Source organism: Rummeliibacillus sp. POC4, from assembly GCF_003576525.1.
Lineage (GTDB): Bacteria > Bacillota > Bacilli > Bacillales_A > Planococcaceae > Rummeliibacillus.
In genome coordinates this window covers 1-115343 of sequence record NZ_QWUA01000007.1, presented here as the reverse complement: position 1 = coordinate 115343, position 115343 = coordinate 1, and the positions used below count along the sequence as shown (strand labels likewise).

Below are 115343 nucleotides of genomic sequence, written 5' to 3'. Positions count from 1 at the left end.
AATTGGTTTCTTGCCATCCCCAACAAGATAAGCTTCATCTGCTTTATAACGGTGAAAAGAACCGCTATCTTCTCTTGAATAAATCGCCACTGTGTGAATGTTCATTTCTGTACAAGCACGGAAAACGCGAATAGCTATTTCTCCACGATTAGCTACTAGAATTTTTTTAATTGGCATAAAGTTTCCCCCTTAGGATTGCTGATTATCTTTTTTTACAATCATGGAGACATTTGCTAATATCCCCATAGCTAAAGATAACAAAATTATTGAAGTTCCGCCATAGCTAATAAACGGAAGTGGTACACCTGTTAAAGGAATAAGTCCACTTAGTCCCCCAACATTTATGAATGTTTGAATTCCAATCCAACTACCAATACCTGCCGCAATCATTCGAGCTAATGGATCTTTTGCTTTAATAGCTAATCGCATCGCTTTATAGACTATAAAGCCTAGACCAAATAAAACAATCGCAATGCCAAACGTTCCTAATTCTTCAGAAATGATTGCAAGGATAAAGTCTGTTTGCGGTTCAGGTAAATATCCCATTTTTTGTATAGATTGTCCAAGTCCTAAACCTTTTACCCCACCAGATCCAATAGCATAATAGCCGTTTACCATTTGATAGCCATATTCATTTGCATCTTTAAATGGGTCTAAGTACGCTTTCAATCGGCCTACCCGGCGTTCTGTAAAGAATGAGTCTCTGAAAATAAATAGTGCAATTAGGCCTGCTGTTGCTAATCCTATTAAACAACCAACAATTTTACCAAATGTAGAGAATTTCATACCACTAGCAGCCATAACTGATAGTACAATAATTGTAATCAAACCGATTGCACCTAAATCAGGCTCTAAAGATATGAAGAAAACAGCTATACCAAAAACAAATAAAGGGGGTACAATCGATTCATTAATAATATCTATTTTCCCTAATTCTTTCTTTTTTGTGAAAAATGCTGCAAAGTATAAGATCATTCCCAATTTAGTAAGTTCTGATGGCTGTATATTGACGACACCAAGGTCAATCCAACTTTTTGCACCGGAATTACCAGGGCTAAAACCAACTACAAATACTGCAAATAATAAGAAAAGCATACCTGCAAGGATTAACTTCATCATTCCATTCTCTCGATATCTCTTATAAGGGATGATTAATCCAATTAAAAATGCAAATATAGCAATAAATAAATTCATCATTTGTTTTTTATAAAAATGATCTGGTGAATAATGTAATGTATTTACTGCCCAAAACATACTTGCACTATAAATCATGACCAGCCCAAACAGACATAATAATATATATGTAAAAAATAGTGGGTAGTCAAAATACTTCGCATATTTTTTTAAATAGGTTTTCATGATTTTACCTCGTTTATTATTTAGCAAAAAAACCCAAACAACTTTGTGTTTGAGTTTTTCGCTTATTTCTCTGTGAAAGCATCATGTAATGCAGACACTTCTTTTTCCAGTGAATCGAGAATATCTCTTCCCTTTTCACGTTCAAGCAAACCTAGTTTAACCGCAAAATCAATTTCACGAGATAAACCAAACATTTGCGTATCTAAAACTTCTTCATACAAGGGGCACTGTGGCATTGTAAGATGTTCCATTTGCACCCTTATTAATTTAGCTATTTTATCCGCATCGGCAATTAGGAGTTCCAATGCTTTCTCCTGATACGAACTTTGTGATTTTGTATCCATGAGGACGCCCCCATTACCTGATATTTCTGCAACTCTATCTTAATAAAGTTTAGCTTTTGCAAAGAAAAAATGCAAGTATCACATATGAATTAAATAGTAATAATATTATTTATTTCTATCTAATTGTAAAAAGCGTTATACTAAGAAAGGAATGCATATCGGAGGAGGAAGAAAGTATGGAATCCATCATTCAAATTAAAGGTGCAGTAAACTTTCCAATAACATTAGATTGTACAGTTTGGATTTTTGATGACCGCAAACTGGATTTAGAAACATATTTTATCGAAAAAACAACAGATGTTGACCCAGACGAAGAATATATCGAAAAAGCTGGTAAATTCTGGTCTCGTGAAATTATGGAAGGCGCTACTTTCCCACCAACATTAAAAACTGAACGAAAATTTGATCGACAAAAAATGATGAAAGGTACATTTGGTATAAAAGTTGAACCTTTCATCAACAATGCTGAACCAAAAGAAAACGCCACTACTGTAGTTTTTGAAAAAGCCGATGGATTGCAAGAACGTTTTAGTATAGATGAAGCTAAAAAACTTATTTTCCAATTTAGTAAAAATGGTCAAATGTTGACTGAAGACGGCCCTGTCTACTTATTATTAGAAGATGGCTCTAACTACGAAAATCCTATAACAGGAATCGTAGGCATGTATATAGAGTAAGGAGGTAATGCTATGCGAGTGAAATGTGTAATCTGTGATGCATTAAACGATATTCCAGATTTCTCACCATTAGCTAAGAAATTACGTAATCGCCCTATCCACACTTATATGTGCCCTAGTTGTCAAGATCGAATTACTGAAAAAACCAATGCACGATTAGCTACAGGTAATTTCCGTTTTATTCGAAGAGCAGTTCAAGAGGAAGAAGAATTTTAGAAACCATGCAGAGCATTTAACACATGCTCTGTTTTTTTAATAAAAACCATCTAAATAGAAATTTAATTACTTTCTATCAAAGGACTATAAAGAAATCCATTATCCTATTCATAAAAAAAGAGTTGCCCGAAAAGGGCAACTCTTTTTTTATGAAGTAGCTTCTTTTTTCTTATCTCTACGTAGACGTACCTTGTAGACGATTAACACTAAAGCCGCAACTATTAATCCCTCTACCATTGGTAAGAAGAATGCTAAAAACGTTAATATAATACATCCCAAGAACAAGAACACATAAATCACAGCTGTTTGCCATGCTTTAAGTGCAGTCCTTGCAAATCCAAGATGATACACAATTGCTGTCAAAACGAAGATAACAGCTAAAAGAATATAACCTGCAATCGTATAATTTGGTGAATATTCGTAAATATAGCGAGCAACACCTGACATACGATCAAATACTTGGTCATGACCATCCGTAGAAGTAGATGCAGCGGCTTGTATAAAATTCAGTTTTAATAGGAAACCGGAATTAAACAAGATTAACATCTCCCCGTCTAGTGAAATTATTATTCAGCGCTACGTTGTTTTTTAGCAGCTTTTTCACGTTCATTTTTGTTAAGAATTTGTTTACGAAGACGAATAGTTTCTGGTGTAACTTCTAAGTATTCATCATCGTCCAAGAATTCTAACGCTTCTTCAAGAGTTAAGATTTTTGGTGTTTTAATAACATTTGTTTGGTCTTTGTTAGAAGAACGGACATTTGTTTTTTGTTTCATTTTAGTGATGTTAACAGTTATGTCGTTATCACGTGAGTTTTGACCTACGATCATACCTTCATAAATTTCAGTACCAGGTTCTACGAATAACACACCACGATCTTCTACTTGCATCATACCGTAAGTTGTAGATTTACCAGTTTCCATAGAAACAAGGGCACCATTACGACGACCACCAACACGACCAGATGCTACTGGTTGATAAGAATCGAAAGTATGGTTAATAATACCGAAACCTTTAGTTAATGACATAAACTCAGTTGTGTAACCGATTAATCCACGTGCAGGGACCATAAAGATTAAACGTACTTGTCCGTTACCTTCATTGATCATATCTTGCATTTCACCTTTACGATCACCTAATGATTCAATAATTGAACCAACGCAATCTTCTGGTACGTCAATTTGTACACGTTCTACTGGTTCACATTTAACGCCATCAATTTCTCTGATGATAACTTTTGGTTTAGATACTTGTAATTCATAACCTTCACGACGCATGTTTTCTACAAGGATAGATAAGTGAAGTTCACCACGACCAGAAACTGTCCATGCATCAGGTGAATCAGTTGGATCTACACGTAAAGATACATCTGTTTGTAATTGTGCATTTAAACGTTCTTCAATTTTACGAGCTGTAACCCATTTACCTTCACGACCTGCGAATGGTGAGTTATTTACTAAGAAAGTCATTTGTAAAGTTGGTTCATCAATACGCATTGGTGGTAACGGTTCAATATTGTCTTGTGGACAAACTGTTTCACCTACGTTGATTTCTTCCATACCTGAAACAGCGATTAAGTCACCTGCATAAGCTTCTTGAATTTCTTCACGTTTTAATCCGAAGAAACCAAAGATTTTAGTTACACGGAAGTTTTTCACTGTACCATCTAATTTAGAAAGTGCTACAGATTGACCGACATGGATAGTACCACGGAATACACGACCAATACCGATACGACCAACGAAGTCATTGTAGTCAAGTAATGCCACTTGGAATTGTAATGGTTCTTCACGAGTGTCAGCAGGTGCTGGGATATGACGAATGACTTCTTCAAATAGACATTTCATATCAGGTTCTTGTTTAGAAGGATCTGGATCTAAAGAAGCAGTTCCGTTTACACCTGAAGCGTAAACTACTGGGAATTCTAATTGGTCTTCGTCTGCACCTAATTCGATCAATAAGTCTAAAACTTCGTCTACAACTTCTTCTGGACGAGCTGAATCTTTGTCGACTTTGTTGACAACTACGATTGGTGTAAGTTTTTGTTCTAAAGCTTTTTTAAGAACGAAACGAGTTTGAGGCATACAACCTTCATATGCATCTACAACTAGTAAAACGCCATCTACCATTTTTAAGATACGTTCTACTTCTCCACCAAAATCGGCATGTCCTGGTGTATCTAAAATGTTAATTTTAGTATTTCCATAATGAACGGCTGTGTTTTTGGCTAGAATTGTAATACCACGTTCACGTTCAATATCATTAGAGTCCATTGCACGTTCTTCAACATGTTCGTTTGAACGGAATGTACCTGATTGTTTTAATAATTGGTCGACTAAAGTTGTTTTACCATGGTCGACGTGGGCAATAATTGCTATATTTCTGAGATCTTCTCTTAAATTTGTCATTGTTCCACTCCACATTCTTTTTTCGAGTCCATAACTTTGCTATTATAACATAAAAAACAGGGAATTGTCTTTTTTTCACTTACTTTTTCAACTTTTTTATTTATTAGTCATGAAATCCTTGATAATCTTATTATTTCGTTTGACAATAGAATTATAACAAATATTTTTTTGGAGGATTATAATGAATAAAGCAAAAATCGTCATGGCTATCTTTGCATTAGCAGGAATTTTAGCCATGTGTTCAATCGGATATGCAATCGCTGCTAGTAGTATTTTAGGTATTATTGGTGGTATTATAGCAGTTTGTGTCGTCTTTGGATTAGCATTTAAAACAAAACGCCAATTCCGCGACAAAGGATTATTGTAATAAAAGCGGAATGCGCTCGTTTAGCCCTGAAGTGCGTTGGAGGGCTCGAATCGAAAGCATCTTTCCAGCTTTCGACCGAGAGACCGAAACGACTCGAAGGGCTAGCGCATGGAGCTGGATATAATAAAAGCGGAAGCGGCTCGTTTAGACACGACTTGCGCTGGAGACTTCGAATCGAAAGCATCTTTTCAGCTTTCGACCGAGAAGTCGAAGCGACCTCGAGTGTCTAGTAGCATCAATATATAAAAGAGATTGCCCCAATTAATTGCTTTGGGACAATCTCTTTTTTTAGAATACTATTTTAATTTAATATAATGTTCAATAATTTCCTCATGAATAGAAGGATTTGCAATAATAAATCCATCTTGTTTTAACAGATTAATCGGTTTGTTTACTAGATTACTCGCAATTGCTCCTACTTCATTGGCAATTACTGCACCACCGGCAATATCCCAAGGAGATAACCGTAATGATAGATAGGCATCCATTCTTCCACTTGCAACTGATGCAATTTCTAACGATGCAGAACCATAAGATCTTGTCCCTCTAACCTTCCGAATAAGCTCTATCATAGGTTCATGCTCGATTCTCTTATTTGGAGTTACCCAAACTGCATTTACGCCAATGATTGATTTATCTAACGAAATTGGTTTGAGTGGTTTTAATGGTACATCATTCATAAAAGCACCCTTACCTTCAATTGCGTAGTACATCTGATTTCTCATCACATCATATATATATCCAAGTTTCCCTATTCCATTCATATAAATACCAACTGAAATAGCAAAGTTTCGATGTTGTCGAATAAAATTCATAGTCCCATCAATTGGGTCGACTATCCAAACAACCCCTTCAAGTGAATCAATCTTCTCCCCCATTCCTTCTTCACCTAAAATTTTGTAGGAGGGATCGAACTCTTTAATCTTTTGTATAAAAAATACTTCAGTTTCTCGATCTATATTGGTTACTAAATCATTGGCATCAGCTTTTGTTTCAATTTTCCACTTTTCTGAAAATGAATGCCGGATACGTTCTCCTGCTTCTATTATAATTGACTTTGCAAATTGATGAACTTCAGCAATCCCCATCGTTACCACACCTTCCCCAAAATACAGAGTTATTGTTATTCTTTTCATTATAACAAAAAAGACACCTGCTTCTCATAATGAAAAGCAAGTGTCATGTTAAAATATTTGAGGTTTCTCTAGGCGAACGCATGAAATGCCTCCAGTTCCATATGAATTTCAGCTAACCTCGCCTTACTTTGAGCAATTTGTTTTGCATCATTCAATTGCATTGCATCAAATAAAGTAGCTAATTCATAATCCACTTCAAGATGGAGTCCTTTAATATATTGCTTTTCAAAATCAACTTTACGAATGATATGAACGACTTGTTTCATGCAAATCAACTCCTTAAAATTTGAGGTTCAACATCAGAAAATAGAATTTTCTGACCATTTTCTACATTATATTCACTTTATTACGTTTGGTAAGTCCTTCTACAAGATTTTTTCCCATTTTTGAAATAAAATAAACATAAAGTTGAAAAAGGAGAGAAAAAAAGTGACTGTAAAATGGACTAACCAAGACTTTGATGTTTTTACAACGCCTGGTCTTGAAGAACGAATGTCAGAGCTTATCAAGCATGTACGCCCTAAATTTGAAGAATTAGGAACAACATATAGTACATACTTTTCAGTTAAAACGGGTGAAGAATTTTTCCCGCATGTTGCAAAACATGCAAGACGTAAAGTAAATCCTCCCATCGATAGTTGGGTTGCTTTCGCACCAAATAAAAGAGGCTATAAAGCACTTCCTCATTTTGAAATTGGACTTTTTAAAACGCATATTTTTATCATATTATGCTCTATTTACGAAGCTCCAACAAAGAAAGAAATAGCAAATAGTTTATTGAAAAATCTGAATATTTTCAGCGAAGTTCCAGGTGATTTTTATATTTCTGGCGACCATTTTGATCCAAATGGCATTTCATTAAGTGACGCAATAACAGATGGTTCACTTGAAAAACTTTTGGAACGACTACGAGATGTTAAAAAAGGCGAGTTTATGATCGGCATTCAAATCCCTAGAGAACAAGCTGTTAATCTATCCGCGGAAGAATTCGCGACAACAGTAGAAGAAACATTTGATGCATTATTGCCTATTTACAAAACAATGGTAAATGTGTAGCGAAAAAGCAATCGGTAATTCTCTTTTTTGAGCAGACCGATTGCTTTTTGTTATCTTCTACGTTTCACTGTTGTTCCTTTAATAATTGTACCATTTTGACTTGTTTTTGTCTGTTTAACAATCTCGTAGCTTCCATAACCACTTTCATCTTCAAAATCGCGAAAAATTGTTTTTTCTTCTGCCATAGATGGAACAATTTCTTTAAATCTACGATATTTCGATAATACTTCTTCTCGTTTTACACCTTTTTCATATGCCTTTTCAATTGTTTGAAAAAATGCGATTACATCAACAATTTCATCAGTAGACCACTCTGTTGAAAATGGGTATGAGTATTCCATATGGCAAGCCACCTCTTCATAATATTAAATATTGAGACTTCATTAATATTGTAAACTGTATAGCGAAAGGTCTGCAACTTTTCGTTATTAATAAATAGTATATTCCCTGGGAAATGACTTTATTCTAAAAAAATATTATGACAAATAAAGGTAATATTATTGAACCCAATACGGCCGTTAATGTCATCGATACAGATCCCATAGATAATGTCTTTTCACCATATTCTGTTAATTTTCCAACACCTATTCCATGAGCACTACTTCCCATAGAGACACCCTTTGCAATTGGCGTTTCAATTTTACAAATTTTATAGATGAATGGACCAATGATTGCACCAATTATTCCAGTTATAATTACAAATACTGCAGCTAGTGTAGGATTCCCATCTATCACTTTACTAATCTGCATTGCAACTGGTGATGTTATAGATTTTGGAATAAGCGTCATTAAATACTCATTTTTTAGATGTAATACACCTGCAAGTGCTATTACAATAGCAATACCACAAAATAACGCTGATCCGATTCCTGTTAAGATTGCTTTATAATTCTTAATAATAAGCTCTCGTTGTCTATACAATGGCAAAGCTAAACTTACCACTGTAGGCCCAAGAAGCCGATCAATCCATTGTCCTCCTATCATATATGTTTCATACGGAATCTGGAATACTAATAATACACTGACGATAATAATCGCACTTGTAAATACAGGGAAAAGGATAGGATGATAAAAATGCGTATAAACCTTTTTCATCAGAAAAAACACAAGTAATGTTGCCACACAAACGGTTATCGCTATCATTTTATAACTCCCCTTTTTGTTGTATTTTTTCAATAGTCGTTTCCACAATAGGTTCTACTAAATTTTCTGATTGCTTTTCTATATGATTTTCAACTAATTGCGTAGCTCTTCCTGATGCAACAATAGACAGTATTGTACTAACTAAGATAATTCCAATAATAATGAGCCCCTGCCAAGAAATAAGCTCTGGATAATCTACAATTCCTACTGTTACTGGAATAAAAAACAATGTCATATACGCTAGTAATGTTTCAGCTCCGCTGGAAATCCAACTCTCAGGAATTATTTTTGTAGCAAGTAACACAAACAATAAGATTAGTCCTACAATACTCCCCGGAAATTTAATATGTAAAGCTCCCATCAGCAATTTTCCACACTCAGATAATACATATAAGAATGCTACTTGGCTTAAAATTTTCAAATATTTCAACCCTCTCTGTTGCATAACAGAACACCCCATCCCATACTAATATAGTACAATTTATCAAAATATTCTAAATTTGTCTAGTTTATTTCTTCTAAAAGACTGATATAAAAAAGCCAGTCTTTGTAGAATATTCTACAAAAACTGACTTGTGATTTATTGGTATATATTTTAGTCTTCTTTATTCTCGTGTGCACGGTCTTTCTTCAAGATTTTAGAAATCAATTCGTATACTAAAGGTACAATTACTAATGTTAAAATTGTAGAACTGATTAATCCACCAATAACAGTAACCCCTACGCCTTTAGAAATAAGGCCGCCACCTTCAGCACCGATTGCTAATGGGATTAACGCACCAATTGTTGCGATAGCTGTCATTAGAATTGGTCGTAAACGTGTTGCACCTGCTTCTAATATTGCTTCACGCATGGTCATACCTGCATGTTCCATATGGATGATACGATCGACTAATACAATGGCGTTGGTTACAACAATACCTATTAACATTAATAATCCAATCAGAGAGGATACACTAATTGTTTCACCTGAAATATACAAGGCAACAAGTGCACCAATCACTGTAAATGGTAGTGAGAATAGGATTGCAAATGGTGCTAAACCTTCACCAAATGTAACAACTAGCGTGAAGTAAACAATGGCAATTGCTGCAGCGATTGCTAAACCTAATTTAGAGAAGGCTTCATTCATATCTTCTGCAACGCCACCGGTATCGACATTGACATTATTCGGTATGTCTAATTTATCAATATCTTTTTGAACTGCTGAAGATGCTTTTGTAATATCTTTTGACGTTACAGTAGCGGTAACATTTGCATAAATTTTACCTTTACTACGGTTAACTTGAGTTGATGTAGTTCCCTCTTTTACTTTCACAACATCAGATACTTTTACTTTTTTACCTACTGGTGTTTCAAGTTCTTCATTTAAAACTTCTTGGAACTTTTCAGGGGATGCGGCTTCCTTATGCACATTCACATCTAGTTCTTTACCATCCTTAGTTACAGTGGTTAAAACTTCTGTTTGTGTATTTGGATTAATCGCCATTGCAATTTGGCCAGTTGTCAACCCTAGAGCTTTAACTTTATCTTGGTCAATTACTAATGTTTTTTCTGCATAGTTCTCAGCAAGTGAAGTTTTAACATCTTTTAAGTTATCTTGTTTCTTCATTAATTTTTCAATGTCTTTTATAACCGGTCTAATATCTTCAACCGTATTACCATAAACAGAGTAAGAGAGTTCGTTACTTGATCCTGTAGATGTGAAATCTTGGCTCTTCCAAGTACCTTTTTGATTGACAGCAAGAACTTCTTTAATAAGTTTTTCTTTTACATCGCCAAAGTTTTCTGTATCTGTATCATAGATAACATAAACTAATGCACCATTCGATGCACCAGGCATCATTGGATTAGATCCACCAATTGAAGATTGAACTGTTTTAACATCTTTTTTGTCCATAATCATTTTTTCAATAACTTCTACATCATCAATGACTTTGTCTCGTGTTTCACCAGGTTCAGGTGTGTATGTTAAGTACACCATTTTTTGTTGGTCATCTGGTAAGAAACTAAAACCAACGAGAGGAGTTAAGAATAAGCTTGCGACTAAAATTACTATCGAAATAATAGATGTGGTCCATTTATGATCTAATACCCATGATAAAATACGTTTATAACCTCTCGATAATTTACCATGTTCTTCTTTTTTCGTTTTTTTGTTACCATATAACTCTTTTTTAAACAATGTATGCGCTAAAACTGGAACAATTGTAATCGCGACAATTAGGGATGCGATTAATGCAAACGCCATTGTTAAACCAAACGGTAAGAATAATTCACCTACCATGCCACCTACTAGACCAAGTGGTAAGAATACCGCAATTGTGACTATTGTTGAAGATAAGATAGGTTTGAACATTTCAATAGTTGCTTCTCTGATCAAAGCACGCCCATGTAACTTTTCATCTTCTAGATAAATTCTTCGATAGATATTTTCGACAACCACAATTGAATCATCGATTACCCGACCAATCGCAACTGTCATCGCACCTAATGTCATCATATTCAACGAAATATCCATTTGTTTTAGTACAGTAACAGCAATTAATAATGACATTGGAATTGAAATAATTGAAATAATAGTTGAACGAACATTACGTAAGAACAACATAATAATGATAACGGCGAAAATTGCCCCGAATAATGCCTTATCGAGCATCGTTTGAACAGAATCTTCTATCGGTTGTCCTTGATCGAGCGTTACCTCAATATCCATACCTTTGTTTTCTTTTTCAAACTTCTTCGCTTCATCCTTAATATCATTTACAACATCAACTGTATTTGCTTCTTGAGATTTAACAACTTGAACTGCAATAGCTGATTGTCCATTTGTACGCGAAACTGACTCTACATCACCAATGACTTTAATAGATGCTAATTCCCCTAATTTCACAAATGGTTTAGTTTGTTGGAAAGCTTTTGCACTTGCCGCTCCTTGTACATTTGCTTGAGCTGCTTTTGCCTGTGCTTGAGCTGCTTGTGCATTGGCAGAAGCACTTTGCATCGTTACAGGTATTTCTAAATTTTTCAAATCTTTTATTGTTGTCATTTTCCCATCAACAACAACTGATTGTTCCTCATCTTTGAATTGGAACATACCTAATGGTACTTGGGTGTCCATTGCTTGAACATATTGTTTAATAGTGTCTTCTGTAAGACCGTATTTAGCTAATTTCTTTTGATCGTAAGTTAACTCTACTTTTTCTACTTGTTGACCAGATACTGTTACAGATGCAACACCATCTACTCCCTCAAGTTTTGGTACAAAATAATTTTCTGTTGTTTTTGTTAAATCTGCTATAGATTGATCTTTATTGGCAACACTTAACGCAACAACAGGAAAAGCATTAATATTCACTCGATCTACAGTAGGTTTTTGAGCTGTTTCTGGTAGTTCTACCTTTTCAAGTGCTTCCTTTATATCACTAACTGCTTCTTTCATATCCGTCTCATATTTAAATTCTATTTGTAGACTAGAAGCATTTTGATATGAATTGGAGTAAACAGCTGAAACACCTTTCAAATGGTTTACTGCCTTTTCAAAAGGAATCGAAATATCATCAGCAACTTGTTGTGGCGTTGCTCCAGGATAGACAGTTGTTACAGTAGCAATCGGAACTGTAATATCTGGTATAGTTTCTAACTTCATTTTTGTTCCTGAATATACGCCTGCAGCAGCCACAATAATCGTTAGAAGCCATACAGCTAGTTTATTTTTTAAAACAAATTTAATCAGCGAATTCATTTTACACCGTCCTTTTTTGACTTATCGGTCACTATTCAATATAATAATGACCAATAAGTCAAAAGTCAAACTATACTATAGTAAGAATCATAGAAAGAGTGAAAATATGTCTAAACGTGATCTAATTATTGAGAAATCCATAGAGATCTTATCTGAACGATCAATAGCATCTACATCCATACAAGATATAACAAATGCATGTGGGATATCAAAAGGCGCATTTTATCTTTCATTTAAATCTAAAGAAGAACTGCTAATTGCAATTGTTGAGTATATTATTCAAGAAATGACTTCAAAATATCAGGACCTACTAAATCTACAAGTTGACCCAAAAGAAAAATTAACACAATACTTTATGTTATCATTTCATTTTTTTGAAAAAAATTCACCTTTTATCTCATCTCATATACGTGAACTTATCAAAATTGTAGATGAAAATGTTTCAGAAAAAATTCATAATCATTTTAGAATTGCTGATCACATGACCCTAACGATTCTTAAAGAAGTGTATCAATCTAAAATAGAAGAAACTCAATATGATTTACTAATATGTATTCGAAGTATGATGAAAGGATACGCTGAATTCATAGTTATGCAAAAACAAAAAGTTGATTATTATCAATTGAGTAAATACTTTGTGAATCGTATTGATCTACTTGTTGAGGCAAATGTACCTCCACTGATAACAAAGGAAATGTATGAACATAATCCACGAAACGTACAACGTATTGAAAAGAAAAACATTATTGACGAAATTAAAAATTGTAAAGAAAATTATCTAGATAATAGTTTTCTCATTGACACCTTTGATATGATCATTGAAGAATTACAAAAAGATTCCCCAAGAAAAGCCATCTTATTAGGGATGGCATCAAATCTTACGACTACCAATCATTTAAAATGGTTGGCTGTATTGCTCAACCAATTTACTGATGAAATGTAAAAAAGCAGTCTAACATCTAAATGTTAGACTGCTTCTTCATTTTGTCAGTATTACATATATCCCCAAACCATGGCTAACAATGTACCAAACACAGTGATTAAACCAACTACAACTGAGTAAATAATTGTAGTATATAAAGCTTTTTTATCTTCTGTTTCACCAATATGCATAAATAATACTAATTGAACAAGCGCTTGTGCAGCTGCTGTTACAAGAAGAACTGTCATGGCAACACCGTTAGACATTCCTTTAAACATCACTACGGTTAGTGCTGCGAGTGTTAAAACAAGAGAACCGACAAAGCCCATTACATGTTCTTTAGGAAATAGTTCTTTCATTTTTACAACACTCCTTTCAAGTAAACAAAGCTGAAGATGAAGATCCATACAACATCAAGGAAGTGCCAGTATAGTGAGAAGATAAATGCTTTGTTTGCTGTTTTAGCATTTAAACCACGTTTTTTAATTTGCATTAAGATGCCTGAACCCCATAGAAGACCGAATGTTACGTGAGCACCATGGGTACCTAGTAATGTCATTAATGAAGACATGAAGGCATTAGTTTGAATTGTTGCGCCATCATGAATATATGTTAAGAACTCATTAATTTCTACACCTAGGAATACAGCCCCTAGAAGTAAAGTTAAGATGTAGAATACCATCATTGCTTTAGTTCGTCCAATACGCATCGCATGAACACCTAAACCAATTAAGAAACTACTTGTTAACAATACGAATGTTTCAACTAATACAGGTGGTAATTCAAAAATTTCTTTACCTGTTGGACCTGAACCTGTGCGATCAACTAATGCGAAGTATACACTAAATAATGTCGCAAAGAGAAGGATTTCGGCCCCAAGGAAAACCCAGAAACCAAAGATTTTCAATTCATTTTCTTCTGTACTGTATTCTAAAGGAACTGATTTATTTTCTTTTGACATTATTGTTCACCTCTCAATCGACGTTCAGTTGCTTCGATTTCAGCCACTTCAATATGATGACCTTCATCTTTTTCAAATGAACGATAAGCCATAAAGCCTAATGTTGCAACAGCAAATACAATTACTAAAGACCATACACTAAATACAAAGAAGAATGAGAATAAGAATAATACACCAGCCATCCACATTGGAGCGCCACTATTATTTGGCATATGAATACGTTCATATTTGCCTGCTGTAATATCTCTACCTTCTTTTTTCGCATACCAGAATTCATCTAAACGATTGATTTTTGGTACAATTGCAAAGTTATATTCTGGTACTGGACTATGAGTTGCCCATTCAAGAGAACGTGCATCCCATGGATCGCCATTTAAATCGCGTGGACTATGACGGAAGCTGTAGTAAATGTTATAGCAAATTAACATAAATCCTACTGCCATCACAAGAGCACCAGCGAATGATAACATATTCAAAGGACCGAATCCTGTATCTGCTGAGTATGTGTACATACGACGAGCATATCCATCTAAACCTAAAATAAATAGAGGGAAGAATGCAACATTAAATCCTACTGCTATACACCAGAATGCTGCTTTACCTAATTTTTCATTCAAGCGGAAACCAAAGATTTTTGGCCACCAGAAATGATAACCAGCTAATACACCAAACACTGTACCTGGGATTAATACATAGTGGAAGTGAGCAACTAAGAACATTGTGTTGTGATATTGATAGTCGGCACTTGCCATTGCAAGCATAACCCCTGTTACCCCACCGATTGTGAAAATCGGAATAAACGCTAATGCGTAAAGCATAGGTGTAGTAAATGAAATTTTCCCATGTCGCATTGTTAATAACCAGTTAAAGATTTTAACACCCGTTGGAACTGCGATCAACATAGTTGTTGTTGAGAAAATACCATTAACCATAACACCATGACCCATTGTGTAGAAATGGTGAACCCATACCATGAATGATAATAGTGAGATTAATACCATACTAAATACCATTGATGTGTAACCAAATAAGTTTTTACGTGAGAATGTTGAAATAACCTCACTAAAGATACCGAATGCTGGAAGAATAACGATATATACTTCAGGATGTCCCCAAACCCAGAATAAGTTTGCCCAAAGCATATCCATACCGCCATCTTGCATAGCGAAGAATTTAGTACCAAATTGACGATCTAAAGTCATCAAAGCAAGTGCAACAGTTAATACTGGGAATGCAAATGTAATGATGATATTTGTGATTAATGCTGACCAAGTAAACATAGGCATTTTCATTAATTTCATACCAGGTGCACGCATTTTCATAATTGTTGTGATAAAGTTAATCCCTGTCATTAGAGTACCCAAACCAGAGATTTGTAAAGCCCATGCATAATAGTTATTCCCTACACCAGGGTTAAATTCAATACCTGCTAATGGGAAATAAGAAGACCATCCTGCGTTTGGTGAACCACCAATTACGAAGGAAATATTTAGTAAACCTGCACCAGCTGCAAATAACCAGAAGCTAAGTGCATTTAATCTTGGAAATGCTACATCTCGTGCACCAATTTGTAATGGTACAACGACATTCATCAAACCAATGATAAATGGCATCGCCATAAAGATAATCATGATTAAACCATGAGTTGTGAATATTTCATTGTAGTGCTCCGCATTCAATAAGCCATTCTCTGGGACAGCGGTTTGTGCACGCATTAATAATGCATCAATACCACCTCTAAATAGCATAACCAATGCTACAAAGATATACATGACACCGATTTTTTTATGATCGACAGTAGTTAGCCAGTTTTTGTAAAGCCAGCCCCACTTCTTGAAGTAAGTCAATCCTGCAAATACCGCAATAGCACCAACTACAATACTTATCCCAGCACCTAAAATCATCGGCTCTTTCATCGGCGCGAATAATTCTTCCATGCTCATGTGTGTAACTCCTTTCTTGTCTCAATAGTCTAGTAATCTTTTAAATCGATCACTAAAACTAGTGAGACATATCCATTCCTTCCATTTCGTGAGACTCTTTTGAATCATCTTTTTCTTTTTTACTATCATTGTGTTTGCTCATATCCATTGGAGCTGGACTAAATGATAAGTGTGTTGAAGAAAAACTTTCTCTTCCTACGAAAGATGTTTTCAATAATTTATTGAATTTTGCTTCTGTTAATTTTGGTTCATTTGTTTTTACGTCATTAACCCATTCATCAAAGTCATCTTGTGACATTGCTTGTGTTTCGAATTCCATTTTCGCAAATCCTTCACCGTTGAAGTTTGAGTTACGACCCATATATGAACCTTCTTCATCAGCAGCTAAATGTATTTTAGTTACCATATCGCTCATAGCATATTTTTGACCTGCTAATTGAGGAATCCAGAAACTTGTGATTGGTCCAAATGAATACAATCTAAATTCAATTGGTCGATCTGTAGGGATGTTCACATAGTTTACTGTTTCAATACCTTGTTCTGGATAGCTGAAGTGCCATTTCCAGTTAGATGATGAAGCATAAACAACAAGCGGTTTTTTATCCCCATAACCTTTTGGTTGGTTTTCAACTTTAGAAGTCGTAAATACCGTTACAATTGCTAAAACGGTTACTATTAAAATTGGAATTACTGTCCAAGTGATTTCCAATACTTTACTTCCCTCTTCGTGTGGAGGTTCATAATCTGCTGTTTGTTTTGATGCACGATATTTCGTTAACATATTAACAAGTAATACATAAACGACTAATAAAATAACAGCCATTACTATTATGGATAAGATGATTGTATCCGATAAAGTCTTAGCATTCGGACCTTTTGGATCAAAAATCATCAAAGGTTGGCAGCCAGACAACATTAATGCCAAGAAAGCCATAACTGTCGGCATAATAAGAACTTTTTTCTTCATAATGTACTCCCTTCTCAAAAAACAATTAAAATATAAAGCTTTTAAAATGTTTTATTGAAGTATTCGTCCTTCTAAGATTTGAAACTACCTTCTGAATTAATATAGATTGAATTTGCTACAGTTATAGATTGTAGGTATATAACACTCACTCAATGTTTTAATAGCTCATGTTATATAAACGGACAATATAATAATATTCCCACAACCTATATAGTGGAAAAATGGCACCCAGGTTTTCGCGCCTTTTTCTCCTGAGGTTTTTCAATCATTTTTTAATTCAAATGAATTATACCTCCATATATTTAATAAAAAAATAAAAAAAAACCTAATTCCATAATTTAATTGACTCATTTTGAACATTTTGTGGATATAATTTGTATAAAATGTGTACTTATTTTTAAAAAGGGTCTTTTTATTCATGAATATGTTATTATTATGTAATTATTTTATTTAATTTTCCAAATGTATTCGTTTCCATTGTAATAAAAAGGAAAATCTATTATATAAAAATAGATAGATCATTTCAAAAGTATAATATTTTCTGTTAAAAAAGCATTTACTCGAAGGATTAAGCTGATTAAATACAAGAGATAGATAAAACCTGTTTTACTTTTTTATAAAACGCCAGTTAATCTAACATTCAATAGATATTAACGTATTTATCCTCATCATATATAAAAATTGGTATCACATATGTAGCTGCTTTTTCAGTCCTCCTCGTAGTTTTTTAAGAAGTATAAAACTGAAAAAGTATAATTGGCATCAAAAATAAAAAAGCCCCTTAAGATACATGGAAATGTATCTTAAGAGGTAATTTCAAAGAAATTATTATTTTTTAGCAATAATATGAATTGGGTTACCTAATGCAACTTCTGCAGTTTCCATTGTAATTTCACCTAAAGTAGGGTGAGCATGGATTGTCATTGCTACATCTTCAAGTGTCATACCAGCTTCAATTGCTAAGCCTAATTCAGCAATCATATCTGATGCACCGACACCAATAATTTGAGCGCCTAGTAATAAACCATCTTCTTTACGAGCAACAAGTTTTACAAAGCCTTCTGTTTCGTTTAATGCTAGAGCACGGCCATTAGCTGCGAATGGGAATTTGCCAGCAGATACTTCAAAGCCTTCTTCTTTTGCTTGTGCTTCTGTAAGACCTACAGTAGCCATTTCTGGATCTGTGAAGCATACAGCTGGAATAGCTAGATAATCGACAACTGATTTTTGTCCAGCAATAGCTTCTGCAGCAACTTTACCTTCATAAGATGCTTTATGGGCAAGTTGTGGTCCAGGAACGATATCACCGATTGCATAAATGTTTGGTATATTCGTACGACCTTGTTTGTCAACTTTTAATAGGCCACGTTCGCCAAATTCAATACCAATTTCTTCTAAGCCCATATCATTTGTATTTGGACGACGACCTACTGTTACTAATACATAATCAGCATCCAAAGTTTTTGCTTCGCCTTTTACTTCGTATTTAACTGTAACACCTGTTTCAGTTTCTTCAACACCTTGTGCTAAAGCTTCTGTTTCAATTGTTACGCCTTTTTTCTTAAGACCTTTTTTAACGATAGTTGTCATTTGTTTTTCAAAGCCAGCTAAAATATCTTTGCCGCCTTCAAGAATTGTTACTTGTGAACCTAGATTAGCATATGCAGAACCAAGTTCAGTACCAATGTAACCGCCACCAATTACAACAAGTTTTTCAGGTACTTCTTGTAATGATAGTGCGCCAGTTGAGTTTAATACACGATTTGAGAATTTAAATGTAGGAATTTCAACGGGGCGAGAACCAGTTGCAATAATAGCATTTTTAAATGTATAAGTTTGTGCAGATTTTTCAGTGATTACTCGTAAAGAGTTTGCATCATGGAAATAAGCTTCGCCTTTTACAACTTCAATATTATTTCCTTTTAACAACCCTGAAACTCCACCAGTTAATTTTTTAACTACAGAATCTTTGAATGCTTGAGCTTTTTTAAAGTCAATTTTAACTTCTGGAACAATTACACCCATATCATCTGAGTGTTTTGCTTGTTCGAAGCGATGTCCGACAGAGATTAATGCTTTTGATGGGATACAACCAACATTCAAGCATACGCCTCCTACGTATTCACGTTCAATAACTGTTACTTTTTGTCCAGTTTGTGCAGCGCGGATTGCAGCTACATATCCACCAGGGCCTGCGCCTATAACAATTGTATCTGTTTCGATTGGAAAATCTCCTACTACCATTTTAATTACGCCTCCATTAATAATAATTCAGGTTCACTTAACAAGCGTTTAATATGGTTTAACGCATGTTGAGCAGTTGCGCCGTCGATCATTCGATGATCAAAGCTCAATGATAATGCTAACACAGGTGCTGCTACAATTTCACCATTTTTTATCACAGGTTTTTCAGAAATCCTACCGATTCCCAAAATTGCTACTTCGGGGTGGTTAATTACTGGAGTAAACCATTGGCCACCTGCTGAACCTATATTAGTAATTGAGCAAGAAGCACCTTTCATCTCATTTGAAGCCAATTTTCCTTCACGAGCTTTTGTCGCTAATTGATTGATCTCATCTGAAACGGCAAATACTGATTTACGATCAGCATGTTTGATAACAGGAACAAGTAATCCTTTATCTGTATCTGCTGCAATACCTATGTTATAGTAATGCTTTTGAATAATTTCTTGTGTTGCATCATCCAAGGAACGGTTAAACTCTGGGAATTCACGAAGAGTACTTACTAGAGCTTTTACCACATAAGGAAGATAAGTTAGCTTAATACCTTTTTCTGCGGCAATAGCTTTGAATTTTTTGCGATGTGCCACTAATTCAGTTACATCTACTTCATCCATTAGCGTTACATGAGGTGCTGTTTGTTTAGAGTGAACCATTGCTTTTGCGATGGCACGGCGAATGCCAGACATTTTTTCTCGTGTTTCTGGGAATTCACCTTGAAGTTCAACAGGTGTTGATGTAACTGTTTCAGTCGAATTTTCATCAATTGCAGATGACACATCCACTTTTTCTGCGTCTTCTTTTGCTCCGCCATTTTTAAATGCCTCAATATCCTCTTTTAGGACACGACCATTTTTCCCTGTTCCTGCAACTGATTTAATATCCACACCGTTGTCACGAGCAAATTTACGAACAGATGGCATCGCAATTACACGCGCTGGTGAATCTGCTTCTACTGCTTTAGTTTCAGGTTCCTTTTGTTCTACAACAGGCGCTTTTTCTACCTTTTTGCCATCTTCAGCAGTCGCTTGTACTTGTGCTTCTGTATTTGCTGCTTCCTCATCTTCCTTATGCCCATGAAGCTCAAGATCTTCGTATCCAGGCGCATCAATTTCTAAAAGAACCGTACCAACTGTTGTTAATGTACCCTCTTCAACAAGAACCTTTTCAACTGTACCTTCAACTGGAGAAGGTATTTCTACAACTGCTTTGTCATTTTGCACTTCTGCCAATACAGTATCTTCTTCAATTTTATCACCTGGTTTAACAAACCACTTTACAATTTCTCCCTCATGGATACCTTCTCCTATATCTGGTAAACGGAATTTATATGCCATGTAATTCACCCTTTCTTTGTATTAGTTAAATTAGAATTCTAAAACTTTTTTAGCTGTTGCAACAATATCTTTTGAATTTGGTAACCATACAGCTTCCGCTTGTGGGAATGGGTAAACTGTGTCAGGTGCTGTTACTCGTAAAACTGGTGCTTCAAGACTTAAAATAGCACGTTCTGTAATTTCACTTACAACATTTGCAGCAATACCAGCTTGTTTTTGAGCCTCTTGAACAACAATTGCACGGCCTGTTTTTTCAACAGATGCAATAATTGTTTCAATATCTAATGGCTGTATAGTTCGTAGGTCAATCACTTCAGCTGAATAATTTTCTTTTTGCAATGCTTCAGCGGCTTTTAACGATTCATGAACCATAGCACCATAGGCAAAAATAGAAATATCTGACCCTTCACGTTTAATATCAGCTTTACCAAGAGGAATTGTATAAGATTCTTCCGGTACTTCTTCACGGAATGAGCGATAAAGTTTTAAGTGTTCTAAAAATACAACGGGATCATTATCACGAATAGATGAGATTAAAAGACCTTTTGCATCGTAAGGAGTTGATGGAACGACTACTTTAAGTCCCGGTTGAGATGCAACTAAACCTTCTAAACTATCTGAGTGCATTTCAGGCGTATGTACACCGCCACCAAATGGAGAGCGAATTGTAACAGGTGCTCCTAGGCTTCCCCCTGAGCGATATCTCATACGCGCTAATTGACCACAAATCGAATCCATTACTTCATATACGAAACCGAAAAATTGAATTTCAGGTACTGGTCGGAATCCTTGAAGAGCGAGTCCAATAGACAGACCACCAATTCCAGATTCAGCAAGTGGTGTATCAAATACACGATCCTCACCAAATTCTTTTTGAAGACCTTCAGTTGCACGGAAAACGCCTCCGTTTACACCTACATCTTCACCGAATACTAACACATTTTCGTCTTCTTTTAATTCACAACGAAGTGCATCTGTAATTGCTTGAATCATTGTCATTTGTGCCATCGGTTACTTCGACTCCTTCTCAGTGTAGATTTGAAATTGTTCTTTCAAGTTGAATGGAAGATCTCCATCATTCATATTACGGATAAGATCTGTTACTTTTTGTTTTGGTGTTTCATCTGCTTTTTTGATAGCAGCTTTAATTTCTTCTTTTGCATTTGCAATCACTTCTGCTTCTTTTTCTTCACTCCATAATCCTTTAGACATTAAGAATTTACGGAAGCGAACAATAGGATCTTTCTTTTCCCATTTAGAATCTGTTTCAGAAGTACGATAACGAGTTGGATCGTCTCCTGCCATTGTATGTGGACCATAACGGTAACAAACTGTTTCGATTAATGATGGACCTTCACCTGCAATTGCACGTTTGCGAGCATCACGAGTTGCCACATAAACTGCCAATGGATCCATACCATCTACTTGAATACTTGGAATACCTGCTGCTATCCCTTTTTGAGCAATTGTAGAAGCAGCTGTTTGCAATTCACGTGGAGTAGAAATTGCATATTGGTTGTTTTGGACGATGAATATTGCCGGTGCTTTAAATGCTCCTGCAAAGTTGATTCCTTCATAGAAATCACCTTGTGATGAACCACCATCACCTGTATATGTTACGGCAACTTCTTTTTTGCCGCGTTTTTGAATACCTAGTGCAACTCCCGCTGTTTGAACATATTGGGCACCAATAATAATTTGAGGTGATAACACATTCACATCTTCAGGAATTTGACCGCCTACGAAATGTCCACGTGACCATAGGAAAGCTTTCCAAAGTGGAAGTCCGTGCCATACAATTTGTGGTACATCACGATAGCCAGGTAAAATATAATCTTCTTTTTCAAGTGCATAATGTGAAGCAATTTGAGAAGCTTCTTGACCAGCAGTTGGTGCATAGAACCCTAAACGTCCTTGACGATTCAATGAGATTGAACGTTGATCCAAAATACGTGTAAAGACCATACGACTCATCAATTCAACTAATTGTTCATCGGATAACTGAAGGTCTACCTCCGTGTTAACAATTTCCCCTTCTTCATTTAAAATCTGGAACATTTCAAATTTCTCTTCGATTTCCTGTAAATTTACTACCGGATCGAATTGTTGAACTTTTTTAGAAACCATGCTATCACATCTCCTTCATTTCTGTATTATAACTTTATACTAATTTCAGTAATACAGCAACCATTTATAATAGTATACCGAATAGTCACTCAACGGTCAACGTAAGTATATATAATATCCAATAATAAGCGTAAACTTTTAGATAACATACTGTATCATACAGAATCGGCACACTGTTATATATAACAGTATTGTTTCATCATTCTTTACTAACACAGTTTTAACAGTTCAATTATTACCTTTTCTTTCATTCCTAAAACAATCTTTTATGTATATTAGTTACTTTCCATTGAATGCAAAGGTTCTTAGGTTATAATAAATAGGAACTATTATTGAAAGGGAGAGCACTATGATTTTAATGCACGATATCATTCGAGAAGGTCATCCAACTTTAAGAGAAGTTGCAAAAGAAATGACTTTCCCTCTATCTATAGAAGAAAAGCAACTAGGTGAAGATTTACTTCAATTTTTGATTAACAGTCAAGATCCAGAAATAGCAAATAAGCATAGCTTACGTTCAGGCATTGGTATTGCAGCTCCACAAGTAAATGTCTCTAAAAGAATGTTTGCTTTGCATTTACCTGATAGTAAAGGCAAACAAATTAGCATGGTTGTCATCAACCCTAAAATTGTCAGCCATTCTGTAGAAGGATCTTATGTATCCTCTGGAGAAGGTTGTCTTTCAGTTGACAGGGATGTACCGGGATATGTTCCCCGTCATGCACGTATTACAGTAAAATTCTTTACACCAGATGGTGAAGAAAAGAAAATGCGTTTAAAAGGTCTACCTGCGATAGCATTTCAACATGAACTAGACCATCTAAACGGCATCATGTTCTACGATCACATTAATAAGGACAATCCTTTCGCTGAAATACCAAATGCTAGTCCATTAGAAGAATAAAAAAGAGGCTATACAAGAGTGAAAATCCTTCACTTTTGTATAGCCTTTTTTTATAACTAAATTTAATACATTAACATAAACCTAATTTTTTCATAGCTAGCGCTAATCCATCGTGATCAACATGATCGGTTACAAATGTTGCTGCCTCTTTTGCTTTTTTATGGCCATTCCCCATTGCAACACTAGTTCCTACAGATTGAAGCATTTCTACATCATTCAATCCATCACCAAACGCTATTGCATCCTCAATATCAAAATCCGTATTCTTTAAGAACTGTTCTATTCCGTATGCTTTTGACACGTCTTTATTAATAACATCTACAGAAAATTTATGCCATCTAATAAATTTCAACTCAGGAAACAGAGATGCATAATTCCCTTCTTCTTTTTCATTAACATATAGCAATATCTGATAAATATCTGAATGCTTATAATATTCTTCGTCGACTTCTGGCATCGGATAATACAAAGAATCCATACTAACTTGTACTCTCTCATCATCTTTTGTTGCTGAAGTCATTTTCACATCATCTAAATAGACAATAGGGACATTTTCATTTGTAGCTTGTGCCACAAGTTTATCAATTGTCTCCATCGGAATTGGTCTTTTTGAAATTACCTTTCCTTTGTATACAACATATTGTCCATTAAAGCTAACAAAGGAATCTAAACCGAGCTCCTCTAATACTGGTTTCAAAAAAAATGGTGATCTGCCGGTCGCTATCGCTATCTCATGTCCATTCTCCTTCGCCTTCTGAATAGCATTGTAGGTTGCTCTTGGTAACTTTTTTTCTGAATTATATAAAGTTCCGTCAATATCAAAAAATAAAATTTTATTTTTCATAAAATTTTGCCAACCCTCTTTCATATTTTCACTGTTAAGGAAATTATCTTTACATTTATTACCTAATTTAATATAATAAACATAAGGAGTGATATGCCATGTTCAAACGTCTAAAAAAACAACTGTTGAAAAGGCTTCGTGGCTTACTCGAGAAAAAAACAATCGCATAAAATCACTTTGCCCTTCATAATTTGGAGGGCTTTTCTTTATTTTAGTTTATCTACATGATAATATAAAGGAAATGCAATTATTTTGAACGTGTTAAAGGAGAGCAAAAAAATGATTTACAAAGTTTATTACCAAGAAAATGTGCTTGAAGTACCAGTTCGCGAAAATACTAAAAGCTTATACCTTGAAGCAGAGGATGTACGTGAAGCCCGTGAAAAGCTTCAAGGTCGCGGTTACAACATCGAATATATTCAATTGCTTGAAGGAAATTATTTAGAATACGAACAAGCAAGTGAAAATTACAAATTGGAGAACTTCTAATTTAATGAAGTTTGTCAAAAATGACCAAACTGCAGTTTTCGCACTCGGCGGACTGGGCGAAATCGGTAAAAATACTTATGCAGTTCAATTCCAAGATGAGATTATCTTAATAGATGCGGGTATTAAATTCCCCGAAGATGATCTTCTTGGTATCGACTATGTCATACCTGATTATACTTATCTAGTACGTAATGTCGATAAAATTAAAGGTCTTTTTATTACTCATGGTCATGAGGATCATATTGGTGGTGTACCTTATTTACTTCGCCAAATTAACATTCCTGTTTACGGAGGCAAATTAGCACTCGGCTTGTTACGCAACAAATTGGACGAGCATGGCTTACTCCGTCAAACAAAACTGATTGAAATTAAAGAAGACGACGTTATTAAATTCCGTAAAACATCTGTAAGCTTTTTTAGAACAACACACAGTATTCCAGATGCATTCGGTATCGTTGTAAAAACACCACCTGGTAATATCGTTCACACAGGTGATTTTAAATTTGATTTCACTCCTGTAGGAGAACCAGCAAACCTCACTAAGATGGCTGAAATTGGTCGCGATGGAGTTCTTTGCTTATTATCCGATAGTACAAATGCTGAGCGTCCAGAGTTTACAATGTCTGAACGTAAAGTAGGAGAAAGTATTGATGAAATACTTCGTAACGTAGAATCTAGAATTATTTTTGCAACATTTGCATCTAATATTCATAGATTAAAACAGGTTACAGATGCAGCGGCCAAACACGGTCGTAAAGTAGCTGTATTCGGTAGAAGTATGGATAATGCGATTACAATAGGTCGAGAATTAGGCTATATTACGGCACCTAAAGAAACATTTGTAGATGCACAAGCATTAAATCGTTTACCAGCTAACGAAGTTATGATTCTTTGTACTGGTAGTCAAGGTGAACCAATGGCTGCTTTATCTCGAATCGCAAATGGTACACATCGTCAGATTCAAATTCAACCTGGTGATACAGTCGTATTTTCTTCTTCTCCAATTCCAGGAAATACGATTAGTGTAAACAAAACCATTAACTTGTTATATCGTGCTGGAGCCGAAGTTATTCATGGTTCACTCAATAATATCCATACTTCTGGTCATGGTTCTCAACAAGAGCAAAAGTTAATGTTACGTCTTATTAAACCAAAATTCTTTATGCCAATTCATGGTGAATACCGTATGTTGCGTATGCATGCAGGTTTGGCTGAAGATTGTGACGTTAATCCAGATAACATCTTTATCATGGAAAATGGTGAAGTTCTAGCATTAAGTTCAGATGAAGGCCATGTTGCAGGTCGTATCCCTTCAGGTTCAGTCTATATTGATGGGAATGGCATCGGTGATATAGGTAATATCGTATTGAGAGATCGTCGTATCCTTTCAGAAGAAGGCCTTGTTATTGTAGTAGTAAGTGTTGATATGGAACAACAAAAAATCGTCGCTGGTCCAGATATTATTTCACGTGGATTTGTTTACATGAGAGAGTCTGGTATGATGATTAATGAAGCACAACAAATGCTAAACAAACATTTGCAACAAACATTACAAGAGAAAACACCTCAATGGTCAGAATTGAAAAGTGAAATCACAGATGTTTTAGGACCATACTTATTTGAAAAGACTAAACGACGTCCAATGATTTTGCCAATAATAATGGAAGTATAATAGAAAGTTCTTTACATGATAGGCTATGAAAAAGAGTGTCTGAAAATTTAGAGACACTCCTTTGCACCAAAGATGGTGGAATTTTGATTCGCCCACCGCTGGGGCATACTTCATAAATTTATTATAAAAAAAGGGGTTATCCAAAAGTTTTTCACTTATTGGATAATCCCTTTTAGCTTCCAAAATTAATTCGTTTAGTTAAGCATTTTCTTCTCAAAGCGACTAATATCTGCATCTGCACCAATAACAATTAGTATATCGCCTTCATGAATAACTTCATCAGCTTGAGGTGATACAATAATATCGGTTTCTCGTTTAATAGCAACAATATTAATACCATATCGTGCACGAATATCTAGTCCTATAATCGTATGTCCTTCAAGTTGATTGTTTACTTTGATCTCCATGATAGAATGCTCATCTGATAATTCTAAATAATCGAGTACATTATTAGACATCATATTGTTAGCAATCCGAATCCCCATATCCCGTTCTGGGTGCACTACGTGATCAGCGCCTATTTTCCGAAGTACTTTTTCATGGTAATCATTCTGAGCCTTAACAGTTATTTTTTGTACACCTATTTCTTTTAACATTAACGTCGTTAAAATACTTGATTGAATATCATCACCAATTGCTACAATAACATGTTCAAAATTGCGGATTCCTAAAGATTTTAAAACAGATTCATCTGTTGTATCTGCTACAACGGCTTGTGTAGCTATTGCTGCAAATTCATCGACTCGTTCAGGGTGTTTATCGATAGCCATGACTTCTGCACCTTGATGGACAAGTTCATTGACTATACTACCTCCAAATCTCCCTAAACCGATGACAACAAATTCCTTTTTCATGCTTATACCTCCGATTTCTGTAGCACATCTCCAAGCTGTATCTCAATCTATTTTACCAAACAATTTCAAGTTTCGCTTTCAAGATTAAAAAAAGGCTACCCTATACAAAGGCAACCTTTTATTTAAATTGATTTAAATTATGCATTTCTTACTTCATCAAGCACCCGATTAACACGTTTTTCAAGCATTTTCATGCCGCTACCACCTGCTTGGAAATGACGAAGTTTGCCGTCTTTATCAAAAACATAATATGCAGGTACATATTGATTTTCAAATACATCTGTAAGTTTCAACTCACTATCACAAAGATTGGTTGAGTAATACCATGGTTTTCAGCAATAACTTTAATTTCATCCAGATCCAAGTCTTTTTCAGAACGTGGTATATGAACTGCCACTACATTTAACTCATCTTTATATTTATCGCGGAAGTTATTTACTTCTGGCATAGCTTCTTTACATAAATGACAACTTATTGACCAGAAGTGGATTAATGTTGGTTTTTCACCAACTAAATCAGCTTTTGAAACTTGACCATTTAACCAAGCTACTTCACCTACTAATTCAGGCATTTCAGAACGTAATTTCATACTATTTCACCTCATAATTTTCATTAAGTATGTTTTTTCAATATACTTTTTTAAAAAAGGACCTAACTCATGTTAGGCCCTAGAATTAAGAACTATCAGGATTAACCTTCTAGTAATGCATCACCTGGGTGCCAGTTTGCTGGGCAAAGGCCACCAGTTTGTAATGCTTGAAGTACACGTAAAACTTCGTCTACGTCACGACCAATATTGTTGTGATGTACTACTTGGTATTGTAATTCGCCTTCTGGATTGATGATGAATAGACCACGTAGCGCTACGCCTTCTTCTTCAATTAGAACGCCATATTCTTTTGCTACTTGTTGGTTATGGTCAGCTGCTAAAGGATAATTCAATTGACCAATCCCATTATCAGTACGGTCTTTGTTAATCCACGCTAAGTGAGTGTGGATTGTGTCCGTTGATACACCGATAATTTCTGCATCAAGATCTTCAAATTCGTCGAAACGGTCAGACATTGCAGTAATTTCAGTTGGGCAAACAAATGTAAAATCCATTGGATAGAAGAAAAGTACTGTCCATTTGTCGTTTTTCATATTTTCTTCCAGACTTACTTTGCCAAATTCTTTGTTTGGCATTACTGCATGCATTTCAAAGCGTGGTGCTTGTTTTGCTACCATACGTTCTGCCATCTTAAATCCCTCCATTAATCTTTAATTTCTGTAACTTTTTGGTCTACCATCTATTTGATAATGTAACAAATACTTCTATTAAACGCAAAGATTACAACCTATAATTTCTCGTAATTCCGATAAAATGTGGCGAAATTTCTAATTTTTTCTTTCTTATCGTCCGCATTTATTTCTATCAACAATTAATAGTTTAATTATAAAAACACAATAGATCGCCTCCAAGAAAATAGGCCATCCATTGTGTTTTATCAACATGATATTTTGTGAAAATCTATTCTTCTTTGCTTCCTAGGCAGCGTTCACATTCATATAATGTAGATTCGACTTGCTCCACAATTTCACATCCGCATTCAGTACAAAGTTTTGGAAATCTTTCGTTTTGTTCGTTTTGCATACTATCTCCTCCTAATTATAGTTAATGTTTGGCTACCAAGCTGTTTAGAATTTTAAGAAATATGTTGGTAGCTTGGGATTGTTAAAAATTCTTCAAATTCATCTTGTATTGTTAACTCAGAAAAAATTTCAGCTGCTTCTTCAAAACGCCCAGTTACATAATTTTCATATCCAACTTGGTCTTCAATTTTTTGAAGCTCTTCTTTTAGTATTTTTTTAAATAACACGACATCAATTTTTTGGCCATTTTCTAATTTACCCTCAGGATGTCTAATCCATTGCCATACTTGTGTACGAGAAATTTCAGCTGTAGCTGCATCTTCCATCATATTATTGATAGGTGCAGCACCGTTACCTCTCAACCAAGAAGCAATATATTGCACACCAACACTGCAATTGATTCGTAATCCATCTTCAGTAATCGTACCTTGTGGAACTTCCAATAAATCTTCAGCAGTTACATGTACATCCTCACGCTTACGATGAATCTGATTTGGCGTTTTCATATGCTCATCAAATTGTTCCATTGCAACAGGTACTAAGCCAGGATGCGCAACCCATGTTCCATCATGTCCATCTGTCACTTCACGTCTTTTATCTTCACGAACCTTTTCAAACGCAATCTCATTTGCTACAGCATCATCCTTGATAGGAATTTGTGCAGCCATACCACCCATAGCAGGTGCATTACGTTTATGGCAAGTTTGGATACATAATTGTGTATACGCTCTCATAAATGGCGATGTCATCGTTACTTGGCCTCTATCAGGTAAAATAACATCCGAATGATTACGTAGTCGCTTAATATAACTAAATATATAATCCCATCGCCCACAATTTAAGCCAGCAGAGTGATCTTTTAGCTCATATAGTATTTCATCCATTTCAAATGCCGCCGTTATCGTTTCAATTAGGACTGTTGCTTTAATCGTACCTTGCGGAATATCAAGATAGTCTTGCGCAAAGACAAACACATCATTCCATAATCTCGCTTCTAAATGACTTTCTAATTTTGGTAAATAAAAATATGGACCAGATCCACGTTCGATTAATTCTTTTGCATTGTGATAGAAATATAAACCAAAATCAAAAAGGCTTCCTGACATTTGCTCACCATTGATTTCTACATTTCTTTCCAATAAGTGCAACCCTCTTGGACGAACTAACAACGTTGCAGTTTTATCATTCAAACGATATTCTTTACCATTTGATGATTGACTAAAGGAAATTGTTTTACGTACTGCATCGTACATATTAATTTGACCTTCAATCATATTTTCCCATGTTGGAGAAGTAGCGTCTTCGAAACATGCCATAAACATTTTAGCTCCTGAATTTAAAGCATTAATAACCATCTTTCGTGTAACTGGACCAGTAATTTCAACTCGGCGGTCTTGCAAATCTTCAGGTAAGGTGGCAATTGTCCAATCACTTTCCCGGATTTCCTTCGTTTCATCTAAAAAGTTTAAAGCAGTGCCTTCATCTAATTGCTTTTGGCGTTCTTCCCTTTGTTCTAATAATACTTTTCTTCTTTCATTAAATCGCAACTGTAATGTTGCAATAAATTGCAAAGCATCCGGTGTCAAGATTTTTTCTGTTGATGCATTTTGTGAACCTTTTATCTCAATAGTAGGCTTGGTAGTTTGTTGAATCCCCAAATGAATCATCCTTTCAAATTAGCTACTTAGAAAAACAATGATAGACTGTTTGAAGCACTCTATGAATATCTATATCTCAAATTATTGTAAGCAATTTAAATATAGGTTTTATAAATAGAAGGTACAACAAACAGTCGTGTTGTCATATTTGACTAATTGGTTCAATTAAGCAAACTGTGCAGTTTCAGTTGAACCTTTCATAGCTGTAGTTGAAGACGTACCACCTGAAATCACTTGTGATACTTCATCAAAGTATCCAGTACCTACTTCACGTTGGTGTTTAGTTGCTGTATAACCCTTTTCTTCACTTGCAAATTCTTCTTGTTGTAATTTAGAGTATGCAGCCATTCCATTATCTTTATAGTCATGAGCTAATTTGAACATACTATGATTTAATGCATGGAAACCTGCTAGTGTTACAAATTGGAATTTGTATCCCATTTTTCCTAGTTCAATTTGGTATTGTGCAATCGTTTCATCATCAAGATTTGCTTTCCAGTTGAACGATGGAGAACAGTTATAAGCTAATAGCTTGCCTGGGAATTTCTCATGAATCGCATCAGCAAATTGTTTTGCTTCTTTTAAATCGGGTTTAGATGTTTCACACCAAACAAGATCTGCATATGGTGCATAAGCTAAACCACGAGCAATTGCTTGATCGATACCAGGTTTTGTACGGAAGAATCCTTCTGGTGTTCTTTCGCCTGTGATAAATTCTGCATCACGAGGGTCAATATCACTTGTAACCATGTCTGCTGCATCCGCATCAGTACGAGCGATTAAAATAGTAGGAACACCTGATACATCTGCTGCTAAACGAGCAGCAATTAGGTTACGGATTGCATTTTGTGTTGGTAATAACACTTTTCCACCTAAGTGACCACATTTTTTCTCAGATGCTAATTGGTCCTCAAGGTGAACTCCTGCTGCACCAGCTTCGATCATTCCTTTGATTAATTCAAAGACATTTAACGGGCCACCAAATCCTGCTTCTGCATCTGCTACGATTGGAGCAAACCAGTCAAACTCGTCTTTACGACCTTCTGCATAATCAATTTGATCTGCACGTTGTAGTGCTTGATTGATACGTTTTACTACTTGTGGAACAGAGTTTGCAGGATATAAAGATTGGTCTGGATACATTTGACCAGAAAGGTTTGCATCAGCTGCAACTTGCCAACCACTTAAGTAAATTGCTTTTAAACCTGCTTTAACTTGTTGAACTGCTTGATTTCCCGTAAGGGCTCCAAGTGCATTGATAAAATCTTCTTCTTGCAAAGATTTCCATAAACGGTTTGCACCTTTTTCTGCTAAGGTATGTTGAATTTGTACTGATCCTCTTAGTTTTACTACTTCCTCAGCCGTATATGGACGCTCAATACCATTCCAGCGCTCCTCATTTTTCCAGCTTTTTTCAAGTTGCTCAATTTGTTGTTGTCTTGTTAACATATAATCCACACCTTCCACTTTGTCTTTTTAACGCTAGCTCTTTATATAAAATACACCCCTATATTTTGTTGCATAACAGCTATCGTTGTTATAAACTAATATACAACAGAAGGTGTATTTTGTTATTATTTTTGGATGAAATCCCCTTTTTTTGAGATAAATGATTGTATTTCAAAGATGAATGAGGAGGAAGATAAAATGGTACAGGAAACAGAAATTTCTATTAAGATAGCAGCAAATCAGTACTGTTCTTTATTAAAAGATTGGCTTCCAGAAGATGCTTCAATTGCAATTGCAGTTGAGGAGACCTATGTTTATTACGCTGCTGGTACACATGACATTCTATTAGATAACGGGAAAAAGATTAAAAGAGGAAGTATTGCAGATCAAGTGATTAATAAGCGAAGGAAAGTAGAAGCTATTATAGATGAGGAACTTCTTGGTACTGCATACTACGGTATTGGTTATCCTATAAATTTCTTAGGGAAACCTGCTGCTTTAATCATTATTCTTTCCCCTGAACACCCAGAGGCTAAAGGTAAACCTTTACGATTCGTGACAGGAAAACAGCAAGATCAATGGGTACCAATCTCCATTGAACAAATATCTCACTTTGAAAGTCTAAATAAAAAAACTTGGTTTTATGTTGATGATGAACAATACAAAATCAATTTTACCTTAAAAGAACTATCGAGAAGATTACCAGACTTCTTTTTAAGAATCCATCGTTCCTATATTATTAACATCCACTCTATTGATCGAATAACACGTGATTTTTCATCGAACTTAATCATTAGCATGAAAAATGGTACAGAGCTTCCTGTAAGTAATTCATATTTAATTGATGTGAAACGAGTATTAGAATTTTAATCTTTTTATTTAAACAAAAAGCTATTTCTGAAAAGCCCTTTAAGACACATCCATAGTAACGAAACGTGAAAGTAATGATTGGATAATCGCTAGAGCAGTACTTTATAGCTTATATTTTTTACAAAAAGAAGGACTTTCCTATAAGATTTTTATAGGAAAGCCCCTCTTTTTTAAGATGCTATTTTACTAATATTATAGTTTAAATCGTACCACTTTATTTTGAAGTTCTTCGGATAGGTTAGCTAACTCTTGTGCATTTTTGCTAATTTCTTCATTTGAAGCAAGTTGTTCTTCAGTAGCAGCACTTGTGTCATTTGCACCATCAGCAACTGAAGATGCCAATTCTTGAACTTGTTTTGCTCCATTAGTTACTCGTTCTGTTTCATCTTGGATTTTTTTGATTGCAACAGAAACAAATTCAACTTTTTCAACAACGCCTTGAACGCCTGTCTCAATTTCATTGAAAACACTTAGTGATTCGTGAGTTTTATTAAGTCCCTCTTTTACTTTTTCTCCACCAGTAGTAATCGCTTTTACTGCATTGGCAGAAGCATTTTGGATTAATTGAACCATTGATTCAATTTCAGATGCTGAATTTTTAGATTGTTCAGCGAGATTTCTTACTTCTTCAGCTACTACAGCAAAACCTTTACCATATTCTCCAGCTCTAGCTGCTTCTATTGCTGCATTTAGCGCAAGTAAATTAGTTTGTTCTGAGATATCTGTTATTAAATTTGTAATAGATTGAATGTCATCAGAATGCTTAGCCATCATTTGCATAATTTCTGTTGTTTCTTGGAATGTACTATGGATGGTATCCATTTGAGTAGCTACATCTGAAACAACTGAAGAACCTTGATCGACTAAACGATTTACACCATTTGTTGCTTGAAGCATTTCTGTATTATGACTAGCAATTTGATCGACGCTTTGTTGCATTTCTAACATAGAATTTACAGAACTAGTTATATGTTTAACCTGTTGTTCACTAGCTGCCATTTGTTCCTCTGCTGATTTTGCAACCATTTGTGTAGATGCTAAACTTTCTTGTGAGCTTGCAGATAATTCTTCTGCATTCGCAGCAACTTGCAAAGAAGTATCACGTACATTCGAAACAATACCTCTTAAATCCTTCGACATGCGATTAAAAGTAGAGGCCATTACACCTATTTCATCTTTATTGTTTACTTTAATCGGTTCAACAGCTAAATTACCGTTTGCGATTTCTTCCAATCCATTTGTGATTTTATGTACAGGTTTTGAAATACTTTTACTTATTAAATATGAAATAACAATACCAACTAATAAACTGATGATGGTTAATACAATGACAATTATATTAGCTGTATTTTGATATTTTTGTAACTCAGTTCTCGTATCTGCCATATGATTTTCTTGGACTTTTTTTAAATCTGCTAAGATTTTTAAAACTTCCCCATTTAATTTATACGATTGAGCTGAATATTGACTGTAATCTTTTCCCGCTTTCTTTAGTTCGATAACTTTGTTGTTAGATTCAAATAATAATTGACTTTGCGTTCTAAGATCTGCTAATAGTTTTTTGGATTCCTTATCCTTGGAACTCTTAATCAATGCTTTTGCGGAAGCTGACCCTTTCTCAATTTGAGCCTGAAAATTGGCTACAGCCTCGTCTTTACCAAACATTACATATTCCAAGATTGCAGTTGCCATATCTTTTTGAATGACAACAATATCTTCTACATAGTTAATGCGCTCAACATCATTATCTAAAACAGCTTCATATCTGCCTGTGAGATCAAAGGTTGAATAGATAGAGTAGAAATTACTATTAATAAGATTAAAATGGATGAAAAACCAACCCACATCTTTTTAGCTATTGTTTTTTTCATATTACGACTCCTTTTGACTATATTCGACACTGTAACATTATACTATATTCACTTATTTAGTAAAACGAAAAGGTAATTATACTCAAAAATTTAATAATAAATATAATCCTATGTAACTATATAAATTACTACAAAACATCTTATTTATTATTATCACTTTTGAAATATAAAATTTCTTCTTCTCTTAATAAATAAAATATATTTATTTTTACAAAAAAGGTTGAAAAATATGCTTAATTTTGTATAATAAATAACGTTTTAGTAAACTTGAAGTTTTGTAAAACTAAACTTTTGTTATTCAAAGTTAGGCGAAAGTAAACTTACCTAGCTCCTAGTTTACAGATAGTAAATAATTGAGGAGTTCGTTTAGATGCAAATTGGCAAAAAAATTAAACGACTTCGCCTAAAAAAAGGGCTAACCCAAGAAGAATTAGGCGAAAGAACAGATTTGAGCAAAGGATACATCTCTCAACTAGAAAGAGATTTAAACTCTCCTTCTATTGAAACACTCTTCGCATTATTAGAAGTTCTTGGTTCTACCCCCAAGGAATTTTTTGATGATGAAGTAGAGGAACAAAAAGTTGTATATACAGAAGAAGATCACACTATTTACACGGACGAGGAAAAAAAATATTGTATTGAATGGCTTATTCCAACTTCCAATGAAAAAGAAATTGAACCCGTCATAATCACTTTTGAAGAACACGGGGAATTCAAGCAATTCGAGCCTTCTTTATCCGAAACTTTTATATACGTCTTAGAAGGACGAGTAAGACTTATTTTAGGTAAACAAACATTTGTCGCATCAAAAGGACAGACAATCTACTTTGATGCTTCTGACAATCATCAATTATTCAATGATTTTGCAGGTAAGACAGAAATTTTATTAGTTGCAACTGAATCATATTTGTAGCATTGGAGGACAGTAAATGACAGAAAACACTATTATTCGCTTTGATAATGTTTCAAAATCATATAGCGATGGCACGATTGTATTAAAAGATATTAGCTTTGAAATGGAACGTGGTAAGTTTTATACCCTACTAGGTCCATCAGGCTGTGGTAAAACAACTATTTTACGTCTTATCGCTGGCTTTATGGAACCAACAAACGGGACTATTTATTTTAATGGTAAAAAAATTAATAATGTTCCTGCAAATGAACGACAAGTTAACACTGTATTCCAAGACTATGCACTGTTTCCTCATTTAAATGTCTTCGAAAATGTTGCATTTGGTTTACGTATTAAAAAAGTAAGCGAAGCAGAAATTATTAAAAGAGTGGAAGAAGCTTTAAAGTTTGTTAACTTAGCTGGTTATAGTCAAAGAGAAATATCGGAAATGTCAGGTGGTCAACGTCAACGTGTTGCGATTGCAAGAGCGATAGTAAATGATCCAGAAATCATTCTACTAGATGAACCTCTTTCCGCACTTGATTTAAAACTACGTACAGAAATGCAATACGAACTTCGTGAATTACAACAACGTTTAGGAAAAACTTTTGTTTTTGTAACACATGACCAAGAAGAAGCACTTGCAATGTCAGATGAGATTTTCGTATTAAATGAAGGACTTATCCAACAAAGTGGCTCCCCTGTTGATATTTATGATGAACCAATTAACCGCTTTGTAGCTGATTTCATTGGTGAATCCAATATTGTTCCAGGGATTATGGTAAAAGACTTCGAAGTTACGTTTACGGGTAAAACTTTTGAGTGTGTTGACCAAGGGCTGAATCCAAATGAAAAGGTAGATATCGTCATCCGCCCAGAAGATTTAGAAATAACTGATGTTGAGCATGGAAAACTAGTTGTTAAAGTAGATACTCAGCTTTTCCGTGGCGTACATTATGAACTTTCAACTTATGACCAAGATGGCAACGAATGGCTTGTACACTCATTGAAAAAAGCAGATGTTGGTGCAAAAATCGGCTTAGACTTTGACCCAGAAGCTATTCATGTAATGCGTTTAAATGAATCTGAAGAAGATTTCGATAAACGATTAGAATCCTATGGAGAAGATGAAAATGCGTAAGAAAGGGAATTTACTTTCACTAATCCCCTATTATATTTGGATTCTATTATTTGTAATTGCACCAATTCTTTTAGTCGCATATTATTCCCTATTAGATTTACATGGTCATTTTACGATAGAAAACTATAAAAATTTCTTTACTAGTGTTTATTTGAAAATGACATTGAGTTCTTTCTGGTATGCGTTTTTAATTACTTTATTTTCATTGTTGGTATCTTATCCAGCAGCATATTTCATCACAAAATTGAAGCATAAACAGCTTTGGCTTATTTTAATCATTATTCCTTCATGGATTAATCTACTTTTAAAAACATATGCATTCATAGGCATTTTTGGTAATAAAGGACCTATTAACGCTTTTGTACAAGCTATTGGCTTACCAAAGCAACAAATTCTATTTACAGATATTGCATTTGTATTTGTAGCTGTTTATATCTTTATACCATTTATGATACTACCTATTTTCAATGCACTCGATAAGTTAAATCCTGCATTAATCGATGCTTCACGTGATTTGGGTGCTTCTAAATTTACTACTTTACGTAGAGTTGTGATACCGTTGACGATGAATGGTATTAAATCAGGGATTCAAGCCGTATTTATCCCTTCCCTATCTCTATTTATGATTACACGCTTAATAGCAGGGAACAGAGTGATTACGCTTGGTACTGCTATTGAGGAACAATTTTTAGTGACTCAAAACTGGGGAATGGGTTCCACAATTGCTGTATTTTTAATTATCTTCATGTTGATCATCATGCTCTTTACTGGTGAAAAACGGAAAGGAGCGGTACGTAATGGAAAAACTAAGTAAAAAATCTAAACTCTACTTAGCATTCGTCTTTGTTGTTCTTTACGCACCTATTCTTTTCCTAGTGTTTTATTCTTTCAATAGTGGAGATTCAATGACGAACTTTAAATCATTCACATTAAGTCACTATAAAGATGTGTTCAATGATTCAAGATTGATAGTAATATTGATCAATACGGTTGTCGTAGCCTTACTTTCGGCCTTGATATCAACAATTATAGGTACACTTGGTTCAATCGGTATCATCGCTATTCGCAATCGCAAACTACGAAATATGGTTTTATCATTAAATAATATTCTTATTGTTAGCCCAGATGTTATTATCGGTGCATCATTTTTAATATTATTTACGATGGTTGGCGTTAAATTAGGGTTTACTTCCGTTTTACTTTCCCATGCAGCGTTTAGTATTCCGATTGTGGTCTTAATGGTATTACCAAAATTGCAAGAAATGAATTCATCATTGATTGATGCCGCATTGGATTTAGGGGCAAGCCGTCGTGATGTTTTAACTCGTGTCATCTTGCCATATATCAAACCTGGTATTTTTGCAGGATTCTTTATGGCCTTAACTTATTCTTTAGATGACTTTGCTGTTACATTCTTTGTTACGGGAAATGGTTTTAGCACTCTTTCTGTTGAAATCTATTCAATGGCTCGTGCTGGAGTATCTTTAACCGTTAACGCTATATCAGGAATCGTATTCTTTGTAACATTGATCCTTGTATTAGGTTATTACTTTATCTCAAATCACCAATCTAGAACGGGGGCTCAAAAATGAAAGCATTAGTACGAGCTACCATCGGTATTCTACTTGTTAGTGGTGTTCTTATGTATATTGCGCATGCAATGGATACTACTTCAGGTAAATCCGGAAAAAATATTTTAACGGTCTATAACTGGGGAGAATATATCGATCCAGCATTACTTAAGAAATTTGAAAAAGAAACAGGTATTCATGTTGTATATGAAACCTTTGATTCAAATGAAGCAATGATGACAAAAATCGAACAAGGTGGAACGAACTATGATATCGCTGTTCCATCTGAGTATACGATTGAACAAATGAAAGAACGTCATTTATTAAAAAAAATCGATCATAGTAAAGTTCCAAATTTAAAGAATATAGAACCCGATTTCTTAAACCTAGATTTTGATAAAGATAATCAGTATTCTATTCCTTATTTCTGGGGAACAGTAGGAATTGTTTATAATACAAAAATGATTAAGAACCATAACTTTGAAAGTTGGGACGAACTTTGGGATCCTTCTTTAAAAGGTAAAGTTATTTTGGTCGATAGTGCTCGGGAAGTTATGGGTGTTGGTTTAAATAGTATGGGTAAATCTCTTAACTCAACCGATAGCCATGAATTACAGGCTGCTACTAATAAACTGATTAAAATGGCACCTAATGTAAAAGCAGTTATTGGAGATGAAGTTACTCAGTTAATGATTAACGGTGATGCTGAAGTAGCCTTAACATGGTCTGGGCAAGCTGCAGATATGATGTACGAAAATGAAGACTTGACCTACAGTGTTCCTAAAGAAGGATCTAATTTATGGTTTGATAATATGGTTATTCCAAAAACGTCAAAAAACATTGACGGAGCACATAAATTTATCAACTTCATGTTAGATCCTAAAGTTGCTGCACAAAATGCAGACTACGTCGGTTACTCTACTCCGAACAGAGCGGCATTAAAGTTACTCGATCCCGAAGTTGTCAATGATGAACGCTACTACCCTCCTAAAGAAGTTCGTAACAAGCTTCATGTATATAAAAACTTAGGAAAACAAAAAATCGGTGAGTACAATGAACAATTTTTGAAATTCAAAATGTCCATTCGGTAAGATTTAAAAAATATAAGTTATATAAGTCTATGAGAAAGGGAAATTGCATGACGCAATTTCCCTTTTCTGCATATATGTATAACTTTTTTAATCTAATTTTATTGAATGACATATACACAACCGTTATAATGAAAAATAGTTTTAACATATATTTAGCATCACGAAATAAATAAGGAGATATTATACTATTATGAACAAAAGCAACAAATTTGCACTCCTATTATTAATGTTCAATATGTTTATAACGATGAGCGCTATTGGCTTAATCATTCCAATCATGCCTAACTTTCTTAAGGAATTTGGCGCAACGGCAAAAGTATTAGGATATTTAATCTCCATTATTGCTTTTGCTCAATTTATTTTTTCGCCAATTGCAGGAAGTCTTTCTGATCGCATTGGAAGAAAAAAATTAATCATCTTTGGTTTACTTCTTAATGGCTCTTGCCAAATTCTATTTGGATTAGCTACAGATTTATGGGAATTGTTCATATTACGGTTTCTAATAGGGGTAGGTTCTGCTTTCATAACTCCCCCTATAATGGGGCATTCGCTGCTGATATTACTACCTTAGAACAACGTGGTAAAGCCATGGGGATGATTGGTGCAGCTATTTCTTTTGGTTTTATGATTGGACCAGGAATTGGTGGCGCATTATCTAATGTAAGTTTGCACTTTCCTTTCTTTGTAGCAGGTGCAGCCGCTATTATCTCTGGTATTTTATCATTACTCTTTTTACCCAAAACGGCACCAGTTATTGTTGAAGCACCAGCTGGCAATAATATCGTAAAAGAAATGATTCGCTCGGTTAAAACACCTTATTTTATATTGTTAGTGGTTGTTTTTGTTTTCTCATTTGGTATTGCTAATTTCCAAGCAACATTATCTATGTTTTTAACCTATAAATTTCACTACACTCCAAATGATATTGCTATCTTAATGACGGTTGGTGGGTTCGTTGGGGTAATTGTCCAAGGCCTTTTACTTGGACGTCTATTCAAACGATTTGGTGAGATGAATATTATTTTGATCAGTTTAGTTGTAGCGGCTATTTCTATGCTCGGTATGATTTTCGTTAGTGGTTTCTTTATTATTTTATTTGTTGCAACCACATTCCAAACAGCGACTACTCTAATCCGACCAGCGGTAAATACGCTTATTTCAAAAGTAGCTGGGCAGGAACAAGGTTATGCTGCAGGGATGAACAATGCTTATATGAGTCTTGGTAATATGATTGGACCAGCATTAGCAGGAACCCTGTTAGATTGGCATATGAATATTCCTTTTATCTTAGGGACTGTTATATTAATAGTGTGCTTCGGAATCACTTATATTTGGAACAAAAAATCATTTTCAATTCAATAATCTTAAAATTAAGCGGCACCCTCTGATCGCGAGATGTGCCGCTTTTATTATTTTCTTTTTTTCTTTAATAAAGATTCAACATCTAATCGCTTGTCTTCAATTTGTTTTTCTGTTTTTGTAGAGTTTTCCCTTATCAATACTCCTCTAATAGTCTTCCAACCAAAACGTCTTAAAGTAATATCAACAAAGAACAAGACCATAGCTATTAACACAAACCAAATTGTTATGTTTTGTTGTTCAAAACTACTTTTAGGCAAATTGCGAAATGCCTCTTTTGGTTTTTCTAACATTTTCCCACCAGTAGATTTAGCTATTTGTTGTAGTAGTTCAGAGTTTGGCTGTTGCAGCTGATATTCTTTATTATATGGTATAGTAATACCCGCTTTAAATGTACCATTGTCTTCGTTTGAAACACTAAAGTAAACAAGCCCTGGCTTATGGTCAATATAAACCTTTGTTTTTCCTGGTGCAATTGTTTCTTCTGTTATTTCTACATCTTTTCCATCATCATCTACTACTGATATATCCATAAAAGCACTCTTTTGGGCTACGTCAGTGATTAAATAAGAACCATCCGTTTGTTGAGAAATGGAGTATGGTACTTCGTCAAATGAAGGAAGAATTTCAGAAACCGCTAAATTCCAGAATTGTGACCATTTGTTCCAACGTGCCCAATCACCTGCCCATTTTCCAGATGTATCTGATGTGTAGGCAATAGATTTTCCAAGACCATAATTCCATTGTGTAATAACTGGATCGTCTTTTTCGCTTTTCGCAATGACTTTCGCAGTTTGCTTTGCTGTAGTTGCAATATATGCATTCATCTGTGGAACGCCATCATTAAATAATGTATCCCATGGAGTTACAGAAGATATAATTGGATAAAATGGATGATCTTCAATATATGTTCTTGTCATCATTGATGTTTCACGCGCTAAAATGGAGGGAATCGTTTCCTCATCCCTTACATCATAAAAGCGTCCATTTCCAAAACGCGAGATTTCTTCTAATAATTTACGATCAGCATCATCACCAATTGCAACAGTCGACATAGTAATATTAGATTTTTTACCTTCTGCAGTCAGCACTTCATACGAAGCATTTGTTGAGGATTGCCCATCTGTTAGTAAGATAATATGCTTTCTCTGTAGCTTTAATGGCTTTAATTGTTCATATGCCATTTGCAGCGATTGGTATATTTCTGTTCCACCCTCTGGATTAACAGCTAAAATGTCTTTAATCGCTTGCTTTTTGTTTTTCAAAGGAGCTGTATCAATAATGCTCCACGGCTGACTATCAAATGTGATAAATCCGAATGTATCACTTTTTCTTAGTAATTCTACAGATCTTGCTGAGGCTTCCTTCGCCAGTTCAATTTTGTTTCCTGACATACTTCCTGAACGGTCCATGACGATGACTAGCCCTAAAGAAGGTAATTGTTCCTTCCCCTTCACTTCCATTTCTACAGGTAATAGTTTCTCAATTGGCGTTTTAAAATATCCACCTAGCCCAAAACTATTATCTCCCCCTACCATCATAAAACCGACACCAAAGTTTTTAACGGATTGTTCAATCAGCCTCATTTTCGCTTCTCCTACTTCATGACCAGGGACATTATCAAAAATAATCGCTTCGTATTGCAAGTATGAAGTTTGGCTAGAAGGTAATTCAGAAGCTGCAATATTCTTAATCGTTAGCTCTTTTCTTCCTATTATTTTTGCCAAAGTAGTAGATTGATTGTTTCCGTGCACTAGTAAAACACGTGGGGTACCTTTTACATTTGTGATGCTCATCCATTTATTATTTTCGATAAATGTATCATTTTTCACTTTAAGTATAGCTTCATATTTTAATAAGCCTTGTTTATTAGCAATATGTTTAACTGTGATCGTATTTTTCCCTACGTCTAATGAAACATTTTTCTTTGCAATCGTTTCATCATTTAATGTGATTACTAACTCTCCATTTGTTGGTTCAGTTGTTTCTATTTGAACTTGCAGTGGTTGTTCTTCACCTTCATAAGCTATGTTTGGTGTTTGGAAATCCGTGATGGCTGTATCTGTCACTTGATTGTTTGCAAGTTGGACTGTATCGATTTGTATATTATTATTCTTGAAATAATTTAATTGATTTTCTACATTTCCATTTGTCTCTAAACCATCAGAAAGCAATACAAGTCGTGATGCTTTATTTTTCGGTAACAGATTCGTGACCAATTGTAGTGCACTTGCTATATTTGTTTCGCTTGTATCAGATAAATCTTGCCATTTTGGTAATTGAATCGCTACGTTTGTAATACCAACATCTGTTTGAATCCCCTTTGCAAAGCTATAAACACCTACATTTTGCTTATCTTTTCTAGTCTTTAAACTCTCTTCAATCCAAGAAGCTACATTCTTATCTGTTCCCTTCATCGATGCAGAGCGATCGACTAAAAAAACTACTTGTTGTTGTCGAATAGGGAGCGAGAGATATGGGCTAGTAGCTGCAAATAGTAAACAAAAAATCGCAATAAATCGTAAGAAAAAGATGAACCAGTGTTCACGTGTTTGTAACGTTTTTGTCTTCAAAATCCAAATCATATATAAGACGAGGGGAATGACTAATAATAGCCAAATTGGTTGGTCAATTCGTAAATCCATATCTACGCTGCACCTCCCATTCCACTATTAGTAAAGCAAGTATCATAATGATAAGAATTGTACTAAAGATTGAATTGTCTTTATTGATAGTATTTTGTTTTGACAGCTCACCATACTGGAAACTCGTACCTTCAGACAAAGTCTTTTCTTGTTGCTCCAGTGCAACTACAAAATAAAGGGGGTCGCTATCGGTTTTAACATAATATAATCCAGGTTTTGATGGCGCTACAAAGCTACCACCATCCGCTATACTCTTGATATATTCGTTATTTGGAGTATAAATATCTATGCCTTTTTTACTTTCTGGTAAGGAAACAACTCTTTTTTCTCCGGGTTTAAAGGTCCCGAGTTGACTGTTATGGGCAGTCAGTTTTTCCTTTGCACTCCATAAGAAAAGAGGAAATGAAGGATGTAATGCCCAATCTGTCATCTGCAAATCCATTAATACAACAATATGACCATTTTCTGTTTGCTGTATTAATGGAGTATCTCCAACCGTTACTAAAGTTTTTGCATTCCGTACTTTTGGATAAACTTTTTCTACATAGATATCCTCAATTGATGCATATGAAAATAGTTTTGGATCAATTATTTTTACTTCACCGTCAACTTTTAGAGCTTTCTTATCATCTCTTCCAATTAATAATATTGGATTCTTTGATTGATGCAGTAGATCTGTATGATTTGTTACTAATATACTTTTACTCTGTATACTTTCCAATTGATTTGAAGAAATGGTACTTGCTGATGAATCAATCGATTGAAATGCTTTTGAAATTAACTGATGCAAAGATTGGTCGACAAATATTTGAGAACTATCAGTTGCTAATAACGTACTCATTGATTGGTCTGCAGCATATTCATCATTTGCCGTTAATCTAGCTGTTAAAGCATCTGTGCTCTTTAAATTATCCAATCTTACTTTTGTAATATGATTTGCTTTTAAATTGATGGTCTTTCTAGCAATCTCTTCTTGATCTGCATTATATATTTTCAAAGTAGTTTGTTGACTTTTTGGATTTTGGTTTTCTATTTGAGCAATAGCCTCAATACCCTCTGCTGATTGAATTGCACCGAACCTTTGCAGTGAAATGTTTTGATGCTTTTTTTCAGATCCTTGAACAATCCATTTTATATTTTTCGTCCGCTTTGGTAATTGTTTTGGTTCAATAGCATCTGTAAAAATGTAAACTGCCGTTGATTTTTTTCCTATTATGCTTTGTAAAAAGTCCATCGTATTTGGCCAATCTTCATGACTATATGTAACTTGTAATTGTTGGATTGCTCTTTCAATCCTTGCTCTATTCTTTTCATCTTGTAATACTATTTTAGGTTCTGCCCCTACAGTTACAATTGTTACTGCTTTACCACCTAGTTTTTTTGATAGTGCTAGCATTTCGTTCTTATGCTTTTCAAAAATAGTTTCGTTTTCTTCCTTCGCTAGCATGGTCGAAGATGTATCCACTACCCAAATAATTTGTTCACCTGAGATGTTTTTTGTTTTTATATAGGGTTGTAGTAATACGAACATCATAAGAAGTAATGCGAACAATTGCAGATAAAATAGTGCATTTTGTTGTAGATGCTGTAAATAAGGGGATACTTTCGTTTCTTTCATAATTTCTCGCCAAAAAAGTGTGGATGAAACAGATTGCTGAATGTATTTTTTACGAAAGAAATAATAGATTATGACAATTAGTGGCATAATCATTGTCCATAAAAATGATAAATTTAAAAATCCCAATTACATCACCTCACCCAATCCAATGTAACTTTAACAATTGTTGGAATAATATATACTGGATTCCATCATTCATGTTAACTGGCAAAAAAGAAATTCCATATTGCTGGCATAACGCTATCAATTGACTTTGATGACGCTCACGCAGTTGTTGATATGAATTGAACACTGTTTGAGACATCGAAACATTTAAGGATTCTTTTGTTTCCATATCTAGAAGTTCTACATCCCCAGTATAAGCTGGGGCAATTTCTTGAGTAGTTTGTATTTGTAAAAAACGTATATCTCCAGCAACCTTTGGCGTTTGTTTCAAAAAAGTTCGCCACTTTTCAATAGGTTCTAATCCATCTGAAATAATTATTAATACTGTTAAATCTTTTGGAATGACTTTCATCGCATGATCAGTAAAATCACCAGCTATAGTAGGCTCCTCAAGCTGAGCTACTATTTGTTCAAATGCTTTTTGAAAGCTTGCGCCTTTTCTTCTAAAAGGAGGGACATTTTTTTCACTAACAAAACTAAATGATAAATGGTCGTCTTGGTTTAGTACCATGGCACCAAGTGCTACTGTTAATTGTTTTGCGACCATCCATTTAACTTCTTGGGACATCGACTTTGTAGTGTCTAAAAGAATATGAACACGCATTTCTTGTTCATCCAAAAATCTTTTAATATAATATTTTTCAGTTCGTGCATAGACATTCCAATCAATCTGGCGTACATCGTCACCGGAGTGGTACTCTCTAAAATCTGAAAACTCTAATGATGAACCAAAGCGTTGTGAGCGGTGAGAACCTTTATATTGACCACGTATTTTAGAATGACTTTGTAAACAATACCTGCGTATCTTACTACTCCATTCTGGAGGTAATATTGTATTTTTTATGTTCATACTTTTTGTCCTTGTTGTAATGCTTCGAGAAGTTGGTCAACTATATCATCAACTTTTAGTCCTGAAGCCTCACCCTCATAATTTAATAGTAAGCGATGACGAAGAGCAGGTTTAACGACCGTTTTTATATCTGCAATTGAAACATGGAATCTTCCATTCATCAGAGCTCTTGATTTTGCTAATTTAATAATACTTTGTAAACCACGAGGACCACTTCCATACTCCACGTATTGCCGTACTATTTCTGGTGCATCTTCTTGATCCGGATGCGTAGCAACAACTAAGTCAGCAGCGTATTCCAACATATCATCAGCAATAATGACTTCTTTGACCATTTTTTGAATCTCTATTAGTTGGTTTGTTGATAATTTCTTTTCAAGCACAGTTTTGTTAACACCTGTCGTTCTTTTCATAATTTCTATCAATTCTTTTTTGGTTGGAGTAGCAACTTGAATCTTACATAGAAAACGGTCCATTTGTGCTTCCGGAAGTGGGTATGTTCCCTCCATTTCTATTGGATTTTGAGTGGCTAGAACGAAAAAAGGCTTTGACATTTGTTTCGTGTCACCTAGAACTGTCACTGTTTTTTCACCCATCGCTTCTAGCAAAGCACTTTGCGTTTTTGGGGTTGCACGGTTTATTTCATCTGCAAGTACCATTTGGCTAAAAATTGGACCTTCTTTAAATTTAAATTGAGATGTTCCATCAGGCATTCTTTCTATAATGCTTGTACCTGTAATATCTGCTGGCATCAAATCAGGTGTAAATTGAATCCTCGTAAAAGATAAATCTAAAACCTCAGAAATTGTACGAATAAGCATTGTCTTTCCTAATCCTGGAAGGCCTTCTAACAGTGCATGACCATCTGTTAATATTGCGTATAGCGTGAAGTCGATTGTTTCATCTTGCCCAACTATATATCGTCCAATTTCTCTTCTCACTTGCTCTAACTGTTTACTTGTTTGTTCGTATTGCTCTGCAGTGTATGTCATTATATTCCCCCTACTATTTCTCAACGGTTGAAAAGTATTGTTGAACAATTTGATGCAACTCTCCTGGAAGTTGCAAACGTTCAGTTGTTTGCATATAAGAATCTTTATAATTGCCTACCACTTCTTTGTATGAGCGGACAGATCCTCTTGAAATTTTCGCATTATTACTTTCTTGTATAGATTGAGGGCTTCCTCCATTTAACTTTCCACTATCAATCGTTGTTTTTCCTTTTTCCCCCATGCGTTTTGGAATAGCTATTAAATCCCTATTCCCTTTACCTATACCTGCACCAACACCGCTAGAACCAATGCCAGTGCCTTTACCTTGATTTCCGTTGCCACTTCCATTACTATTTCCACTGCTGCTACCACTGTTACTGTTAGTGCCATTATTAGTACTTCCATTGTTACTACTACTTTGTTGACCGTTTGATTGTGTTTGGCTATTTTGGTTACCAGATCGTAAAGGTGACTGATTTTGATCACCGCTTTGATTACTACTTGTTGTGTTATTGGTGGCATTTGATGGTGAAGATGAATTTTGACTTTGTGCCAGAGATGAATTTGATTGTGCTGACTGATTCAATGCAAGTTGTAAGCTTGGACTGATTGATGTTCCAGATTGACTTAATGCTTTTTGGGTTTGTAAAACTTTTTTTGAAAGTGTTGTAGTTGTTTTCCTTAAATCTTTTAACTGTTCTAATTCCTCTTTTGATAATCCTTTTCCATTAGAAACTTTCTTTTCCTCAAGTTTTTGTTTTTTTAGTTCTAGCTCTTTTTGCTTTTTCACTAGTGCTTGTAATGTTTCTTCAGTCGTTTTTGACTTTTTTAAATCCTTTTGAAGTTTCTCAATTGCATTCTTTGTTTCTTTTGAGTGTGCTTTTTTCTTTATTTCACTAATATCCTTTTTCACCTTTGCTATCATGATTTTTTCTTCTTTAAAAGTCTTTGCAAGTTGCTGTGATGCAGAAGGAAAGAGGGACAATATTGCAATCCCAAAAATAATGGCCGTACTAGAAATGATTAACTTAAAATCCCATAAATTTTTTTGCCTTTTCTTATATTCAGATATTGCACTTGTTGTTTTTTTCTCTGTCCGTTTTATTAACTCTTGTGCTAAAGGTGTATTTACATCCTCTATCGAATACACTGTACGCAGTAAGTTGTCTGGAAAATATTCATCCAGAACATCTAATGATTGCTTTTTTGATGGTCGTTTGCACCATAAATAGAAAGCTGCTATAAAAAATGTTATAACAGCTACCCCCATTGCAATCTCTTGATAAAAAGGAAGGACAAAAAAGCGAGATAGAAGCAAAATTAGAAATGCCAATAATAAGGTATAGACAATCACTTGCTGACTATTTTTCAAAAAATACTCAAACAGCATACTATATCGAGCCTTTTGAACAGCATTAGCTATTTGACTACTACGTTTGCTCATTTACACACTCCCTATTTTTTCTTTTTCATATTTACACGAAGCTTTTTCAATGCAATCCATAAACAAAGACTAGTAATCAAAGTATAAAAAATCAGATATCCAGCCCAAACTGGAAAATGAATTTTTGTTAACTCATAAAGGGAATCTGACATTTCTGGAGTGATTAATGTCATCATTAAAGCGATTGGGTTAATCATTGCCCAAAAATGTGTCAAAGGTGCTGGACTTATCTGCGAAGGTGGAGTGTTTTGCACCATGCTCATACCAATCATAAAGAAAAATGCCGTAATTCCCGTCAAAAATAACATTGCTCCATATGTCGTAATCATTGAAATAATCGTTTTACGAATTAGCGTCGAAAACATAATGCCAATACTCGCAATCGTTATCATAGTTACGATTAAATAAGCGAAAATGATTAATAATTGTCCTGGCGAAATACCACCAAAAAGAAAAACTAAACTATAAAGTGGTAACCCAGCTATTAAAAGCAAAAACAGAAATACTATAGATGAGCTCATTTTCCCAAAAATAATTTGGAACGAGCTTTGAGATGTTGTTAGTAAAATATTCAAAGTTTGTTTCTCACGTTCTGAACTAATAGCTCCTGCTGTTAAACCGGGTGTGATAAATAAGATTAACGCAAGTTGTACATATGTTAACATGCCAAACAAAATAACACTTTGTTCAGGGTTGATGAATCCACTGCCAGTAAAATTCGTAGAAATAAAGATAAACCCAAAAACAAAGATACTTAAAACTAAAAGGTAAAATAAGATTCCTGCAAAACTTTTAAACGAACGAAAACGAAGCTTTAACTCTTTTATTAGGACTGGATTATTAAATGTGGATTTCATACCTTTTCCACCTCCTCTGTAATTGCCATAAAGACATCTTCTAAATCTTTTTCCTCCTCACCAAAAGAAAGAATCGGTAATTCATGTTCAACCATCTTCCTTAACAATTTCATTTGATCTTCATCTGTACCATTAAAGCGGAAATTCACCTTGTAATCTATAATTTCAATAGAAGAGACAAACGGGATCTCCTCGAAGTATTGTTTCGCCATTTTCATGTCATATCCAGCTTTGTATTTCACTGAAATATATTTTTCACCCATAAGTTGTGCTTGAATTTCAGCTACAGAACCATGTGCAATTAGCTTACCTTGTTCAATTACTCCAATTTCATCACACATTTCAGCAAGTTCTGGAAGTATATGAGAAGATATCAAAATAGTCTTCCCCATGTCTTTCAACTGTTTTAAAATATCACGCATTTCCACTCGAGCTCTTGGATCTAGTCCCGATGCAGGTTCATCTAATATTAAAACTTTCGGGTCATGGATTAACGTTCGAGCGAGACATAAACGTTGTTTCATCCCTCTAGATAACACATCTACATATTCATAACGCTTATGTGACAGATTTACTAACTCTAATAATTGAGGGATCAATTTTTCCCTTTGTTTAGCAGGAATACCATAGCTAGAACCAAAGAAATCTAAATACTCTTCTGCCTTTAATTGATCATAAACACCAAAAAAGTCTGGCATATAACCAATTAGCTTGCGAATCTCTTCTGGATTTTGCATTATATTAATACCATCAATAGTCACTTCTCCATCTGTAGGTTGTAATAATGTAGACAATATTGAAAATGTTGTGGATTTACCTGCTCCATTTGCACCGACAAATCCAAAAACTATCCCTTCTTTTATAGTGAGATTGAGCTCATTTAAGGCGTAAAATGAGCCATACTTTTTGGTTAATCCTTTTATTTCTATCATTGTTTAACCTCCCCTTTTAATTGAAGAGTAGGAATGTTTGTATGTTGATCATCAGACATTTTCCTATCAAGTTTAAATTTGATAAGACCCTCATCCGAAATATAATCTTTAACATTTTTTGTAATTGTGAACCTACCATCATTAATAGCTTCAAAACTTGAAGTTTTTACGTTTAAAATCTGGAGTTGTACATTTTTGGGATCTGTATTAGCTAGCTGTAATTCTGTCCATTTGAATTTTTTATCTTGCAGCATTTCTGGAATCACCCAATCGAAATCATAGGTACCTTCCTCAATGTACCAAGATGAACTGTTTTCAGGTCTATCGGCCATACCTGAATTAGAAGTAGGAATGATATCGTAAGTCATAGAATTAGCTGGTAATACAAACTCACCTGTTAAATTTGTTTTTGGGTTAAAACTTTGAACGAGCAAATTGACATTTGACATGTCTGCTTTACTGTCTTTTAAAGAAATCGGCGTAATAGCATCATCTACCCATCCTACGAGTGCAGGTTGCTCTTTTCCTACGATTAAGTCATAAGCAGCATTTTTTAACATTTCCTTACGTCCATTCATGATATCTTCTTGATTTTTCACTTGATTAGGATAATTTGAGTAAATTGGCATTGCAGGCAATAAAAGAGCTCCATTAAACGTTTGGGTAATCTTCAGCGTTTGCTCTGGTTTGATGGAACCTAACTTCAACCACTGGCTTCCATACCATATTGATAAATCTTTTACAGTATAGGGTAAATTGTTTTTTACAGTTCCTTTGATCGCACTGTCTTCTACTTCAATATCAATATCAAAACTACCTACATTTCTCATTTGCATCTCCCCAGCAATTGTTGAAACAGACCAATAGCGATTATTAAGTACTGTAATTTTATTTTCCTTTTGATAATGTTCTAAAATTCCTTGTTTGTGAATTGTTCCTCCATTATTAAAATTACGTATCAATGTTGACGTACTATTTGTTGGCGTTGTAAATGTGAAATCACCACTGCTATTCGTTAATAACGAATTCATATAATAGCCATTCAAGCTATCGTCTCCATCAATCTTATATACAGCTGATTGTTGGATTTGTGGCTTTGATAATCGATCCTTTGCTCCATATCCAAATACTAAAATAGAAATGAACAATGAAAGTGCAGGAATAATCCACCAAGCATATTCTCGTTTGTCTTTCCTTTTCAAGAGAAAATACAATAATGGTCCAACAACGATAATATAAATCGCAATAATGATAATTAACAGTAAGGTTGATACTTGAAATGTCGGGAACATTTCATTCACAGAAGTATTCCCCTCTGTAAAGTTTGCAAATTGGTAATTTGCATTAATATTACTAATTGCATTGAAAGGAATAATTCTTTGCAATAATTCTCCATAATTTTTTTCTGTAGAAAGTGGCTCATCACCCAATGAAAAAGCTGTTTGAATAATTTGCCCATCTCCTAGACCACTTTTTGCAGCTAAAATATGATTATTTAGTTCCAGAATAGTTTTTACTTCTGCGTCTGCTTTTTTTGCTTTATAGGAAACTATCTCATTAGAAAGCTTAACATCTTTAAACTTTTTCTGAATATCTTTAGACTGTGTTTTAACTGTTTCATCGCTTAAGAATAACGGTAAAAAATCTTTGAATATTCCGATTTCCCCATCTAAATTGTCAGATGCACCAATTAGCAATGTTCCACCTAATTTTACCCACTCTAACAAGGATTGTTGTTCTTCTTCCTTCAAAGAAGAAATTGAATATTCGTCGACAACAACTATATTTGCCATTGACCAGCCCTTTGCAGTTGTAGGTATTATATCTTGTTTCAATCCACCGAGATGAATAATTTCCGTAGAATCAGTTGAGGAAGTCGATGAAAGTGCAGATAAACGGTCAGTGCTATTCGTAAAAGTTAAGATGAAATTATTACTTCTATCATAAACTCGAGGGTTAATCTCCTCGTCGCCGGTAAAACGTATTTCTTTTCCTGTTTTCCAATCACCCTCATATATATGAATCATTTGATTTTTACCTAAATTATTTGAATATTGGTTTGAAAAATAATCTAGCATAATTTTAATAGACTTCGTTTCATTTGATCCGATTTCTAAGGGTGTAACGATTCCCATTCCACCACTATATACATGTTCATTGTCAATGACAATCTCACCTGAAAATGCATCCCCCTTATTTGTTATAGTCAACAATACAGGAAGACCTTTTGTTTCTTTCGCCTTATTGTCTAATCCTGAATGCACTTTAACAGTCAGATTGGATTTTGCCGATACATCTAATGAGAAGGTTGATAAAATATTTATAAATAAGACCACACATGTAAAAAGTATCAACAATCTCTGCTTCATATTAAACGCCTCCTTTTCTTCTCTCTGATACTAATACGAAATTTCATTATATTAGGTTCCATTTTTGGCACATTCGATAATAAATTACATTTTTCTACAAAATAAAAGAGCTGAAGGTCATCCTTCAGCTCTTACTATTTTAAATTTTATATACCATAATATCGTAAAAAACGTTCAACAAATCGTACATTTACTTCGATCAAATCTTCATCAGGTTGAATGGAAGCATGATGTAATCCATATTCTGTATTGGCACCGCCCCAGAACATGGCACCTGGAATATCTTTTAAGAAGAAACCAAAATCTTCACCAGTCATTGCAGGTGGACATTCATAAGGTACGACTCCTTCAGTTTCTTCAGCGCATGCTAATAGAGCTTTAGCACATTGTTCTTGGTTATATACTTGATAATACGAAGAGCCATAGTCAATTTCTACTTTACATTCGAAAGCAATTTCAGTTGCTTTACATAACGCTTCTATTCTCTTCTTAATAAGCGACATTGAGTCTGCGGACATTGTACGAATTGTGCCCTCTAATCTTGCATTTTCTGCGATTACATTTTGGACATATCCTGAAGTCATTTTGCCAATTGTAATAACTCCACTATCTAGCGGGTTTAAGTTACGACTAACAATCGTTTGGAGTTGCAACATTAAATTTGCGGCTGCAACCGACATATCCTTTGTATGGTGAGGATATGCAGCATGACCACCAACTCCTTGAAGATTGATGAATAATTCAGATGTATTTGCAAAAAGCATTCCTGGACGTGTAGCAACCGTACCAACTGGATATTCTGGTGCAATATGCATTGCAAAAATATAGTTAGGAACTAAATCTGGACGTTCTTTCTGCATCCACTCTAGCATTGGTTTTGCCCCACCTGGTCCCTCTTCTGCTGGTTGAAAATAGATGATAATCGTATTTTCTGGTTGTTCTTTCGAAAAGGCTTCTACTAATCCAAGTGCAATTGTCATATGAAAATCATGACCACATGCATGCATAAAACCAGGATGCTCAGATTCATACGGTAATCCGGTATTTTCTTTAATAGGCAATGCATCGATATCCGTACGCCAACCTATTTTAAGTTGTGGATTTTTCCCCGTAATTGTAACAATGATACCTGTTTTCCATGTATCAATCTTAAAATATGGCTTCCACAATTGTTCAATTATATTGAGCAAATATCTATGTGTCTTTTTTTCTTGAAAGCCTATTTCCGGAATTCTATGTAAATCCCTTCTGATTTCCAATAAAGACTTCATCGTAACAACCCCTCTTATAATTGACGAAGATCTTGCATAATTTCTGTTTTAGATTTTGTTTTTTCATCGATTTCTTTAATAACTTTTGCAGGTGCACCTACTACTACAGTATATGGAGGGACGTCTTTTGTCACAATCGCACCAGCTGCAACAACAGCACCTTCTCCAATTCTGCAGCCTTCTAATACAACTGCATTGGCACCAATCATTACATTGTCTTCTACTATTACTGGATCTGCACTAGGTGGCTCAATCACACCTGCAAGTACAGCACCTGCCCCAATGTGACAATCTTTACCTACTGTAGCACGACCGCCTAATACTGCATTCATATCAATCATTGAACGATCACCAATTTCAGCACCGATATTAATGACGCTTCCCATCATAATAACAACATTATTACCAATCGTTACTTGGTCACGAATAATTGCACCTGGTTCAATACGTGCATTAATTCCCTTTAAATCTAAAGTTGGTACAGCAGAATTGCGGCGATCATTTTCAACTACATAATCTTCAATAATATTCTTATTTGCTTCTAAAGTTTGTTGTACTTCAGCCCATTCACCAAATACTACAATAGAATTGCCTTCACCAAAAACCTTACTATTTTCTCCAAATGCTAAAGATGAAACATTCTCACCCTTTATATAGACTTTTACAGGTGTTGCTTTTTTAGCATTTGCTAAATACGAAATAATTTCTTGCGCGTTTAATTTTTGCATTCGACAATTCCCCCTATAAATTTGAAAATATGCCCTTATTGTACACGAAAAGCAAGAATATTTCATTTATTTTTTGAATAATCATACAAACATTCTGCATGTTTTTTCACAAGCTCTACAAATGCTGCTACTTGTCTAAGTTCAAATGAAGACTCATAACCAATTAGCCATGTGTCACGGGTTAACTCAAATTCTTCTTCATTATTTGTTAATGGTATCTTATTGACCTCTTCTTTTCCGCTTAATGTAATGGATGGTAAAATAGCGTACCCTATTCCATTCAGCGCCATTTGTTTACAAGTTTCAATTTGATCTACAGTGATTTGGTGACGAGGATTGGACGGAAAATGTCTTTGCCACCATTGTTGAATTTCTTGATAATAATTCGAATCACTCTTAAATTGGATAAAGGGTCTTTCTGTCTTATATACATCCTCTATCGAATTTATTTCCGTATCTACTAAATATAATGTATCTCGAAAAAGATGCTGTTTGGCACCTTTCCAATCTGTGTGGCCACGTACAATCCCAACATGTGCTTCTCCATCGTAAAGTGATTTTACAATTTCTGAACTCCATCCAGTTATAAGAGATATTTTGGCATCTGGATATTGTGTCACAAAATCCTTTAATACTTTTGGTAACCACGTATGGCCAACAATAGATGCACAAGCGATTTTCAATGTACCATGCACCTTTGAATTTAATGATTGAATGTTTTCATAAATTTCTTCTTTTTTTGTAATTATTTCAATAGCGTATTGAATAACTAGTTCACCGGCTGGTGTTGGTGTCAATCCTTTTTGTGAACGTATAAAAAGTTGAGCACTCCAATCTTTTTCAATGGATTGTAAACGTTGGGATAAGGCTGGCTGGGACAAGAATAATCGTTCAGCAGCTTTTCGCATATTCCCTTCTTCAGAAAGCACTTTGATGATCTGAGCTTCTGTTGTTGTCATTCAAAGAACCTCCTTTTCATAAAACCAGTTATACTTATCTTCATACAGATTTGATGAATTTTCAATCCAAATATCTTAAAAGCAAAAAGAAAAGGCCCTGATAAGGACCTTTTCTTAATTTTCATATTTAATTATTTACTTGATAAATATGTTTTTTTAATTGCTTTAAAATTACACGTCTCGTCATAATACCTACGAATTTTCCTTCATCATCAATTACACATAAGAACGCATGGTTAATAACAAGATCTAAAGCCTTTTGGAATTTATCATGAATATTTAATGTCGCCACTTTCGTGTCCATAATGTCATTTACTTTTATTTCGTTTAGTTTTTCAAATTCGATATGATCGAGCCCTAATATAGATTCTGTAATCATGCGTATACTAAGTAAACCATGTAGACGGTATTGTGCATCAAGTACTGGGATGGATGAGTACCCTGTTTTGGTCAGTACAAGCAATGCGTGTTCTGCACTATTTCCTAATTGGACATGCGCAACTTTTTCAGAAGAAATGATTAAATCTGCTATAGGTGTTTCAAGGAAATCTTTACTAGTCATAGAAATCATAGTATTCTACTCCTTCACTTGTTCAAAATCGAACAAAACTACAATTTCATCTTACCATATAGTATTCAAAGATTTCCAATACTGTACGTGAAAGCATTTACATTTTTCGTATTTCTAAAAAAGTTGCCATGCTATGAGCGCAATTCTTATCTATAGAGCAGAATATAATATATAATGACAATCCCCATAAAAATACCAGAAATAATATAACACCAAATAATGGGGTTTAACATTGTTGGGTTATTTTCTACAGTTTCCGAATACGATTCATCATAAGGTCCACTTTGTGCTCCTTGATTTTTTGCAATTTTTAACGTCCATATAAAAGAAATCGCACTAATCAGTATCACAACAAATATTAATGGCCAAGTCCATACACCCATAGAAAACCTTCTCTCTTTTTTAGTGCTTATTATTCCACTTTATATTCCACTTTATTCATGAAAAATATTGTATTATTGCACATTTAAAAACTATCAAAGTTTTTCCTCCAAATAATCAAGGTGAGTTAATACAATAAAAAAAATAAAGACGGCTAAAGCCATTTCATTAGCTTTAAATCGTCTTTAAATTCATATATAAGTTAGGATAACGGTATGTTTTTCATCAATTGATCGATTGGAACTGGTTTACTAAATAAAAAGCCTTGTGCCTTTTTGCATTGTTGATCCTTTAAGAATCCAACATGTTCTTCTTTTTCCACACCTTCTGCAATGACATCTAACCCAAGACTATGTGCCAAGTGAATAATTGTCTTGGCTATTGCTCTATCTTTTTCATCATTATCCATATCTCTTATAAACGATTGATCAATTTTAATAATGTCTATTGGATATCTTTTTATGTAACTTAACGAAGAGTAGCCTGTACCAAAGTCATCAATTGAAATAATAAGCCCCATGCTTTTTAGCTGCTTTAATATGATCATAGTATCTTCGGCATCTGTCATCGAGCTTTCGGTAATTTCAAGCTCCAACATTTTAGGATTAACATCATATTCACTTAAATATTGGAAAATTTTAGAAGATAACTTAGCTTCTCTGAATTGTTTAGGTGAAATATTGACAGCTATTCTTATATTGGAAATGCCACAAAGTTTCCATTCTTTTAACTGTTTACAAGCTTGTTCTATTACCCAATCACCAATTTCAATTATGAGACCCGAGTCTTCGGCTATCGGTATAAACTGTCCAGGAGAAACAAATCCAAATTTTGGATTTTTCCACCGAAGTAATGCCTCACAACTTGTAATTTTACCAGTTTCCAATTCAATTTGCGGCTGGTAATATACTTCTAGCTCTTGTTTCTCAATTGCTCTACGTAAATGTGCTTCCATGAGGGCCGTATTTCGAAATTGCTCTTCCATATCACTATGGTAAAAATCAAATCCTGAGCGCAATTTTTCTTTTACGTAGAGTTGTGCTTGGTTTGATTTTCTTATTAGTTCATCAATATTTCCTCCATCATTTGGAAAAGTCGCAATACCTATAGATGCTGATATAGATAATTCTAAGTCCTCTACTATAAACTGCTCCTTTAAAATATTAATGATTTGGATTGCATAAGATTTTATCTCTTCTTTCGTAGCGTTTTGAATAACAAAAATAAAATTATCACCGTTTAATCTATATAAATATCTAGACTCACTAGTTAATCTAGAGATACGATTGACCACTTCACATAAAATAGCATCTCCAATAGCAGATCCATACGTCTCATTAATCTTCTTAAAACGTTCCAGATCAATGGACATGATTGCTACTTTATTTTTTCTTTGCTTAGCTGTTTCTACAAAATCTTGAAAATGCTTGGTTAGTGCTTTCTTATTCCATACCCCAGTTAATTGGTCATGATAAGTTAGATACGTAACACATGAATTTTCCAAGCTATAAGGTGTGATATCTCGTAATATTAACAATATTTTGCTTACTTGTTGTTGTTCGATTATCGGAATACTCTTAGCGAATATATTTAATGTTTTCCCATCGATTGTTTTAAAACCACATTCCGCTAGTTCAATTGGCTTTTGCAACTTTACCGTATTTTTAATGAACTTTTGCACAGTTTCTTTTGAAAATACCGAGATGAATTCATAAAAGGACTTACCATTTATGTTAGAACTTTTGTAACCAAATTTTCCGTTCGCTATATGATTAGCATTGATAATAGTACCATTAGCCTCAATCGTAATAATTGGATCTAAATTATGTTCAAACAATACAGAAGGTGAGGCTTGTTTTGTATTATTTAAGGCACAAAAATAGTAAGAATTTTTTTCTTCATGAACTACTAATAATGTGATTTTATAATTTTCTCCAAGTTGTTTTGTTACGATATTGCTTTGTGTATTTTCTAGCAATGTCTTTAATGGTAACCAAATATCTTTTGGTAAATAATCCTTTGCAATTTGATGTTCTTTTTGAAGATTTCCAAACTGCTTTTTACATCTATCATTCACAAAAACAACAGAATATGTATCTGCCATGCGATGAATTACGAAACTAAATGCATTTGTATCTAACTCACTATAATAATTAGCCATATTATGCAAAGTCGTAAGGTCTAAAGTTGTCCCTTTCATGTCATGCCTCCAATGAAAACATAAACTATATTCCTATGATAATCGATTTCAATGAGAATTCATATAAAAATTAGACTTATTTTTTAATCTTTTAATATAAATAACCTAAAAAGCACTCGCTAATTTTAGGTATTAAGACCTTATTTATAATAATTATAACTTAGAACCCACTAAAACAGATCTTCTTATTAATAAAGGCTAACTAGAAATCATGCCAATAGGTAGACGCCACTAGCTCTATTCCTCATCAACTAACCCATGGAAAGCCTCTTTCAAGAAAATCTCTTGGCTATTAATCCTAGCATCAGATTTTTTCTTTTCCTTATATCGATATACGCCATCTGCCCCTTGTACACGAGCTTTTACATTATCCTCTAATTCAGTTTCTAATATCTTCATAATACGTTTTTTTATCTCTGTATCAAAAATCGGAAATAGAATCTCAACACGTTTAATCATGTTCCTTGTCATCATATCAGCAGAGGATAGATATAAACGATTTTCTCCATTATGATGGAACCAGTAAATTCGCGAATGTTCCAAAAATCTACCAACTATACTGATGACCGTAATATTTTCACTAATGCCCGGTATTCCTGGTCTTAAACAACAAATGCCACGAATAACCAACTCAATACGGACGCCGGCAATTGAAGCTTCATACAATTTCATGATTAACTCTTTATCGGTTAAAGAATTCATCTTCGCGCGAATATGTCCTTTGCCAAACTTTTTATGGCATAAAATCTCTTCATCTATTAACTTGATAAACTCACTTCTAATATCGAATGGAGATACAACAAGATGATGGAAATTTGGTTTTTCTGTATACCCACTTAAATAGTTAAAGAAGTTCGTTGCGTCAATACCAATTTTTTTATTTGTGGTGATAATCCCCATATCCGTATAGACTTTTGCCGTTGCATCATTATAATTTCCCGTTCCTAAATGGACAAATCGTTCAATCCTACCTTGGCGTTTTCGAACGACTAGCGTAATTTTAGAATGAGTTTTTAAATTATGCATCCCGTAAATCACTAAACAACCTGCTTGTTCTAATTCTTTCGCCCAATGTACATTATTTTCTTCATCAAATCTTGCTTTCAGCTCAACTAAAACAGTCACTTGTTTACCATTTTCAGCTGCTTGCTTCAAGGCTTGGATAACAGGTGAGTTTCCACTCACTCTATATAAAGTTTGTTTAATCGCAAGAACTGTTGGGTCAACAGAAGCTTCTGTTACAAAGTCGACAATTGGCGCAAATGACTCATATGGATGATGGAAAAACAAATCTTGTGTCAATGCCTTTTCAAATAGATTCTCGTCGGATTGCAAATCTAATGGCGCTTGTGGGATAAAGCTCTCATACTCTAAATACTCTCTTCCTTCACTGATTGCCTTACAAAAAGAGAATAAGAATGTTAAATCTAAAGGGCAATCTACACTATAAACATCTGCTTCCCAATCTTCTAAAACTTTCAACAAATATTGTAAAACATCTTGATTCATCTCGCCTGAACGGACTTCGATTCGGCTAACAGCCCCCCATTTTCTCTTTTTTAACTCTTTTTCAATTTCAACAAGAAGGTCCCGTGCCCCTTCTTCATGAATTGTTAAATCTGCATTTCTTGTCAACCGAAAAGACTGAACAGATTTCACTTTATATCCCAAAAATAGTTTATCGATATTTGAAATAATTACATCTTCTAATAGAACTCCACGAATTTCATCTTTGGCAGTAGGAAGCTGGATAAAGCGTTCTAATACAGATGGTACTTGTACGACTGCTATTTTTTCTCGAAATTCAGGTTCAGCTACTTCATGCTCTAACTGCACGATTAGATTCATCGTTTTACTTAGTAATGTTGGAAAAGGTCGATATGCATCTACTGCTACAGGTGTTAATACAGGAAAGATAATCTCTTCAAAGTATTCATTCAAAAACGATTCTTGTTCTTTATTTAGTTTCTCTTTTTTCTGTAAGTATACTTTTTCTTTAGGAAGTTGCTTTAATACCAAATCTTTATATACTTCTGTTTGACGAGCAACTAATGCTTGTGTACGTTCTAAAATTCGAGCCAATTGTTCTTTAGGCGTAAGCCCTGACTTATTTTCTGGTTTATGAAAACCAGCTCTAACTTGATCTTGCAATCCAGCTACTCTAACCATAAAGAATTCATCTAAATTAGAACTAAAAATAGCTAAAAATTTTAATCGCTCTAATAATGGATTATTTGTATCCTCTGCTTCTTGAAGAACTCGCTCATTGAACGCCAGCCAGCTAAGCTCACGGTTATTATAATATTGTGGTTTTGCAATTTCTGTATAATCTATTTTTGTAGCTTCCATACCTTAACCTTCCCCTTCAATAAAATGTAAGTTAACATCCTCTATAAAAAGTTTATCAATATGTTTTTTCTGCCGGTTTACTTTATAGATTTCTGCTAATGCACTTCCTTTTGTATAGATGAATACATCAATTATTTGTGCATTTCGCCTAATAACTACGTCCTTTACAATTTTCCGTTTAGATGCATTTAGTGCATAGACGAACTTCAGTAGGGACCCTAGTCCTTGAATTTGCTTTAACTCATCTTTTGTAAACCACGACAAGAATGGAGCAGCATATCTTCTAAAGTCCTCTTTGTTTTTATATGAAGCTAATAACGCTAAACGTATCCGATCTTTATGATTTAAACCATCAATTGAACGATTAGACAGTAAATAAAATGTATGTTGGCTCGCTGAATCTGCTTCAATATATTCCCCTAGATAAAATAATTTTGCAGCTTGTTTCAACATCGCCAAGCTTTCATTTGAAAACTGTAAAATACTAAATCGGCAAAATTCTTGATATACTTTTTCGCAAAGTGACGTAAAATATTCATTGTTTTCTTTAGACTTTCCAAATTCTTCCGCCAAAAATTTCACATTGTATTCTGAAACATGATGTTTGTCAAAAGCTTTCGGGTTCTCCTTTATTATTTTTTCGATTACTAGACCTTCTCTAAGACCTTTACGGCTAAACTGAAAAATTGGACTTTCTACAACATCCATCAATGCTTGAAAAACTTCTAGTACCGGCGCAATGATATCCGCTCGATCACTTGATAAACCATCAAGTTGTTTTAACTCTTCGTAACTTAGTCCAGCAATTTTCACTCGAATCTCATCAAAATCCTCTTTTTTCATTTTATATTGATGAATACCAGAAATAGGATAGCCCTTTTTATGTTGGTCTATTTTAGCCATATTACGTGCGCTTCCACCAATTCCAATAACAGGTAGACTAAGCACTTGTAACCACTTTAAAGAAGAAAACTGTTCTTTTGCAAACTGGTAAATGCTATTTCGTTCCTCACTTGATAATGTATCGTCTTTCATAAACTGCTGTTTTAACGATACAGAACCAAAGGGAAAACTATACGAATACATAAGCTCTTTATCTTTATAAAGCGTAACCTCCGTACTCCCTCCCCCCATATCGATCGTAACTGCAGATGGTGTTGATAACGAATACACAACAGCTAAGTAACCATAGAAAGCTTCCCGTTCTTCAGACAATAACCTAATATCAATGCCAATCTCCTTTTTTATCTTCATAAGTATATGAGGTCCATTTGTAGCTTGGCGAACCGCAGCTGTTGCAGTTGCTAGAACATTGGTTATACCATAGTCATGTAACATCATTTTAAATGTATCTAGAACATTTAGTAACTTTTCGATACCATCATTAGATAATTGACCATTGGCCAATAAATAGTTTCTTAATCGAGCAACAACTTTAATATTTTCGATTTCTTTTAATCCACGCTTTACATCATACTTGTACAAAACTAGTCTAATTGTATTTGAACCAATATCAATAACAGCTATTTGATCATTTTTCACTAAATCACATCCTTTGTTTTCAACACTCTCTATATACATCGTGGTGTAATATTGGTATCATAGTATATTATAGATTGAATGGTCAGAATCTTCCCACATTCAATATTACTTATTATTTTCTTATAAAAGAAAGGTAGGTTTTCTATGAGTAATCAGCATAAAGATATCGAAATTGCTACTGCTATTTATACGGTAAATAAACATGCAAAAACCGCTCTCGACAATCAACCACTTTACACATTAAAACGCCTAGCTCTAGAGAAAATGATTCATACTGGTCATGCCAAAAAGTTAGGGCTGCATTTTGTAAAAAATCCACGTTATAGTCAACAACAATCCGCTGTAGTGATAAAATGTGCTGATTATTATTTCCACACATTACCGAAAAAAGAAGACTTTAAAAAACTACCACACTTAGGACATCTTGATGACACATATAGAAACCCTCGTAGGAAGATGAGTCTCAATTTAGCTAAGAGCATATTAAAGGATTATTTAGATTTAGAATGTTCTGAACAATCAACAAATAAATCTAGACTAACACCTAGAAAAATTTACGAAGAAAAAAGGAAACACGAAAGATTTAAAAAAAACAGTTATTTTTACGGGCATTAATGTAATGTTATTACAGAAAAACCGGAATCCGCTAAATGCTGATATCCGGTTTTTCACTTATAACTTATTATAGAATATATTCATCCACTTTTAGTATTAACTCCGCAATCTCTGGTTTACTTATTTGATCTTCAGCACCGACTTCTTCACCTTTATGGCGTAAATCATCTGTAATTAGGCTTGAGAAAATAATGATTGGTAATTTTTTTAAGATTGGATTTGATTTTACTTGTCTTGTTAAGTGATGTCCATCCATTTGTGGCATTTCAATATCTGTCACCATCAACTGTACGTAATCGCTGATATTATCTGTTTTATCGGCAATACTCAATAGATAATCCAATGCATCTTTCCCATTTTCAAAAAACTCAACATTTACATATCCAGCTTCATGCATTGTATCATGCAGTAATTTACGTAAGAGCGGTGAATCTTCTGCAATAATAATTTTCTTTTCTGAGCGCTCTCTTTTCCCCAGTTTCTTTACAGATGCTATATTTATACCTGAATCAGGATTAATATCAACCATAATTTTCTCAAAATCTAACAACAATAACATGAAGTCATCTCGTTTAATGACACCAATCACTTGTGAATTACCGCCTTGATAGATTTCTGTTGGTTTTTCAATTTGGTCCCATGAGAATCTATGAATTTGAGTAACATTATCTACATGAAAAACAACACGTTGTCTATTAAATTCTGCAACAATATATTTTTGTTGCTCGCTGTAGGCTGTATTCACTAATCCCAAAACTTTCTTCATATCCACAACTGGCAATACTTCACCACGTAATTGTATAATACCTTCTACATGTGGGTGTGCATGAGGAATGAACGTTACAGGTATTGGTTGGATAATTTCTTTTACTTTAATAACATTAATTCCAAATTTATTTGAACCAACTTCAAATTCAACAATTTCAAGTTCGTTTGTTCCACTCTCTAGTAAAATCCCCTTATTCTCACTCATTCATTTACCCTCCTGAAAAACTACTACTTTATTACTTTAATTGTATCATAATTGAATGATTGGTCATATATCAATTCGTGACATTCGTCCGAACTCTTGTATGGAATATCAATCCGATTATTGTCATAACGATTAAAGTAGCCAGTGCAATCCTACTTGCAATCGTCCCGTAATCCTTTAGTAATAAAGTCACAGTCCCATAAATAGCTGGTCCGATAATAGAGGACACTTTTCCTGAAAAAGCAAACAGCCCAAAGAATTGTCCTTGTTTATCTTTTGGCGATAATTCTATGATTAATGTTCTGGAAGTAACCCACATTGAGCCTAAAGAAATACCAAACAAACTTCCAGCAATCCAGAACATCCATGGCTCTAGTGCTAGTACAGCAATGCTTAATGCCACGATCATCAAGAGCGATACCCAAGTAACAGCAGGTTTAGCTCCAATTCTTTTCGTTATATAACCAAATAGAAAAGATCCTATTATTGATGAAACTGTAGACACTAAGTATAGTAGTATAAACTCACTAGATGTAAATCCGACTATTGCTGTTGCATAAATAGCCATCATAGCAATGGTTGTAGCAATAGCATCATTTATAAAAAAATAAGCAATCATGAAAGTAAATATCGCTTTATATTGCTTCATATCTTTGAACGTTGCAATAATTTCTCTGTAGCCCTCGAAAAATGAACCACTTTTTCTTTCACTTTTAGCAATTGGATGGTCTTTATTGAAGAAAAAAATAGGCAAAGAAAAAAGCAAATATAAAACGGCTGTTGGTATAAACGCATTGTGAAACTGAGAGTCACCAACATAAAGGTAAATAAGTAGTCCGAATAACGTCCCTAAATAGCCAATTCCTACTCCAAATCCAGAGATTAAAGGCATTTCCTCTTTTGTTCCTAAATCGGGCATCATAGCATCATAAAATACTAGACTAGAGTTGAAAAAGAATTTAGCGATTACAAAACTAACAACTACTAAAAATAAAGTAATAGGAATGCCATCCTTCGATAATCCTAAATTTATGAAACTAAAAACCCCCATCAAAAAGGTGAAAAGGATTGAAATGGAGGCAAATAAAACGATAAATTTCTTTTTCTTACCTGTACGGTCAATCCAAACTCCAAATAGCGGTGAGAAGATTACTAAGAAAAAGCTTGCGATGGCATTCGCATAGGATATAAAAGTACTAGCAACTTGTTGCTTTACTTCATCAGTACCAAGTGTTTCATCCATGTAAAAAGGGAAAAAAATTGTATTAATATTCGAAGAGAAAATGGTGTTTGCAAAATCATAAAACGCCCATGACAAAATAGGTAACGATAAAAACATCGCAATCGTACTACGCGAATTTTGTGATCGAAATTGATTCATCTTCTTTCCTCCTTCTCTCACATTTATAATATTCCATCTATAGATGAAAAATCCTATTTCATCCATATTCTTAACAATGTTTTACACAACTGAATTTCACAATTCTATTTCTTTATTTTTTCTATAATCTATAGAACAAAATCTATTTAAAAAATAAAAAGCCACAAAAGTTTTTACGATAAGTAAAATTTTCGTGGCTTTGTTTTAAGTATTCTTCTAGTAATTGTTCTCTACTAAGGTGACGCTTTCACACTGCTCCAAATTACTTGTAAAAGTCAATTAAAGCTTGCGTGCCATTATTGTCATAACCTCTAGCAGATAATTCATCATACATTTTTTTTGCTAATGCAAGCCCAGGTAGCTCAAGTTTCATTATTTCAGCTTCCTCTAAGGCAATACGCATGTCTTTTATAAAATGCTTTATATAAAATCCAGGTTCTAAATCTCCCTTTACCATCCGTGGTGCTAAATTACTTAATGACCATGATCCTGCAGCACCTGCAGATATGGATTCTAACATGGTATCTATATCTAATCCAGCTTTCTTTCCATATGCTATGGCTTCACAAACCCCTATCATATTCGTTGCAATAGCAATTTGGTTGCACATTTTAGTATGTTGTCCTGCTCCTGCTTGTCCTTGATATACGATATTATTTCCAAATACCTCAAGTAAAGGAATTACTTTTTCAAATACGCTTTTTTCTCCCCCTACCATGATTGATAGCGTACCGTTTTGAGCTCCGATATCCCCTCCAGAGACTGGCGCATCAAGGGCATCTATTTGCAAAGATTTTGCATGATCTGCAATTTTTATCGCTAATGTTGGTTGTGAAGTCGTCATATCAATAACAATTGCTCCAGGCTTAGCCATAGCGAAAATACCTTGATCTCCAAAATATACATCTTCTACATCTTGTGGATATCCGACCATAGTAAAAATCACTTCTGATTCTTTCGCTGCTTCTCCTGCTGTGCTAAACCATTTTGCACCTAACTGGATTAAAGACTCTGCTTTTGCCTTTGTACGAGAATATATATGTACCTCATGACCTGCGGCTAATAAATGCTTAACAATGCTAGCACCCATCACACCTGTACCGATAAAACCAATTGATGACATAAAGAACCCTCCAATGATATAGATACTATAAAAAGAATTTTCTGATTTTTAAAAGTGTTTCCTTTAAAAATTCCCTAACAACATTCATATTATATCATGACTTTTTAGCAAAATTTTTGTTATATGGCAAAAAAAGAGCAGATACAGTCTGTATCTGCTTTAGAAAGGGGGAAATGAGATTGTTACTGTGTTCTTTAGTACTATTCCACCCTTTAAAATATTTATACCTTAATTTAAAGAAATAAATATCTAGTTTTATGGTTAGAACGGTTCAATGTTTTATCACATCAATTTTTTATAGTATAATCATTAAATTTTTTATTATTTTGCATTTGATAATCATTTAATAATTGATCTAGCTTTTTACTTAAGCGGATGGTTTCAACATTTGAAAAACCGTTCTCAATTCCAGAGCGAATCATTTTCTCTCTTGTTTTTTCCAACTTTTTTAAGATGGATTCAGACATACACCATCCTCCTTTCAGTAAAATTCATGTTCATTATTATACTATTATTTCCACTTTTTCGGATATGAAATTTCCGACATTATTCGACATGTTAACTTCTTGCTTCTTTTAAATATACATAAACAATATTGCCATTTTGATGAGCAATTCCTCTAAAGTGTTTGAAATCCTCTCTTTTAACAAGTTCTTCTCTAAGCTCATAAAATTCATGTTTATCAACTCTAATTTCTTGAATTGTACCGTTTTTAAGCTCTTCAAGTTTATTTTTATAATCATTCATAGTAAAGACTTCCTTTTTCCTTTGTTTATTTTTACTGTGCTTATATTATTCCCCTTTTCATTCAGCCATTTTATCCTTTTTATCCTGATTTACGTATGGATATTTATCTGTTTAACCATAAATGTTTAAAATAAAGAACAATCATTCATATAAAATTCAATTTCAAAAATAAAATTCATCTTCTATACATATATTACTTTACTGTTGAACAAATTTAAGGCAAACTGTAAAGTATTAGAAAATGAAAGGGGCTGAATTTTATGAAAATAGCTGAAGTTGGAAATATCATTGAATTTGGTGATGGTCTTCAAGGAATCGTTGAAAAAGTTAATGAAAACTCAGTAATTGTTAATCTTACTTACATGGAGAATTTTAACCAATTCGACATGGAAGAAAGAACTGTAGTAAATCATAAACGCTATAAAATTTTAGCAAACGCTGCCGAAAAATAGCGAAAAAATCTACGTCATACATACTATCTCATCATCAGCTCGATTAAATTCGTAGAGATTATTTATAGCAAAAACCAGTATGCTACCTGTTAAACTAATAGGTAGCTTTTTTTGGTGGATTCTACATACTCCGTTATAAACTAACGAAAAAAATCTAAAATTCATTATCGTATTGCAATTTTTATATTTTTTATTTGTGGACTAAGAAATATAATACCTTATTATTCCTATTATTACCACTTAAAAGAATTTTAAACTTAATTCCTCTTAGTTAACATTTTCATGGAAACCATATAATTACTTTTATAGCTCAATAAAAAACGAGTGATGATTTTATCTTCATCACTCACTTTCATTTTAATACGATAAATCCTTAATGGATAATCCGAGTTTTTTTAATAATTCGATTGCTTGATCCTTTTCTTCGGGAGATAAAGCACTCGTTAAGTTATACAACTGCTGTTCGTGTCTTGGAAAAAGCTCGTCCATAAATTTGCTACCTTCATCTGTAATCTCTGCATATGTAATACGACGATCAGATGGACAAGATATCCGAGCTAAGTATCCACGTTTCTCCAATTTATCTATTACATATGTAATAGAACCACTTGCCAACAATATTTTGCTACCAATTTTTTGAAGTGGTTGTCGACCTTTATGGTAAAGTAATTCCAATACTGCAAATTCAGTTGGGTTTAAGCCATTTTCTTGGAAGAATTGATTCGTACATTCATGAATTGCCTTATTTGCTCTTGAAAGAACAATAAACAATTTTAATGATTGTTTCACTTCTTCTGTTGCCATAATATTCATCCTCTATATTCTTTATGTTAATTAAAAATAATTATAGCGATACATCAGAAGCTTTGTCAAAGAAGCATTCCTCAAACTGGATAATAGAGATTTTTCTGAACTTGTAAATTGCTAAAACTCATTTTTTCTTCAGCTACTTGGCTTTTTTCATTTTTAACCACAACAGGAAATACGATTTCAAAAGTTGTTCCTTCTCTTTCTTTACTTGTCACGAAAATTTCCCCATTATGTTCCTCTACCGTCTTTACAACAAATGGTAACCCTAAACCCGTACCCTCTGGTTTTGTTGTGTAAAATGGCATGAAAATATTTTGCAATTGTTGCTCAGACATTCCAGTTCCTTCATCTTGAACAGTGATTGTTACTTGGTTTTGATAATCATAGCTACAATTAATCTTAATACTCCCTCCAGTAGGCATTACTTCTATTGCATTTTTTAGTAAATTAATAAATACTTGTTTCATCTTATGTTTGTTTCCTAAGATATGATCTTCACCTAAGTTACTTTCTTCAAACTCTATACGAATATTATGGATTAATGCTTGAGGCTGCATTAACTCTATTGTTTCCTTAAGCAGTTCTCTAATGGAAATAACATTCATTTCATAGTCTCCAGGCTTAGAAAGGTTTAGAAATTCATTTACAATGTTTTCGATTCTTTGAATTTCACTGTCAATAACAGACAAATAGCGTTTATTTTCATCAGTTGCAGTCATTTTCATCAAATCTGTAAAACCTTTTAGCGAAGTCATCGGATTCTTAATCTCGTGTGCGATACTTGCTGCCATCTCACCAATCATTTGGAGTGTTTGCTGATGTTCTATTTGCTTAATCATCATTTTCTTCTCAGTTTCATCACGTAAAATGGTAAGGTGAATATCTGCTAAACAATCATAATTGCTCATTAGTTGGACATAGCGAATGCCTTCTTTTGTTGGTACCTGAATGGTCACTTCAGCTTTCCCAGTATCAAATAATTTCTTGAAAAAGCGTCGAATTTTATTTCTATCCTTTGGAAATAATGTTAGAAGTATCTTTGCGTATTGTCCTATAAATCCTTTACTCGTTATGTTAAGAAGTCTTTCAGCCATTTCATTTATTTCTATGATTTTACCTTCTTTATCTGTTAAGATAAAGCCGTTTCCAGGTTGATCAAATACTCGTTTATATTTTGTTTCGATATCATAATGTTTTTCAATTTTAGAAGGTGCTTCTGAATAATGAAAGCAGAGTAAAATCCAATCGTATACATCTGAATAGTAGCTAGTTACTTTCATATCCTCAATTTTGTAGTAAATCGTATCAATTGTCATTTTCTCAGCTATATACGAATGAGTTTTAGCATTTTCAATCATCTTTTTCCATGTTTTAAGGGATTCTATACTAAACCAACTAGTTATATTAACATCTTCTTCGATTTGTAATAGATTTAAAGCTAAGTCATTTGCATACAGTACATGATATCTATGATCCAAAATTACGATTGGTTCTTCACAATCTTCAAACGAAAAATCAAAAGCTTGAAAAATTTCCCTAGTCATTTAGATAATCACCAAGCCCTTCTTTTTTAATCAACATAATATGAATCTTGTCCAAAAACTATGACAATCTTTTTAACTTCATTATAATAATAATGTCTGTATATATATTTGTTCTAATATTCAGATTATTCCACAACTTTCCTTTATTTAGAATAGGAATTTTTACTTATTGTATATTTAAATTGTATCTTATCTATTATTCTAATAGTTTGATGTAAAATATTCAATATATTACCACAATAACTTTTTTGATAGGAGCTTCATTTTCATGAACATTGTACTTGCAACATTAAACGCCAAATATATCCATACAAATCTTGCTATAAGATATTTAAAATCTTACGCCCAGCCTGAATATGACGCTGTTTTAGCTGAATATACGATTAAAGATCCCACTTTCAATATCGTATCAGACCTTTATCAAAAAAAGCCAGATATTATCGGATTTAGTTGTTATATTTGGAATATTGAGGAAACCGTACGTATTATCCATATGATTAAAAAAGTAAGTCCTAACACGAAAATTGTACTAGGGGGTCCAGAGGTATCCTACGATGTACATGACTGGCTTCAAAGAATAAAAGAAATTGATTACATCATTATGGGCGAAGGTGAATTATCATTTAAGCAATTACTTCACTATTTCCACGGTAAACTACCACTTGAGGAAGTACCCGGGATTGCATATATGCGCGATGAAAAAGTCATTATTCATCCAGCTGCACCTAAAATAGATTTGCGTAATTTGCCAAGTCCTTTCCGTTTCGAAGAAGATGTACATCATATTCCAAAACGTATTGCTTATATTGAAACAAGTCGCGGTTGCCCATTTAATTGCCAATTTTGTTTATCTTCCATCGAAGTAGGAGTACGTTACTTTAATCGCGAAAAGATTAAAGATGATATACGCTACCTAATGGAACACGGCGTCAGAACAGTGAAATTTGTCGACCGTACTTTTAATATAAGTAGAAGTTATGCGATGGAGATGTTCCAATTTTTAATAGATGAACATAAGCCAGGAGTAGTATTTCAATTTGAAATTACAGCTGATATTATGAGACCTGAAGTTATTCAGTTTTTAAATGAGAACGCACCAAAAGGTCTATTCCGCTTTGAAATTGGGATCCAGTCGACAAATGATTTAACAAATGATTTAGTAAAGCGTAGACAAAATTTTGCCAAATTATCACGAACTGTGAATATGGTAAAAGAAGGTGGAAAAATCGATCAGCACCTTGATTTGATCGCTGGATTACCTGAAGAAGATTATATGAGTTTCCGCAAAACATTTAACGATGTATTTGCAATGAGACCTGAAGAACTTCAGTTAGGCTTTTTAAAATTATTACGTGGTACTGGTCTTCGTTTACAAGCAAAACAATACGGTTACCAGTATGTCGATATGGCACCATACGAAATTTTTTCTAACAATGTACTATCCTTTGAGGATATCCTTCATATTAAACAAACGGAGGATATTTTAGAAAAGTATTGGAATGATCATCGTATGAATGGAACGATTGAATTTTTAGTTACCGATGTATTTGATACTGCATTTGACTTTTTCCAAGAGTTCGGAACATATTGGGATGAAAAAGGGTGGTCTCGTATTGGACATCAGCTAGAAGATTTGTTCACCCGATTGCTGGACTTTTTAGAACAACGTGGTAATGCACCTATTGATATCGTCACAAATTTGATGCAGCTTGATTATTTGAAGGCTCAACAATTCCAACCTCGTAAAATTTGGTGGCAACATCGAGTACTTGAGGATAATTCGAAACAAATTTTTAAAGCATTACGAGAAAATCCAGAAATTGCTGGAGAACAATTTGCCGAAATGAATCTCAGCGAAAAGGATTTATACAAACACACGCTTCTAACTCCATTTAATATTGATTATGAAGCATATCAAAAAGGGACAATTAAAAAGCAAAAAGGATATTTACTCACTTTCTTCCGTAAAAATGGTTCACCCTACTTTGCTACAATCGAAGCAGCTAAGTTTGAATAATGCTCTAAAATCTTTAGAAATGAACTAGCCGTAAAATGCAAAAGAGGAAAACTCTTAGTTTTAAACTAAAAGTTTTCCTCTTCTTTATCCAATAATAACTCGTTCTTTTGGATAGTGGAAATTCGTTTTTTCAGGTTTACCACCGATGAAGTATAAGAAGGAAATAATGCCGACCCTTCCAACAAACATTAAAATCATCATGACAACTTTTCCAATCCCTGATAGATGCTCTGTTAGCCCAAGAGACATCCCACAAGTACCAAATGCAGATGTAATTTCAAAAAGAATTTGCATTAATGTTGCATGTGGCTCTGATAACGATAAAATCATTGTAGCTAAAACTACTAAGAAAGTTGACAAAATAATGACTACATAAGATCGAAAAACATCAATCACATGAATCTCACGATGGAAAATTTGAATATCCTGCTTATTTCTCGCAAAGTTAATCAAAAATAGAATAGCAATAGCAAAGGTAGTTGTACGAATACCACCACCTACAGAACTAGGTGATGCCCCGATAAACATTAGAGCACTTAAAAATATGTCTGTTGCCTCGTTAAAATCAGTCACATCGATTGTTGTAAGCCCTGCTGAGCGGGCTGAAACAGAATGGAACATTGCTGTAAATAACGCTTCATGCCAACTCATTCCTTTAAACGCATGAAATGACTCTAATAATAAAATAACTAAAAAACCGATTACAAATAATATCGCATAAGTTGCAGTAGTTATTTTTGTAAACAGTGAAAATTTAAAATGTCTGTTTTTATTTGATAAAAAATTTTTCACTTCGATTAATACCGGAAACCCTATGGCCCCTAACGCAATCATAATCATATTAATTAGTTGGACAAAATAGTCATGTCGAAACGGCTTTAAGGAGTTTCCTGTAATATCAAATCCACCATTAGTCGTTGCTGATATTGCTGCAAACACTCCATTGTAGAGCGCTTCTTTAAACGTTCCAAAATATTGTGTAAAGTACAAAGTTAAAATCATTGCACCTACTATTTCAATTGTTAGTAAAATTTTTATAATTTCTTTGATTAAATGTACAACACCTGAAAGATTGTATTGGTTGTGATCTACCATGATTAATTGTCTTTCACGAAGTCCTATTTTTTTCCCAAACAAGAGCCATGTAAAGGTACCTAGTGACATAATCCCTATTGCTCCAAGTTGCATGATTAAAGACAACATAACAATTCCAAATACAGAATAGGTATCTGATATATCAACAACTGTTAACCCTGTAACACTTACTGCACTTACAGCTGTAAACAGGCTATCTAATAGAGATACGTGCACACCTTCTTGATGAACACCTGGTAATATAAGAAGGATAAAAGAAATAGCAATAGCGATGAAATAGTAAGAAACGATCGCTTGGAATGGCGTTGAACGCTTATTTAAATCTTTAGCTGTACCCATAATATCGATCCTTTCACTCTAGAAACCAACATACAAACTATTGTATTGAAAAATCAACAAAAAAGAAAGAGAGTTATAATATTTGTCATATTTCGTCGTATATCTCTTACATATAATTTACCCTATTTTCCATAAAAACATCCTACCCTTGTATTTCAGAATAGGATGTCTTGGAGATATATTTTAAATATAATAACTTGTAAGGTATTTCCTACATGGACAAAAATAGATTTATTTCTCGATTTTTGTGACTTCCTGAAGCTCTTCTTTCTTCTCCTTTTTCTTGTTCCGAACACTAGTAAAGTAACCGCCTAGTGCTAATAACACTAGAATACTCCAGAAGATGCTTTTCCAAAGAGCTGAGTGTGGGAAATGCTCATCTAAAAAACCAACTTTCGGATGTGCCAATGTCATCACCGTTAGTTTAACACCAACCCAACCAACTATAAGAAACGCTGCAGTTTCAAGAGAAGGGTAAGATTGTAATAAGCGAACAAACCATTGTGCAGCAAAACGCATAATGATTAAACCAATAATACCGCCTAAGAACATGACAGCAAACTGACCGCCATTAATACCACCTATATGAATACTTCCTAATTCCGGCAATGTTACAGCTAGTGCAACTGCAGCTAACATAGAATCAATTGCAAAAGCTAAATCTGCCAGTTCTACTTTAACAACCGTTGTCCAAAAACCTGATGTTTTTTTCTCTTTCCCGTGCTGTTCTTCCCCATCTTTGTGTTTACGCATATCATAAATATGTTTAAAACTAATAAATAGTAAATAGGCTGCTCCCAGTGCCTGTACCCACCACCAGTTAACTAAAAAAGTGATTAAAAACAATGCTGCAAACCGCAAAACAAAAGCACCTAGTAAACCGTAAAATAACGCTTTTTTCTGTTGTACTTTTGGTAAATGTTTAACCATAACAGCCATAACTACAGCGTTATCTGCAGCTAGTAACCCCTCCAAAATAATGAGTACTAAAAGCACCCAACTATATTCCAAAATAATCGATTCCATCCAATTTCCTCCTTTTCAACAAAAAATAAAAGACCTCTGCCTCTAAAAGGCAAAGGTCTCGCTTAGCAATTGTTAAAGTAATAATTTGCTCTCATACCCGATGACAATTAAGTCATGTAATGACGACTATGAGGTAGGTTTCCCTATAGCTACTCCCCTTTGACAATAACGTCAAAAGTGTATTTGTTTGTAAAACTAGTATATCTAATTATGATCTAAAAGTAAACTAAATTATTTGTCCAATGATTAGAAAGAATCCTGTCAGTTAGCCTATTCACTAACGCACTTTGCCAAGTATTTGTTGTTTAGACTTCCATTGTATGACTATAAGAATTTGTTTGATTCCTCAATAAAATGTTGTGAACAAACTGTGAAAGTATAAAAAAGGGCTTGCCATTTATAGAAATCCTAGTAGAATAAGAATCATAAAACATGTTATATAACAGATTGGTGAAAAACAGGGGAAATAATTATTGTTTTAATACACAGTAAATAAAAAGGAGAAATGAAATATGTGGGTAGTTACTATTTTTAATAATATCAACGACATTTGTATGTTTGAGTACACTAATAGAGAAGCAGCAATAGCAAAAATCGAAGGCTTAGAAAATGCCATTTTATCTTATACAAATTACTAAAAATCTTTAATTGTCTACTTTAAAGAAAAAACAAAAATGCCCTCAACAGAGATCAACACTCTGGAGGGCATTTTTTATCATTAAAAGAGACTAAGCTTGCGCTAGCTCTTTAACATTGGAACGAATTAAATAGTCGGCAGCACCAAGTGCGGCAGTAGCACCAGAGCCAATGGAGATGACAATTTGTTTATAAACTGTATCCGTGCAGTCTCCAGCCGCAAAAACACCTGGCATATTTGTTGCGCCGTGTGCATCTACAATAATTTCATTCATTTTATTAAGTTCTAAAGTACCTTGTAAAAATTCTGTATTAGGTAATAGACCGATTTGAATGAACACACCATCTAATGCAATGTGATGTTCCTCATTTGTTTGACGGTCAACATAAGTTAAACCATTTACCGTTTTATCACCTGTAATTTCCTTTGTTAAAGCATTAGTTAAAATCGTTACATTTGGTAAACTACGTAGTCTTTCTTGTAAAACAGAGTCAGCCTTAAGCTCTGGACTACGTTGTAATAATGTTACATGATTCACAATACCAGCTAAATCGATAGCTGCTTCAACGCCAGAGTTACCTCCACCAACAACTGCCACATCTTTTCCTTTAAATAATGGCCCATCACAGTGTGGACAATATGCTACACCTTTTGTCTTGAATTCTTGTTCTCCTGGTACACCTAGTTGACGATAACGAGCACCTGTTGAAAGGATCACTGTTTTACTTTTTAGGACGCCACCATTTTCTAATGTTACCTCTACTAAATCGCCTTTTGATATTTTTGCTACACGTTGGTCTTTCATGATTTCAACAGGATAAGTGGCTACATGTGCCTCTAAACTTGCTACAAAAGCAGGACCTTCTGTTTCTTTAATGCCAATAATATTTTCGATGGCTAAAGTATCATTTACTTGACCACCAAAACGTTCTGCTACAAGGCCTGTGCGAATCCCTTTACGTGCCGCATAAACAGCTGCGCTTGCTCCAGCAGGACCTCCACCAACAACTAGAACATCAAATGGTTCTTTCTCATTAAATTCAGTTGGGTCAGATGTTGCACCTAATTTATTTAAAATTTCTTCAAGTGACATACGACCACTTTCGAAAAAGTCACCGTCTGCATAAACAGTTGGAACACCCATAATATCTTTTTCCTGTACTTCAGATTGAAATGCGCCGCCCTCAATCATTGTGTGTGATATATTTGGATTTAACACTGACATAATATTCAAAGCTTGAACAACATCTGGACAGTTATGGCATGTAAGGCTGACATATGTTTCAAAATGAACAGGCTTTGTAATAGCTTGAATACGTTTGATTGTTGAATCTTCCACTTTTGGAGCACGACCTGAAACTTGTAAAAGAGCTAAAACGAGTGAATTAAATTCATGTCCAAGTGGTACACCCGCGAATACAACTCCCGATTCCGCAGAACCAGCCTTATTGACGCTAAAGCTTGGTGTGCGCTCTAATTGTACATGTTCAATAGTAATACGAGATGATAATTCAGCAAGCTCGTTAACAAGTTCTAGCATTTGCTTTGAAACTTTATCATCCCCTGCACTCACCTTTAATACTAAATCGCTCTCTAGAAGTGCAAGTAACTGTTTTAATTGACCTTTAATATTCGCATCTAATGCCATGATCATATTGTCGTTCAAATCGTTGTGCTCGTACCTGTTTTGCAACCTACCATCAATGCAAACATACAAGTCACACATAATTTATTCTCGAAACGACAACTTTCTCACCTCTATTTTCTGATTACACAGAGAACCATGTGTCTATTTTCATCCTCTTATAAATAGAGCGACAAATACTTAAAGAAGCCTTAGTATTTGCCGCCTGCTTAGTTATATTGTTATGAAGTTACATAAGTGATTCTGGAAGAATCAAATAAATCGAATTAGATTTTACCTACTAAGTCGATTCCAGGTGTTAAAGTTTCGCCGCCTTCTTTCCATTTAGCTGGGCAAACTTCACCTGGATGATTACGTACATAAGTAGCTGCTTTGATTTTATCGATTAATTGAGAAGCGTTACGACCGATACCATCGTTATTGATTTCCATTGTTTGAACAATGCCGTCTGGATCGATTAAGAATGTAGCACGTTGAGCAAGACCAGCTTCTTCATCTAATACATCGAAGTTACGAGAAATTGTGTGGTTAGGGTCACCAATCATTGTATATTCGATTTTAGAAATTGCTTCTGAATGATCATGCCATGCTTTGTGAGTGAAATGAGTATCTGTTGATACAGAGTAAACTTCAGCACCAAGAGCTTTTAGGTTAGCATATTCATTTTGTAAATCTTCTAATTCAGTTGGGCATACAAAAGTGAAATCTGCTGGATAGAAGCAAAGTACAGCCCATTTACCTTTTAAAGTTTCTTCTGTAACTGTTTTGAAGTCACCATTTTGGAATGCTTCTGCAGTGAATGGTAAAATTTCTTTGTTGACTAATGACATAATCAAATTCCTCCTTAGGCTTTCTTTTATCAATAATTACTTCTTAATTATAATAATTATTGTTTACGTTTACATTATTATACGAAAAAAACTTTCTGTCAACTCTTTTACCTTATACAGTCAACTTTCTTGTTAACACCTCAGAACATTATTTTATCAACATTTTGAATTGACTTACTTATAATTCCACCTTTTTAGCAACACAATATTAAAAAGTAAAAAAAATATACTTTATGTATATAGAATTCCCTAAAATAAAGAATTTTATGTATTAAAAAAGAGCCACCAAATTATTTCTTATTTAAGAAGCCAAAATCTTTTCTTTTTTTCATTTAAATTTAACATTTCTCAAGTTGACGATAAAATTAAGGGAGAATCTGTCTTGAATAAGGAAGAAAAAAGTCCATTAATTTTAGGGTGAGGAATTTCAAATGAAATAAACCATACAAGTTGGATAGGTACAGGAGAACTGCACATAAAAGCCTGAATAATTCAGATCACCATCTGTGGGATTGAAGCAAACTAAAAAACTCCCACTGATGGGAGTTTTATTCTATCTAATTTCAATATGAAAGTCTTTGTTATGTTTATTTTCTTCGTAATATTTTATCATAATGGGAATACTCTTAATAAAGTCTGCACATTCAATACCCGAATTTTTCAACAATTTATTTGCAACAGTTGTATCAAAATTCGCATTCCATGTTAAATAATCGAGTGACTCATACTCAACGCCCAACTTTTTTCGAATAGCATGTATACTTAATGATGCTTGGGCAAGGGATAACGGAATATGCCCCCTAGGTGTTTTACCTGTAATCTCTTTTACAAAAGCACGATACACCTCTTGAACTGGATGCGGATTTGGATCTGTTAAATGTACCGTTTTTCCTTTTGCTTCCTCTATTTCACTTAGATATACAGCTGCACGATAGATATAATCTACAGGAACAACATTAATAAGAGAAGTAGAGTGGCCTATATAAGGTATTATAGGTAGTTTTTTTAAACGATCAATCATATTGACGATAAAATAAGGTCCATCAAATTTAATCGTTTCTCCTGTTTTTGAATTTCCCCAAACAATTCCCGGTCGGATAATTGTTACTGGGAGATTACTTTTCAACTGATCGACTAATAATTCTGCCTCGAACTTTGTTTCTTCATAAAAATTCTTAAAGTTATTTGGACGTATAAGTTCTGTTTCTAATAAGTTTCCTTCACGAGTTCCTGCAACATAAGCTGTACTAAAATAGACATATCGTTTTAGTTTCGGTAGACTCTCTACAAAAAGATTCATCATTTCAGTACCATGTACATTTACTTTCCAGGCTATTGGACGAGGGACCGCCAAATCATAGATTGCAGCTAAATGCCACACAACTTCTACCTGTTCCTGTAACATAATAATTGTTTCATCACTTAAATCTAATTGTGGTAAAGTGATATCCCCCTCAATAATTACAATCTCCTTATCAGGGAATTTTGATAAAATACTTTTTTTCTCTTGTTGAGCTTTTTCTAATTGTGTAGCTAAAACAATGGTATAAACACGATCATAATTGTAATTTTCAAATGCCTCACGAATAATCCTACTTGCAATAAATCCCGGAAATCCTGTAAAAAATGCTGTTGTCATTTATTTACCTTCTTTCTATCTATTGAAATAAGAATGGTATCAATTCAAAATTAATTACTTTTATACCTCTTTAGCTTTTCAATATTCTCTTTACTCCACCATAAGTAAAGAGAATATTGAAATTTTAATTCTATAAATCTACTTTTATATAATCATAATAAAAATTATATTTTTTTACAAATATTTCATTAAATAATTCAAAACAAATATTGTAATTAAAACACAAAAAGAAGGCCCATAAATGAATAATTCATTCATAGACCTTCTCAAAATTTCAATTAAATTATTTTTTACAATAAACTATATAATTTAATATCAGGGTTTTTATCATGGAACCAACGCATTGCAAATTCATTTTCGAATAAGAATACATAGTTACCAAATCGATCATGGACTAGTGTACTTCGTGGACCTGACATGGATTCTTTAACATCTTCTTCATTTTCAATCCAACGAGCCATTTTATTGCCAATTGGTTCCATACGAACTTCAACATTATATTCGTTTTTCATACGATTTTCGAAAACTTCAAATTGTAATTGTCCGACAGCACCAAGAATGATATCTTCTGTGTGCAATGTCTTATAGTATTGAATAGCCCCTTCTTGTACAAGTTGCTCAATACCTTTATGGAAGTGTTTAGATTTCATAACGTTTTTCGCTGTTACACGGACAAATAATTCTGGTGTAAACTGTGGTAATTTTTCAAATTGGAACGTTTTTTTACCACCTACAATCGTATCACCGATTTGATAGTTACCAGTATCGTATAAACCTATGATATCTCCTGCAACTGCTTCATCTACTGTTTCTCGATCATCTGCTAAAAACTGAGTAGATTGCGTTACTTTGAATGATTTATTTGTACGCGTTAATGTAACATTCATACCACGTTCGAATTTACCTGAAACAATTCGAACAAAAGCAATGCGGTCACGGTGTGCTGGATTCATATTGGCTTGAATTTTAAATACAAAACCTGAAAATTCATCATCTAAAGGTTCTACCAAAGATTCTTCTTCTGTTAAGCGAGGTTGTGGTGTTGGTGCAAATTGCAAATAAGTTTCTAAAAATGTTTGAACACCAAAGTTTGTTAATGCAGAACCGAAGAATACTGGCGTAAGTTCACCTTTAATAATTTTTTCCTTTGAAAAATCATTTCCCGCTTCATCCAATAACATAATATCATCCATTGCTTGCGTGTAATAAGATGATTTTTTCATTTCATGGTCAACAGCAAGCTCACCATTTTCATCTAAAGGTAAGAATCGTTCATCTTCTTCAGTACGGAATTGTTCAATACGTTTGTTATAGCGATCATAAATTCCATAGAATTCTTTCCCCATACCAATAGGCCAGTTCATGGCATAAGCCTGAATTCCTAAAACTTCTTCTAATTCTTCAATCAATTCAAGTGGTTCTTTACCTTGACGGTCTAATTTATTGATAAAAGTAAAAATAGGAATCCCACGCATACTACAAACTTTAAATAATTTTAAGGTTTGTGCTTCAATCCCCTTTGCAGCATCGATAATCATAACCGCGCTATCTACAGCCATTAATGTACGATAAGTATCCTCAGAGAAATCTTGGTGCCCTGGTGTATCCAAAATATTCACTCGACATCCGCTATAATCGAATTGCATAACAGATGATGTTACAGAAATCCCACGTTGTTTCTCAATTTCCATCCAGTCAGATGTTGCAAATTTACCAGTTTTTTTGGCTTTTACAGTACCTGCATCACGAATAGCGCCACCAAAGTATAATAATTTTTCAGTCATTGTCGTTTTACCAGCATCCGGGTGGGAAATGATTGCAAAAGTACGACGTGCTAATATATCTTGTTCAAGTTTCGAACTCATGTTTTTTAACTCCTTTATTCAATCCTTATGTTTATGGGGTGCATAATTAGCCGTTAAAAATTGTAATGCTTTTAGACTTAGTTAATACAAAAGTCTACAATTTCCAACATAGGCTTTAAATTAGAAATCCAAGTTGAACTATTTACACCGGATATCACATTCCTTAATCATGATTATTTTTTAATCGCTATTGAGTCAATATTAAATTATATAAAAACCGAACATTTAATCTTTAAATCAGGTTATTATTTACTCTTTCGAACTGAATATCGATTTATGAAATGCACTCGTTTATCTATTTTGAACAATTATTTTTATCTTCAAAACTTAACTTTTCAATTATAACAAAAAAAGTGGGGATAGTAATACCCCCACTTTATCAATTAGTATATTTTAAATAATTCTTTTTCATAAATATAAGGAAACTGTTCGAATCATTTGGAAATATTAAATTTCACTCTAGCTGCTTCTAACGCAATTTCAGCGTCACTATGAGGATATTTTGTATTCCCAATAATTTGATAATCTTCATGTCCTTTACCAGCAAAGATAATCATATCTCCTGGCTCAGCAACTTCTACTGCATAGCGAACTGCTTCTGCACGGTCACCTATACATTTATATTGATCATGTTGCATACCTTTTTCAAGGTCATTCATAATACTCTCATATTCTTCATAGCGTGGGTCATCAGTTGTTAATATAACATAATCTGCACGTGAAGCCTCTTTTGCCATATCTGGTCGTTTTGATTTATCACGGTTACCACCTGTTCCGATTAAGAAAATCATTTTCTTTTTCTTATAAGGAATCGCTGCAGTTATTGCTTTTTCTATAGCATCTGGTGTATGTGCATAATCGACAAAAATACTAATAGGAAAATCTTTTGGAGAAACTTGTTGCATTCGACCTTTTACCGGTCCCATTGCTTCTAACTGTTCAATAATATCTTTAACAGCATAGCCTTTACAATACAGTGCGGCTGTTGCAGCTAAAGCATTGTAGACATTAAATTCACCAAGTAAATGTAATTGCACAGGGAATGTACCTTCTGGTGTCACCATATCAAAATAAGTCATATGATCATGATATTGACAGTTGATTCCTCTAAAGATTGCTTCTTCGTTTTTAAGACCATATGTCCAAATTGGGAAAGGTGTGATTCCTGCATATTTTTCAGACCAAGGATCATCAGCATTTAAAACTGCATGTTTGTCTTTTTCAAGGTCTTGTCCAAGTTGAGAGAATAATAAGCCCTTCGCATTCCCGTAGTTTTCCATCGTTCCGTGGAAATCTAAATGATCATGTGTTAGGTTAGTGAAGATAGCTACATCAAAGTCTACACCAGCTACTCTTCCTAACACGAGGCCATGTGATGATACTTCCATGACCATTCCTCGACAACCTTCTGCTCTAGCTCTAAAAATCATTTGTTGAGTAGAAAGGGCATCACTTGTAGTATTGCCAGAAGCATACATAATACCATTTAAATTATAACCAGTTGTACCTTTCATAGCAGAGCGAACGCCTAGACCAAGTAGAATAGTTTCGATCATTGTCGCTACACTTGTTTTACCGTTTGTACCAGTTACTCCGAACATCGTAATATCTTTTGATGGATAGTCAAAGAATTTCGCAGCTAATGCTCCGAGCGCTCTATTTGTATCTTTTACAATTACTTGAGCTACATTACCTTGTAAATCTAATTGGCGTTCTGTAACAACAATAATTGCACCATTTTCCACTGCCTTTTGAGCAAAGTCATGACCATCTACCGTATAACCTTTTATACAAACGAAGAGACTTTTCGGTTGAACGCTGCGAGAATCAATGGCTATATCTTTAATATTCTCAGGTAAATTACCAATGATTTTTTTCATCGGTAAACATTGAAGTAATTGTGTTGCTTGCATAATAATTGTTCCTCCTATTATTCATCAATCATTGTTGATGTAACGTACGCAAGCAGTAAAGCAGCTGTATTGCGTAGTGAATCTATATGTGTTCTTTCATAAGCATGAGATGACTCAATGCCAGCACCAAACAATGCATGTCTTACATCATATCCAGCACGAATAGCAGCAGATGCATCTGATCCGTAATATGGGTAGATATCTAATTTGTAATCTATATTATTTGCTTTTGCGAGAGCTACAAGTTGGTGTGTTAACTCATAATGATAAGGGCCACTTGAGTCTTTTGCACAAATTGAAACTGTGTATTCGTCAGTAGCTTGTCCATCTCCAATTGCCCCCATATCAACAGCTATATATTCTACAACTTGATCTGGAATACTTGCATTACCACCATACCCAATTTCCTCGTTATTGGAAATATAGAAATGAGTTGTATATGGTAACTCAATGTTCTCTTTTTTTAGTGTTTTTAGCAATTGAAGCATAAGTGCAGTACTTGCTTTATCATCTAAATGACGAGATTTGACAAATCCTGTTTCAGTTACTTCAAATCGTGGATCAAATGACACAAAATCCCCAACTTCAATTCCTACCGCTCTTGTATCTTCAGCATTAAAGACTTTTTCATCTACACGTACTTCTATATGTTCATCATTTCGAGGTAATTCTCCTGCTTTTTTGTAAACATGTACAGAAGTTTCATGCATTAAGATTGTACCACGTACTTTTTTTCCGGATGCAGTGTGGATTGTGCAATATTCTCCTTCAACTGCATTCCAATTAAAACCACCAATCATCGATAATTTTAACCGTCCGCTAGGTTTAATATCTTTGACAATAGCACCAAGAGTATCTACATGTGCTGTTAGTAAACGATGGCGTTCATCGTTTTTACCTTGGATAGTAGCGATTAATGCACCTTTATTGGTTTGCTTAAATTGTACACCTAATTCTTTTAATAATCCTGATATAAATTTCATAATATCCATTGTATAACCGGATGGACTGGCAGTATTTGCTAACTTTCCAAGTAATTCAACTGTTTCCGCTTCATTAAAAGTGGTTGCCATTTAAAAAACCTCCTACTCATTCTTTTCATAATATCAATATATGACATTTTACGACAACGGTAAATCATGTATTATGGTAATAGTATAATAATTAGAGGTGTCTTTATGAAGTACTCCTTAAAGAAAAAAATCAATATATTCTTCTCATACTGATGACTTTTGTTACCATACATTCAATCATTGGTTTTTTAGGGGTGAAAGATACTATCACACCGTTACCTGATTTTTTTATCATCTTTTGCTTATTAATCATAGTACTTTTTAGCCTAAAAAAAGCTGATAGACTTGTATGTATTCTTTTGACGATAGGATTAAATAGTTATGGATTACTATTCAACTTAGAAACCCATGATCTTACGCATCGTTTAATTATTTTTATTTTACTACTTTTTTTCTTGGCATTATATCAGTCATTCTGGTTAAATTTAAGCATCATGGTTGTCACAATGGTGGAATTCTACATACTCTTAAAGTTTCATTATGATAATTTTTCACATTATTATAATCAATCAGATATTACGATTTTCTTTCTTGTTATCACATTCTTTAGTATCGTCGCAATTGTTCAAAAACTATATTTTCAGAATAAGTTGAAAAGATTAGAAGAAGAAGCAAACACGAAAGAGAAAGAATTATTCTCAAAAGAAGGGTATTTAAAGTTATTTTTCAAATACGCCAAAGACAGTATTGCAGTTTTTGATTTAGATAATCGTGTAATAGAAGTCAACCCTGCTTTTGAAGAACTTTATGGTTGGGCCAGGGAAGAGTGTATTGGGAAAAAGATTTGTATGGTACCTTTTGAAGATTTAAATAAGGCAAATGAACGTATTAAACGTATGTACGACGGAGAAAGTTTCCATTTGCTTGAAACGAAAGATATGAAAAAGGACGGTACAATCTTTGATGCTGAGATCACTTTATCCCCTATTTTCGATTCAAAAGGCAAAATTATCGCTACATCTGTTATTACAAGAGATATTTCTTATAAAAAAGAAGCTGAACAAATACGTATTCACTCAGAAAAATTAAAAGTAGCAGGTGAAATTGCAGCAGGTGTTGCTCATGAAATTCGAAATCCATTAACCGTTATATCTGGTTTTGTACAAATGATGAATGAAGATCAAAATTCTCCTTATACATATTATACGAATTTAATCGATTCTGAAATTGATCGTATCAATCTCATAATTAGTGAATTTTTAGTATTATCTAAGCCTTCTTCAATAAGGGCTGTAGACTTCAACATAGATCTAGTACTATCAGATATCGTAACCCTGTATAAACCTGAACTACAGACAAAAAACATTACTTTATCTGTACAACGGATAACGGAAGGACTTATTGTCTCTGGTAATCCAAATCAAATCAAACAAGTTTTTATTAACCTTATAAAAAATGCTTCAGAAGCTATTCAAAGAGATGGTGAAATTACAGTCACAATCGATAAGACAAATGATCACTTTTGTTCAATTAGCATAAAGGATACAGGACAAGGTATGAAAAAAGAAGTCGTGGAACATATCTTTGAACCTTTCTATACAACTAAACCTGATGGAACTGGTCTAGGAATGATGATTATTGAAAAAATCATCAAAGAACATCATGGACATATTGACATTGATAGTTCATTTGGAAAAGGTACCGAAATAAAGTTCTACCTACCTTTACATAAAGAAAATTAAAAAGACTTTCCCTAGTCAATCGACATGGGAAAGTCTTTTTTTTATCGCAAAATCGTTTTTACTAATTTAACCTTTTGTTTATATGGTGGATATAAAAGATTATTGGAAAACTTAGTTGACTTTTTCAATATTGACTTTGGATGGGTAAAACATTCAAAGCTCGCTTTACCATGATAATTATGAACACCAGAAGTTCCAACTCCTCCAAATGGTAGATGCATACTTGCAACATGTGTAATCGTATCATTAATACATCCTCCACCAAATGGTAATTCATCTAAAAAGTATTGGATTGCTTTATCTGTCTCTGAAAAGAAATAAGCTGCCAATGGTTTAGGGTTTTGTCGAATTTGATGAATGACTAAACGTAAATCATCATAAACTAATATAGGCATAATTGGACCAAAAATCTCGTCTTCCATTATTGGACTATCCCATACAATGTCTTCTAACACCGTAGGTTCAATGTACAAATCATCTCGATCAGTATAACCTCCGAACAAAATATGATTTCGTTCTTGATCTAGCAAACCTTTTAAACGATCAAACTGTTTGGTATTAATAATTCGACCAAAATCCGGACTCTTCTGGGGATCTTTTCCGTAAAATTTTTGCAAGGTCTTTTTTAAATGGCGTATAAACGGGACTTTTACTGATTCATGGACAAGTACATAATCCGGTGCTACACAAGTTTGACCTGCATTCGTAAATTTCCCCCAGACAATTCTTTTCACAGCTACTTCTATATTCGCTGTTTGATCAACAATTGCAGGACTCTTTCCTCCAAGTTCTAAAGTATATGGAGTCAAACGTTCAGCACAAGCACTTGCCACAATTTTCCCTACAGCAACACTGCCTGTAAAGAAAACAAAATCAAATGATGAATGGATAAGCGCTGTTGTTTCTTCCACTTGACCTTCTACAATTCGAACATATTGTTCTTCAAATGTTTCTTGAATAATTTTTTTAATCACCGCAGTTGTATGAGGAGCCGATTCAGATGGTTTTACAATCGCAGTATTTCCACCAATAATTGCACCGATTAATGGCTCCATGACTAGCTGAAATGGATAATTAAACGGTCCAATAATTAATGTAACACCGTATGGTTCTCTAACAATAAAACTTTTTGCCGGTTGTAAATGAATCGGTGTTGATACTGCTACTGGATGCATCCATTCTTCCAAATACTTTTGCATATAACTAATACTATCTAATACTAATCCAACTTCTGTAGAATATGCTTCAAATTCACTTTTACGTAAATCATCATGAAGCGCTTGCATAATTTCCTTTTCATAATGACTAATCGTAGTCTTCAATTTTTTTAATTGTTCTTTACGAAAATCAATCTTTTTTGTAGCACCAGAAAAAAAATATTTCCGTTGCTCAGATATCATTAACTCTACATCTTGCATAGAAAATTCCGCCATATTCATCCCCCTTAAACGTATAAAAAAGTGCAAGTCACCCATACTATTTTCAGCTACATAGCCAATGATTTGCCAGCACGTACTGTCTTTTTTCAAATTGTACCATTTGTGAATTTTGAATTCTACTCGCGAAGGGAGAACAGACTATGTTAAAAACAGAAACTTGGTGGGAATCACTTTTTACTGGAGATTTATCAGTTGGTATTTCGTTTGAACGACAACAGGAATTAGAAGATGAAGAATTTTTGTATTTGCGACATTTAGATGATATAAATCGTAACGATGAATCTGAATTATTTTAACGACATTCGAATTTAAACTATTATCTCATCCATTAATAAGCGGGTATGTGTGCGGGTTTGCTCGTACACATACTTTTTTACTAGACCCGAGGTGGTACACACTTATGAAAAACATTTGGAGCATCTACTTAAAAGATTTAAGAAGTGTAGGAACAAATTGGGTATCCGCTATTATCATTTCAGGTTTAATAATTCTGCCATCCCTTTATGCATGGCTAAATATCGCTGCATCATGGGATCCATATGGACGAACAAGTCAAATTCCAGTAGGTATAGTCAATGAAGATACAGGAGCTACTGTTCAAGGTCATTCATTTAACGCTGGAAAAGAACTCATTTCTGAGTTAAAGGATAATCATGATATGAATTGGAAATTCTCCAATCAAAAAGAAGCGTTAAAACATCTAAACAATGGTGATTATTTTGCAGTTATTGTCATCCCTCAAAATTTTTCGGCGCATTTAGCAACCGTGATTAACACTCACCCTGAAAAAGCAACTCTTGAATACTATGTCAATGAAAAGATAAATTCTATTGCCCCTAAAATTACGAGTAAGGGGGCCAGTGTCCTTGTCGAAACAATGAGCAGTAAATTTATCGGTACGGTCAATGGCACTATTTTTGATATATTTAATCGAATTGGTGTCGAGTTGCAAAGAGATATACCAGATATTGAAAAATTCAAAGATTTCGTATTTACATTAGAAAAAGATTTACCTACAATTTACGACAAATTAAAAATAGCACAACAAGATGTAGTAAAAGCGAGTGAAATCCTTCAATATGCAAAAGAAAAGGCTCCACAAGTAAACAATTTAACTTCAAAAGGATTATCAACAGTTGATCAAACACTTACTTTTGTCGATCATGCGGAATCACAACTAAACTCGATTAGCCCTCAAGTGAAACAAGATATAGAAACCGTTAAACAAATCTCTACGACCACAAATAACCTTTTAACACGATTAAGTAAAAGTAATCTTACCTTTTCGGATGCAACAGCTATTAAAACACAGTTAAACAAAAATGTTTCAGAAGCAAATGAAAAAATAACAACCATAAATCAACTATTACTTTCTTTAAAACAATACAATACTGATCACAATATAGATTCAAACTCGCAACAATTAGATAATGCGATTGCTCAAACAGAGACCATTCAAACTATTTTACAACAAGCTCAAACACAAGGAACTGAGCTTAATACCTTACTTGATAACAAAGAACAAGAAATAAGCAATTCGCTTGGTCAACTTCAACAGATAGCGTCTAACACATCTATCGGATTAGATCGATTTACAAATATATTTGAACAAACAATTGAACCAACAATACTCTCGCAGATTACAAACGTAAAACAAACTTTGACACAGGCCAAAACTATTCTGTTGGACATTAAAAAAGCAATTCCCGAAGTAGAAAATATACTAAATAACGCAAATAGCTTTGTGAATGATACTAAAAAAGGTATGAATACACTTATCAGCGAATACCCAATAATTTACGATCGAGTGCATCAATTGGCCAATAAAATACGGAACTTCGATAAAGAGATGAATTTAGAAAGTATTATTCAGTTATTAATAAATGATCCCTTGGCAGAAAAATCATTTTTCGAAGAACCTATTAAGATGCATGAAAATCGTATTTTCCTTATCCCCAATTACGGAACTGGTATGGCGCCATTTTATTCAGTATTAGCTATTTGGGTTGGTTGTCTTTTACTGATTTCTTTATTAGCGGTCGACACAAATGAAGACGCACAATACAAAATTCGCGAAGTATACTTTGGAAAACTTCTTACTTTTTGGACCATAGGATTACTTCAAACGGCTATCATTGTATTAGGAGATATTTTCATCTTGCATGTATCTGCACAGTCCCCGGTTTGTTTCTTTTTCTTCAGTTTATTTATAAGCCTTGTTTTTATGTCCATCGTTTATACACTCGTATCCGTTTTTGGCGATGTCGGTAAAGCTCTATCCATTATTTTGCTTGTTTTACAACTTGCGGGTTCAGGTGGGACATACCCTACAGTTTTATTACCAAAGTTTTTTCAAATTATAAATCCGTATCTTCCTTTCACTTATGCGATTTCTTTAACAAGAGAAGCAATAGGGGGAATCACACAACATACAATCATTATTGACTTTATCTTCTTATCAGTACTGTTGATTTTTTGTTTAATATTTGGGAGTATTTTCAAAAAGCAGCTACGTGATTTAACCCGAAAAATGTTACGCAAATCCAGAGAATCTGGTCTATTTCATTAAAAAGCGACTACATCTCCAATTATGTAGCCGCTTTCATTTTTGGATTATTTCATGTTAATATATTGACATTTATGAAATTGAAAATTATGATTGACTAGGATTCTTACATAAGTATAAGTAAGACTCAATAATCTCAGACAAAGGCCTTGCACAATAATTTATTGTGTAAGGCTTTTGTTTTTTAATATTCTGTATCGCCTAAAATACTAAAAACTGCTGTATTTAAAATCATAAAAGCAACGATAGAGATAATTTCAATAGCCATTCTATTTCACTTCCTTGTTATATTCTGTAACTTCATTTGATAAGGCTATCTAGATAAATATGTAATTTCCAAATAATTTCTAATTTAATATAAAAGAAATTTTCCATCTGAATCATATTATTAAAAAGATAGTCACTTTTAAAACCCATTTAATCATTATAATCAAAAACTATACTTTCCTGCAAATTTTTTTACTTTTTCATCACTGAATCTAATTGTATTATACTAAAAAGTATATATAAGCTTGCCTTTTTCAAAATAACTTGTATAATAATATATTAGGTGCCAAACCTATGTGATATTTATTTATAAATATTCACAAAAAAGAACTCCGTAACAGCACGGATTGCTGGGAGTCCTTTTCTTACGAGCAGGCAGATGAGCGCCTGCTTTTTTATTTTGCCTATTATTTACCTTTCGTATTCTTCAATGTATTAATCATCATCAAGTCCTTCTTACATAACAAACTTCTAATTAACTTTGTTCGACTTATTCCTAACAGATACTTTAAGTAATTTGATATAAAAGAGTTGCTTACAATCATCCATAAGACTCTTTTTTTGACTTGGTTTTATTTCAAATCAAAAACTGCCTCAACAGTTTTTGACTGTGAGACAGTAATAATTTTAAAATATCAAATTTAAAACAAAGTAACACAATGCGGCTAGTGTTGCAGCTATTGGCATAGTGATGATCCAAGTAAGTACAATTTTACGTGCCACACCCCACTTAACCCCTTTTACGCGTTGAGCAGAACCTACACCCATAATCGCTGAGGAAATAACATGTGTTGTACTAACAGGTAAGTGGATTAATGTAGCTCCAAAGATAACAGAGGCTGAGGCTAAATCTGCTGCTGCACCATTTATCGGTCGCAGCTTCATAATCTTGCCACCAACTGTTTTGATAATCTTATATCCTCCCACAGAAGTTCCTAATCCCATAGCAGTTGCTGCCGCAATACGTACCCAAAGTTGGATATCGTCGCCGGCTTGCATTTCAGCAGCTATTAACGCCATTGTAATAATACCCATTGCTTTTTGCGCATCATTAGTACCATGTGTGAATGATTGAATTGCTGCCGTACAAATTTGCAACAACCGAATTCCTTTGTTTGTCCTATAGAGATTTGCATTTCGGAATAATATTTTAAATAGTGACATCATTAAGAAGCCGGCTACAATTGCGATAAAAGGTGAAAGAAGTAGAGCTTCTAATATTTTAATAAATCCACTATAATTTAATATTCCAAATCCTGCAGCTGCAATTGCTGCACCAGCTATAGAACCAATAATAGCGTGGGATGAGCTAGATGGTATTCCAAAATACCAAGTAACCAAATTCCAAATAATAGCGGCTATTAAAGCAGCTAAGATTACAACTGATCCATTAGATAACGCAAAAGGATCTACAATATCCTTTGTTATTGCTTTTGCCACGCCCGTAAAAGTAATAGCACCGATAAAGTTCATAATAGCAGCCATCATTACAGCTGCTTTTGGTGGAAGAGCTCTAGTTGAGACTGATGTTGCAATAGCGTTAGCTGTATCATGGAAACCATTTATAAAATCAAACGCTAGTGCGAAGATTACCACTAATACGGTTAAAATAACTACTGTATCCATTTGCCCGCTCCTTAAGCATTACGCATAATAATTGTTTCCATCGTGTTTGCAACATTTTGACAATCATCTGCAATATCTTCAAGTTGTTCATATATATCTTTAAATTGAATAATTTTAATCGGATCTTTTTCACGCAAGAATAATTGCTTAATAGAAGTACGTAATACTTCATCACATTTACTCTCATAATCTTTTATTAAAATAGCATTCTCGCGCATACTCGTTAAATTTTTATTTTGCAATTTTTCCATTGCTTTTACAACCTCATCAGCACTTTTTACAATATAACTAATAAAAGTATTCATGGAATTATCAGGTTTAGTTAAAGCAAACATGTATATATGTGCAATACATTCTTCCATACCATCAAGAACATCATCCATGCTATTCGCTAAAGCAAGGATATCTTCTCTCTCAATAGGTGTCATAAATGATTTATTGAGCATTACGATCAATTCATGAATAAGTGAGTCACCATCAGTTTCATATCGTTTCATTCGAGTACTAATCTCATGTAAGTCCTCTAAATTTTGAACATGAACATCATTAGCGTAGTGTACTGCCTCTTGAACATTCAATGAAATTTTGTGCAATACCTCAAAAAATGGATCTTCTTTTTTTCGACTAAACATAAATTCCTCCTGAAAAGTTAGTGTCAAAACATGTTGTTTTGAGCGCAAAAATATCTTAACAACAAATTCATAAAAATACTCGAAAATTTACACTAATTAACGCAAGATTTACAATTCTGTAATATAAGCGTTCACAAATTCGCAAAAGAATTTATTTTTTAATAAAAAAACGGATCTTCCATTTCATTTAAATAAAAGTCCTTTACCGTTAAAACATTAATATCAATAGGTTTAATGAACTTCCAACATCTAAAGTCCATGTCAATAGTTATTTCAGTTTTAGATATTCATAATTTTTACAATTATAAAAATACTTATTTACAAATTCACAAAAAAAGAGATGTCAATTTTCGACATCTCCTTTAACTCTCATAGGATAAACTAAATATCCTTTAAATGTTGTATTTCATTATAGTTGTCCAACCACCAATTTCCGTCTTTATTATAAATCAGGCTCACCCCACCATTTGAAAGAAGATCACTTTGAGGGTAGATAGAAGAATTTTTTACCATCGTGAAAAGTGTGTGTATGACTGCACCATGTGTAACTAATATCACTTTCCCTTCAGGATATTGATGTTGAATGGTTTGTAGTCCTTTTGAGATTCTTTGTTTTAAATCTTCAATTGATTCTTGATTTGGATATATTTTATCGGGATAGTTTTTAATCCTTTCCTCGTAAGTCATCCCTTCCGCTACTCCAAAAGTACGTTCAGCGAATTCTTTTAAAGTATAAAAAGGTAGTTGTAATGTTTCATTTATGATTGCTGCCGTTTGACTCGCCCGATCAAGAGAACTCGTATACATGGCATTACAAGCTTTATTTTCAAAATAGCTTCTACATGCCATTGCTTGTTGTTTTCCTCTTTGATTTAAAGATGTATTTGTTCCACCTTGGAGCCTTCCTTCACAATTCCAATCTGTTTCCCCATGTCTTACTATATAAATTTTAGTCATATGCACACCTCTTTTACTTTGAGTAACATCGTAACATTTAAATCTCAATGCAAACTATACATTTTTTTGAAATTTTTCATTTCATTACTTTTCCTTTTACCCTGCAGCTTTTGTAAAACCAGCTTCTTGTGCTTCTTTTTCAGAACAAAACATTTTTTCAGCCTTTACAGCATCATAATTGTTCATACCTGGGAGATGATAGAGCTTTTTACCCTTACTATTAATATTTCCTTTAATGTTACATGTTGCTCCTGATTTCACGTTAGATTGATTTTCTTGAGAGTGGTTATCTGTAGAAGGATGATTTGTTGATATTCCTTTTGACGAATCAGTTCCTGGGCTCCAATTTTTTACTACTGATTTTACAAAGCCTCGATCTGTCACATATCCGTCATATTTCCATATACCTTTTTTCTCTCTTTTTGCTTCTTCTTGAATTTCCTTATACTTTTTTACATACCTTGTGTTAGGTTCATATATGTAACCAACCCGAACAAGACCTTCCCGGATTAATTGTTCTTGAACACTCTTACCATCTGCATAGACATAGGCGAGTAGTCGTCCATACTTATCTTCTTTACCACCTACATCAAACTCTAATGTCACATTCTTGGCATTATTTAAAATCTCACGGTTTCTAGCTTGTGCTTCACGTCCAAATGGCTGCTCCCCTAGTGTCTTATGATACATTTCAGGCGCATCTACTAATAAAAAACGTACTTTTTTCGTCTCACCTTTATATTTTACTTTCATCGTATCGCCATCCATAACACTTACAACTTCCACTTTTTCTTGATTTGAATCATTTTTAGAGTTGGATGTATTACTAATTTTGCAACCTGCTAAAAACACAATTACAAGGCTACATATTACGATCATCCATATTTTCAATTTTTTCACCATCATTCTTATATTTTTTCATGTTGAACCAGCGGAGTACTTGTCCAGTTCAATAAGAGAAATCCGAAACGCTAAAGTATTTCCTAGCGCTTCGGATCTAGCTTAACAATTTGACTTTTAATCTATTAAATAATCATTTTAATATTAAATCTTATCTTTCTCGATTATTGATTCACCTGCTTCTTCTAAATCACGAATACGATGGGCTAATCGAGAGGAAGCTGATGCTGCAATACTTCCGACTAAATCATCTAAGAATGTATGCACACCGTTTTCTCCCTTTGTATCAAGCTGTTGAATAATCCCCATTTTCTTTTTATCTAAATGCCCATAGGTTGTGACAGCAATACTACCATACGTCAATACAGAGCCAATTGCTAATGTTTCATCAACACCAAATAGGCTTTCATCAGATTCGATTAACTGTTGCAATGGTTGAGATAGCATGCCTTTCTCTGCTAATTCATCTAATTCGATTCCTACGAGGAGTGCGTGTTGAACTTCTCTCTTATTTAAAACCCGCTCAACTGACCCAATGCAATGGCTAAGTGTTAAGCCATTGTTATATGGATATTGCATTTCATAAACAATTTCTGCAATATCATTTATCGTTACGCCTCTGCGTTCTAATGCTTCTCTTGCCGCTTTGGCTACCGTATCTGAAGAAACTTTCAATTTTTCGTTGTACATTCGATAAACCTCATTTCCACTATATAATTCAGTCTATCTTCCATTATACCTTTGCTAATTCATATGTTACAATTTCCCTACATACACATTAAAGGAGTGTTCAATGTGGGACAAGGTACCATCACAGATTTAGAATTTTACAGCGAAGCCCTAAAAGAATCGTTGGAACTACTAATATATCTTCCAGCTAATTATTCTCCTTTTTATAAATATTCGGTTTTAATCGCTTCAGACGGAAAAGATTACTTCCAATTAGGTCGAATTAGCCGTGTAGCTGATGAGTATTTAGAAAATGAAGAAATAGAAAATTTAATCATAGTTGGCGTTCCATATAAAAACGTAGAAGATCGCAGAAGAAAATACTTACCTACTGGAGATTTACATGACGCTTATTTGCGTTTTTTAGCACATGAACTTGTTCCGTATATTGACAAAAATTATTCAACATATCAAATTGGCATGAGTCGTGCGCTTATTGGAGATTCTCAGGCAGCAACCGTTTCTTTGTTAGCCGCAATCGCTTACCCTAACATTTTTGGTAAAGTCATTTTGCAATCACCATATGTTGACGATGAAGTGCTGAAAAAAGTTCACGAGATAAAAGATCCGAATGCATTATCCATATATCATGTCATAGGACTTGGTGAACATAAAGTAGTAACAATGAATAAGTCAATCAAAGACTTCCTTACACCAAATCGGGAACTTCATCAATTATTTCTTAAAAAAAACATTTCAACCTTTTACGAAGAAATTGAGGGGCAGCATTCATGGAAATATTGGCAGTCAGATTTGCGAAGAGCTATTTTGCAAAAATTCGGTCTTTAAAAAGGTTATGTTATTCCTAGAGTAAGTTTTTCTGCTATACTGAAAATTAAATACAATTATTGTTGAACTCCAAGGAGGTCGTTCATGATGAAATATGGTATTGTAGCTTTTCCTTCTAAGCAACTACAAGACTTTGCAAATTCTTACCGAAAAAGATATGACTCTCATTATGCTAAAATCACACCTCATATTACATTAAAAGCTGGTGTAACAGAAGTAGAGGACTCACAGATTGAAAGCATATCAGAATATGTTAAAGAGATTTGTCATCAATTTAGTCCCCTTAAGATTCATGTTACAAAAGTTAGTTCATTTGCACCTGTAAATAACGCAATCTATTTAAAAGTCGAGCCAACCGAAGAGCTTCTGAATTTGCACAATGCATTACATACAGAGAGGTTTGGCGGAAAAGCAGAGTATAAATTCGTTCCTCATATCACCATTGCTCAAGATATGAGTTCCGGAGAACATGACGATATTTACGGACAATTACGTATGACAAAAGTAGATTTTAGCGAAGTCATCAATCGTATTCATTTACTCTATCAACTAGAGGACGGTTCTTGGACTGTTTACGAAACATATCGTCTAACAGGAGAAGTATAGTCTTTGGTATTCGCAAAAATTGTTGAAACGGAAAAAGAACTTCAGGATGCCTTTTTTGTTCGTGAAGAGGTTTTCGTGAAAGAGCAAGGTATTCCTCGACCTTTAGAAAAAGATGAATATGATGATATCGCTACACATTTTGTTGCTTATTTTGATCATCGTCCAATTGCTGCGGGGCGAGTACGCTTTAAAGATCTGACAGCTATCGTTGACCGTGTTTGTGTTATACCACCTTTTCGTAGAAAGCAAATTGGGGTATTAATGATGCAAAGTCTTGAACAGTATATTCAAGGATCGAATATCAAAAAGGTTAAACTTAATGCACAAACTCATGCAATTCCATTTTATGAAAAACAAAATTATTGCATTACTTCTCCAGAATTTTTAGATGCGGGAGTGCCTTACCGTGCAATGGAAAAAGTTCTATAATGTATAAAAAAAGCTACGATGTACTATGAAAAAAAATCATAACACATCGTAGCTTTTTATTTGGAAGAAAGTGTAACTAGCTAGTTTGTACCGTTGTTCGAATGATTGTGTTGTTTAATAGATGTCTATACATAAAAATCAAAATATAATCCTCCACCTACAGTATGCCAAAATACCAAATCATCTGAAGAATTATGAGGGGGTATATTTATCATTTTTATCTTTAAACGGGGTATTTTTCTCCAATATTCCATGTTCGTATAGCTATGTTGCCGATTCATTTGTGGATTAAGTTGATATTGTAGGTTTACATTTTGAACCGGATGAATATAAGAGAAACGCTCTTTCTTTTTCCATGAACGTATCAAATCTTGGTTTGCTTGGAAATTAGGAATTGGTAAAAGATATCCCATTTGAAATCACTCCCTGTAATATATATTTACCTATATGTGAGAGTAGGAACGTATATTACAGGGGCATGATTAAATTACATCATATTTTGAATTTTACTTAGGTCTAAGGATTTGCCATTTTTAAGAATAGACGCAACAATTTGTTCTTCAAGCTCTTTTGTTACAGGTTTATTTGCAAGCTTAGCAACTTTTCGAACAATTTTACGAACTTGTCGCTCATCTTGAAAATTCGCGTTTTGAATAGCATTAGCTAGTGCGAAGACTTCTTCCATTGGAACTCCCGTTTTCTCTTCGATTCTTCGAAAGAAAGATGGATTCATCTCAACGCCTCCTAGTAGATAAAGCTAGTGCCAACGATAATTAACAAAATGAACAATACAACGATCAAAATGAAAGTTGAACCGCCATAGCCACCGCTATAGCCACCGCCGTAGCCACCGCTGTTGCCACAACCGTATCCATATCCTCCCCATCCTGACATTGCAATCCCTCCTCTCTTTTCTCCCCTATCTTATGCGGAGTTAAAAAGAAGAATCGGGCTTTTAACTAGGGTTGCTGACCTTTTGAACGGAAAATTAAGGCTCCAATCATTCCAAATAAAATAGCTGCACTAATACCAGAGCTTGTTACTTCAAACATACCTGTTAACACACCAATCCAGCCATGTTTTTCAGCTTCTGCAATAGCTCCGTGCGTTAACGAATTTCCAAATGACGTAATAGGGATTGTAGCTCCTGCACCAGCAAAATCAATTAACGGTTCATAAAGATTAAAGCCATCTAATATTGCACCTGTAACGACTAAAATACTTAAAGTATGTGCAGGAGTCAGTTTGCCAACATCCATTAGCAATTGTCCTATTACACAGATTAAACCGCCTACGATAAAAGCAATTACTATTGAAACGAACATTTATATTCCTCATTTCATTGAAATTTCAATTGCATGAGCCGTACAAGGAATGCTCTCATTTTGCTGTACGGTCAATGGAGAAAGTAGAGCACCTGTTGCTACAGCAAGTACGCGCTCGATTTTCTTTTCGTTTAATTGTTTTAAAATATAACTATAAAACACTGATGCAGAACAACCGGCACCGCTAGCACCAGCTAAAAAAGCCTCGTCATCTCCATAATATTCTGCTCCTGCATCTCTAATTTTTTGGACATCTTGTTTAGCCATTCCCTGCTTTGTAAGCATTTCTTTCAAAATAGGAAGCCCTACTTTTCCAAGATCTCCCGTCATAACTAAATCATAATCCGCAAGTTTTTGACCTCTACCCTTTAAATGTCGAGTTATTGTATCACATGCCGCCGGTGCCATAGCTGCTCCCATATGAAAGGGATCCGTTTGCTGCAAATCGATAACTTTTCCTATGGTTGCAGCCTCCACAGCTGGACTATTCATCTGCCCTTTTGCGATTAAAACATATCCGGCAGCTGTAACAGTCCATTGAGCTGTACCTGGTTTTTGCCCACCATATTCGACTGGGTAACGAAATTGTCGTTCAACAGAATTATGCTGGCTACCTGCCCCAGCAAGTGCATAGCGACTTCCGCCTAATTCTGTTAAAAGAGAAGCGATAATAACACTCGAAACTGCAGTTGCACAGGCAGAGAAAAGTCCAATATAAGGCACTTGTAAAGTTGCTGCAGCAAAATTTGAGGGAGTCATCTGATTTACTAAATCTCCACTCATTAAGAAATCTACATCATTTTGTTTTATATTTGCTTTTTTTAACGCAATTTGACATGCTTCTTCAACCATTGTTTGATGGCCTTTTTCATTAGAATCCTCATCAGCTCTTTCATTGTCATAAAGTCTGTCAAAATCTTGCGCGAATACGCTATTCTTTTCGACTGGTCCAGCTACAACACCTGACCCAATAATCGCGGGTTTTGAAGGGAAATAAATTACACCTTGATCCATCACCAGTTAGCAACCCCCATTGTTACTAAGATTAGCTTTACAAGAGCCACTACAAAAGCAGAGACAACTCCAAATACAATAACTGAACCTGCTAATTTGAAGATATTCCCGCCTACTCCTAAGACAAATCCTTCTGTTTTGTGCTCTATTGCCGCAGAAATAACCGCATTACCAAACCCTGTAACAGGTACAGCTGAACCTGCACCAGCAAATTGTCCAATCTTTTTATACAGACCAAATCCTGTTAAAAGCATAGCTATGAAAATCATCGTAGCTACTGTCGGATTCCCTGCAGTTTTCTCTGTAAAATTAAAATAACTTATATAAATATAAGTTATAAGCTGACCAACCGTGCAAAAAATGCCACCAACAAGAAAAGCTTTTAAACAATTTTTTAAAATCGAAGGTTTTGGTGAAATCGATTGTTGTAAATTATCGTATTGTTTTGGATCCATTACGTTTCCTCCTTCTCAAGCTTTTTAAGATCTTTTATTTTCTTATCTAGCTTTTTTTCACTCAATTGTTTTTTTGCCAACTTATCGGTTTCCATAATAAGTTTCAAGTCTGTACTTACGACTACATTTCTATCGGGTAAGGCCTTTTCAACTTCCTTTTTCCACTTTTTTTCATATTTCTGTTTGTTCCATTTTGAAAATGGTTTTACCTCTATACCAACTATGGCCGAATCCTTTGTGAAAACTGCTGTAACCCTTTTTACGTGTTTATCCTCCTTTAATATTTGCTCGATCTTCTGTTGTTGTTGCTGATACTCTTCTTTGTTATTGGTTGCCATGAAATCATTTTTTCCATTGTTACAACCAACCAAAATGAGTATTACTAATAGTCCAAACCATTTTTTCATATTTTTTCATCTCACCCTTTTAGTTTTAGTATGTCGATTTTTAGATAAAAATATTCAAACGTGACAACAGCCCGAGCCTATTATTGTCAAACTCATATGGTATAGAGAGCTGAAAAGAGGAGGTGAAAGTTGATGGGTTGTTGTGGAAAAGAAAGTTCAAGTTTTAGTGGTCCAGTACATTCCAAAAACTGCGTATGTGATGTAGTGCGTGCTATTTTAGATATTCAAACACAAGGTGCAAATGATGATTGTGATTGCCCCACTAATTGCTTTTTAGAGCCACTAGGAGGTTTAGTAAACCCTGCTAGAACAAATGCCGATACTCGAGTATTCATGTTATTAGGAAAGGACGGTACGCCATTCAAAGCTTTCTTCAGAGATATTATTGGAAATACAAGTACAGATTGCAGATGCTTCTCTGTATTCTTCCGAGTTGAAGATGTATTCGATAATTGCTGTGCAACTTTAAGAGTATTAGAGCCACTTGACAGAAATGGTGGTGAAGTGGATATTCTTAATGATGACGGAACAAAAGTTGATTTACACAAACTATGTAAAGTAAGAAACTTTAACCGTACAAATAGTTGTATTACTGTAGATTTAACTTGCTTCTGTGGCGTACAATGTATCCGTGATGTAGATTTGGATATTTGCTAAGATTTACAAGGTGAGACAGCGTCGGAATACAGGAGTGGTTGGAACTATCAATCACTCCTTCTTATTATTAGGTAAAAAAAAACGAGTTCAGAAGAATAAATTCTGATACTCGTTTTAATATGCAATTATTATTTAATTGTATACATACTACACTTTTGCTAACTATCTAAAAATGATTTTCCACGCCATAGTAAATCCTTTAAATCTGCAACTGGAATGGCTTGAACATCATCATCAGTTGTTCTAATTAGTACTTGCTGCTTTTCAACATTGAGTTCGTAAACTTCTCCTGGAATTTCTCTGCCATCATTTACGATGAATACAAGAGGTTGGTAGACCTTTTGTTGAAAGGGCCTAGATAAAAACAAAAGCTTCTCTTTTCGTTTTCGCCATTCACCAGTATCTAAAATAGCATTTGTTTCTTCCGTCTCTAGATGTTCTTCCTCAAATTTAACTTCTTCCATATCTACTTCGAATTGAGCATGAGATAATACGTCAATTTCTTTGAAAACTGCAGGTGGGCTCTTCACGAAAAGGAGTGGGCGATTTACCACAATTACACTTCCTTTTTTTATTTTTATACTATGCCCGATTTTCAAAATGTTTCACATTAGATGGTTTATAAACATTGTAGCAATTCCAAGATAAATGACGATACTTGTTATGTCATTCAAAGTTGTGATAAATGGTCCCGACGCAACTGCTGGGTCTATATTCAAACGATGCATCAATAATGGAATAAATGAGCCTGCCAAAGTTGCGACGACAATAGAACAACAGATTGCTACACCAACTAGTATGCCTAATAATAAAGTATGCTGCCAAAAATATACAATACAAAAAGCGACGACACCACACACAAGACCCATAATCATTCCCGTAACTAATTCACGGAATATTAACTTAAGCTTACTCTGTTCTTCCACATCCCCTGTTGCAATACCTCGAACCGCAACGGCTAATGCCTGTGTTCCGCTATTTCCTGACGTACCACCGATTAATGGGATAAATGCTGCAAGCAATGCTACCTTTTCAAGCGTCCCTGTGAATAAATCTATTAAATTAGCTGTTAGCATTCCTAAAAACAATAGAACAACAAGCCAAGGCAATCGTTTTTTTGCTGCTGCAAATGGATTGGTATCAAAATTATCCATATCAGATACCCCAGCCAGTTTAGAATAGTCTTCCGATGCTTCTTCATCAATAACATCAATAATATCATCGACAGTAATAATCCCTAACATTTCATTTTTAGAATTGATAACTGGAACAGCCAAGAAATTGTAGTCTTTCATAATTTGTGCAACATCTTCCTGGTCATCGGTCACATTTACACTAACGACGCGTTCGTTCATAATTTCATGAATCAGTGTGTCTTCTTCTGCAATAATTAGGTCACGTAATGAGATTACACCTGTCAGATGATTCGTATCATCGACCACAAAAATATAGTAAATCGTTTCCGCTTCAGGTGCTGCATTACGTAGAATAGTCATCGCAGATCTTACGGTAGAGTTTTCAGGAATTGCAACATATTCAGTTGTCATAATCGAACCAGCTGTATATTCTTCATAATGTAACAAGTCTTTTATATCTTGTGCAGATTCGTTATCCATTATTTGAAGGAAATGACTGATTTGATCCTTATCTAATTCATTTAATACATCGACCGCATCATCTGTATACATTTCTGCTATCATTACTGCAGCATAATCCGGTGACATTTCTTCCAAGAAACCTTTATATTCGTTATCATCAAGATCAAGAGCTTCGAAAATCTCAGCCATCTCTTTTGGGGACAAATACTGATAAATAATCTGTCGTATATCAGGTTCCACCTTCTCATAAAACTGTGCCTGATCATACGGATGAAGTGACAAATATTGATCTCTAAAAGTTGTTGGCGAATCAGTTTGTAATAACCCACGTAATTGCTCTTCATCAAATTGTACTTCATCTTTTTTTGCTTCGTCTATCATGCATTGTCCCCTCCTCTCGACGTTTATATTTTTTAGGACACCTTATAATAATAATTCGAACATTACATAAGGACAATTATTTTTTAAAATATATTGTTACAACTTAAATAGTAACATTAGATGTTACTTATACTCAAATAACATTTTCTTCATTCCCTAGGAAATACATTTAAAAGTAAAAACTTTATATTAAATAATAAAAATAGAAAAGGCGTTGTCTACTTAAAGACAACACCCAAATCAGGTTAACCTATAATCATTCGTATATTCGCCTTATATCTTCAGGAAATTCGCTTGTCCATTTTAAAGTCTGACCATTTAGTGGATGTAGCAGTTCGAGTTCTACACAATGCAATGCTTGTCTTGCTACTAACTCTCTTTTACCACCATATAAATCGTCTCCCAATAACGGATGACCAATAGAAGCCATGTGTACTCTAATTTGGTGCGTACGTCCTGTGTGCAAGTTCAATCTTACATGACTTATATCTTCACCATGAATACGATATCGATTGAGTACTTGTACATCTGTATGTGCAAACTTACCGTCTTCTCTTACTTCTCTTTCAATAATGCTTCCGTCTTTTCTCCCAATGGGAGCAATTATTTGAAGAAAGTCTTCAGATATTTCCCCGTGTACGAGCGCTTCATATGTTCGATGAATCTCACGTTTCTTTTGCGCTTCACTCATTAAATGATGGATATGACGATGTTTTGCTATACACATTAGCCCTGATGTATCTCTATCTAATCTAGTAACTACATGCACAGTAGAACGAATTTGTTGCTCTTTTAAATGTGCTGCTACAAAGTTAGCGATGCTACCTGTTGGATGATCATGTGAAGGAATTGTACTTTGATAGGGTGGCTTTTCCAAAATGAGTAATACATCATCCTCGTATTTTATAGCTAATTCTCCACTTTCAGGAAGCAGTCCATCACTGATTTCCTCCATAGGAAAAATAACTGTAACTTCATCTCCTATATTCAAAGGAAAACGTACATTCTGCTCTTTTCCATTCACAAGTAATGCTCCACCTTGAAATTTAATCGCTGTTAACGCTCTTTTTGAAACGCCTATATCAGCCAATGCTTCCCTTAATAATTGTTGCTCTTTTTGTGCAGTAAAGGTTAAACGATATCGTAAATCTTGCATCAATCTTTCAAATCACTATCGATAAAGGAATCATGAACACGTTGCCAGAACGGGAAAGCTTTAAAGCGAGCAAAACGTATCTTTTCTTTGGCAACGCGATATTGAATTGACTTTACATTTTTATGCAACAATTGCACATGATCCACAGTTACCATAAAGTCTTCTGCTTTTACCGGTTTGAGGATACATTTATGATGTGCAGGCAAAACAAGAGAGGAACCTACCGTTCTGAAAACACGGTTATTAATCGAAGCCATTTCCGTAAGTTGTAATGCTTGCAATGATGGATGTAAGATGGCTCCGCCTAATGCTTTGTTATAAGCTGTACTACCCGAAGGTGTTGATATACAAAGGCCATCTCCACGAAATCTTTCAAATGGGCGACCATTTAGTTCAACATCCATTACGAGTGTAACTTCAGGTGATTTAACAGTGGATTCATTTAAAGCCAGATAGGTATAACAATCATCGCTATTTTGATAGTTAATCTTCACTTCTAATAATGGATATTCAATAACTTTAAACTCACCTTTTGCAATTGAAATGACTAGTTTTTCAATTTCACTTGGTTTCCAATCTGCATAGAAGCCAAGATGACCTGTATGAATTCCGACAAATGCAACTTCAGATAGCATATGGGTATAGCGGTGGAACGCATGTAATAACGTTCCATCACCTCCAATAGATAGTACGATGTCCGGTTTTTCTTCATCAACTTCTAAGCCAAAATCAGTTAAATAGTTCGTAGCACATTCCATTAGTTCGTTAGACAATGGGTCATTGCGGGATTGAATAGCGAATCTCATTGGTACTCTCTGTCCCCTTTCGGATGATTTTGGCGTACTTTAGGTTTTGAAGCTTCTTTATATTCTGTGAAATATTGTTGTGCTTCCCTGATTTCTTCTCGTATTTCAGACATCTCTTCGTCGAGTTTAAATGCTGCTTCTGCCGCACTTTGCAGACGATTTTTTATTTCCTTAGGAAATACACCTTTATATTTATAATTCAATGAATGTTCAATCGATGCCCAGAAATTCATCGCAAGGGTGCGAATTTGAATTTCTGCTAAAATCACTTTTTCTCCTTGAATTGTCCCAACAGGGTATTCAATAATCATATGATAAGACCGATATCCACTCTTTTTAACATTTGTGATATAGTCTTTTTCCTCAATGATATGTAAATCATTTCGTTGTCTTAGTAATTCAATAACAGTTGGTATGTCATCTACAAACTGGCACATAATACGAACCCCTGCAATATCTTGTAATTCATGTGCAAGTGTATCCGATGGCTCAAATACTAATCCTTTTTCTAATGTCTTATCATAAATACTCGCAAGTGGTTTTACTCGTCCAGTGACAAATTCTATAGGTGATGTCGTGTTCGATTTTTCGAATTGCGCACGTATCCCTTTTAATTTTATTTTTAGTTCGTCCACTGCTTGCTTATAGGGCTGTAAAAAGCGATCCCATTGTCCCATGATAAGTCCCCCTAACAAAATTTAGGCTTCACTTAATAGTTCTGCAAAGGTTTCTTCGACTGTACTTGTAAAAACCTCTCCATAATTATAGTTACCTTCAATATTATATATAAGTGATTGTAATTCATCCTGAAAGTTGACCAATTCAATCGCCTCAGTTCCACATTTTAACATAGGAATTGCTTTTGATTGTAACGTTTCTACTAATAATGGCCAAACTGATTGTGGAAATTTCACATAACTATACTCAGTTTCCTCATCCATTAAATAAATAAATGCCAATTCATCTGAATCAACAATTATACGACCTGAGGCTTGCCAATTTTCCACTTGGTCTTTTGGATTTTGTAACTCAAAATAGATATGTGAATCTTGAAGTGTTCCTTTTTCGACTATATAAGTTTTACGCAAAGTCAATCTTCCTTTCTGTGAATCTGCTATCTATTTTATCATAGGCTTATTCAAATCTAATCATTTTTTCAGGATATTTGTCATGTATTTTCAATTTAAAGTGAAACTACATATAACAGCGATTTACTGTCCAATAATACGGGCTGGCTGTACATTGCAATTTGTTATAAAATTCCTTTATAATTCATAAATAGAAAGGGTGTCCTAAAATGACCCAACAATTAGAAATTGAATTTAAAAACATGTTAACAAAAGAGGAATTTTCACGTCTTTGCACTACATTTAATCTAACCGATGAAAATTTTCATTCTCAAACAAATCATTATTTTGATACCAAAGATTTTGCGCTAAAAAATTTAAAATCCGGTCTACGAATCCGTGAAGTTCAAGATCGTTTCGAGTGTACATTAAAAGAACCCGCAATTGGGATTGGCTTAACAGAAACAACCGATTTACTTTCAAAAAAAGAAGTTCAATCTATTTTGTCTGGTGATTCTGTCCTTCATGCACATGAAGTAGAGGGTAGACTACAAGCATTGGCAATAGATCCACACGATTTAAAAATTTTGGGTACACTCCAAACAAAACGTGCCGAAATAAAATATGAAGGCGGTCTATTAGTATTCGACCATTCCCAATATGCTGGAACGGATGATTACGAGTTAGAATATGAGGTTTTAAATGAGGAAACTGGGAAAGTGATTTTTGACCGTTTCCTAGCACTCCATTCGATACCACGTAGACCAGCTGACAAAAAAATTGCTCGTTTTATGAGCGTCGTGAAGAAGAAACGAGGTTTATAGATGGATATTCAATCATTAGCACAACTTCAAGCATTACAGAGCACCAATTCTTATGACACTAGCGCAACAAATAATGCAACTTCCTCAACATCTGACGTATTTGCACAAATGTTGTCGCAATTGACATCATCTAATTCAGCAAGTGCAACGCAAATGCTTGGCTTAACAAATGCTCTTTCAAATAGTAATGATGCAACTAATTTAATGCAACTTTTAAGTAATGGACTAAATGGGAACTTATTTAACAGTGGTTCTTCAAGTAACTATAGCCAGTTACTTGGCAGTGGTAGCTCAGCATACTCAAATTATAGTCAAATCTTAAATAGTTTAAGTAGTGCACCTGCTACTACAAATAATTCGCTTTATTATAATGGTACATCGCCTGTTTATACCCCTTCATCTGTATTGAGTAATTATGTGAACAATTACAACAACCTAACAAGCAGTACTATAAACCCGCAAGTGGGAACGAAAAGTGTATCATCTAATACAAATTATGATGCAATTATAAAAAAAGCATCCGAAACATATGGTATACCTGAAAAGTTGATCAAATCCGTTATTAAACAAGAATCAGGATTTAATAATAATGCAACAAGCTCAGCTGGTGCTGGTGGATTGATGCAACTAATGCCTGCCACAGCCAAATACTTAGGTGTTAGCAACGTATATGATGCCGAGCAAAATATTATGGGAGGCACCAAATATTTAAAGCAACTATCGAACAAATTTAACGGAAACTACAATTTAATGTTAGCTGCCTATAATGCCGGACCTGGTAACGTAACAAAATACGGTGGTATTCCACCATTTAAAGAAACTCAAAATTACGTTAATAATATTATGAGTACATACAAAGCTTAATAACATAATTTTTAAAATTGCCAATAACTTCGCATCTACCCATCCATTATTTTTATTTTTTAGAATGGCTCTAAATGCGACAATTATTGGCTTTTTTCATCATAAAATATGAAATTTAAAATAGAGACCGAGTGATTTGTTTGAGAAAATACATAGAGGTTGCTAAAATAGAATTACAGCTAAAGCAAAGGAGAATCATCTATGACGCAAAAACCTATCATTCCTTATGAGGAAATTGGTAAAGAAAAACTTAATAAATTAATTGATATTTTCTATTCCAAAGTCGCTAAAAATCCGAAGCTAAAGCCTATATTTCCTGAAGATTTAACTGAAACAGCTCGAAAACAAAAGCAATTTCAGACACAATATTTAGGTGGCCCGAATATTTATACAGAAGAGCATGGTCATCCAATGCTAAAAGCACGACATATGCCATTTAAAGTTACACCAGAACGTGCGCAAGCATGGTTAGAGTGTATGTCCGAGGCAATGGATGAGGTAGGTTTAGAAGGTAAATTCCGTGAAATTTATTATAAACGTCTTGTCCTTACAGCGCATCATATGATTAACTCTCCGGATGACGAGGAGGTTTTAGAGTGAACAATATTCACTATCTAGCCGAAAAGCCTGTAGTATCTCCATCTACTACTTTAAGCAAACCCATTGAACTCTATGTTTTCATGGATTTGTTATCTCGTGGTAGTTGGGAACTTCAGTCATTAATTCGTCAATTGCAGATAAGTTACGGTCAATACTTTTCACTTCGAATTGTTTTGAGCACTGAACTCAACTCTTTGAACACAGCTTGCCAACGTATTAATAGTTGTGAGTCTCATGAGGATCTTGTCGATGTTGCTCATCCTGTCCTTCCTTCAATTGCAGTAAAAGCTGCTGAACTACAAGGAAAAAAAGCAGGATATCGCTATATGATGAAACTTCAAGAATACGCTTTGATTGATACAAAGAATGTCTGCCAATGTAGTACATTACAAGAAATTGCTATCGAAACCGGCTTAGATATTGAAGAATTCCAATCTGACTTTCTTTCAATAGAAGCATCCCGTGCTTTCCAAAGTGATTTATGTATTACTCGTGAAATGGAAGTCGAAGAAGTACCGAGTTTTGTATTCTTCAATGAAAATATAGAAGATGCTGGATTAAAAGTTTCTGGTTCTTATTCCTATGAAGTTTATGAAAGAATTTTAGAAGAATTACTTGATGAAAAGTTGGTTTGTCAACAGCCACCTTCAGTAGAAGATCTATTCCATCGCTATCATACTTTAACAACTAAAGAAGTTGCTGCTATTTATAATATCTCTCTGAATACAGCCGAACGCGAACTTAAGAAAAAAATGCTCCAACAAAAACTTGATCGAGTAAACTGTGATGAATTATCGCTCTGGCGTTTAAAATAAATCATTAAATTCCAAGGTTGATATAGCTCAACCCAATAATTAAGGGAAATTGCACTATGCAATTTCCCTTTGGTGTTTTATATATCATAAACTATACGATATTAGAAGTTCTTCTTCTCACGTATAGTTACTATGTCATCTTTCGATAAAAAACAAAAGAAGCACCTCTACGGGAGATGCTTCTTTTCACAAAGGGGATGGGAGAAATGTTCACGTTCAAACAAAGGGGTGTATGTTTGTTTGTGATTTATTTCACATCTACACTTTAGCATGAATATACTCTTATATCAACGTTTCAAGCTTATATTCACAAAGTTGTCATATAGTAAGCGATTACAATGGAAAATCAATTTTTTTATGTATAAAATGTCATGTAATTGTCAATTAATATAAGTCATAGGTCGAACTACTTATTTCGAGACTCATATTTAAGCCACAACCTATGTGCCGAGGATGCATTGGTCCATCACGGAGCAGCATTATTATACATAGTAAATATTTAGTATAGAAGAAGGGGTGCCCACAAGTTTTCGACTTATGGAACACCCCTCATATAAATTTTCTTATTCAGCTAATAGTTTTTCAAGTTCATCTAGATTACGTTCAAATACTTTACAAGCTTCAACGATTGGAGAAGCAGATTCCATATCTACCCCAGCTGCTTTCAACACATTAATAGGATAATCCGAGCAACCAGCTTTTAAGAACTTATTAATATAACGTTCTACAGCTGTATTACCTTCAGAAAGGATTTGTGAACTTAGAGCAATTGCTGCGCTCTTACCTGTTGCGTATTGATATACATAATAATTGTAGTAGAAGTGAGGAATACGTGCCCATTCTAAGCCGATTTCATCGTCTACTACCATATCTTCGCCAAAGTATAGCTTATTTAAATCATAGTACACTTTAGTCATACTTTCAGCAGTAAGTGCTTCCCCTTTTTGATCCATCTCATGAATGATATGTTCAAACTCAGCAAACATTGTTTGACGAATAATTGTACCGCGGAATCCTTCCAACCAATGATTCAAAATGTAAATTCTTGTTTTAGGATCATCAATTGTTTTTAACAAATAATCATTTAATAACTCTTCGTTACAAGTAGAAGCTACTTCTGCAACAAAAATAGAATAATCGCCGTAGACAAACGGTTGGTTATTTCGAGTATAGTAACTGTGAACGCTATGTCCAAATTCATGAACAAGCGTGAAGAGATTATCTAAGTTATTTTGCCAGTTCAATAATATATATGGATTTGTACCATATGAACCTGATGAATAAGCGCCACTACGTTTTCCTTTACTTTCTAATACGTCTACCCAGCGGTCTTCAAGTGCCTTTTTAATAATCCCTACATAATCATCACCCATTACACTTAAAGCTTTTAACATATGACCTTTTGCTTCTTCATATGTCATATCAATTTTAGATTCTGGTACAAGTGGTGTATAAACATCCCACATATGCAATTCATCAACACCAAGAATTTTCTTGCGCAATGAAATATAACGATGCATTAAAGGTAAATATTGATGAATCGTTTCAATTAGTTGATCGTACACTTTTTCAGGAATACTATTTGCTGACATCGCAGCTTGACGAGCAGAATCATAATGACGGATACGAGCACTAACATTATGTGCTTTAACATTTCCTGATAGTGTAGCAGCAAATGTATTTTTGAAACTGCCATAAGTACCATACATTGCATGGAATGCTTCTTCACGTACAGAACGATCTTTACTTTCTAGGAAGTGAACATAGTTTCCGTGTGTTAATGGTACTTCGTTACCATCTTCGTCTTTAATATTTGGGAACTCTAAATCTGCATTATTTAACATACTAAATGTGTTAGATGAAGCACTTGTCACTTCTGACATTTGAGACAGTAATGCTTCTTGTTCAGCTGGTAATATGTGAGGTCGTTCTTTATTGATTTCTTCAATTTCTTGTTTATATAATTGAAGCTCTTCATTTTCTTTTAAGTAACTATCTATAACAGCTTCGTCTAATGATAAAATTTCAGGTGTTAAGAATGATAGACTTGTTGAGATTTGAGCATATAATGTTTGGGCACGGCTATCCATTGCTTGATAAGTAGAATTAGTTGTATCTTGGTCATTACGCATATGAGAATATGCATAGAGCTTGCCTAATTTAAGATATACATCGTCGCGGAAACGAAGTACTTTTAACAAAGCTTCCGCACCATCTTTGATCGTACCTTGAAAAGTAGCAGCTTCTTTACCTAGTTCGCTAATTTCTTTATAGGCTTTTTCCCATTCAGCATCTGTTTCGAAAATATCTTCTAATTTCCAAGTAAGTTCAGTTGGTACCTCCTCTCTTGTTAATACTTTTGTTTGTTGATTTTCAGCCATAATATGACCTCCCAAATTTAATTTGTTCCTATAAAATGAGTACTCTCATATTTTCTCAATTTTCTTAACGCTTTGCAAGAAATTGGTCATATATAAGCTTTAATAGTATTTTTTCATTGAATTTACTTTGCATACATGTTATGCCTAAATTTCTTAGTATAAAATTGTAATTTTTCACTGATTGCTCAGCCTCATGATTCAAAAATAATGTAGGATATCTTTTACTAAATTCGTAAATCGTTCTCGTGGAAAGAAAAGTGAACTGTTCTCCCTTCTCTACTAGAAACATGAGCCAAAGTAATTGCCATTCTGCATCCACTACAGAAAAATGGATATTCTTTGCAACAGGGATTCCTATAAACAAAGGCAACTTTTCAGCTTGAATACGGAGAAAATAACATGCGCGTAAAAATGGATCCTGTACACCCTTTTTACTCAGCAATAACCGTCGGCTCAAAAATAGTTTTCTTTCTTGCTTCCATAATTGCCAATAGATTTGAAAATCAGATTCCGATAGTTGTTTCGCAGTTAAAAAAGGGAAATGTTGTGCATCTAATGATAAATGCTGTACGTTGCCTATAAAACGATATCCTCCAAGTGGGACTAAATGAGAAAAATAAACAAAAGACTCAGCTTCGGGATTAAAAGTCATCATATGTGCATCGTCTTGGGTATATGTGATAAACCGCTGTTTAAATGGGGAAATTTTAAGTAGTTGTATACCATTTCGATAAGGTTGTTTGTCTTTTGGGGTTTGTAAAATCCAAATAGGAATTATATCTTCTTTCAAATAGCCTTCTGTACGAGATTCCATTTTGGGGATAGGAATCGTACTACATTGAAACTCAACTGCATATTTCATGGCGTTATATTCAATTAGCAAATCTGGGCGTTGTGCTAATTCTTTTAAATAAGGTTCAAGTTGAACGTTCAAGTTCAGTTTTCGAAACTTTTCGTATAATAACTGCTTTCCTAATAAATGTGTAGTTGTTTCACCTTCTGAAAACAACCCTTTACACTTACTGTTCTTTTGATGAGCAAAATGTGGGATTACAACTTGTCCTATTCTCATCAGTAATGGCTCCTGACACTGCGGACAATAAAACTTCTCTCTCCTCCTCAATTCTATTAATTCGTCATATTCTATATTTCTAGTTAATGTGATCATCCGTTTTTGATCATTAATCGCTGTTAAAATATAATCACCCCCTCTATTAAATTTTATGAATAATCTCTCTATTTTGCAAACAAAGTGAAGATTCTATCAATAGTGTATAAGAATGCACTTTTTCGATTAAAAAAAGAAGCTATTTGAAAATGAATTAATCCATTTTCTAATAGCTTCTATTGTATTTATACTGCAGAAACTCATTGGTTATATTTGCATACCGATAAACAAGTATTGTTATTCTTTTTACCCATTGAGTTCAATTTTTCATTTAAAAATATTTTCGGACATTTTCAAAGCAATTTTCTTCCATTATTACTTTTCCATACTCTTCTAATACATGGATTGTCTTATCCGCTTCATCTGCAAATTCTGAAATAACACTTAGATAATTCTCTAAATCTCCCATTAAACAATCTTCATCAAATTCGACATGCAAGTAAAACTTTCCGTCCATTTCATATAAAGAATTGTCAAAATCGGCCTCTTTCGGCATTCTGTAGGCTATATCAATAATATCATCAAATTGGTTTAGTTCGAACGTATAGCCATCGAAGATTTCATCTGATTCACCAAAAAATTCATTAAACTCATCTGGTTTTATGTCCACACCACTAAAGGCATTTTCAAAAAACTTTCTTTTATCTTCTAAATTTGAAGGCAGGTCTAGTAATCCATCCGAGTTCAATTTGGCAGTAGTGACTGTTAATTCAAGTCCGTTTTCTTTTGCTACAACTTGAATCCATAATGGACCGTCCATTTCAAAATCTATATCGTCATTAATCTCTTCCATCATTACCCAGAATAGTTCTTCGCCTTTTTCTCGGTTATACCATATTTCATCTTTCGTGAAACCGCGTTCTTCAATGTCAAGATAAGAAATGAAGAGTTTTAGTGTATTCTCATTAATGCGTTCCATATCCATATTACACAACTCCCTCCGGTCACTACTTCTAAAAAAGATTTGTCTGTTAGCCAGATTCTTGAAGGTGTACCATATAAACAGCGTCTCTTACTATTGTATGACGAGATGACGAAAAATGAAAAGAATAAATCTTAGGAAATAACAATAGTATATGAAATATAATAGAGTATGTTGATAAAAGCTTCAGAAAAATTAATGTTACTTATTTCATATTACCATACTGCTATAAAATATAAGTTGACACAGAGGTAATTTTCTTCATCCTAAACATACTTTTCAGCTATGTTCAACTTCAAAATTGATCAGACTAAATAAAAAAGCTAAAACCCCAGCCTTTTCGGGAGCTCTAGCTTAGCTTGTACATATATTCTCCAACTATACGATTAGTTCACCATTTTTTGGGCTTCTTGTAATTGGTAAGCACGTACTTTCCTTGGTAAGAAACGTCTAATTTCATCCTCGTTATAACCAACTTGAAGACGTTTTTCATCTAAAATAATTGGACGACGCAATAGCCCTGGATTTTCTTGAATTAATTCATATAATTTTTGTAATGGAAGAGATTCTAAATCCACTTTTAGCTTTTGGAAAATTTTAGAACGAGTAGAGATAATTTCGTCTGTTCCATCTTCAGTCATTCGTAAGATTTCTTTAATTTCACTAATACTTAGAGGCTCAGCAAAAATGTTACGTTCTTTATAAGGAATCTCATGTTCTTCCAACCACGCTTTTGCTTTTCTACATGAAGTACAACTTGGTGATGTAAATAATGTAACCATCATATCAAACACACCCTTTCAAATAGTAAGTAATTATATAAACATTTATCTATTTTTAAATTAGAATTACTCTAATAAAGAAGTCTAACATCATTATACAACATATTTTCTCATTTGGATATACACAAAAAAGAAATAATTTCAATTGATTTATGTCTTTTATTTCTATAACAATAAGCATTTTATATTATTTATCAGGCTCAATTCTCACTTACAATATTACTATAGCCAAAAACATTAAACTTTAATCACTGAGAAAAAAATAAAATTATTCTCATTTAGAAACACGAAATTGAAAATAGATAATCTTCTAAATATACATACGATTCATTTCGAAAAAAGGTTTCATTTTTTTGATTTTTTATAATGTTTAGGTGGACAAATCAATTTAAAAAATGAAAAGAGGCTGAGACAAAAGAGCTTTAGCTAATTAAAAATCCGAACAATAATGTGAAATTCTATTTAGTGCTTCACATTTGTTCGGATTTTCTTTTTAATATTTTTAACCTTTAATAACTCATCGTAATATTATTTTCTGTGTTCCGTTCCAGATGGCGCTTTCCGCGGGCTTGGCTTCAATCTCCTCGTCACTAAAAACCGTGTGCTCCTGCATCGCTTCGCTAGCTTCGTCGCAGAAAATCCCTTTTGCAAAGACG

108 protein-coding genes and 3 pseudogenes (1 of these 111 running past the window's edge) are annotated in these 115343 nt (G+C 34.2%); 30 read left to right on the top strand and 81 right to left on the bottom strand.

Annotated features, from left to right (window positions below; genetic code table 11):
* From pyc to D1606_RS04155, 3 genes are all read right to left on the bottom strand, one after another.
* Nucleotides 1–177, bottom strand: the start of a protein-coding gene (pyc, locus tag D1606_RS04165; protein ID WP_119414751.1) for a pyruvate carboxylase. The gene continues 3255 nt to the left of window position 1, outside the view; 177 of the gene's 3432 nt are visible here — the first part of the coding sequence; it begins with the start codon at nucleotides 175–177; its stop codon lies beyond the left edge, outside the window.
* Nucleotides 178–189: 12 nt separating this feature from the next.
* The gene (locus D1606_RS04160; protein ID WP_119414750.1) at nucleotides 190–1359 is read right to left on the bottom strand and encodes an FtsW/RodA/SpoVE family cell cycle protein; all 1170 of its coding nucleotides are present in this window, start codon (nucleotides 1357–1359) and stop codon (nucleotides 190–192) included.
* Nucleotides 1360–1421: 62 nt separating this feature from the next.
* Nucleotides 1422–1703: an Fpa/YlaN family protein gene (locus tag D1606_RS04155; protein WP_119414749.1), complete on the bottom strand. Its 282-nt coding sequence runs from the start codon at nucleotides 1701–1703 to the stop codon at nucleotides 1422–1424.
* A 176-nt stretch (nucleotides 1704–1879) separates the two neighbouring features.
* Here D1606_RS04155 and D1606_RS04150 point away from each other — a divergent pair, with 176 nt between their 5' ends.
* Complete coding sequence (locus D1606_RS04150) at nucleotides 1880–2380, top strand: peptidyl-prolyl cis-trans isomerase (RefSeq protein ID WP_119414748.1); 501 nt, start codon at nucleotides 1880–1882, stop codon at nucleotides 2378–2380.
* A gap of 12 nt (nucleotides 2381–2392) precedes the next feature.
* Complete coding sequence (locus tag D1606_RS04145; protein WP_119414747.1) at nucleotides 2393–2596, top strand: YlaI family protein; 204 nt, start codon at nucleotides 2393–2395, stop codon at nucleotides 2594–2596.
* Between the two features lie 147 nt (nucleotides 2597–2743).
* Here the strand turns inward: D1606_RS04145 and D1606_RS04140 are convergent, their stop codons facing one another.
* Both D1606_RS04140 and typA read right to left on the bottom strand, forming a co-directional pair.
* On the bottom strand, nucleotides 2744–3142 hold the full coding sequence (locus D1606_RS04140; protein WP_369973746.1) for a YlaH-like family protein: 399 nt from the start codon (nucleotides 3140–3142) through the stop codon (nucleotides 2744–2746).
* A 20-nt stretch (nucleotides 3143–3162) separates the two neighbouring features.
* Nucleotides 3163–5004: a translational GTPase TypA gene (typA, locus tag D1606_RS04135; RefSeq protein ID WP_119414746.1), complete on the bottom strand. Its 1842-nt coding sequence runs from the start codon at nucleotides 5002–5004 to the stop codon at nucleotides 3163–3165.
* A gap of 181 nt (nucleotides 5005–5185) precedes the next feature.
* Here typA and D1606_RS04130 point away from each other — a divergent pair, with 181 nt between their 5' ends.
* Nucleotides 5186–5371 (top strand): DUF5325 family protein, encoded by a 186-nt coding sequence (locus D1606_RS04130; protein WP_119414745.1) that lies wholly within the window; start codon nucleotides 5186–5188, stop codon nucleotides 5369–5371.
* 296 nt (nucleotides 5372–5667) lie between these two features.
* Here D1606_RS04130 and D1606_RS04125 read toward each other — a convergent pair whose 3' ends face one another.
* Both D1606_RS04125 and D1606_RS04120 read right to left on the bottom strand, forming a co-directional pair.
* On the bottom strand, nucleotides 5668–6459 hold the full coding sequence (locus D1606_RS04125; RefSeq protein WP_119414744.1) for an inositol monophosphatase family protein: 792 nt from the start codon (nucleotides 6457–6459) through the stop codon (nucleotides 5668–5670).
* Between the two features lie 116 nt (nucleotides 6460–6575).
* Nucleotides 6576–6773 (bottom strand): hypothetical protein, encoded by a 198-nt coding sequence (locus D1606_RS04120; protein ID WP_119414743.1) that lies wholly within the window; start codon nucleotides 6771–6773, stop codon nucleotides 6576–6578.
* A 163-nt stretch (nucleotides 6774–6936) separates the two neighbouring features.
* Between D1606_RS04120 and D1606_RS04115 the strand changes: the two genes are divergently transcribed.
* A complete protein-coding gene (locus tag D1606_RS04115; RefSeq protein ID WP_119414742.1) occupies nucleotides 6937–7563 on the top strand; it encodes a YktB family protein in 627 nt (208 codons plus the stop codon).
* A gap of 50 nt (nucleotides 7564–7613) precedes the next feature.
* Here the strand turns inward: D1606_RS04115 and D1606_RS04110 are convergent, their stop codons facing one another.
* The 4 genes from D1606_RS04110 to D1606_RS04095 all read right to left on the bottom strand — a co-directional run bounded on the left by D1606_RS04110 (nucleotide 7614) and on the right by D1606_RS04095 (nucleotide 12451).
* A complete protein-coding gene (locus tag D1606_RS04110) occupies nucleotides 7614–7904 on the bottom strand; it encodes a UPF0223 family protein (protein WP_119414741.1) in 291 nt (96 codons plus the stop codon).
* 124 nt (nucleotides 7905–8028) lie between these two features.
* Nucleotides 8029–8706, bottom strand: a complete 678-nt coding sequence (locus D1606_RS04105) for an LrgB family protein (RefSeq protein ID WP_119414740.1) — start codon at nucleotides 8704–8706, stop codon at nucleotides 8029–8031.
* Nucleotide 8707: 1 nt separating this feature from the next.
* Entirely contained in the window at nucleotides 8708–9151 is a 444-nt protein-coding gene (locus tag D1606_RS04100) for a CidA/LrgA family protein (protein ID WP_158582312.1), read from the bottom strand.
* Nucleotides 9152–9301: 150 nt separating this feature from the next.
* Complete coding sequence (locus tag D1606_RS04095; protein WP_119414738.1) at nucleotides 9302–12451, bottom strand: efflux RND transporter permease subunit; 3150 nt, start codon at nucleotides 12449–12451, stop codon at nucleotides 9302–9304.
* Between the two features lie 106 nt (nucleotides 12452–12557).
* Between D1606_RS04095 and D1606_RS04090 the strand changes: the two genes are divergently transcribed.
* Entirely contained in the window at nucleotides 12558–13394 is an 837-nt protein-coding gene (locus D1606_RS04090) for a TetR/AcrR family transcriptional regulator (protein WP_158582311.1), read from the top strand.
* A gap of 50 nt (nucleotides 13395–13444) precedes the next feature.
* On the opposite strand, the gene qoxD is transcribed toward D1606_RS04090, so the two are convergent.
* The 8 genes from qoxD to pdhA all read right to left on the bottom strand — a co-directional run bounded on the left by qoxD (nucleotide 13445) and on the right by pdhA (nucleotide 22949).
* Nucleotides 13445–13732 (bottom strand): cytochrome aa3 quinol oxidase subunit IV, encoded by a 288-nt coding sequence (gene qoxD / locus D1606_RS04085; protein WP_119414736.1) that lies wholly within the window; start codon nucleotides 13730–13732, stop codon nucleotides 13445–13447.
* A 2-nt stretch (nucleotides 13733–13734) separates the two neighbouring features.
* The gene (qoxC, locus tag D1606_RS04080) at nucleotides 13735–14334 is read right to left on the bottom strand and encodes a cytochrome aa3 quinol oxidase subunit III (RefSeq protein WP_119414735.1); all 600 of its coding nucleotides are present in this window, start codon (nucleotides 14332–14334) and stop codon (nucleotides 13735–13737) included.
* A complete protein-coding gene (gene qoxB / locus D1606_RS04075; protein ID WP_119414734.1) occupies nucleotides 14334–16277 on the bottom strand; it encodes a cytochrome aa3 quinol oxidase subunit I in 1944 nt (647 codons plus the stop codon). The genes qoxC and qoxB overlap by 1 nt, the downstream gene beginning before the upstream one ends.
* Nucleotides 16278–16335: 58 nt before the next feature.
* A complete protein-coding gene (qoxA, locus tag D1606_RS04070) occupies nucleotides 16336–17244 on the bottom strand; it encodes a cytochrome aa3 quinol oxidase subunit II (protein ID WP_119414733.1) in 909 nt (302 codons plus the stop codon).
* A gap of 828 nt (nucleotides 17245–18072) precedes the next feature.
* Nucleotides 18073–19488 carry a dihydrolipoyl dehydrogenase gene (gene lpdA, locus D1606_RS04065; protein ID WP_119414732.1) on the bottom strand — a complete coding sequence of 472 codons (1416 nt, stop codon included), beginning with the start codon at nucleotides 19486–19488 and terminating at the stop codon, nucleotides 18073–18075.
* 5 nt (nucleotides 19489–19493) lie between these two features.
* The gene (locus D1606_RS04060) at nucleotides 19494–20822 is read right to left on the bottom strand and encodes a dihydrolipoamide acetyltransferase family protein (protein WP_119414731.1); all 1329 of its coding nucleotides are present in this window, start codon (nucleotides 20820–20822) and stop codon (nucleotides 19494–19496) included.
* Nucleotides 20823–20852: 30 nt separating this feature from the next.
* Entirely contained in the window at nucleotides 20853–21830 is a 978-nt protein-coding gene (locus D1606_RS04055) for an alpha-ketoacid dehydrogenase subunit beta (protein WP_119414730.1), read from the bottom strand.
* Nucleotides 21831–21833: 3 nt separating this feature from the next.
* Nucleotides 21834–22949: a pyruvate dehydrogenase (acetyl-transferring) E1 component subunit alpha gene (gene pdhA / locus D1606_RS04050; protein ID WP_119414729.1), complete on the bottom strand. Its 1116-nt coding sequence runs from the start codon at nucleotides 22947–22949 to the stop codon at nucleotides 21834–21836.
* A 349-nt stretch (nucleotides 22950–23298) separates the two neighbouring features.
* Between pdhA and def the strand changes: the two genes are divergently transcribed.
* Complete coding sequence (def, locus tag D1606_RS04045) at nucleotides 23299–23853, top strand: peptide deformylase (RefSeq protein WP_119414728.1); 555 nt, start codon at nucleotides 23299–23301, stop codon at nucleotides 23851–23853.
* A gap of 70 nt (nucleotides 23854–23923) precedes the next feature.
* Here def and D1606_RS04040 read toward each other — a convergent pair whose 3' ends face one another.
* Entirely contained in the window at nucleotides 23924–24697 is a 774-nt protein-coding gene (locus D1606_RS04040; RefSeq protein WP_119414727.1) for a Cof-type HAD-IIB family hydrolase, read from the bottom strand.
* Nucleotides 24698–24976: 279 nt separating this feature from the next.
* Between D1606_RS04040 and D1606_RS04035 the strand changes: the two genes are divergently transcribed.
* Together D1606_RS04035 and rnjA are read left to right on the top strand one after the other, a co-directional pair.
* Nucleotides 24977–25186 carry a DNA-dependent RNA polymerase subunit epsilon gene (locus tag D1606_RS04035; protein ID WP_119414726.1) on the top strand — a complete coding sequence of 70 codons (210 nt, stop codon included), beginning with the start codon at nucleotides 24977–24979 and terminating at the stop codon, nucleotides 25184–25186.
* A 4-nt stretch (nucleotides 25187–25190) separates the two neighbouring features.
* Entirely contained in the window at nucleotides 25191–26858 is a 1668-nt protein-coding gene (gene rnjA / locus D1606_RS04030; RefSeq protein ID WP_119414725.1) for a ribonuclease J1, read from the top strand.
* Between the two features lie 194 nt (nucleotides 26859–27052).
* On the opposite strand, the gene D1606_RS04025 is transcribed toward rnjA, so the two are convergent.
* The 6 genes and pseudogenes from D1606_RS04025 to aceA form a co-directional block, all read right to left on the bottom strand.
* Nucleotides 27053–27712, bottom strand: coding sequence for a potassium channel family protein (locus tag D1606_RS04025; protein ID WP_119414724.1), 660 nt, complete (start codon nucleotides 27710–27712; stop codon nucleotides 27053–27055).
* A 137-nt stretch (nucleotides 27713–27849) separates the two neighbouring features.
* A pseudogene (locus tag D1606_RS04020) lies at nucleotides 27850–28301 on the bottom strand (TlpA family protein disulfide reductase).
* A gap of 101 nt (nucleotides 28302–28402) precedes the next feature.
* The gene (locus D1606_RS04015) at nucleotides 28403–28951 is read right to left on the bottom strand and encodes a peroxiredoxin (RefSeq protein WP_119414723.1); all 549 of its coding nucleotides are present in this window, start codon (nucleotides 28949–28951) and stop codon (nucleotides 28403–28405) included.
* Between the two features lie 271 nt (nucleotides 28952–29222).
* Nucleotides 29223–29345, bottom strand: coding sequence for a YhfH family protein (locus D1606_RS18930; RefSeq protein ID WP_199670654.1), 123 nt, complete (start codon nucleotides 29343–29345; stop codon nucleotides 29223–29225).
* Nucleotides 29346–29397: 52 nt separating this feature from the next.
* Entirely contained in the window at nucleotides 29398–30996 is a 1599-nt protein-coding gene (gene aceB, locus D1606_RS04010) for a malate synthase A (RefSeq protein ID WP_369973747.1), read from the bottom strand.
* Between the two features lie 171 nt (nucleotides 30997–31167).
* On the bottom strand, nucleotides 31168–32451 hold the full coding sequence (aceA, locus tag D1606_RS04005) for an isocitrate lyase (RefSeq protein ID WP_119414721.1): 1284 nt from the start codon (nucleotides 32449–32451) through the stop codon (nucleotides 31168–31170).
* A gap of 198 nt (nucleotides 32452–32649) precedes the next feature.
* Here aceA and D1606_RS04000 point away from each other — a divergent pair, with 198 nt between their 5' ends.
* Complete coding sequence (locus D1606_RS04000; RefSeq protein WP_119414720.1) at nucleotides 32650–33321, top strand: LytTR family DNA-binding domain-containing protein; 672 nt, start codon at nucleotides 32650–32652, stop codon at nucleotides 33319–33321.
* A 192-nt stretch (nucleotides 33322–33513) separates the two neighbouring features.
* Here D1606_RS04000 and D1606_RS03995 read toward each other — a convergent pair whose 3' ends face one another.
* A complete protein-coding gene (locus D1606_RS03995) occupies nucleotides 33514–35166 on the bottom strand; it encodes a methyl-accepting chemotaxis protein (RefSeq protein WP_119414719.1) in 1653 nt (550 codons plus the stop codon).
* A 396-nt stretch (nucleotides 35167–35562) separates the two neighbouring features.
* Here D1606_RS03995 and D1606_RS03990 point away from each other — a divergent pair, with 396 nt between their 5' ends.
* The 6 genes and pseudogenes from D1606_RS03990 (at nucleotide 35563) to D1606_RS03965 (ending at nucleotide 41249) form a co-directional block, all read left to right on the top strand.
* Nucleotides 35563–36105: a helix-turn-helix domain-containing protein gene (locus D1606_RS03990; RefSeq protein ID WP_119414718.1), complete on the top strand. Its 543-nt coding sequence runs from the start codon at nucleotides 35563–35565 to the stop codon at nucleotides 36103–36105.
* 16 nt (nucleotides 36106–36121) lie between these two features.
* Complete coding sequence (locus tag D1606_RS03985) at nucleotides 36122–37225, top strand: ABC transporter ATP-binding protein (protein WP_119414717.1); 1104 nt, start codon at nucleotides 36122–36124, stop codon at nucleotides 37223–37225.
* The gene (locus D1606_RS03980) at nucleotides 37218–38039 is read left to right on the top strand and encodes an ABC transporter permease (RefSeq protein WP_119414716.1); all 822 of its coding nucleotides are present in this window, start codon (nucleotides 37218–37220) and stop codon (nucleotides 38037–38039) included. Before D1606_RS03985 ends, D1606_RS03980 begins: the two co-directional genes overlap by 8 nt.
* The gene (locus D1606_RS03975) at nucleotides 38023–38817 is read left to right on the top strand and encodes an ABC transporter permease (RefSeq protein WP_119414715.1); all 795 of its coding nucleotides are present in this window, start codon (nucleotides 38023–38025) and stop codon (nucleotides 38815–38817) included. The genes D1606_RS03980 and D1606_RS03975 overlap by 17 nt, the downstream gene beginning before the upstream one ends.
* Entirely contained in the window at nucleotides 38814–39887 is a 1074-nt protein-coding gene (locus D1606_RS03970; RefSeq protein WP_119414714.1) for an ABC transporter substrate-binding protein, read from the top strand. The genes D1606_RS03975 and D1606_RS03970 overlap by 4 nt, the downstream gene beginning before the upstream one ends.
* Before the next feature lie 190 nt (nucleotides 39888–40077).
* Nucleotides 40078–41249, top strand: a pseudogene (locus tag D1606_RS03965) (MFS transporter).
* Between the two features lie 47 nt (nucleotides 41250–41296).
* Here the strand turns inward: D1606_RS03965 and D1606_RS03960 are convergent.
* From D1606_RS03960 to D1606_RS03885, 16 genes are all read right to left on the bottom strand, one after another.
* Nucleotides 41297–43891, bottom strand: coding sequence for a VWA domain-containing protein (locus D1606_RS03960; protein ID WP_119414713.1), 2595 nt, complete (start codon nucleotides 43889–43891; stop codon nucleotides 41297–41299).
* Nucleotides 43875–45635, bottom strand: a complete 1761-nt coding sequence (locus D1606_RS03955) for a vWA domain-containing protein (protein ID WP_119414712.1) — start codon at nucleotides 45633–45635, stop codon at nucleotides 43875–43877. The genes D1606_RS03960 and D1606_RS03955 overlap by 17 nt, the downstream gene beginning before the upstream one ends.
* A gap of 10 nt (nucleotides 45636–45645) precedes the next feature.
* Nucleotides 45646–46524: a DUF58 domain-containing protein gene (locus D1606_RS03950; protein WP_119414711.1), complete on the bottom strand. Its 879-nt coding sequence runs from the start codon at nucleotides 46522–46524 to the stop codon at nucleotides 45646–45648.
* Nucleotides 46521–47516, bottom strand: a complete 996-nt coding sequence (locus tag D1606_RS03945) for an AAA family ATPase (RefSeq protein ID WP_119414710.1) — start codon at nucleotides 47514–47516, stop codon at nucleotides 46521–46523. The genes D1606_RS03950 and D1606_RS03945 overlap by 4 nt, the downstream gene beginning before the upstream one ends.
* A 13-nt stretch (nucleotides 47517–47529) precedes the next feature.
* Nucleotides 47530–48960, bottom strand: a complete 1431-nt coding sequence (locus D1606_RS03940; RefSeq protein WP_119414709.1) for a lipocalin/fatty-acid binding family protein — start codon at nucleotides 48958–48960, stop codon at nucleotides 47530–47532.
* An 11-nt stretch (nucleotides 48961–48971) separates the two neighbouring features.
* A complete protein-coding gene (locus tag D1606_RS03935) occupies nucleotides 48972–49817 on the bottom strand; it encodes an ABC transporter permease (protein ID WP_119414708.1) in 846 nt (281 codons plus the stop codon).
* Complete coding sequence (locus tag D1606_RS03930) at nucleotides 49814–50749, bottom strand: ABC transporter ATP-binding protein (RefSeq protein ID WP_119414707.1); 936 nt, start codon at nucleotides 50747–50749, stop codon at nucleotides 49814–49816. Before D1606_RS03930 ends, D1606_RS03935 begins: the two co-directional genes overlap by 4 nt.
* Nucleotides 50746–53118 carry a hypothetical protein gene (locus D1606_RS03925; protein ID WP_119414706.1) on the bottom strand — a complete coding sequence of 791 codons (2373 nt, stop codon included), beginning with the start codon at nucleotides 53116–53118 and terminating at the stop codon, nucleotides 50746–50748. The genes D1606_RS03930 and D1606_RS03925 overlap by 4 nt, the downstream gene beginning before the upstream one ends.
* Before the next feature lie 146 nt (nucleotides 53119–53264).
* Nucleotides 53265–54389 carry an N-acetyldiaminopimelate deacetylase gene (locus tag D1606_RS03920; RefSeq protein WP_119414705.1) on the bottom strand — a complete coding sequence of 375 codons (1125 nt, stop codon included), beginning with the start codon at nucleotides 54387–54389 and terminating at the stop codon, nucleotides 53265–53267.
* 14 nt (nucleotides 54390–54403) lie between these two features.
* Nucleotides 54404–55117: a 2,3,4,5-tetrahydropyridine-2,6-dicarboxylate N-acetyltransferase gene (dapD, locus tag D1606_RS03915; protein WP_119414704.1), complete on the bottom strand. Its 714-nt coding sequence runs from the start codon at nucleotides 55115–55117 to the stop codon at nucleotides 54404–54406.
* 62 nt (nucleotides 55118–55179) lie between these two features.
* Entirely contained in the window at nucleotides 55180–56076 is an 897-nt protein-coding gene (locus tag D1606_RS03910; RefSeq protein WP_119414703.1) for a transcriptional regulator CcpC, read from the bottom strand.
* Between the two features lie 127 nt (nucleotides 56077–56203).
* Complete coding sequence (cbpB, locus tag D1606_RS03905) at nucleotides 56204–56647, bottom strand: cyclic-di-AMP-binding protein CbpB (protein ID WP_119414702.1); 444 nt, start codon at nucleotides 56645–56647, stop codon at nucleotides 56204–56206.
* A 146-nt stretch (nucleotides 56648–56793) separates the two neighbouring features.
* Nucleotides 56794–57030 carry a short-chain dehydrogenase gene (locus D1606_RS03900; protein WP_119414701.1) on the bottom strand — a complete coding sequence of 79 codons (237 nt, stop codon included), beginning with the start codon at nucleotides 57028–57030 and terminating at the stop codon, nucleotides 56794–56796.
* A gap of 200 nt (nucleotides 57031–57230) precedes the next feature.
* Nucleotides 57231–59228, bottom strand: a complete 1998-nt coding sequence (locus D1606_RS03895; protein WP_119414700.1) for a GGDEF domain-containing phosphodiesterase — start codon at nucleotides 59226–59228, stop codon at nucleotides 57231–57233.
* 237 nt (nucleotides 59229–59465) lie between these two features.
* Nucleotides 59466–61577, bottom strand: a complete 2112-nt coding sequence (locus D1606_RS03890) for an RNA degradosome polyphosphate kinase (RefSeq protein WP_119414699.1) — start codon at nucleotides 61575–61577, stop codon at nucleotides 59466–59468.
* Between the two features lie 3 nt (nucleotides 61578–61580).
* A complete protein-coding gene (locus D1606_RS03885; RefSeq protein WP_119414698.1) occupies nucleotides 61581–63119 on the bottom strand; it encodes a Ppx/GppA family phosphatase in 1539 nt (512 codons plus the stop codon).
* A 144-nt stretch (nucleotides 63120–63263) separates the two neighbouring features.
* Here D1606_RS03885 and D1606_RS03880 point away from each other — a divergent pair, with 144 nt between their 5' ends.
* Nucleotides 63264–63734 (top strand): YkyB family protein, encoded by a 471-nt coding sequence (locus D1606_RS03880; RefSeq protein WP_119414697.1) that lies wholly within the window; start codon nucleotides 63264–63266, stop codon nucleotides 63732–63734.
* 67 nt (nucleotides 63735–63801) lie between these two features.
* Here D1606_RS03880 and D1606_RS03875 read toward each other — a convergent pair whose 3' ends face one another.
* The 5 genes from D1606_RS03875 to D1606_RS03855 form a co-directional block, all read right to left on the bottom strand.
* Nucleotides 63802–64707 carry a chemotaxis protein gene (locus D1606_RS03875; protein ID WP_119414696.1) on the bottom strand — a complete coding sequence of 302 codons (906 nt, stop codon included), beginning with the start codon at nucleotides 64705–64707 and terminating at the stop codon, nucleotides 63802–63804.
* A 70-nt stretch (nucleotides 64708–64777) separates the two neighbouring features.
* Nucleotides 64778–66088, bottom strand: coding sequence for an MFS transporter (locus D1606_RS03870; RefSeq protein WP_119414695.1), 1311 nt, complete (start codon nucleotides 66086–66088; stop codon nucleotides 64778–64780).
* Between the two features lie 262 nt (nucleotides 66089–66350).
* Entirely contained in the window at nucleotides 66351–67211 is an 861-nt protein-coding gene (locus D1606_RS03865; RefSeq protein ID WP_119414694.1) for an NAD(P)-dependent oxidoreductase, read from the bottom strand.
* 287 nt (nucleotides 67212–67498) lie between these two features.
* Nucleotides 67499–67678, bottom strand: a complete 180-nt coding sequence (locus tag D1606_RS03860; RefSeq protein WP_119414693.1) for an aspartyl-phosphate phosphatase Spo0E family protein — start codon at nucleotides 67676–67678, stop codon at nucleotides 67499–67501.
* Between the two features lie 91 nt (nucleotides 67679–67769).
* Entirely contained in the window at nucleotides 67770–67958 is a 189-nt protein-coding gene (locus tag D1606_RS03855) for a hypothetical protein (RefSeq protein WP_119414692.1), read from the bottom strand.
* Nucleotides 67959–68218: 260 nt separating this feature from the next.
* Between D1606_RS03855 and D1606_RS03850 the strand changes: the two genes are divergently transcribed.
* Complete coding sequence (locus D1606_RS03850; RefSeq protein WP_119414691.1) at nucleotides 68219–68410, top strand: YkvS family protein; 192 nt, start codon at nucleotides 68219–68221, stop codon at nucleotides 68408–68410.
* Between the two features lie 357 nt (nucleotides 68411–68767).
* Here the strand turns inward: D1606_RS03850 and D1606_RS03845 are convergent, their stop codons facing one another.
* Together D1606_RS03845 and D1606_RS03840 are read right to left on the bottom strand one after the other, a co-directional pair.
* Nucleotides 68768–69214 (bottom strand): MarR family winged helix-turn-helix transcriptional regulator, encoded by a 447-nt coding sequence (locus D1606_RS03845; RefSeq protein WP_119414690.1) that lies wholly within the window; start codon nucleotides 69212–69214, stop codon nucleotides 68768–68770.
* An 80-nt stretch (nucleotides 69215–69294) separates the two neighbouring features.
* Nucleotides 69295–70764, bottom strand: a complete 1470-nt coding sequence (locus D1606_RS03840; RefSeq protein ID WP_119414689.1) for a PAS domain-containing sensor histidine kinase — start codon at nucleotides 70762–70764, stop codon at nucleotides 69295–69297.
* Nucleotides 70765–71032: 268 nt separating this feature from the next.
* Here D1606_RS03840 and D1606_RS03835 point away from each other — a divergent pair, with 268 nt between their 5' ends.
* Entirely contained in the window at nucleotides 71033–72781 is a 1749-nt protein-coding gene (locus D1606_RS03835; protein ID WP_119414688.1) for a B12-binding domain-containing radical SAM protein, read from the top strand.
* Between the two features lie 84 nt (nucleotides 72782–72865).
* Here D1606_RS03835 and D1606_RS03830 read toward each other — a convergent pair whose 3' ends face one another.
* Nucleotides 72866–74215, bottom strand: coding sequence for a TrkH family potassium uptake protein (locus D1606_RS03830; protein WP_119414687.1), 1350 nt, complete (start codon nucleotides 74213–74215; stop codon nucleotides 72866–72868).
* A 231-nt stretch (nucleotides 74216–74446) separates the two neighbouring features.
* A complete protein-coding gene (locus tag D1606_RS03825) occupies nucleotides 74447–75241 on the bottom strand; it encodes a TerC family protein (RefSeq protein ID WP_119414686.1) in 795 nt (264 codons plus the stop codon).
* A 512-nt stretch (nucleotides 75242–75753) separates the two neighbouring features.
* On the opposite strand from D1606_RS03825, the gene D1606_RS19190 reads away from it, so the two are divergent.
* Complete coding sequence (locus D1606_RS19190; protein ID WP_255416296.1) at nucleotides 75754–75879, top strand: hypothetical protein; 126 nt, start codon at nucleotides 75754–75756, stop codon at nucleotides 75877–75879.
* 90 nt (nucleotides 75880–75969) lie between these two features.
* Here D1606_RS19190 and ahpF read toward each other — a convergent pair whose 3' ends face one another.
* From ahpF to D1606_RS03795, 6 genes are all read right to left on the bottom strand, one after another.
* Nucleotides 75970–77526, bottom strand: a complete 1557-nt coding sequence (ahpF, locus tag D1606_RS03820; RefSeq protein WP_119414763.1) for an alkyl hydroperoxide reductase subunit F — start codon at nucleotides 77524–77526, stop codon at nucleotides 75970–75972.
* Between the two features lie 263 nt (nucleotides 77527–77789).
* Nucleotides 77790–78353 carry an alkyl hydroperoxide reductase subunit C gene (gene ahpC / locus D1606_RS03815; protein WP_119414685.1) on the bottom strand — a complete coding sequence of 188 codons (564 nt, stop codon included), beginning with the start codon at nucleotides 78351–78353 and terminating at the stop codon, nucleotides 77790–77792.
* A 553-nt stretch (nucleotides 78354–78906) separates the two neighbouring features.
* A complete protein-coding gene (locus D1606_RS03810; protein WP_119414684.1) occupies nucleotides 78907–79992 on the bottom strand; it encodes an SDR family oxidoreductase in 1086 nt (361 codons plus the stop codon).
* Nucleotides 79993–80282: 290 nt separating this feature from the next.
* Nucleotides 80283–81857, bottom strand: a complete 1575-nt coding sequence (locus tag D1606_RS03805) for a peptide chain release factor 3 (RefSeq protein WP_119414683.1) — start codon at nucleotides 81855–81857, stop codon at nucleotides 80283–80285.
* A gap of 434 nt (nucleotides 81858–82291) precedes the next feature.
* The gene (locus tag D1606_RS03800) at nucleotides 82292–83770 is read right to left on the bottom strand and encodes a UDP-N-acetylmuramoyl-L-alanyl-D-glutamate--2,6-diaminopimelate ligase (RefSeq protein ID WP_119414682.1); all 1479 of its coding nucleotides are present in this window, start codon (nucleotides 83768–83770) and stop codon (nucleotides 82292–82294) included.
* A gap of 17 nt (nucleotides 83771–83787) precedes the next feature.
* The gene (locus tag D1606_RS03795; protein WP_119414681.1) at nucleotides 83788–84843 is read right to left on the bottom strand and encodes a M42 family metallopeptidase; all 1056 of its coding nucleotides are present in this window, start codon (nucleotides 84841–84843) and stop codon (nucleotides 83788–83790) included.
* Nucleotides 84844–85037: 194 nt separating this feature from the next.
* Here D1606_RS03795 and D1606_RS03790 point away from each other — a divergent pair, with 194 nt between their 5' ends.
* Entirely contained in the window at nucleotides 85038–86525 is a 1488-nt protein-coding gene (locus D1606_RS03790; RefSeq protein ID WP_158582310.1) for a two-component system sensor histidine kinase NtrB, read from the top strand.
* 41 nt (nucleotides 86526–86566) lie between these two features.
* On the opposite strand, the gene D1606_RS03785 is transcribed toward D1606_RS03790, so the two are convergent.
* Nucleotides 86567–87958 (bottom strand): aldehyde dehydrogenase, encoded by a 1392-nt coding sequence (locus D1606_RS03785; RefSeq protein ID WP_233548016.1) that lies wholly within the window; start codon nucleotides 87956–87958, stop codon nucleotides 86567–86569.
* 146 nt (nucleotides 87959–88104) lie between these two features.
* On the opposite strand from D1606_RS03785, the gene D1606_RS18925 reads away from it, so the two are divergent.
* Together D1606_RS18925 and D1606_RS03780 are read left to right on the top strand one after the other, a co-directional pair.
* Nucleotides 88105–88260 carry a hypothetical protein gene (locus D1606_RS18925; RefSeq protein WP_164489552.1) on the top strand — a complete coding sequence of 52 codons (156 nt, stop codon included), beginning with the start codon at nucleotides 88105–88107 and terminating at the stop codon, nucleotides 88258–88260.
* 104 nt (nucleotides 88261–88364) lie between these two features.
* Nucleotides 88365–90533: a YhgE/Pip domain-containing protein gene (locus D1606_RS03780; RefSeq protein WP_119414679.1), complete on the top strand. Its 2169-nt coding sequence runs from the start codon at nucleotides 88365–88367 to the stop codon at nucleotides 90531–90533.
* An 891-nt stretch (nucleotides 90534–91424) separates the two neighbouring features.
* Here the strand turns inward: D1606_RS03780 and D1606_RS03775 are convergent.
* From D1606_RS03775 to D1606_RS03755, 5 genes are all read right to left on the bottom strand, one after another.
* Nucleotides 91425–92423: an inorganic phosphate transporter gene (locus D1606_RS03775; RefSeq protein WP_119414678.1), complete on the bottom strand. Its 999-nt coding sequence runs from the start codon at nucleotides 92421–92423 to the stop codon at nucleotides 91425–91427.
* 11 nt (nucleotides 92424–92434) lie between these two features.
* On the bottom strand, nucleotides 92435–93055 hold the full coding sequence (locus tag D1606_RS03770) for a DUF47 domain-containing protein (protein WP_119414677.1): 621 nt from the start codon (nucleotides 93053–93055) through the stop codon (nucleotides 92435–92437).
* A gap of 381 nt (nucleotides 93056–93436) precedes the next feature.
* Nucleotides 93437–94012 (bottom strand): histidine phosphatase family protein, encoded by a 576-nt coding sequence (locus tag D1606_RS03765; protein ID WP_119414676.1) that lies wholly within the window; start codon nucleotides 94010–94012, stop codon nucleotides 93437–93439.
* 96 nt (nucleotides 94013–94108) lie between these two features.
* On the bottom strand, nucleotides 94109–94912 hold the full coding sequence (locus D1606_RS03760; protein WP_119414761.1) for a thermonuclease family protein: 804 nt from the start codon (nucleotides 94910–94912) through the stop codon (nucleotides 94109–94111).
* A gap of 144 nt (nucleotides 94913–95056) precedes the next feature.
* A complete protein-coding gene (locus tag D1606_RS03755) occupies nucleotides 95057–95602 on the bottom strand; it encodes a phosphatidylglycerophosphatase A family protein (RefSeq protein ID WP_119414675.1) in 546 nt (181 codons plus the stop codon).
* A 105-nt stretch (nucleotides 95603–95707) separates the two neighbouring features.
* Between D1606_RS03755 and D1606_RS03750 the strand changes: the two genes are divergently transcribed.
* The 3 genes from D1606_RS03750 to D1606_RS03740 all read left to right on the top strand — a co-directional run bounded on the left by D1606_RS03750 (nucleotide 95708) and on the right by D1606_RS03740 (nucleotide 97465).
* The gene (locus D1606_RS03750; protein WP_119414674.1) at nucleotides 95708–96430 is read left to right on the top strand and encodes an alpha/beta hydrolase; all 723 of its coding nucleotides are present in this window, start codon (nucleotides 95708–95710) and stop codon (nucleotides 96428–96430) included.
* 87 nt (nucleotides 96431–96517) lie between these two features.
* Complete coding sequence (locus D1606_RS03745; RefSeq protein WP_119414760.1) at nucleotides 96518–97036, top strand: YjcG family protein; 519 nt, start codon at nucleotides 96518–96520, stop codon at nucleotides 97034–97036.
* Nucleotides 97037–97039: 3 nt separating this feature from the next.
* Nucleotides 97040–97465, top strand: a complete 426-nt coding sequence (locus D1606_RS03740; RefSeq protein WP_119414673.1) for a GNAT family N-acetyltransferase — start codon at nucleotides 97040–97042, stop codon at nucleotides 97463–97465.
* Between the two features lie 125 nt (nucleotides 97466–97590).
* Here the strand turns inward: D1606_RS03740 and D1606_RS03735 are convergent, their stop codons facing one another.
* From D1606_RS03735 to D1606_RS03705, 7 genes and pseudogenes are all read right to left on the bottom strand, one after another.
* A complete protein-coding gene (locus D1606_RS03735; protein ID WP_119414672.1) occupies nucleotides 97591–97878 on the bottom strand; it encodes a hypothetical protein in 288 nt (95 codons plus the stop codon).
* Between the two features lie 74 nt (nucleotides 97879–97952).
* Nucleotides 97953–98198 (bottom strand): stage VI sporulation protein F, encoded by a 246-nt coding sequence (locus D1606_RS03730; protein WP_119414671.1) that lies wholly within the window; start codon nucleotides 98196–98198, stop codon nucleotides 97953–97955.
* Nucleotides 98199–98209: 11 nt separating this feature from the next.
* Nucleotides 98210–98281 (bottom strand): annotated as a pseudogene (locus D1606_RS19285) (YjcZ family sporulation protein); the annotation flags it as partial.
* Nucleotides 98282–98424: 143 nt separating this feature from the next.
* On the bottom strand, nucleotides 98425–98790 hold the full coding sequence (gene spoVAE, locus D1606_RS03720) for a stage V sporulation protein AE (protein ID WP_119414669.1): 366 nt from the start codon (nucleotides 98788–98790) through the stop codon (nucleotides 98425–98427).
* A 9-nt stretch (nucleotides 98791–98799) separates the two neighbouring features.
* Entirely contained in the window at nucleotides 98800–99804 is a 1005-nt protein-coding gene (locus D1606_RS03715) for a stage V sporulation protein AD (protein WP_119414668.1), read from the bottom strand.
* Complete coding sequence (gene spoVAC, locus D1606_RS03710) at nucleotides 99804–100259, bottom strand: stage V sporulation protein AC (protein ID WP_119414667.1); 456 nt, start codon at nucleotides 100257–100259, stop codon at nucleotides 99804–99806. Before spoVAC ends, D1606_RS03715 begins: the two co-directional genes overlap by 1 nt.
* Complete coding sequence (locus D1606_RS03705; RefSeq protein WP_119414666.1) at nucleotides 100259–100666, bottom strand: YhcN/YlaJ family sporulation lipoprotein; 408 nt, start codon at nucleotides 100664–100666, stop codon at nucleotides 100259–100261. Before D1606_RS03705 ends, spoVAC begins: the two co-directional genes overlap by 1 nt.
* 132 nt (nucleotides 100667–100798) lie before the next feature.
* On the opposite strand from D1606_RS03705, the gene D1606_RS03700 reads away from it, so the two are divergent.
* Nucleotides 100799–101323: a CotY/CotZ family spore coat protein gene (locus D1606_RS03700; protein ID WP_119414665.1), complete on the top strand. Its 525-nt coding sequence runs from the start codon at nucleotides 100799–100801 to the stop codon at nucleotides 101321–101323.
* A 158-nt stretch (nucleotides 101324–101481) separates the two neighbouring features.
* Here the strand turns inward: D1606_RS03700 and D1606_RS03695 are convergent, their stop codons facing one another.
* The 6 genes from D1606_RS03695 to D1606_RS03670 form a co-directional block, all read right to left on the bottom strand.
* Complete coding sequence (locus D1606_RS03695; protein ID WP_119414664.1) at nucleotides 101482–101877, bottom strand: hypothetical protein; 396 nt, start codon at nucleotides 101875–101877, stop codon at nucleotides 101482–101484.
* Nucleotides 101878–101928: 51 nt separating this feature from the next.
* On the bottom strand, nucleotides 101929–103302 hold the full coding sequence (gene mgtE, locus D1606_RS03690) for a magnesium transporter (RefSeq protein WP_119414663.1): 1374 nt from the start codon (nucleotides 103300–103302) through the stop codon (nucleotides 101929–101931).
* Between the two features lie 256 nt (nucleotides 103303–103558).
* On the bottom strand, nucleotides 103559–104458 hold the full coding sequence (locus tag D1606_RS03685; RefSeq protein ID WP_119414759.1) for an RluA family pseudouridine synthase: 900 nt from the start codon (nucleotides 104456–104458) through the stop codon (nucleotides 103559–103561).
* Nucleotides 104458–105264: an NAD kinase gene (locus D1606_RS03680; protein ID WP_119414662.1), complete on the bottom strand. Its 807-nt coding sequence runs from the start codon at nucleotides 105262–105264 to the stop codon at nucleotides 104458–104460. The genes D1606_RS03685 and D1606_RS03680 overlap by 1 nt, the downstream gene beginning before the upstream one ends.
* Nucleotides 105261–105941 (bottom strand): GTP diphosphokinase, encoded by a 681-nt coding sequence (gene yjbM, locus D1606_RS03675; protein WP_119414661.1) that lies wholly within the window; start codon nucleotides 105939–105941, stop codon nucleotides 105261–105263. Before yjbM ends, D1606_RS03680 begins: the two co-directional genes overlap by 4 nt.
* Before the next feature lie 21 nt (nucleotides 105942–105962).
* Nucleotides 105963–106352: a UPF0738 family protein gene (locus D1606_RS03670; protein WP_119414660.1), complete on the bottom strand. Its 390-nt coding sequence runs from the start codon at nucleotides 106350–106352 to the stop codon at nucleotides 105963–105965.
* Between the two features lie 209 nt (nucleotides 106353–106561).
* Here D1606_RS03670 and D1606_RS03665 point away from each other — a divergent pair, with 209 nt between their 5' ends.
* The 4 genes from D1606_RS03665 (at nucleotide 106562) to D1606_RS03650 (ending at nucleotide 109434) form a co-directional block, all read left to right on the top strand.
* A complete protein-coding gene (locus tag D1606_RS03665) occupies nucleotides 106562–107155 on the top strand; it encodes a CYTH domain-containing protein (RefSeq protein WP_119414659.1) in 594 nt (197 codons plus the stop codon).
* Nucleotides 107156–108019, top strand: coding sequence for a lytic transglycosylase domain-containing protein (locus tag D1606_RS03660; protein WP_119414658.1), 864 nt, complete (start codon nucleotides 107156–107158; stop codon nucleotides 108017–108019). It begins immediately after the preceding gene.
* 201 nt (nucleotides 108020–108220) lie between these two features.
* Nucleotides 108221–108619 carry a globin domain-containing protein gene (locus D1606_RS03655; RefSeq protein ID WP_119414657.1) on the top strand — a complete coding sequence of 133 codons (399 nt, stop codon included), beginning with the start codon at nucleotides 108221–108223 and terminating at the stop codon, nucleotides 108617–108619.
* The gene (locus D1606_RS03650) at nucleotides 108616–109434 is read left to right on the top strand and encodes a DsbA family protein (protein ID WP_119414656.1); all 819 of its coding nucleotides are present in this window, start codon (nucleotides 108616–108618) and stop codon (nucleotides 109432–109434) included. The genes D1606_RS03655 and D1606_RS03650 overlap by 4 nt, the downstream gene beginning before the upstream one ends.
* 563 nt (nucleotides 109435–109997) lie before the next feature.
* On the opposite strand, the gene pepF is transcribed toward D1606_RS03650, so the two are convergent.
* From pepF to spxA, 4 genes are all read right to left on the bottom strand, one after another.
* A complete protein-coding gene (gene pepF / locus D1606_RS03645; protein WP_119414655.1) occupies nucleotides 109998–111815 on the bottom strand; it encodes an oligoendopeptidase F in 1818 nt (605 codons plus the stop codon).
* 64 nt (nucleotides 111816–111879) lie between these two features.
* Complete coding sequence (locus D1606_RS03640; protein WP_119414654.1) at nucleotides 111880–112983, bottom strand: competence protein CoiA; 1104 nt, start codon at nucleotides 112981–112983, stop codon at nucleotides 111880–111882.
* A gap of 271 nt (nucleotides 112984–113254) precedes the next feature.
* Nucleotides 113255–113908, bottom strand: coding sequence for an adaptor protein MecA (gene mecA / locus D1606_RS03635; protein WP_119414653.1), 654 nt, complete (start codon nucleotides 113906–113908; stop codon nucleotides 113255–113257).
* Nucleotides 113909–114291: 383 nt separating this feature from the next.
* Nucleotides 114292–114687, bottom strand: a complete 396-nt coding sequence (spxA, locus tag D1606_RS03630) for a transcriptional regulator SpxA (RefSeq protein ID WP_119414758.1) — start codon at nucleotides 114685–114687, stop codon at nucleotides 114292–114294.
* Nucleotides 114688–115343 lie beyond the last annotated feature (656 nt).

What these genes read in the sequence shown, in the direction of transcription:
- typA (WP_119414746.1), bottom strand. Translation starts at nt 5,004, where the DNA reads ATGACAAATTTAAGAGAAGATCTCAGAAATATAGCAATTATTGCCCAC.
- D1606_RS03775 (WP_119414678.1), bottom strand. Translation starts at nt 92,423, where the DNA reads ATGGATACAGTAGTTATTTTAACCGTATTAGTGGTAATCTTCGCACTA.
- D1606_RS04125 (WP_119414744.1), bottom strand. Translation starts at nt 6,459, where the DNA reads ATGGGGATTGCTGAAGTTCATCAATTTGCAAAGTCAATTATAATAGAA.
- D1606_RS03860 (WP_119414693.1), bottom strand. Translation starts at nt 67,678, where the DNA reads ATGTCTGAATCCATCTTAAAAAAGTTGGAAAAAACAAGAGAGAAAATG.
- D1606_RS04060 (WP_119414731.1), bottom strand. Translation starts at nt 20,822, where the DNA reads ATGGCATATAAATTCCGTTTACCAGATATAGGAGAAGGTATCCATGAG.
- D1606_RS03780 (WP_119414679.1), top strand. Translation starts at nt 88,365, where the DNA reads ATGAAAAACATTTGGAGCATCTACTTAAAAGATTTAAGAAGTGTAGGA.
- D1606_RS04120 (WP_119414743.1), bottom strand. Translation starts at nt 6,773, where the DNA reads ATGAAACAAGTCGTTCATATCATTCGTAAAGTTGATTTTGAAAAGCAA.
- D1606_RS03665 (WP_119414659.1), top strand. Translation starts at nt 106,562, where the DNA reads ATGACCCAACAATTAGAAATTGAATTTAAAAACATGTTAACAAAAGAG.
- D1606_RS03840 (WP_119414689.1), bottom strand. Translation starts at nt 70,764, where the DNA reads ATGACTAGGGAAATTTTTCAAGCTTTTGATTTTTCGTTTGAAGATTGT.
- D1606_RS04145 (WP_119414747.1), top strand. Translation starts at nt 2,393, where the DNA reads ATGCGAGTGAAATGTGTAATCTGTGATGCATTAAACGATATTCCAGAT.
- D1606_RS03895 (WP_119414700.1), bottom strand. Translation starts at nt 59,228, where the DNA reads ATGAAAGGGACAACTTTAGACCTTACGACTTTGCATAATATGGCTAAT.
- qoxB (WP_119414734.1), bottom strand. Translation starts at nt 16,277, where the DNA reads ATGAGCATGGAAGAATTATTCGCGCCGATGAAAGAGCCGATGATTTTA.
- D1606_RS04055 (WP_119414730.1), bottom strand. Translation starts at nt 21,830, where the DNA reads ATGGCACAAATGACAATGATTCAAGCAATTACAGATGCACTTCGTTGT.
- spoVAE (WP_119414669.1), bottom strand. Translation starts at nt 98,790, where the DNA reads ATGTTCGTTTCAATAGTAATTGCTTTTATCGTAGGCGGTTTAATCTGT.
- D1606_RS03730 (WP_119414671.1), bottom strand. Translation starts at nt 98,198, where the DNA reads ATGAATCCATCTTTCTTTCGAAGAATCGAAGAGAAAACGGGAGTTCCA.
- D1606_RS03685 (WP_119414759.1), bottom strand. Translation starts at nt 104,458, where the DNA reads ATGCAAGATTTACGATATCGTTTAACCTTTACTGCACAAAAAGAGCAA.
- D1606_RS03680 (WP_119414662.1), bottom strand. Translation starts at nt 105,264, where the DNA reads ATGAGATTCGCTATTCAATCCCGCAATGACCCATTGTCTAACGAACTA.
- D1606_RS03900 (WP_119414701.1), bottom strand. Translation starts at nt 57,030, where the DNA reads ATGGGTGTATGGACTTGGCCATTAATATTTGTTGTGATACTGATTAGT.
- D1606_RS03960 (WP_119414713.1), bottom strand. Translation starts at nt 43,891, where the DNA reads ATGGATTTACGAATTGACCAACCAATTTGGCTATTATTAGTCATTCCC.
- D1606_RS04105 (WP_119414740.1), bottom strand. Translation starts at nt 8,706, where the DNA reads ATGATAGCGATAACCGTTTGTGTGGCAACATTACTTGTGTTTTTTCTG.
- qoxC (WP_119414735.1), bottom strand. Translation starts at nt 14,334, where the DNA reads ATGTCAAAAGAAAATAAATCAGTTCCTTTAGAATACAGTACAGAAGAA.
- D1606_RS03805 (WP_119414683.1), bottom strand. Translation starts at nt 81,857, where the DNA reads ATGAGTTCGAAACTTGAACAAGATATATTAGCACGTCGTACTTTTGCA.
- D1606_RS03920 (WP_119414705.1), bottom strand. Translation starts at nt 54,389, where the DNA reads ATGAAGTCTTTATTGGAAATCAGAAGGGATTTACATAGAATTCCGGAA.
- D1606_RS03845 (WP_119414690.1), bottom strand. Translation starts at nt 69,214, where the DNA reads ATGGCAACAGAAGAAGTGAAACAATCATTAAAATTGTTTATTGTTCTT.
- D1606_RS03975 (WP_119414715.1), top strand. Translation starts at nt 38,023, where the DNA reads ATGGAAAAACTAAGTAAAAAATCTAAACTCTACTTAGCATTCGTCTTT.
- spoVAC (WP_119414667.1), bottom strand. Translation starts at nt 100,259, where the DNA reads ATGGATCCAAAACAATACGATAATTTACAACAATCGATTTCACCAAAA.
- D1606_RS03935 (WP_119414708.1), bottom strand. Translation starts at nt 49,817, where the DNA reads ATGAAATCCACATTTAATAATCCAGTCCTAATAAAAGAGTTAAAGCTT.
- D1606_RS03855 (WP_119414692.1), bottom strand. Translation starts at nt 67,958, where the DNA reads ATGAATGATTATAAAAATAAACTTGAAGAGCTTAAAAACGGTACAATT.
- D1606_RS03700 (WP_119414665.1), top strand. Translation starts at nt 100,799, where the DNA reads ATGGGTTGTTGTGGAAAAGAAAGTTCAAGTTTTAGTGGTCCAGTACAT.
- D1606_RS03910 (WP_119414703.1), bottom strand. Translation starts at nt 56,076, where the DNA reads ATGACAACAACAGAAGCTCAGATCATCAAAGTGCTTTCTGAAGAAGGG.
- D1606_RS03830 (WP_119414687.1), bottom strand. Translation starts at nt 74,215, where the DNA reads ATGGGTACAGCTAAAGATTTAAATAAGCGTTCAACGCCATTCCAAGCG.
- pdhA (WP_119414729.1), bottom strand. Translation starts at nt 22,949, where the DNA reads ATGGTTTCTAAAAAAGTTCAACAATTCGATCCGGTAGTAAATTTACAG.
- D1606_RS03715 (WP_119414668.1), bottom strand. Translation starts at nt 99,804, where the DNA reads ATGGATCAAGGTGTAATTTATTTCCCTTCAAAACCCGCGATTATTGGG.
- D1606_RS03850 (WP_119414691.1), top strand. Translation starts at nt 68,219, where the DNA reads ATGAAAATAGCTGAAGTTGGAAATATCATTGAATTTGGTGATGGTCTT.
- D1606_RS03640 (WP_119414654.1), bottom strand. Translation starts at nt 112,983, where the DNA reads ATGATCACATTAACTAGAAATATAGAATATGACGAATTAATAGAATTG.
- ahpF (WP_119414763.1), bottom strand. Translation starts at nt 77,526, where the DNA reads ATGGCATTAGATGCGAATATTAAAGGTCAATTAAAACAGTTACTTGCA.
- D1606_RS03810 (WP_119414684.1), bottom strand. Translation starts at nt 79,992, where the DNA reads ATGACAACAGCATTTTTTACAGGATTTCCGGGATTTATTGCAAGTAGG.
- def (WP_119414728.1), top strand. Translation starts at nt 23,299, where the DNA reads ATGATTTTAATGCACGATATCATTCGAGAAGGTCATCCAACTTTAAGA.
- D1606_RS03865 (WP_119414694.1), bottom strand. Translation starts at nt 67,211, where the DNA reads ATGTCATCAATTGGTTTTATCGGTACAGGTGTGATGGGTGCTAGCATT.
- D1606_RS03660 (WP_119414658.1), top strand. Translation starts at nt 107,156, where the DNA reads ATGGATATTCAATCATTAGCACAACTTCAAGCATTACAGAGCACCAAT.
- pepF (WP_119414655.1), bottom strand. Translation starts at nt 111,815, where the DNA reads ATGGCTGAAAATCAACAAACAAAAGTATTAACAAGAGAGGAGGTACCA.
- D1606_RS04155 (WP_119414749.1), bottom strand. Translation starts at nt 1,703, where the DNA reads ATGGATACAAAATCACAAAGTTCGTATCAGGAGAAAGCATTGGAACTC.
- lpdA (WP_119414732.1), bottom strand. Translation starts at nt 19,488, where the DNA reads ATGGTAGTAGGAGATTTTCCAATCGAAACAGATACAATTGTTATAGGC.
- D1606_RS03785 (WP_233548016.1), bottom strand. Translation starts at nt 87,958, where the DNA reads ATGGCGGAATTTTCTATGCAAGATGTAGAGTTAATGATATCTGAGCAA.
- D1606_RS03880 (WP_119414697.1), top strand. Translation starts at nt 63,264, where the DNA reads ATGAGTAATCAGCATAAAGATATCGAAATTGCTACTGCTATTTATACG.
- D1606_RS04090 (WP_158582311.1), top strand. Translation starts at nt 12,558, where the DNA reads ATGTCTAAACGTGATCTAATTATTGAGAAATCCATAGAGATCTTATCT.
- D1606_RS04025 (WP_119414724.1), bottom strand. Translation starts at nt 27,712, where the DNA reads ATGAAAAAGGAATTTGTTGTCATCGGTTTAGGGAGATTTGGAGGTAGT.
- spxA (WP_119414758.1), bottom strand. Translation starts at nt 114,687, where the DNA reads ATGGTTACATTATTTACATCACCAAGTTGTACTTCATGTAGAAAAGCA.
- D1606_RS03765 (WP_119414676.1), bottom strand. Translation starts at nt 94,012, where the DNA reads ATGACTAAAATTTATATAGTAAGACATGGGGAAACAGATTGGAATTGT.
- D1606_RS03745 (WP_119414760.1), top strand. Translation starts at nt 96,518, where the DNA reads ATGAAATATGGTATTGTAGCTTTTCCTTCTAAGCAACTACAAGACTTT.
- D1606_RS03925 (WP_119414706.1), bottom strand. Translation starts at nt 53,118, where the DNA reads ATGAAGCAGAGATTGTTGATACTTTTTACATGTGTGGTCTTATTTATA.
- cbpB (WP_119414702.1), bottom strand. Translation starts at nt 56,647, where the DNA reads ATGATTTCTATGACTAGTAAAGATTTCCTTGAAACACCTATAGCAGAT.
- D1606_RS03950 (WP_119414711.1), bottom strand. Translation starts at nt 46,524, where the DNA reads ATGAACATAAAAAATACAATATTACCTCCAGAATGGAGTAGTAAGATA.
- D1606_RS03970 (WP_119414714.1), top strand. Translation starts at nt 38,814, where the DNA reads ATGAAAGCATTAGTACGAGCTACCATCGGTATTCTACTTGTTAGTGGT.
- D1606_RS03795 (WP_119414681.1), bottom strand. Translation starts at nt 84,843, where the DNA reads ATGGCAACCACTTTTAATGAAGCGGAAACAGTTGAATTACTTGGAAAG.
- D1606_RS04095 (WP_119414738.1), bottom strand. Translation starts at nt 12,451, where the DNA reads ATGAATTCGCTGATTAAATTTGTTTTAAAAAATAAACTAGCTGTATGG.
- mecA (WP_119414653.1), bottom strand. Translation starts at nt 113,908, where the DNA reads ATGGATATGGAACGCATTAATGAGAATACACTAAAACTCTTCATTTCT.
- D1606_RS04000 (WP_119414720.1), top strand. Translation starts at nt 32,650, where the DNA reads ATGGTACAGGAAACAGAAATTTCTATTAAGATAGCAGCAAATCAGTAC.
- dapD (WP_119414704.1), bottom strand. Translation starts at nt 55,117, where the DNA reads ATGCAAAAATTAAACGCGCAAGAAATTATTTCGTATTTAGCAAATGCT.
- ahpC (WP_119414685.1), bottom strand. Translation starts at nt 78,353, where the DNA reads ATGTCATTAGTCAACAAAGAAATTTTACCATTCACTGCAGAAGCATTC.
- D1606_RS03735 (WP_119414672.1), bottom strand. Translation starts at nt 97,878, where the DNA reads ATGGGATATCTTTTACCAATTCCTAATTTCCAAGCAAACCAAGATTTG.
- D1606_RS03870 (WP_119414695.1), bottom strand. Translation starts at nt 66,088, where the DNA reads ATGAATCAATTTCGATCACAAAATTCGCGTAGTACGATTGCGATGTTT.
- D1606_RS03770 (WP_119414677.1), bottom strand. Translation starts at nt 93,055, where the DNA reads ATGTTTAGTCGAAAAAAAGAAGATCCATTTTTTGAGGTATTGCACAAA.
- D1606_RS03800 (WP_119414682.1), bottom strand. Translation starts at nt 83,770, where the DNA reads ATGCAAGCAACACAATTACTTCAATGTTTACCGATGAAAAAAATCATT.
- D1606_RS03990 (WP_119414718.1), top strand. Translation starts at nt 35,563, where the DNA reads ATGCAAATTGGCAAAAAAATTAAACGACTTCGCCTAAAAAAAGGGCTA.
- D1606_RS03875 (WP_119414696.1), bottom strand. Translation starts at nt 64,707, where the DNA reads ATGAGTGAGAATAAGGGGATTTTACTAGAGAGTGGAACAAACGAACTT.
- D1606_RS03985 (WP_119414717.1), top strand. Translation starts at nt 36,122, where the DNA reads ATGACAGAAAACACTATTATTCGCTTTGATAATGTTTCAAAATCATAT.
- rnjA (WP_119414725.1), top strand. Translation starts at nt 25,191, where the DNA reads ATGAAGTTTGTCAAAAATGACCAAACTGCAGTTTTCGCACTCGGCGGA.
- D1606_RS03930 (WP_119414707.1), bottom strand. Translation starts at nt 50,749, where the DNA reads ATGATAGAAATAAAAGGATTAACCAAAAAGTATGGCTCATTTTACGCC.
- D1606_RS19190 (WP_255416296.1), top strand. Translation starts at nt 75,754, where the DNA reads ATGTGGGTAGTTACTATTTTTAATAATATCAACGACATTTGTATGTTT.
- D1606_RS04015 (WP_119414723.1), bottom strand. Translation starts at nt 28,951, where the DNA reads ATGGCAGAACGTATGGTAGCAAAACAAGCACCACGCTTTGAAATGCAT.
- D1606_RS03825 (WP_119414686.1), bottom strand. Translation starts at nt 75,241, where the DNA reads ATGGAATCGATTATTTTGGAATATAGTTGGGTGCTTTTAGTACTCATT.
- D1606_RS04150 (WP_119414748.1), top strand. Translation starts at nt 1,880, where the DNA reads ATGGAATCCATCATTCAAATTAAAGGTGCAGTAAACTTTCCAATAACA.
- D1606_RS03655 (WP_119414657.1), top strand. Translation starts at nt 108,221, where the DNA reads ATGACGCAAAAACCTATCATTCCTTATGAGGAAATTGGTAAAGAAAAA.
- D1606_RS03705 (WP_119414666.1), bottom strand. Translation starts at nt 100,666, where the DNA reads ATGAAAAAATGGTTTGGACTATTAGTAATACTCATTTTGGTTGGTTGT.
- qoxD (WP_119414736.1), bottom strand. Translation starts at nt 13,732, where the DNA reads ATGAAAGAACTATTTCCTAAAGAACATGTAATGGGCTTTGTCGGTTCT.
- D1606_RS04040 (WP_119414727.1), bottom strand. Translation starts at nt 24,697, where the DNA reads ATGAAAAATAAAATTTTATTTTTTGATATTGACGGAACTTTATATAAT.
- D1606_RS04130 (WP_119414745.1), top strand. Translation starts at nt 5,186, where the DNA reads ATGAATAAAGCAAAAATCGTCATGGCTATCTTTGCATTAGCAGGAATT.
- D1606_RS18925 (WP_164489552.1), top strand. Translation starts at nt 88,105, where the DNA reads ATGTTAAAAACAGAAACTTGGTGGGAATCACTTTTTACTGGAGATTTA.
- mgtE (WP_119414663.1), bottom strand. Translation starts at nt 103,302, where the DNA reads ATGATAGACGAAGCAAAAAAAGATGAAGTACAATTTGATGAAGAGCAA.
- D1606_RS03980 (WP_119414716.1), top strand. Translation starts at nt 37,218, where the DNA reads ATGCGTAAGAAAGGGAATTTACTTTCACTAATCCCCTATTATATTTGG.
- D1606_RS03890 (WP_119414699.1), bottom strand. Translation starts at nt 61,577, where the DNA reads ATGGAAGCTACAAAAATAGATTATACAGAAATTGCAAAACCACAATAT.
- D1606_RS03945 (WP_119414710.1), bottom strand. Translation starts at nt 47,516, where the DNA reads ATGACATACACTGCAGAGCAATACGAACAAACAAGTAAACAGTTAGAG.
- D1606_RS18930 (WP_199670654.1), bottom strand. Translation starts at nt 29,345, where the DNA reads ATGCAAAACGAACAAAACGAAAGATTTCCAAAACTTTGTACTGAATGC.
- qoxA (WP_119414733.1), bottom strand. Translation starts at nt 17,244, where the DNA reads ATGAAGAAAAAAGTTCTTATTATGCCGACAGTTATGGCTTTCTTGGCA.
- D1606_RS04100 (WP_158582312.1), bottom strand. Translation starts at nt 9,151, where the DNA reads ATGCAACAGAGAGGGTTGAAATATTTGAAAATTTTAAGCCAAGTAGCA.
- yjbM (WP_119414661.1), bottom strand. Translation starts at nt 105,941, where the DNA reads ATGGGACAATGGGATCGCTTTTTACAGCCCTATAAGCAAGCAGTGGAC.
- D1606_RS03940 (WP_119414709.1), bottom strand. Translation starts at nt 48,960, where the DNA reads ATGAGCAAACGTAGTAGTCAAATAGCTAATGCTGTTCAAAAGGCTCGA.
- D1606_RS03755 (WP_119414675.1), bottom strand. Translation starts at nt 95,602, where the DNA reads ATGTACAACGAAAAATTGAAAGTTTCTTCAGATACGGTAGCCAAAGCG.
- aceA (WP_119414721.1), bottom strand. Translation starts at nt 32,451, where the DNA reads ATGTTAACAAGACAACAACAAATTGAGCAACTTGAAAAAAGCTGGAAA.
- D1606_RS03835 (WP_119414688.1), top strand. Translation starts at nt 71,033, where the DNA reads ATGAACATTGTACTTGCAACATTAAACGCCAAATATATCCATACAAAT.
- D1606_RS04110 (WP_119414741.1), bottom strand. Translation starts at nt 7,904, where the DNA reads ATGGAATACTCATACCCATTTTCAACAGAGTGGTCTACTGATGAAATT.
- D1606_RS04160 (WP_119414750.1), bottom strand. Translation starts at nt 1,359, where the DNA reads ATGAAAACCTATTTAAAAAAATATGCGAAGTATTTTGACTACCCACTA.
- D1606_RS04140 (WP_369973746.1), bottom strand. Translation starts at nt 3,142, where the DNA reads ATGTTAATCTTGTTTAATTCCGGTTTCCTATTAAAACTGAATTTTATA.
- D1606_RS04035 (WP_119414726.1), top strand. Translation starts at nt 24,977, where the DNA reads ATGATTTACAAAGTTTATTACCAAGAAAATGTGCTTGAAGTACCAGTT.